The sequence below is a fragment of the Pseudomonas sp. 05N432 genome, assembly GCF_056396945.1.
In genome coordinates this window covers 172319-286309 of record NZ_JBFTMM010000014.1, presented here as the reverse complement: position 1 = coordinate 286309, position 113991 = coordinate 172319, and the positions used below count along the sequence as shown (strand labels likewise).

Genomic DNA, 113991 nt, shown 5'->3' with positions numbered 1-113991 from the left:
TCACTGAGATCAGCGACGTCAGTTTCACCACCGTGATGTATTCGTTGATCAAGGTCGGCAAGGAAATGCGAAAAGCCTGAGGAATCACGATCAAACGCTGCAAGCCCAGGAAGCCGATACCCAGCGCACGCCCGGCTTCTTTCTGACCCTTGGCGACCGAAATCAGGCCGCCGCGATGGATCTCTGCCATATACGCCGCTTCGGTGATCACCAGCGCGAACAACCCGGAGTAGAACGGGTTGGACAGGACCGAGCCGGTCATCGGGAATAACTGCGGCAGGTTATAGACGAAGACCACCAGCACCAGCAGCGGAATGCTGCGGAAGAACCAGATATAAGCGGTCGCCGGAAGTCTGAGCCAGACCGAAGTCGACAGTTTGGCCGAGGCCAGCACAAAGCCCAGCAGCATGCCGATGAACCAGGCCAGGGCACTGAGCTCGATCACAGTGACGCAGGCTTGCCAGAAGGCGGAATCTGCGAACAGGGAGAAGAAATACGTCCAATCGAATTGCATAAGTACCTCGAACCGCATTGAAATCTTCGCGGGTAAGCCGCTCCCGCAGGGGGAGCGGTATTTTTGTAGGCGTGTGCTGGCCCGCGAAGGGGCGTTGCCTTAGTTGGACGCTTCTTCCAGGTTGTACTTCTTCAGGATAGCTGCGTAGTCACCGCTTTTTTTCGCGGCATCAAACGCCTTGAGCAGCGCCTGATAGGTCTCGTCATTGCCTTTCTTGACGAAGATGCCGAGGGTTTGCGGATAGACCAGATGCTGGGAGGTGACCACTACACGACCGTTGGTGTGCTCGGCGATCATCTTCGCCGCACCGGCGATTTCCATTTGGGCCTGGATGTTTTTCGACAGCAGGGCCTGGGTCACTTCCGGTGCCGACGGGAACTCGCTGACAGTGATGGCGCCCTTGTTGTTCGGCACGCAATAGTCGGTCGAGAGTTTCTTCAATTGAGCGACCCAGGTGGTGCCTTGTTCCAGTCCGACTTTCAGGCCGCAGAGGTCTTCTGGGGTTTGTGCATTCAGCGTGCTGTCTTTCGGCGCCATGATTGCCGCGCCCGTTACGGCGTAGCCAATGGTCATGGCTTGAGTCTGACGCTCTGGCGTGATGTACATGCCGGAGATGATCGCGTCGTAGTGCCCGGAGTTCAGGCCGGAAATCAGATTGGGGAATTTGGTATCGACGAACTCCGCCTTGGCTTGCATCTGCTTGGCCAGGGCTTGAGCCAGTTCCGGATCGGAGCCGACGATATTTTTCTGGCTGTCATAGGACTCGAACGGCGGATAGGTGATTTCCATGCCGATTTTCAACTGACCCGGTGTGGCGGTGGAAGCCATGCTGGCGGTTGCACAGAACAGGCTGGCGGCGAGCAGGGACAAGCGGGCAGCACGGTTATTTTTGTTAAGCATTTTCGGTGACTCCGATTAGAAAGTAGTGGCCGACAGCAATGATCAGGACGGTTGTGTCTGATTTTTCAGGTGCCCGAAGCTCGAAGGCTTACGCGCCTTCTCCGGCAACATGATTTCTCCGTTTTCCACCCGCTTGCGCAGGTATTGGTAAGTTTGCAGCGCCTGGCTGTACATGTGTTCGCCAATGGCGATCTGCTCATACTCCTGCCCGGTCTTGGCAAAGCCTGGCAGGGGTTTGATCTGGGTATGGAAGTCGCAGGCATAGAACAGCGGGAAGGAGTAGCGCTCTTCGCTGACACTGCGGACACGGTGAGCCGTTGCAACGAATGCACCCGCGGTCATGACTTCGAGCATGTCGCCGATGTTCACCACGAACGCCCCTGGAACAGGCGGTGCATCAATCCACTGGCCTAGATTGTTCATCACCTCCAGCCCGGGTTTGTCAGCCAGCAAAATGGTGAAGCATTCGTAGTCGGTGTGTGCACCAATCCCGGGTGCATCCTGTGCCGTTCCATCGAACGGGTAGTGGATCAGACGCAGCTTCGAGGGCGGCCGGGTGACCATGCTGTCGAAATAGTCTTCCTCCAGGCCCAATGCCAGGGCGAAGCCCCCGAACAGCCGTCGACCGAGGGCGAAGATCGCGGCGTAGTAGGCCTGCACGGCTTCCTTGAAACCTGGCAGTGACGGCCATTCATTCGGCCCGAGCAGCGGCGTGTTAGCCAGTACCAGCGGATCGTTTTCCGGGACTTCGAAGCCGATGTCGAAGGCTTCCTTATGATCCGGTTTGCCCTTGGCATAAACCTCTTCACCTTCCGGGACAAAGCCCTTGTGAGTCTTCGAGGTGCCGATGTAGTGCTGCATCTTGGTTTCCAGGGGCTGATCGAAATAGTCCTTGGCTGCCTGGCGCAAGTTGGTGATCAACTGCGGATCGATGCCATGGCTGGTGATATAGAGAAAGCCGACGTCACTGGCAGCCACCCCGAGTTGCTCTGCGACGACCAGCCGATGTTCCCGTTCGATGCTGAACAGACCGGCGATATCCACCACCGGAATGCTCTTGAAGTTCGCTTGGGGCGTAGTGTTATTGATCTGCTCGGACATGTTGCAAGCACCTCACGTGAGGGTTGAGTGATTGAAGCGATCGAAGTGTTCGCGCTCTGTATTGGCCATCCATATATTCAGCGACCACAGGTCGGCGACCGGCACATTGGTGAAGGGTAAGTGGTGCAAATAGCCGTCGGCACCGAACTCAGGCGTCAGGGTGCTGACCTGATAGCCGCGAGCCTGTTGGGAGCGCCAGACGGCTTCCCAGTGCTGTTGATGGAAGGCCAGTTCCTGGGCGTATTCCGGGGCGGCGGGATGGGGAACCTGCGGGCCTTGGTCATAGCCGACGCGGGCCTGGATATGGTGTACGCGCTCGACGAAGGCACTCAGGTCATCCGCCGGATCATTCAACAACCGCTCGCACGTCACGACCCAATGGCTGATATCGCTGGTGAACCGCAAGTCGGGTAGCTGCCGGATCAGTTCAAGCGTCAGCCAAGGGTTGAACAGTGAACGTGAGCGGTGGGTTTCGAAGCTGCACAATTGCCCGTGCTTGCGTGCAAGCGCCATGGCCTGGCCGAAGAACTCCACCTGCTGCGCCAGCGGCCAACGGTCATTGCCGGCCAGCACATTGACGAAGCGTGGATTGAGCTCGGCAGCCCAAGCGAGCTTTTTGTCCAGATCAAGAAGGTGTTCGGTGGGCGACGCGGATTGTTCCGGCAGCACGTCATAGGCGGTAAACACGGTGCTGATGTAAGCCAGTGCATTGGCTTTTAGAAAGGCGCCGAACTCGGCTCGTTCGCGGACGTCCAACGGCAGGCGAGCTTCCATGCCATCGAAGCCGGCTTTCAGCAACTCATCGAGGGCCTGGGCCTTGCTCGCGCTATAGCCCCAGAGGGTACGAAATATTTCCAGTTTCATCGGTGAACCTCCACGACGCCTTGAACTACTCGAGGCTCGACGCCGGTGCATGACCGAATCGAGCTGTTATGGCAGTAGCAAAAGGTTTTCATGAGTCGGATCTCAGGGATCCGTTTTCACTTACGTCGCTGTCAGCTTTTATTGTTATTAGGACCGCAGTGCGGTTACAGGTCACGTTGGTGCTGATGGTAGACATGGGGTGAAACAGAGAAAAATAGGAAACCCCAAATTGTTACTTCAGGATTTTATAAACAAATAGGCGCCTATCAATACTCGCTGCTTTCGTGAGCATTTCACTGGATATGCTATCGTTGCGGCATCATCCATGACGATCAACGAGAATTCCCGCATGAAGCTGGCTGTCTGGACGACAGAACGCATTGCTGGCTGGAAGCAACTGCTGCTGGCCGGCCTTTTCTGTTTGTTGAGCCTTCCTGTATTCGCCGAGTTGCAGGCGCCAGCGAGCATGGCTGATCAGCGCGCCATGTCGGTCACGCAAGTGGTGTTGGGAATCCTCAGCTACGCTCGCTGGCCGGTGGAGCCGGCGCAATTGCGTTTATGCGTGGTCGGTCCCACCGAGTACACCGACGATTTGCTCAAAGGCACTACTCAAGCCACGGGTCGTCCGGTGGTCGTTCGGCGACTGTTGGCCAATTACCCGGCGATCGCCAGCGAGTGTGACGCAATCTATATCGGCAAACTGACCAATGAAGAGCGCAGCACGCTCTTCGCTTCTTTGACAGGCCATCCGGTGCTGAGTATCAGCGAGGGCGGCGATCAATGCACGGTAGGCAGCCTGTTCTGCCTGCGGGTCAGTGACAATCAAGTCTCGTTTGAGGTCAACCTCGACTCGGTAGCCCGTAGTGGTGTACGCGTTCACCCCAGCGTCTTGCAACTCTCTCGCCGTAAAGCGGCGGCCCCATGAGCCTGTTCAGGTCCGGTAACCGCCCAACGTTGAAATCGGTCATTGGCCGTGGGCACCTGATTGTCGCGTTGGTTGGGGTGGCCATGGCCAGTCTGTCCCTGACCTTGCTCGGGGTACTGGCCTTGCGGGTGTATGCCGATCACAACCTGCAGCTGATTGCCCGTTCGATCAATTACACCGTGGAAGCTGCAGTGGTGTTCAACGACAGCGCGGCGGCGACGGAAGCGCTGGCGCTGATCGCGTCCACAGAAGAAGTGGCCGATGCCCAGGTGTTCGATGAAAAGGGCCAACTGCTCGCGCGTTGGCAGCGACCGGAAACCGGTCTGGTTTCCGAACTGGAAATGCAGATCGCCCGAACGCTTCTGGAAAAACCGATCAATATGCCGATCCTTCATCGGGGTCAGGAAATCGGCAGCATCCTGCTGACCGGGCATGGCGGCAGTCTGATGCGCTTTTTGCTCAGCGGTCTGGCCGGGATTGTCTTGTGTACGGCGGTCAGCGCCTGGGTCGCGTTGTATCTGGCACGACGCCAACTACGAGGGATTACCGGCCCACTGCGCAGCCTGGCCGAGGTCGCTCACGCGGCGCGCCAGGAGCGGGCCCTCGATCGTCGTGTGCCGCCAGCACGCATTGCCGAACTCGACAGCCTGGGCAACGACTTCAATGCCTTGCTTGATGAACTGGAGTCCTGGCAAACCCACCTGCAAAGCGAAAACGAAACGCTGGCCCACCAGGCCAGCCATGACAGCCTCACCGGATTGCCGAACCGGGCGTTTTTCGAAGGTCGGCTGATCCGTGCATTGCGCAACGCCAGTAAACACGATGAGCGGGTTGCCGTGCTGTTTCTCGATAGCGACCAGTTCAAGGGTATCAATGACAACTTCGGTCACGCCGCTGGCGATGCCGTGCTGATTGCCGTGGCAACCCGAGTCCGGGCGCAATYGCGTGAAGAGGATCTGGTCGCGCGCCTGGGGGGTGATGAGTTTGCTGTGCTGTTGACTCCGTTGCACAACACCGAAGACGCCGAACGTATTGCCGAAAAGATCATCGCCAGCATGGAGCTGCCGATTCAGTTGCCGGGCGATACCCAGGTGTTGACCTCACTCAGCGTTGGCATTGCCATTTACCCTGATCATGGCGCCACGCCGGGTACCCTGCTCGACGCCGCCGATGCGGCAATGTATCAAGCCAAACGTCTCGCTCGAGGCGGGCAATATACGGCAGGGTCGGAGCACCTTGTCGCCAACGTTCAAACCAGGAGTTAACAGCCTTGTTTTCACTGACCCAGCGTTCCCTGCGATTCTTTACCTTTACCTTGCTCATGGCCGTGCTGGCATTGACCGGATGCCAAACCGCACCGCAAAAAGGCCTCAGCCCGGCGCAGATCGCGGTGCTCAAGCAACAGGGTTTCGAATTGACCGAGGACGGCTGGGCCTTCGGTTTGTCGGGCAAGGTGCTGTTTGGCAGCGACGTTGATCACCTGAACGCGCAAAGTACCGAAATCGTCGAGCGAATCGGCAAGGCATTGCACGGTGCCGGCATTGAGCGCGTGCGGGTCGATGGCCACACCGACACGTCGGGTAAAGAGGCCTATAACGAGCAACTTTCCCTTCGCCGCGCCAAGAGTGTCGGCGAGGTGCTGACCAGCGTTGGCATGCGGGAAGAGAACATCCGACTGCGCGGCCTGGGCAGCGCCGAGCCGGTGGCATCCAACACCACCGTCGCCGGACGCACCGAGAATCGCCGGGTATCGATCGTGGTGAGCGCTGACTAGTCGGCGAAGTGCATCGTTCGGGTTTTCCCCATCAATAGCGCCTGATTCTGCTCGGTCACGGCGCGGATGCGTTTGCATGCCATAAGCCGGGTGCGTCCCGGTTACTATCGACGTGCCTTAACTCTGATTCATTCGATAGACCATTGCGCTCCAGTAACGGTTGCCATTGCGTTTCTGGCGAGTCCATCCGGCAGCCTCCAACTGCTTGGCGATCATTCGATTCATGACTCCATGACCGAGCAACAGGACCGGGCCTGCGCTCGCAAGGGATCGAAGTTGTTGAGCGGCCTCGTTGGCCCGAATCCTGGCCTGACGGAAAGACTCGACCGTCCCTGAGAAGCCGCATAACCATGAGACTCGAAGGATAAATGCCCACGTAAACGGTGAAAGACGGGGCAGTGTCCAGCGGCCATGGGGCAACTGCGCCTCGCAGAAAATCGCGTCTACCAGTGTGGGCTGAAGGCCCAACGCCCGAACGGATGTCAGAGCCCGAGGCGCACTGCTCGATACAATCACTTGGGCGGTAGCGGCCAGTTGCACACTCGCCTCTGGAGCAGGCTGGTCGATGATTTCGGATAGGTTGTATTGCTCGATCCAGCGTTTCATATCAAGCGCTGAAACCTTGTTGACCACGGCCAGATTCGGCTGCCCATGGCGCATCAGGATGATCTCCCTGCTCATGTGTTTACGTCCTTGTTTTACTGTCCCAGGAGTGCTGAAAATGCACCCGGCGGGGATTTGAAGCATGCTGATCGTGCCGGTATAAACCGCACATTGAGGCGTGAGATTATCATCTGGACGTTAGGTGAAGGGAGCGACATTTGCAGCTTGCGTGAACGAGCTCCATACCCCCAAAGGCACCTGCCAATGCCCTTCGATGTCACAAGTTGCGTACCAATCCCTGTCATCAAACCTTGGCAAAGGCCTGCGGACCTCGTTACGACGCCGCTACCTGATTCCTTGAAGGGTTGTCAGTCGGCGAAGTACATCGTTCGGGTTTCCCCCATCAATAGCGCCTGATTCTGCTCGGTCACGGCGCGGATGTAGTCCCACAACAACGTGATTCGCTTGAGCTTGCGCAGGTCCTCGCGGCAGTACATCCAGAACTGCCGGGTGATGTTGATTTCCTCCGACAGCACTGGCAGCAGTCGTGGATCCTGGGCCGCCAGGAAACACGGCAGAATCGCTAGCGAGCGGCCTTGCTGCGCGGCGACGAATTGCGCAATCACGCTGGTGCTGCGCAGGTTGGCGCTGGCGCCGGGTAGTACATTCGCCAGGTACAGCAGCTCCGAGCTGAATGCCAGATCGTCGACATAACTGATGAACTGATGCTTGCCCAAATCTGCCGGGCGGCGGATGGGCGGGTGTTGGTCGAGGTAATCCTGGGTCGCGTACAGCTGCAAACGGTAGTCGCAGAGTTTGCAGCAGACGTAAGGGCCGTGTTCCGGGCGTTCCAGGGCGATGACAATGTCCGCCTCGCGCTTGGACAGGCTGATGAAGTGTGGCAGCGGCAGGATATCCACCGAAATCGCCGGATAGGCATCGACGAAGTGGCTGAGCTGTGGGGTGATGAAAAAACTCCCGAAACCCTCGGTGCAGCCCATCCGCACATGGCCGGATAACGCCACGCCCGAGCCGGACACCTGCTCGCACGCCATGTGCAGCGTGCTTTCTATGGATTCGGCATAACCCAGCAAACGCTGGCCTTCGGCGGTCAATACGAAGCCATTGGTCCGCGACTTCTCGAACAACAATGTCCCCAATGCACCTTCCAGCGAGGTGATCCGTCGTGACACGGTGGTGTAATCCACGGCCAGGCGTTTGGCAGCGCTGCTGGCCTTGCGGGTACGGGCGACCTCGAGGAAAAACTTCAGGTCGTCCCAGTTCAACGAGCCTAACGATGTGATGTTTTTTTGCATGTTGGACCGGCTTTTATGTGCGTTCTTATTAGAAGTTTGCACATCTATACTCCAAAAACAGTCCGACAACCAACTCGCGACACACGCCTCATTACAAGGCGACTTTTCTCGCCTTGGCTCCCTGCATAACAACAAGTCCAGGAGACCAGCATGAACGCATCGCTCACGCCAGAAACCACTGTGCAAAAGGTCAAGCTGTTGATCGACGGCCAATGGGTCGAGTCCCAGACCACCGAGTGGCACGACATCGTCAATCCGGCAACCCAGCAAGTGCTGGCTAAAGTGCCGTTCGCTACGCCTGCGGAAGTCGACGCTGCGATCAGCGCCGCTCATCGCGCTTTCCAGACCTGGAAGCTGACGCCGATTGGCGCGCGGATGCGCATCATGCTCAAGCTTCAGGCGTTGATTCGCGAGCACTCCAAGCGCATCGCCGTGGTTCTCAGCGCCGAGCAGGGCAAAACTATTGCCGACGCTGAAGGCGATATTTTCCGTGGCCTGGAAGTGGTTGAGCACGCGTGCTCCATTGGCAGCCTGCAAATGGGCGAATTCGCTGAAAACGTCGCGGGCGGTGTTGATACCTACACCCTGCGCCAACCGATCGGCGTCTGCGCCGGCATCACGCCGTTCAACTTCCCGGCGATGATCCCGCTGTGGATGTTCCCGATGGCCATCGCCTGCGGCAACACCTTTGTGCTCAAACCGTCCGAACAGGACCCGATGTCGACCATGCTGCTGGTGGAACTGGCCATCGAGGCTGGCATTCCAGCCGGCGTGCTCAACGTGGTTCACGGCGGCAAGGATGTGGTGGACGCGCTCTGCACCCACAAAGACATCAAGGCTGTTTCGTTCGTCGGTTCGACTGCAGTCGGTACTCACGTCTACGACCTGGCCGGCAAACACGGCAAACGCGTGCAATCGATGATGGGCGCCAAGAACCACGCGGTGGTGCTGCCCGATGCCAATCGTGAGCAAGCCCTCAATGCGCTGGTCGGTGCCGGTTTCGGCGCTGCCGGTCAACGCTGCATGGCCACCTCGGTGGTGGTGTTGGTGGGGGCGGCCAAGCAATGGCTGCCAGACCTCAAGGCCCTGGCGCAAAAACTCAAAGTGAATGCCGGCAGCGAGCCGGGCACTGACGTTGGTCCGGTGATTTCGAAACGGGCCAAGGCGCGGATTCTTGAGCTGATCGAAAGCGGCATCAAGGACGGCGCAAAACTGGAGCTCGATGGTCGTGACATCACCGTCCCAGGGTACGAAAAAGGCAACTTTGTCGGCCCGACCCTGTTCTCCGGCGTGACCACCGACATGCAGATCTACACCCAGGAAATTTTCGGTCCGGTGCTGGTGGTGCTGGAAGTCGACACCCTCGATCAGGCCATTGCCCTGGTCAACGCCAACCCGTTCGGTAACGGCACTGGCCTGTTCACCCAGAGCGGTGCGGCGGCGCGTAAATTCCAGAATGAAATCGACGTCGGCCAGGTTGGCATCAACATCCCGATCCCGGTGCCGGTTCCGTTCTTCAGCTTCACCGGCTCGCGCGGTTCCAAGCTCGGCGACCTCGGTCCGTATGGCAAGCAAGTGGTGCAGTTCTACACTCAAACCAAGACCGTCACCAGTCGCTGGTTCGACGATGACAGCGTCAATGACGGTGTGAACACAACCATCAATTTGCGTTAAGGAGCCGGACATGAAAATCGCTTTTATCGGTCTCGGCAACATGGGCGCGCCGATGGCGCGCAACCTGATCAAGGCTGGCCATTCGCTGAACCTGGTCGACCTGAACAAAGCCGTACTCGCAGAGCTGGCGCAACTGGGCGGCACCATCAGCGCTTCGGCGCGTGAAGCAGCCCAAGGCGCAGAGCTGGTGATTACCATGCTGCCGGCCGCTGTCCATGTGCGCAGTGTCTGGCTGGGTGAAGACGGCGTGCTGGCCGGGATCGCCAAGGGCGTTCCCGCCGTGGATTGCAGCACCATCGACCCGCAGACCGCCCGCGATGTCGCTGGGGCGGCGGCCAAGCAAGGCGTACCCATGGCGGATGCGCCGGTCTCCGGCGGCACCGGTGGCGCTGCGGCCGGGACGCTGACCTTCATGGTTGGTGCCACGCCGGAATTGTTCGCCACCCTGCAACCGGTACTGGCGCAGATGGGCCGCAACATCGTGCATTGCGGTGAAGTCGGCACCGGGCAAATCGCCAAGATCTGCAACAACCTGTTGTTGGCGATTTCCATGGTCGGCGTCAGCGAAGCCATGGCCCTGGGTGATGCCCTAGGCATCGACACCAAGGTGCTGGCGGGGATCATCAACAGTTCGACCGGTCGTTGCTGGAGTTCGGAGATGTACAACCCGTGGCCGGGCATTGTCGAAACAGCACCGGCATCGCGTGGTTATACCGGCGGTTTCGGTGCCGAATTGATGCTCAAGGACCTCGGGCTGGCCACTGAAGCTGCGCGTCAGGCGCATCAACCGGTAATGCTCGGCGCGGTGGCTCAGCAGCTGTATCAGGCGATGAGTCAGCGTGGCGAAGGCGGCAAGGATTTCTCGGCAATCATCAACAGCTATCGCAAACCCTGATAGGGGGGCGGGACTGTGGCGAGGGAGCTTGTCGGAACGCCGCAACGCCCCGCTCGGCTGCGAAGCAGTCGTCAATCCTGAACACGCGGCGTATCTGACAAGTCGCATTGGCCTCATGGGTCCGCTTCGCGAACCCGCGGGAGCAAGCTCCCTCGCCACAAATATGGCGTAATCCGTCGATACTTTCCGAGAGCCCACGTCGGGTGGGCTCTCGGTTTTTTATTGCTGAATCAGGCGAAAACGAAGTACTTGCGTACGGTCTCGACCACTTCCCATGTGCCTTTCATGCCCGGCTCAATGACGAAAATATCACCCGCGCGCAGATGGATCGGTTCCATCCCGTCCGGGGTGATCACGCAGTAGCCTTCCTGGAAGTGGCAGTATTCCCACTTCACATACTCCACGTACCACTTGCCCGGTGTGCAGATCCAGGTGCCCATGATCTTGCTGCCGTCTTCGCTGGTGTAGGCGTTGAGGTTGACGGTATGCGGGTCACCTTCGAGTTTCTCCCATTTGCAGGCGTCAAGCACTGGCAGTGGATGGGTATCGCGAAGAACGGTAATGGGTTTGGACATGCTGACTCCGAGCGTTAGGCAGGACTGAAGTCGCACCCTATAGCGCCCGGCAGGGTGTCAGTTGTCTGTGCTCGACATTCAGCTGTCCAGAAACGCGCTATCGAGCAAACCCGCTCAAGCGGACATCCAGGAGTCCGATTCACGCATTGAAATTTCCATCCGCTAAACTTCAAATTCTTGGCATTAAGTGCGAAACATTTGGGCGTTCCCGACGGTTTTCGCAAGAATCTTCACAGGCATCACTCGTATCATTCACGCGAGAGTTGTCGAGAGCTATGCAATGAAAAAAACAATGTCGTGGTGGGATATCAGCCCGCCCTTGAGCACCGTAACACCGACGTGGCCGGGTGATACGCCGTTTCAGGAAGAGCGCGTCTGGACCTTCGGCCCCGAGTGCCCGGTGAATGTCGGTCGCATCACCCTGTCTCCCCACACCGGTGCCCATGTCGATGCACCGTTGCATTACAGTGCCGACGGCGCGGCCATTGGCGATGTATCGCTGGATGTTTATATCGGTCCGTGTCGCGTCTTGCATTGTCTGGACAGCGGTCCGTTGGTTCAGCCCGGGCAACTGGAAGGACGCCTTGCCGATCTGCCCGAGCGCGTCTTGCTGCGCACTTATCAACAGGCGCCGCTGACGGCCTGGGATTCGGACTTCACGGCTGTCGCCAAAGAAACCGTCGACCTGCTGTCGGGCCTTGGCGTGCGGCTGATCGGTATCGATACTCCGTCGCTGGACCCTCAACAGTCCAAGACCATGGATTCGCACAACGCAGTGGCCCGCCATGGCATGGCGATTCTCGAAGGCATCGTGCTCGATGACGTGCCGGAAGGCGACTATGAACTGATTGCGTTGCCGCTGCGGTTTGCCAACCTGGACGCGAGCCCGGTCAGGGCCATTTTACGTCCCCTGAACAAACCGCCACTTGAGGAGCCTGCTCAATGAGCCAATGTCCCTATTCATCTTCAAATCAGTCACCTTCAAATCAGTCACCTTCAAAGCAGCCGGAAGAATGGCATAACGCCGAACTGAATTTTTCCGACTCCATGAGCTACGGCGATTACCTGGATCTGGGGAAGATTCTCAGCGCTCAGCACCCTCTGTCGCCGGACCATAACGAGATGCTGTTCATCATCCAGCATCAGACGTCCGAGCTGTGGATGAAGCTGATGCTGCACGAGCTCAAGGCCGCCCGCGAACACGTCAGGCTGGGCGAGTTGCCTCCGGCGTTCAAGATGCTGGCGCGGGTCTCGCGGATTTTCGATCAACTGGTGCATGCCTGGACGGTGCTGGCGACCATGACGCCGACCGAATACCACGCGATCCGGCCGTTTCTGGGCCAGTCATCGGGCTTCCAGTCGTTCCAGTACCGCGAGATCGAATTCATCCTCGGCAACAAAAGTGCAACGCTGTTGCGTCCACATGCGCACCGGCCGGAACTGTTGGCGGAGCTGGAAAAGGCGATTGCCACGCCGTCGCTGTATGACGAGGCGATTCGGTTGATGGTCAGCGCAGGGTTGGCGATTGATCCGCAGCGCTTCGAGCGCGACCCGGCCAGCCCGACTGCTTATGACGCCTCGGTCGAAGCCGCCTGGCGTGTGGTCTACACCGACCCTTCGCGGTATTGGGATCTTTACCAGTTGGCGGAAAAACTGATCGACCTTGAGGACTCGTTCCGTCAATGGCGCTTCCGCCATGTCACCACGGTTGAGCGGATCATCGGCTTCCAGCCGGGCACAGGTGGCACGGAAGGTGTCGGCTATCTGCGCAAGATGCTCGATACCGTGCTGTTTCCGGAGTTGTGGCGCGTGCGTTCGACCCTCTGAACCAGGCGCTAGAGGATTCCCGGCGCACGGACCCTGTAGCAGCTGCCGAAGGCTGCGTTCGGCTGCGTAGCAGTCGTAAAATCATCCGCTGAGGTGCATCAGGCACACCGAGTTGTTTGTATTTACGAGCGCTGCGCGCTCGAACGCAGGCTGCGCCAGCTGCTACAGAAAGCAAAAGCCCCGGCATTCATCGAATGCCGGGGCTTTTTGTCGACTGGCTGAAGGCTATTAAGCGACCGACAACGCGCGAGTTCTGGCGACCCGAATCCGGTAGAACACGAACAGGATCAGTACCCAGATCGGGATCGCGTAGACCGACGCACGCACCCCGGGAATCAACAACATCACGTAGATGATCATGGCCATGAACGCCAGGCACAGGTAATTGGTGTACGGCGACCAGAACGCCTTGAAGCCCGGGACGATGCCGCGTTGGCCCATGGCCTTGCGAAACTTCAGGTGCGTCAGGCTGATCATCGCCCAGTTGATCATCAACGAGGCGACCACCAGCGCGAACAGCAACTCAAGCGCTTCATGCGGGGCGACGTAGTTAACCAGCACGGACAACATCGTCATCAGCGCCGATACGCCCAGCGCCCGTAACGGCACGCCCCGTTTGTTCAGCTTCATCAGTGGCTTGGGGGCATCGCCCTGTTCCGCCAGGCCGTAGAGCATGCGGCTGTTGCAATAGACGCAGCTGTTGTAGACCGAGAGTGCTGCGGTGAGCACCACAACGTTGAGGATCTGCGCCGCGGTGTCGCTGCCGATCAAGGCGAAAATCTGCACAAACGGACTGCCGCTGTAGGCATCGCCGGAAGCGCCCATTGTTTGTAGCAGTTGGTCCCACGGGTACAACGACAGCAGCACGGTGAGTGCGCCGACGTAGAAGATCAATACGCGGTAAACCACCTGGTTGATCGCCTTGGGAATGACTTTCCTCGGTTCGCTGGCTTCGGCGGCGGTGATGCCGACCAGTTCCAGGCCGCCAAAGGAGAACATGATGAACGCCATCGCCATCAGCAAACCGTTGGTGCCGTTGGGGAAGAAACCGCCGTGACTCCACAGGTTGCTCACCGAGGCCTGCGGGCCGCCGGTGCCGCTGACCAGCATGTAGCAGCCGAGGGCGATCATGCCGATGATCGCCACGACCTTGATGATGGCGAACCAGAACTCCATTTCACCGAATATTTTGACGTTCATCGTGTTGATCAGGTTGACCAGTACGAAGAACACCGCCGCGCTGGCCCAGGTGGGTACCTCGGGCCACCAGAACTGCACGTATTTGCCAACGGCGGTCAGCTCGGCCATGCCCACCAGCACATACAGCACCCAGTAGTTCCAGCCGGACAGGAAGCCGGCAAAACTACCCCAGTAGTTGTGCGCAAAATGGCTGAAGGACCCGGCGACCGGCTCCTCGACAATCATCTCTCCCAGTTGGCGCATGATCAGAAAGGCGATGAAACCGGCAATGGCATAGCCGAGGATCATCGACGGGCCTGCCGATTTGAGCACGCCGGCGGAGCCGAGAAACAGCCCTGTGCCAATCGCGCCGCCCAGCGCGATCAGCTGAATATGCCTGTTTTTCAGCCCCCGCTTCAGCACGCCCTGTTGCAATTGTTCATCCGCCATCTGGATACCTTCTCGTTGTTATGGTCAGGCTTTGTTGCAGGTCGACAGCTTATTCAATTGGCGCGTGTTTGTGAGCCTCAAACATTACTTTCAGTGAACTTTTCGTAATACAGCTGCACGTTGTCGAGGGTTTGATCCTGCAACCAGCTCTTGATCGACTCGACCATCGGCGGCGGTCCGCAGACGTACATGTCGACGGCGGCATCCCGCAGTTCGCTGGCATCGAAATGCTCGGCGATGTAGCCGCGTTTTCCCTCCCAGTCCGGTGATGGATCGCTGACCACCGGCGTATAGCGAAACCCGGGAATGCGTTGAGCATAGGCATTGATCCGTTCGGTTTCGCACAGATCGGCTGCGTCCCGTACACCGTAGTACAAGTGCACAGGTTGTTCGCACCCGCGGACGACGATTTCGTCGAGCATCCCCAACAATGCGGACAGTCCGGTGCCGCCGGCCACCAGGATCAGCGGCCGAGCRATGTGACGTAGGTAGAACGCACCCAACGGTGCTTCCAGAACGATTTCATCGCCGACCTGGCAGCGTTCGCGAATGTAGTTACTCATCACCCCGTCGGGTAACAGGCGAATCAGAAATTGCAGCTGATTGCTGCTGCTCGGGCGGTTGGCGAAGGAGTAGGAGCGCTTGCTCGTGGTCCCCGGAATCAGCAGGCGTGCGTATTGCCCCGGCAGGAAATCCAGTGGCTGGGTGGCCGCGCCCAAATCCAGATGGAGGATCGCGGTGCTGGCCGAGACCTGACGTACATGCGTGACCGTACCGCTGAGCTGTTCAGGCCCTGCGGCATTGCACAGGCTGGAAGCGAAATCGAAATAGAACGCGGCGTCGGACTTCACTCGGGTCTGACAAGTGAGCATCTTGCGTTGTTGCAGGTCGAGGCTGGAGAGGGCTTCCTCATCCACATAATCCTGGCTGTAGTCGCCGGATTCGCAGCGGCCCTGACAGGTTCCGCAGACACCCTCGCGGCAATCCAGTGGAATATTGATGCCGTTGCGCAGGGCGGCATCGAGCAGTATTTCGTTGGCCTGCACGGGAAAAAACAGTGTTTTGCCGTCGGCAAAACTGAACGCTACCTTGTGGTTCATGCCCCGGTCTCCATGAATTCAGAGGTGGTAGAAATCGAGCACCGAGTTGATGGTGTCGTTGAGCAGCAACACGTGTTTGCGGGTAATCACCCAGCTGTCTGCGTGAGGCTTGAGGCGATAGGTCGCGTTCCCGTAGAACTGCTCTGAGGTGGCCAGGCGATAAAACAACGTGTGCCAGTTCAGCCGTACCTCCAGCTCACCGCTCTCGAGTTCGCTGATCCGCACGTTGTTGATCAGGTGCAGGGTGCGCGGCATCGGTGTGGCCGAGGCAGCCTTGCCGGTGCGCAGGCGGAATACACGGTCTTCCAGGCCCGAGCGATTGGCGTAGTAGATCAACGACATTTCGCGCTTGGGGTCACGGGTGTAGACGTGTTCGGAGTCCCATTGCGGCAGGTGAAACTCACTCTGTTCGTCGAAGAGCTGGATGTAGGCGTCCCAGTCCTTGGCGTCGCAGAGTTCGGATTTGCGGTAGAAAAACTGCTCGATCTGGTACTGCAATTGCGGATTCATGTTCACACCTCACGTAGCTTCAGGGATTTCGCGTCCAGGCCGTCGAGCAAGAACTTCTGCCAGTTGCTGTGCTGGTTGACGTAAAGCCCTTCGTGGGTGAATTCGGTGCCGGTCATGGCCGGTGCAATGCCGATCGCCTCGCTGTTGGGCGTGGCGCCGGTTGCCCACTGGTGGCTGCCGCGCGAGATATCGCTCCAGCGTTCGAGCCGCGCCTGGAAACCGCGCTGGGCTTCGCGAAACTCCACCAGGTCATCCGGGGTGCCGAGTCCGGACACGTTGAAGAAATCTTCGAACTGCCGAATCCGGTTTTCCCGATCCGCGTCCGATTCGTTTTTCACGCCCAGGCACTGGCTGATGATCTCGGTCTTGTTCCAGGCCACCGGGCGGATGATCCGTAGCTGGGAGCTGATTTGATCGAGGAAAAACAGGCTGGGGTAGATGTTCAGGTTGCGCAGCCGATGCATCATCCATTCGGCTTTTTCCTGACCATGGTCCTTGATCAGGCGCGGCATGATCGTCGCGTAGCCGGAGCGCACCGTCGGGTTGGGCATGTCACTGAACAGCACGCTGTGACCGTTATTGAAGGCGAACCAGCCGTCATCGGTATTGGCGTCGCCAGCCCCCAGCTTGCTGTAGTCGAGCGTGCCGCTGGCGCGGGTGCCGTTCTCGTTGTCGACCTGCTGGCGGTGTTGCACCGTGGCCACATAGTTATAGTGGACCGTGCTGACGTGATAGCCGTCCAGGCCGTTCTCGTTCTGCAGTTTCCAGTTACCGTCGTAGGTGTAGGCCGACTTGCCGGGCAGTACTTCCAGTTCGCCGGTGGGCGATTGGGCGACCATCATGTCGAAGAACACTTTGGCATCGCCGAGGAAGTCTTCGAGGCTGTTATCGCCATGAACGTCCAGGCTGATGAAGACGAAGCCCTTGTAGCTCTGGATGCGGGCCTTTTTCAGGCCGCGTGTGGCTTTGTCGAAACCTTCCGGGTATTCGCCAGGGGCCTTGACCTTGACCAGGCGTCCGTCGCTTTTGTAGCACCAGGCGTGGAACGGGCAGGTAAACGTCGATTGGTTGCCTTTGCCGACGCGGGTCAATGTGGTACCGCGATGCTGGCAAGCGTTGATCAGCGCGTTGAGTTGGCCGTCACCGTCACGGGTGATGATCATCGGCTGGCGACCGGCGCGCAGGGTGATGAAGTCGTGGTTGTTGGCCAGCTCGCTTTCGTGACAGGCGTAGATCCAGTTCTTCTCGAAGATCAGCTCCATCTCCAGATCGAACAGTTGCGGCTCGGTAAAGATATCCCGAGCGATGCGGAATACGCCTTCTGCCGGACGGAAGTCCAGGCAGCCTTCAATGAACGCTTTCCACTGCTCGACATTTTTTTCGCCACTCATGGGTGTGCACCTTTTTTATTCAGGTCAATCGGTGCACTCATTAGAGAGAGTGGGGCGGGGCGGGGTCTATCCGGTTTGTCGACGAAGGCAGTCCACAAAGTTCGGCGCTAATGCATGAGCAAATGGATATTCGGTCGTGCGCCGATTTTGTAGCAGCTGCCGAGCCTGCGAGGCTGCGTTCGGCTGCGCAGCAGTCGTGAAGTCAGTCACCACGGTGCTACAGGAAGATCGTGCATGCAGGGTTTACGACTGCTGCGCCCGAGCGCGGACCGAGCCGAACGCAGCCTCGCAGGCTCGGCAGCTGCTACGGGAATTTGTACTGACGCGGATAGGGGTAACACCCGTGCGCTGTTCTGGGCAGGTAATACTCAAGGCTTTGCACCATTCGATGAACGGCCGCCCCTGTTTGCAACATTGAGGTACTGTCTTGGGCAGCCTGGAGCGTTGTTCGAAGGTGAGTCCCGGTCCCGAAACAGCCGCGTTATCCACTTAGTCGATGATTGCTATCCACTGGGTTGGCGTAGGCGTTCAGTGGTCTGGAAGTTGCTCGACTCAAGTCAGAGGCGCGCCGTCAGAGCGCGCGAGAAAAATATTGCCGTGGGTGCGCCGTGATGAGTAGCAAAGCCGATCCGCAGTTTCGCGATATTCGTATCGATCACTATGACCTTGAGGGGGCGCGGACCTGGATGTCAGGGATCTGCGGGCCGCACCGTCTCGAAACCGCGACGCCCGAACGGATCCGTTTTCATCACACCGCCAACGTCTTCAAGTCGATGGCCACGACCCTGGGCACTATCGAGTACGGCACCGACGTGACCGTCGATATCGAAGATGCCGAGCACTTCAGCAGCTACAGCCTCAGCCTGCCTTTGGTCGGTGAGCAGGAGCTGAGCAAGAACGGCACGCTGCTCAAATCCAATCGCGATCAAGGCGTGATCATCTCCCCGAATGAAAACCAGATGCTGGCGATCTCCGGTGACTGCCGCAAGGTCCAGGTGGTGATCACTCGGGCGGCCATGAGTGAATCCCTTGAGGGGATGTTGCAGCGCCCACTGGATGCGCCGCTGCGCTTTGAATCAGTGATGGACGCGGTGGACGGTGCGTCGGCCTCGTGGTGGCGCATGGCGCGGTATTTCATCGGCGAACTTGAGCGCAGCAGCGCGCTGTTTGAGCAGGTCGTCTTCACGCGGGACATCGAAAGCTCGTTGATCAAAGGCCTGATCCTCGCCCAGCCGAACAATTACTCCGATGAGCTGCGGGAGGTATTGGGGGTGAAATTGCCGCACTATCTGATCAGGGCCAAACAGTACATTCACGACAACGCTCGCGAAGCCGTGCACCTGGAAGACATCGAAGCGGCGGCCGGGGTTTCGCGGTTCAAGTTGTTCGAAGCATTCAGAAAATACTTCGCCCTGTCGCCGATGGCCTATCTGAAAAAATACCGCTTGAATGCGGTGCGCCAGGACATTCTTGAACAGGGGCTGGCGCGCAACATCTCGGAGATTGCCATGGGCTGGGGGTTCACCCACATGGGGCGTTTTTCCGCCGAGTACCGCAAGTTGTTCGACGAAGCCCCGAGCGCCACCTTGCAGCGCAACGAGGCCCGGCGCATGCGCGGGCTTTGACGCAGAGGCAGTCAATAAGGCTTATTTGCGGGCGACCAGATCCAGCAGGTCGTCTCGCTCCTTGATTTTCTGCAGGACGATTTCCGAGCGAATATCGGTCACCCCCGCGGTGCGATTGAGCTTGTTGACGATGAAATCCGAGAAGTGTTTCAGGTTGCGCGCCTGAACCCGCAGCACATAGTTGCTGGCGCCGGTAATCACGTACGCGGTGGCGACTTCCGGCCACTCTTGCACCTTCTTGATAAAGGTCTCGTGCCAGTCTTCGACGTCCTGTCGCAACGACACATGGACGATGGCTTCCAGCTCGATGCCCAGCCGTTCGGCGTTCAGCACCGCGCGATAGCCGGTGATGATTCCCTCACTTTCCAGCAGCCGCAAACGCCGCAGGCAAGCCGACGGCGACAGCGCAACTTTCTCCGCCAATTCCTGATTGCTGATACGCCCGTCCTGCTGCAAGTAATGCAGGATTCGCAGGTCTGTCGAGTCGAGGGTCATGGTTTGAATAAATCCGCGATTTTTGGAGTTGGATTCGAATTATCTTCGAGATAACTACTATATGACCATCCACTTTGCACGAAAATTCTCCAAGGCTTCGTTCATTATTTGCTCATTGTGCCGGCGCAAAAAAGCTGAAAACACGGCGGCATGTCATCTAGAGAACAGGACCGACAATGATCACAAGAAACGATTGCCTGGCGCTTGATGCGCAAGACCCTTTGGCTCATCTGCGTCACCAGTTCGCGCTTCCCGAAGACGTGATTTACCTCGACGGCAACTCCCTTGGCGCGCGTCCGGTTGCGGCGCTTGAGCGTGCTCAGGCGGTCATCGCCGAGGAGTGGGGCAATGGCTTGATCCGCAGCTGGAACAGCGCGGGTTGGCGCGACCTGCCGGAACGTCTGGGCAATCGGTTGGCCGGGCTGATTGGCGCCGGTGAGGGCGAAGTGGTGGTCACCGACACCACCTCGATCAACCTGTTCAAGGTCCTCGGCGCGGCCTTGCGTGTGCAGGCGATGCGGGCACCGACGCGGCGGGTCATCGTCAGTGAGTCGAGCAACTTCCCGACGGATTTGTACATCGCCGAAGGGCTGATGGATTTGCTCCAGCAGGGCTATAGCTTGCGTCTGGTCGACAGCCCGGAAGAACTGGCACAGGCGATTGACCAGGACACTGCTGTGGTCATGCTCACCCACGTCAACTACAAGACCGGCTACATGCACGACATGCAGGCCGTGACGGCGTTGATCCACAAATGTGGCGCGCTGGCGATCTGGGACCTGGCGCATTCTGCCGGTGCGGTTCCGGTCGATTTGCGTCAGGCCGGCGCGGACTACGCCATCGGTTGCACCTACAAGTACCTCAATGGCGGTCCCGGTTCGCAAGCGTTTGTCTGGGTTGCGCCGCAGCTGTGCAATCTGGTCACGCAGCCGTTGTCCGGCTGGTTCGGTCATTCCCGACAGTTCGACATGGCCTCAAGCTACGAGCCGAGCAGCGGTATCGCTCGCTACTTGTGTGGCACTCAACCGATCACCTCGTTGGCCATGGTCGAGTGCGGCCTGGAGATTTTCGCCCAGACCGACATGCCGAGCCTGCGTCGCAAATCCCTGGCGCTGACTGACCTGTTTATCCAGATGGTGGAGCAGCGCTGCGCCGCTCACGATTTGAAACTGATCACCCCGCGCGAACACGCCAGGCGTGGCAGCCATGTCAGCTTCGAACACCCGCAAGGCTACGCGGTGATACAGGCCTTGATCGCCCAAGGTGTGATCGGTGATTACCGCGAGCCGCGGATCATGCGCTTCGGTTTCACCCCGCTGTACACCAGCTTCACCGAAGTCTTTGATGCGGTGCAGATTCTTGGCGAGATTCTCGATCAGCAAACCTGGTCGCAAGCGCAGTTCCAGGTACGCCACAGCGTCACCTGATCCCAGCACTGTCCGTGGCGAGGGAGCTTGCTCCCGCTTGAGTGCGCAGCACTCACAAAATCGATACTCACTGCGAAGATTTTTGGGCCGCTACGCAGCAGAGCGGGAGCAAGCTCCCTCGCCACAGGGTTTAGTTCGACCGTGTGACCCGGTTTATCCAAACGATGTGCTCTCTAAAAAAACACAATATTCAGAGGACAGAGAAATGACCGACACCCTCGGTTTTGAAACCATCTCCAACCGTGAGAATGGCCTCAGGCGCCAGCTCACCTCGGGGCAGATGAGCATGATCGCCATCGGCGGTGCGATAGGCACCGGCCTGTTCATGGGCAGCGCCTATGCCATCGGCTATGCCGGGCCGAGCGTGCTGCTCAGCTATGCGATTGGCGCGGTCATCACGCTGCTGTTGATGGACTGTCTGGCGGAAATGACCGTGGCCCATTCGACCTCGGGTTCGTTCGGCGCGTATGCCGAGTTCTATATCAGCCCGCTGGCCGGGTTTCTGGTGCGCTACGCCTACTGGGCGGCGATTGTGTTGGCGGTCGGCACCGAGGTGACGGCGGTGGCGATGTACATGAAGTACTGGTTCGCCAACGTGCCTGAGTGGATCTGGATCGTCTCGTTCTCAAGCATTCTGATCGTGCTCAACGCCATCAGCGTGAAGACCTTCGGCACCTTTGAGTATTGGTTCTCGACTATCAAGATCGGCGCGATTGTCGGCTTTATCATCCTCGCGGTGTATGTGGTGTTTGGTTCGGGTAATCCGGAGTACGGCGTGCATCACTACTCCAGCCACGGCGGTTTTTTCCCCAATGGCCTGCAAGGCATGTGGGTGGCGGTCATCGTGTCGATCTTCAGCTACCTGAGCGTGGAAATGATCGCAGTGGCGGCCGGTGAAGCCGAGGATCCGGAGCGGGCAGTGAAGAAAGCCTTTCGCGCGACCATCGTGCGGCTGGTGGTGTTTTACCTGCTGACCCTGGCCCTGATGTTGGCGATTGTGCCGTGGGTTCAGGCAGGTCATGCGCAGAGCCCGTTTGTCACGGTCATGCAAACCATCGGCATTCCCGGCGCCACCGGGGTGATGAATTTCGTGATTCTGATTGCCGCGTTGTCGGCGATGAACAGTCAGCTCTACATCACCACGCGGATGATGTTCAGCCTGTCCCGTGGCGGTTACGCGCCGAAGGCGATGGGCGCGTTGAGCAAGAGCGGCATCCCGCTCAACGCCTTGTTGCTGTCGAGCTCGGGCATTGCGCTGGCGACGCTGTTGAACGTGATGTACCCGGAAAGCTCTTTCACCTTGATGATGGCGATTTCGATGTTCGGCGCGATCTTCACCTGGTTCATGATCTTCCTCACGCACTACTGTTTCCGTCGCTACCACGAGCGTCACGGCGAGCGGAAACTGTCGTTCCGCATGCGCCTGTTCCCTTACACCACGCTGTTGGGGCTGCTGCTGATGGGCGCGGTGATGATCACGACGTACTTTACCGAGGCGTTCAAAATGACCTTGGTGTTCGGTGTGCCGTTCCTGTTGATCCTGTCGTTGGTTTACGGGGTGTTCTTCAGGAAAACCAAGGCATTGGCCGACACTCTCGACAACGTTCCGGCCCCGTAAGAGCCGGCGGCCACCTGCTGATCAGCGGCTAGCTGATGACGGGCTGAGCATGTCGATGCGGCGGATATCGAAATCGCGTTCCAGGTAATCCATGCGGTTCGCGAAAAACTGCTGCATGTGCGGCAGGTTCGAGTGCACGTCCAGATGGGCCCGGGATTGCCAGATCTCGTAGAAGATAAACAGCGTCGGGTCTTGCTGGTCGCGCAGCATGTGGTACTCGATGCAGCCAGGTTCGGCGCGACTGGGTTCGACGTAAGCGCGGAACAGGGCTTCGAAGGCGTCGGCTTTTTCCGGGCGGGTTTTGGCGTGCAGGATGAAACCGTGTTGCTCGCTCATGCAGAACTCCTCAAGTCAGGGTTGAGAAAATTCTATGGCAACAATCAGCTGGTTATTCGTGCGTTTCGCTCAAATGTATTTTGCCGGCTTCGGGCTTATTCATGGGCAGGGTCATCGATACCCTGCCGCCATCACATTTGAAACTTCTCGATCCCGCGACTTATCCACAGCGTGGCGGGTCGGACCATGATGAGGCTTTCCATGAAAAAAGTTCTGTTGCTCAACGGTGGCAAGAAATTCGCCCACTCTGACGGTCGCTACAACGCCACCCTGCACGAAGCTGCCTTGAGCGTGCTGGATCGCGGCGGTATCGACGTGAAAGTGACCCACATCGACGAGGGCTACGACGTCGCTGAAGAAGTCGCCAAGTTCCTCTGGGCCGACGTGATCATTTACCAGATGCCGGGCTGGTGGATGGGCGCGCCATGGATCGTGAAAAAGTACATCGACGAAGTCTTCACCGAAGGCCACGGCAGCCTCTACGCCAGCGATGGCCGGACCCGCTCCGATGCTTCGCAGAAATACGGCAGTGGCGGCCTGGTGCAGGGCAAGCAGTACATGCTGTCGCTGACCTGGAACGCACCACAGCAAGCCTTCGACGACCCGAGCGACTTCTTCGAAGCCAAGGGCGTGGATGCGGTGTACTTCCCGTTTCACAAGGCCAATACCTTTCTCGGCATGAGTGGCCTGCCGACCTTCCTGTGTGTCGACGTGATGAAGCGGCCGAACATTGAAGCCGACGTCGCGCGCTATGAGCAGCACCTCAAGCAGGTGTTCAACTTGCCGGCGTAACCTGCGTTATGCCCCGTATCCGGCTACTATCAAAGCTGTTTTGATTTAAGGGGCACACGTGAAAGCCAGATCCGATGAGTTGCAGATTTTCGTCTGCGTGATCGAGTGCGGTTCGATTTCAGCGGCAGCCGAACAGGTCGGGCAAACGCCCTCGGCGGTCAGCCGCACGCTGTCGCGTCTGGAGGCCAAGCTCGACACCACGTTGATCAACCGCACCACGCGGCGCATGGACCTGACCGAGGAGGGCAAGTACTTCTTCGAACAGGCCAAGCTGATTCTCGACCAGATGGACGAGCTCGAAGAGCGTCTGTCCTCGCGCCAAAAGACACCTTCCGGACGACTGCGGATCAACGCGGCGTCGCCGTTCATGCTGCATGCCATCGTGCCCTACATCGATGAGTTCCGCCGTCTGTACCCGGACATCCAGCTGGAACTCAACAGCAACGACCTGATCATCGACCTGCTGGAGCAAAGCACCGACATTGCGATCCGCATCGGAGCGTTGGCGGATTCGACCCTGCATGCGCGTTCGCTGGGGGGCAGTCCGCTGCACATCCTCGCCAGCCCTGCGTACCTGGAAAAACACGGCACACCGACCACGGTTGCCGAACTGGCCGGCCACTCGTTGCTGGGCTTCACCCAGACCGAAAGCCTCAATCACTGGCCGCTGCGTCATGTGCACGGCGACCGCTGGCAGATTCAGCCGAGTCTCAGCGCCTCCAGCGGTGAAACCCTGCGTCAGCTGGCGCTGGAGGGGCAGGGCATTGTGTGCCTGTCGCATTTCATGACCATCAATGACATCAAGGCCGGGCGGCTGAAGTTGCTGCTGGCGCAGGCCAACAGCGGCTATCGTCAGCCGATCAATGCGGTGTACTACCGCAACTCACAACTGGCCTTGCGGATTCAATGCTTCCTGGACTTCATCCAGGGCAAGCTGGCGAGTTACGCGAACGAGGTGTTCGAAGGCTGATCCGCGACTAATGCGCGAAACTGGCTCCCGTATCCCCGTATCCCCGTATCCCCGTATCCCCGTAGCAGCTGTCGAGCCTGCGAGGCTGCGTTCGGCTGCAAAGCAGTCGTGAAATCAGACAGCGCGTTCTTTCTGGTAAACCGCGTACGCAGGATATGCGAGGACTTCGTCCTCGAACGCAGCCTCGCAGGCTCGACAGCTGCTACGGGACGGCGAGGAGGCGGGGCGGTGGGTTGTATTTTCAGGGGGATCAGTCCTGATGGATGACTGGGGTAATGACTCCGTCGCACAGTTGGTAGCACTCCTGATAATCATCGAAGCAGCTATCGCCGTAGTGAATTGTGTGATGGGAAGGTTCGCGTCGAAGGGATGAAAAAACGCCCGGCAGATTTTCATTAATCACGACAAGGCATGCCTGAAAACGACATCTCATTCCTCTGCACGAAAATTACTTTCATCAGGTTTGAAAACCGCTACTCGAAATGATTTATGGGTTTCACAACACATCGACGTGACCCTTTTCGAGGAGTACCGCATGGCACCGTCCTTCGGCTATTGGCTGCTGGTTTATGCCGCTATCGCCATCATTGCGCTGATCGTTCTGATCGCCCGTTACCGACTCAATCCGTTCATTGTCATTACCATGGTTTCCATCGGCCTGGCGCTGCTCGCCGGAATGCCGCCGTCAGGGGTGGTGGGCGCGTATGAAGCGGGTGTCGGCAAGACCCTGGGGCACATTGCGCTGGTGGTGGCGCTGGGCACGATGCTTGGCAAAATGATGGCCGAGTCCGGTGGAGCCGAGCAGATGGCGCGCACGCTGATCGAGCGCTTCGGCGAGAAAAACGCGCACTGGGCGATGGTCTGCATTGCCTTTCTGGTGGGTCTGCCGTTGTTCTTCGAAGTTGGCTTTGTGTTGCTGGTGCCGATTGCCTTTACCGTGGCGCGGCGGGTAGGCGTGTCGATTCTGATGGTCGGTTTGCCGATGGTTGCCGGGCTCTCGGTGGTGCATGCGCTGGTGCCGCCGCATCCGGCAGCGATGCTCGCGGTGCAGGCCTATCAGGCCTCGGTGGGGCAGACGTTGCTCTACGCGATTCTGATCGGCATCCCGACCGCGATCATTGCCGGTCCTCTGTACGCCAAATTCATCGTGCCGCGTATCCAGTTGCCCGCGGAAAACCCGTTGGAGCGACAGTTCATCGAGCGCGAACCACGGGACCGCTTGCCGGGTTTCGGCATCACCATGGCGACGATTCTGCTGCCAGTGGTGCTGATGCTGATCGGCGGCTGGGCCAATCTGATCTCCACACCGGGCAGCGGTTTCAACCAATTCCTGTTATTCATCGGCAACTCGGTGATCGCCCTGTTGCTGGCGACGTTGCTGAGTTTCTGGACCCTCGGTCTGGCTCAGGGTTTCAACCGCGAATCGATCCTCAAATTCACCAATGAGTGCCTGGCACCAACCGCCAGCATCACCTTGCTGGTGGGCGCCGGCGGTGGCTTGAACCGGATTCTGGTGGATGCCGGGGTGACTGACCAGATCGTCGGCCTGGCCCATGAGTTTCATTTGTCGCCGTTGTTGATGGGCTGGCTGTTCGCGGCATTGATGCGCATTGCCACCGGTTCCGCGACCGTGGCCATGACTACCGCATCAGGCGTTGTCGCGCCGGTGGCCATTGGTCTGGGCTATCCCCATCCGGAGCTGCTGGTGCTGGCGACAGGTGCGGGCTCGGTTATCTTTTCTCATGTCAACGACGGTGGCTTCTGGTTGATCAAGGAGTACTTCAATATGACCGTGACCCAGACCTTCAAGACCTGGACGGTGCTTGAAACTTTGATCTCACTGGTCGCGTTCGGCCTGACCCTTGGCCTTTCCTATGTGCTTTGAACAGCAGGTGCGGTAAATGGACATCCTCTATCAGATTCGTGCGCGTCAGGATTCCTTCAGCGCCGGTGAAGGACGGATTGCCCGGTTGATGCTCGACGATGTGGGGTTTGCCGCATCGGCGAGCCTCGACGAGCTGGCGCTGCGAGCCGAGGTCAGCAGTGCGACACTCTCGCGGTTTGCCCGTAGCGTCGGCTGCCGTGACCTGCGCGATTTGCGCCTGCAACTGGCCCAGGCCAGTGGTGTCGGGAGTCGTTTTCTCGACCCGGCGGGGACGCCGGAGCAGTCGGGGTTTTATCGGCAGATTGTCGGCGATATCGAGTCGACGCTGCATCAACATTTGTCGGCGTTCGATGAGTCGCGTTTCGCCGACGCAGTGAAGTTGCTGGGCAAGGCGCGGATGATTCACGCGTTCGGCATGGGCGGTTGTTCGACGCTGTGCAGCGATGAGCTGCAGGTGCGGCTGGTGCGCCTCGGCTACCCGATTGCCACCTGCCATGACCCGGTGATGATGCGTGTGACCGCCGCATCCTTGGGCGCGGAGCATGCGTTGATTGCCTGCTCACTGACCGGCATCACCCCGGAACTGCTGGAGGCTGTCGAGTTGGCGAGCAGCTACGGCACACGCATTCTGGCGATTACCCTGGCCGACTCGCCGCTGGCGCAAATGGCCGATGTGCTGTTGCCGCTGCAAAGCGCCGAAACCTCATTCATCTACAAACCGACAGCGGCGCGCTACGGCATGCTGCTGGCCATCGATGTGCTTGCCACCGAGCTGGCGCTGGCCAATCCTGAAGGCAATCAAGAACGTCTGCGGCGGATCAAGCTCGCCCTCGACGACTACCGTGGCGGCGATGATCATCTGCCGTTGGGAGACTGACATGCAGTACCACACGCTGATCCGCAACGCCCTGATCATCGACGGCAGCAACACGCCGGGTTATCCCGCCGACGTGGCGATTGTGAACGGACGGATCGCGCGCATCGGTGATTTGCAGGATGTCAGCGCCGATGAGGAAATCGACGCGGCGGGACGAGTGCTTGCGCCAGGTTTTATCGATGTACATACCCACGACGACACGGTGGTAATCCGCCAACCGCAGATGCTGCCCAAGCTCAGCCAGGGCGTGACCACGGTGATCGTTGGCAATTGCGGGATCAGCGCCTCACCAGTGAGTTTGCGCGGCGATCCACCGGACCCGATGAATCTGCTCGGTACGTCCGCAGCCTTTGTTTATCCGCGTTTCAGTGATTATCGGGCCGCAGTCGAAGCGGCCAACCCGACGTTGAACGTGGCCGCACTGGTCGGCCACACGGCGCTGCGCAGTAATCACCTGGACGACTTGTTTCGCACTGCCACGTCGAGTGAAATTGCGGCAATGCGTGAGCAACTGCGCGAGAGCCTGGAGGCCGGTGCACTGGGTTTGTCCACAGGGCTGGCCTACGCCAGCGCCTTCTCGGCATCTACCGACGAAGTCATGCAACTGACTGAAGAGCTGACGGCTTTCGGCGCGGTCTACACCACCCATTTGCGCAGCGAATTCGAACCGGTGCTGGAGGCCATGGACGAGGCATTCCAGATTGCTCGCCACGCGAAAAGTCCGGTGATCATTTCCCATCTCAAATGCGCTGGCGCCGGCAACTGGGGGCGCAGTCCACAGCTGTTGGCGTCCCTTGAGCACGCAGCGAAAACCCACCCGGTGGGTTGCGATTGTTATCCGTATGCGGCGAGCTCCTCGACCCTGGATCTCAAACAGGTGACGGACGCGTTTCGCATCACCATCACCTGGTCGACGCCACACCCTGAAGCGGGCGGCCGCGACCTGATGGACATCGCCGCCGAGTGGGGCATGCCGTTGCTGGACGCGGCCCGTCGCTTGCAACCGGCCGGGGCGGTCTATTACGGGATGGACGAGGCGGATGTGCGGCGCATTCTGGCCCACCCGTTATCGATGATCGGTTCCGACGGTTTGCCGGAAGACCCGTTTCCGCATCCGCGGTTGTGGGGCGCATTTCCACGGGTATTGGGGCACTTCAGCCGGGATCTCGGATTGTTCCCGCTGCACACGGCGGTGCACAAGATGACCGGGCTGTCGGCGGAGCGTTTCGGCCTGAAAGAGCGCGGTGAAATACGCGAAGGGCATTGGGCGGATCTGGTGCTGTTCGACCCGTTGCATGTGCGTGATATAGCGGATTTCAATGACCCGCAACGGGCGGCCGAAGGCATCGACGGCGTGTGGGTCAATGGCGTCTTGAGCTACCGTGAGGGCAGGGCAAACGACAGCAGGGCTGGGCGTTTTCTGGCGCGGGAAGGGGATTTGCGTATGGGCTTTCATTGAGTGTTGACGATCAAAAGATCGCCGCCTGCGCCGAACCCGTTCTCCTGTAGGTGCTACCGAAGGCTGCGATCTTTTGATCCAGGTCTCATAGTGGCACTGTGAGATTAAAGAAAGCCATTGCCAAGCCGAAGCGCTGTCATGCAACCCACTTAGAGTGGGGCCTTTCAGTTTGGGAGTAGCGCAATGAGCTTCGGTAAAACCACCCCGATCCTGCGGATCTTCGATGAAGCCAAGGCGCTGGAGTTCTACGTCGACTTCCTCGGTTTCACGCTTGACTGGCAGCACACGTTCGGCGAGAACTTTCCGCTTTATCTGCAAGTGTCGCGGGGTGAATGCGTTCTGCACCTGTCCGAGCACCACGGCGACGCTACGCCGGGTTCGGCGCTACGCATCGAGACTGATGAGCTGGAAGCGTTTCAGCAGCAATTGCTGGCCAAGGAGTACCGCTTCGCTCTTCCACAGATTCAGGCCATGCCCTGGGGGAGCCAGGACATGACCGTTAGTGATCCGTTCGGGAATCGATTGGTGTTTACCAATGCTATTAGTGTTTGAGCTATCTCACCTGCAGGAGGACTGGGCGACGCTCCTGCAAATGTGTGGGAACCGATTTGTGCAATGTGATGGTCAGACCCTGAAGTGACTCACCATCATCTGCAACTGATTACCCAACCGTGCCAATTCAACGCTGGACGCGGCGGTTTCATCACTGGCGGCGGCAGTTTGCTCGGAGACGTCGCGCACGTTGATGATGCTGCGACTGATTTCTTCGGCCACCGCGCTTTGCTGCTCGGCAGCGGCGGCGATCTGCTGGTTCATCGACTGGATGTTCGACACCGTGCGGGTGATGTTTTCCAGTGACACGCCGGCCTTGCGGGTCAGCTCGACGCTGCTGTCGGTCAGGCTGCGGCTGTTGTTCATCACGGCGGCGACTTGCTGGGTGCCGTTCTGCAGGCCGGCGACCAGGCCTTCGATTTCTTCGGTGGATTTCTGCGTGCGTTGGGCCAGGCCACGCACTTCATCAGCGACCACCGCGAAACCGCGACCGGCTTCACCGGCGCGTGCCGCTTCAATGGCAGCATTGAGCGCCAGCAGGTTGGTCTGTTCGGCCACTGCCTTGATCACGTCCATGACGCTGCCGATCTTGTCGCTTTCCTGTTGCAGCACGGTCATGGCTTCGGTGGAGCGCACCACTTCACTGGCCAGGCGTTCGATCTGAGCGATCGCTTCGTTGACCACTTTATCGCCTTCGCGGGCTTCACCGTCAGCCGCTGCTGCCGCTTGCGACGCTTCTTCGGCGTTGCGCGCGACTTCCTGCACGGTGGCGGTCATTTCGTGCATGGCGGTGGCGACCTGATCGGTTTCGATCTTCTGGCTGTTGACCCCGGCACTGGTTTCTTCAGTCACGGCTGACAGCTCTTCGGCAGCGCTGGCGATCTGGGTGACGCCATCACGGATGCCGCTGATCAGGTCGCGCAGGGTGACGCCCATCCGTGCGATGCCTTGCTGCAACACGCCAAGTTCGTCACGACGGGTGACGTGAACATCATGGGTCAGGTCGCCGCCGGCGATGCGCTCGACCACCGCCAGGGTTTCGCGCAGTGGGCGAGTGATCTGTCGGGTGATGATCACGGCCGCGAGCACGCCGACCAGCAACGCCAGCAGTGTACTGATCAGTTGCAGGGTGCGTGCCTGGGTGCTTTCGATGTCGCGGCGATCCAGCTGGATCTGATACAGCGCATCACTGCGCGCAACGATGTCATTACCCTGGACGGTCATTTCCTGACGAGCCAGAACCGCTTCGCTGTTAGCTGCCTTGAAGGCCTGTAACGCACTGCGGTAATTCAGCAGGGCGTTTTGCAGCTGACGCAACGCGTCTTGCTGGGTGTCGGCGAAATGCGTGTTGAGTGCTTTCAGGCTGGCGATTGCCGCGTCGAGTTGGGCAACGGCTTTTTGCTCGGTGGTCGGATTACTGTCGGCGGTGTAGCCGCGGACTTCGTAGCGGGCGAGCTGAAACTGTTCCTTGGCCTCGCTAATGGCCAGGAACTGCTCGAAGCGTTGATCGCTCAAGGGCATTTGGCGCACGCGGGTGTCGATATCACCGATCAGCGTGTTGGCGCTCTCGGCATTCTCGCCCATGGCCTGACGCGCGCTGTTCCCGGTTCGATAAGCGTTACGCATTTTGTTCAACGACTGCTGGTAGGCGTCGATGACCGCGCCCTGTTCTTTGAGCAGTTTGAGGTTTTCCGGGCTCTTGAAGCTCGCTACCAGCGATTGCTGCTGGGCCTTGAAGCCGTCGAGGGCGGTTTGCACGGTCTGCGCCACGGTTTCGTCGCCGTCGGCCAGCATGTACTGCAAACGGGTAACCCGCAGTTTGGTAAGGCCCGCGTTGAGCTGAGTGATGTCGCTCATCCAGTTGCTGCGGTCGATCAGCCCACCCAGACTGGTCCAGCCGGTCAGGGCGAGAATGCACGTAAGGGCCAGCACCAGGCCGAAGCCCAGGCTCAGCTTCAGGTTGACGCTGATGTTGGCGAACCAGCTATTCATCAAAAATTCCTCCAGGAACGTTGTGCTTCTTATCGTCAGTTGGCTGGAAGATTATTTTTTTTGGAGGCCAGCAGAATGTATTCGTAGAGGGCGTATCGGCGGCAGGCGCGATAGCTGAAACGTTTTTCGTAACAAGAAAATACGGGGCATGCTTGTCGGTTGAGCATTTTTTCACATTCATTTCACTGGGTACTTACGCATCGACTTTTAATGTTGCCCGTACAATTGGGTATTCGTGTGTCCGAGGCAGTGTGAAGGTGGAGTCGAGATTGGGTCTTGCGGGTATCAAGCGTTCACTGAACAGGGGTGGGCTCACTCGCGCTAAATACATTGCCCTGGCACTACTGGCATCGCTCTTTGTTATCGCGTTGGCATTCTGGCTGTTGCGTCCCGTCGGTCCGGCGGACCTGGCCCACGGCAACATTGCCGGAGACAAGGCCCTGGCGGCCAGTTGGGCCAAGGGCAATACGATTGTGCTGATCCGTCATGTTGAGCGATGCGACCACTCCACCGCCCCTTGCCTGGACGGTGCCGATGGCATTACCGAACGCGCGCGTGCGGTGGCTGTCGGGATTGGTTCGCAATTCACTCACCTGGGCCTGACTAACGCCGACATCTACAACAGTCCGTTGACGCGGACCGTGCAAACGTCGCGCTACATGTTCAATACGCTCGGCAGTGCCCAGGATTGGCTCTTCAACTGCAAAGGCACGATGCTGCGTGACGTGTTGGCGCACAAGGTCGCCGGCCGTAACCTGGTACTGATCACCCACAGCGAGTGCATGGCGGATCTGGAAAAAGAACTGAAGTTGCCGGCATCGACCCCAGGGTATGGCGCCTCACTGTTTTTTACGCTGGATACCGCGCAAACCCAGCCGAAACTGCTGGGGCTGATCGAAGCCTCTGACTGGCAATCAGTCGATATCAAATAGCCCGGCGGGTTGATCCTCCCAGACTACTTTTGCCAGGCAATAAAAAACGGCACCTGCATCAGGTGCCGTTTTTTTTGCTGGCCGTTTTACTGTGCGACGAAATAGTAATCCTGACGCCCCACCAGCATTTTCTTCAGTACCTTCAACGGGGCCTTGGGCTCAGTCTCGGCGGCAATCAGCGCCACATGCGTGGGAGAGGCGGCGAGAAATGCCGTCAGCTCGGCTTCGGTCTGCAAGTCCTTGAGCAGGGTATGGGTGTAGAACACCGTTGCTCCGGCGGTCCGTTCGTTCGCCTGATACAGCGCAACTTCTTGTCCGTTGGCCTGCATGGTCTGGATTTGCTCGGTCAATGGCAGGAACGACAGTTTGCGGTCCGCACGCGGGACGATCCATTGGGCCGCGGCCAGATAACTGACGAACAGCACGCTGATGATGCCGATTGCGATACCGCGACGATTGCGGGCGATTTTGCCGAGCAAAGTTGATGCTTCGGTGTGCTTGCGCAAGCGCTCGTACAGCACTGCCGCATATTCTGCGGCCAGTACGGCGGCGGCCGGCGTCAGGGACATCAGGTACACCGTGCGCTTGCTCGATGCGAGGGTCAGCATGAAGAACTGGGCGAGCAGCCACAGGGTAAAGAACAGCAGGTAGCGATTGTTCGCCAGGCTCTTACGGAAATGCCACAACCCCAGGTACACCAGGATGTTCCACGGCAGGAAGGCTTCAGGCAGTTTGGCCAGGTAGTAATAGAACGGTTCGTAGTGGCCGGCCTCGACGAACGAGCCGTTGAAGCGCCCGACGCTGTTGGTCAGGAGCACTTCGGCCAGTGCCTGCGAGCCACCGCGCTGATAGAGCATGAACAGCCAGATCACCAAAGGGATCAGCCCGAGCAGGGTCGCCAGTGCCGGCCCCATCCAGCGCGGCAGGCTGAAGCGTTTGTCGATCAGGCTTTCGGCCAGCAGGTAGGCGAAGATCACCACCCCCGGCATTGCCAGGCCCAGCACACCTTTGCTCAACGTGGCGATGGCGATGCCGACAGCGAAGAGCAGCCAGCTACCCAAGGCTGCGCGCTGTTCGGCATGTTGGCGATGAGCCTGATAGAACGACAGCAGCGCCAGGGTTACGCCCAGGCTCAGCAGTGCATCTTCGCCAACACCACGAACGTTGCCCCAGTAACTGGCCATGGTCGCCAGCATGATCCCGGCAACCCAGGCGATGGTCGTTGGACGGCCAAATCGGCGCAGCATGGTGTACAGCAGCATCACGCTGAACAACCCGGCGAAGGCTGAGGCCAGGCGCACGGCCAATGGCGTGCCACCAAACGCACGGATCGCTCCGGCATCGAGCCAAAGGCTCAGCGGTGGTTTCTCCAGAAAGGGTTGACCGAACAGGCGCGGGGTCACCCAGTCGTTATCCAGGTGCATTTCCATCGCAATCCCGGCAACGCGGGGTTCGGTGGAACCTTGTAACTGGTGATTGCCAAGGGCGAAGAAGAACAGCAGGCAGGTAAGTAGCAACAGGAGTGGGGCAGGGCGTGACATAGGCATCAGGCTACCGAAGGATGAGGGCCGAGAGTAAAACAGGACTCGTAAGTATACGAGGCTACTTCTTAACAAAATGTGAATTGGAAACATCATGGGCAAGGCCGGCCGGTTTATAGCTCAGTAGAACCGGGTCGGTCACCCTTTGTATTTATTGAGGTGCGCACCTAAGGCAGATGATCAGCGGCAAAATCAGTTTCCGAACGGGCCTGTAGCTTGCCTTTGCGGCAGGCTCGTTGAAAGCGTTCGAAGTCGCGCTCGTTCTGGTCGGAATAGGTCTTGGCGTACTTGAACAGTGCATTGGCCATGACTTCGCTCTTGCCAATGTAACCGCTGATTTGTGCAGCTTGTCCGGAGGCTTTGGCGTGGGCTCGAGCCAGGGCTTTGCCACAGATGTGGCCATACGCGGAAAACGTTTCGGCATCGAAGGTTTCCAGCTCTGCCGATATTTTCATGTCCCGTAGCTGGCGTACGTAGAAGTGCTGGCCATTGGGGCTGGTGGTCCAACCGAGAAACAGATCGCTGGCCGACTGCATCAGGCGCTGGCCTTCAACCACGCGCTGGCCGTCATGGCGTATCCGCGATTTGGCTTTGACGTAATCGGCAATCACCGAACGGCGTGCTTCCTTGAGCTGCAAAAACAGTGGTCGCTCCAGATCGTCGGTCAGCAGAGCAACCAGGCAGCGCGTCCCGACGCTGCCCACCCCAACGACTTTGAACGCCAGGTCCTGGACCTGGAAGCGCGCCAGCAAATCGCGACGATCGCCCATCAGCGTGGCTCGGTAATCGTGCATGAGGCTGTCGTACGGTGGTCGCCAATCGTCCACGCGCATCCAGTCATCATTGGCGTCCAGCAGCGTGGAGTCTTTGTGCAGATGGAAGATATGTGGCAGATCATCACGGATCAGCAAGCGGCCGTGTTTATCGCGCTCGCATATCTTGGGCAGCATTTCGGCATGGGTGCGATGCTCGGCTTTGTTAATGGCGTTTTTCACATGCTCCAGCGTGCTGGTGGAGGGTTCCTGTTTGAGCAAGTCGTTGTAACCGAGGGCGTCGTACCAGATTTCCAGGGCACTCTGTTCGGCGCATTCGGCCATGCTCTCTTGATAGGCTGAGACCACGCGGCGACAGATGTCTTCCTCCACTGACGCAACGTGGCGCAGGTCGCGAATGGCGACCAGGAAGCTAGTCACCAGCCGTTTCAGGTCCCACTCCCATGGACCCGGGTGAGCTTCATCGAAGTCGTTGACGCTGAACAGCAGGTTGCGTTCCGGCGTGCCAAAACCACCGAAGTTCATCAGGTGACAATCGCCGCAAATGGTTGAATGCAGGCCCATGTCCGGCGTCCCGGACAGGTCGTGGGCGTGCAACAGGGCGTTGCCACGATAGAAGGCGAACGGCGAAACCAGCATGCGCCCGAAGCGCAATTCGTTCAGCGAACGGATTCGCCCTGCACTGGAGGCCTTGATCAAGGGGAGTGGGTCGCGATCAGTCTTGCCGAGCAGCGCCTGAGCATTGCGCGAGCACTGCTTGCGCGCATCCTTGCCCTGCTTCAGACGGTCTTTGAGGGTGGTCATGAGGTCCCTTTCGAGGTGGACTGAATGGTTGGCGCAGACCGGAAAGGCGCCGCTGGGCGAAGTGTAGGACTCGCTTGAAAGCTAGCAGGAATCCCGCTGTTAGCCAGTCTTTGCGTTGGCTGACAATATCGAGCGGGTCGATACGATGGCCTAGTTGTCGCCTTGGCGAGCCCACTGAAAAGCCGACTAGTCTTTAACCCATCGATGGGCTTGCCGAGGTGTTAGGAGGCGTGTGCTTTCGTTGCTGATCGCGTGGTTGCTGGCATTCTTGATTGGCTGGGTTTCGCAGCGGATGGGCATGTGCCTGGTCAAAGCCAGCGCTTTAATGCTCAAACGTCGACCCACCTTGTTCGTGGCACTGGTGTCCTGCGGGTTGTTTGGCCTGCTGCTGGCGCCGCTTTATCGCTATTTCGGCATCAACCAGCCGTTGTTCACGCCAGAAGTCGGGTATCCGTTGCTGATCGGTGGGGGACTGTTATTTGGCGTCGCCTCGGTGCTCAACGACGGTTGCAGCGTCGGCACCCTGACCAAACTTACCTGCGGCAATCTCAATAAAGCCTTTACGATTGTCGGCTGGGTGCTGGGGATTGTGCTCTGGTATCGGCTCAACATGTTGCCCGAGCATAGAACCCTGCTGATGCCCGAAATCTCCAGCAGCCACTACCTGCTCACCCTGGGTGTGGTGCTGATGGCGTTGCTGTTTCTGGCCTATGTTCACGGTGACAAATATCTGGTGTTCTCCAGCATGCTGCTGGGGGCGCTGACCAGCGCGCTGTACACCTTCGAACCGCAATGGACACCCAGCGTGTTCTTCTACCACCTGTCACAGCTGTTCTGGATGCCCGAAYAAACGACCCTCACCGGCCAGCGCGTCGTGGTGTTCGTGATGTTGCTGGTGGGCATGCTCAGCTTCACCCTGCGCCGCAAGACCTTCAGCTACCAGCCGTTCAACTTGTCGAAGGCGTGCGTGCATTTATTGGCCGGTGTGCTGATGGGCATTGGCGCCTCGATGATGCTTGGCGGCAACGACTCTCAGATTCTGCTGGTATTCCCGACGCTGAGTTTGACCTCGACGTTGCCATTGGCCTCGATTGTCGTGGGGATTGTGGGGACGTTGTGGGTGAAGCGGTGGTGGGGGGCAGAAGGGCTCTGAAATGAAAAAGTCCGGTGTAGGGTCGGGCTTTAGATTTTTATCTGATCAAGTTTTCCATGAGTCGCGAACTTCCAAGGCACACGGAACGCTGCGCCTCTGCTTATCAGATCTGCCTGGATCAAGATTGCCGGCCACCACCGCACCAGATTGTGAGCTTTGCTCCAGTAAGGTTCATTCCCCCAATGTCTGGTTAAGCAGAAAATGGGAAGGCCGCATTCACGAAAGGCTCTTTTCTCAATATCGCCTTTGGTAAATTTGTCCTGCGAGATAACGGCCCATCCACCTTCTTCACTCAACGCTGAAATCCACGCTATATCAGTCGCACTCTGCGGGAATTTGTCCCGCAGTGGCGTCACGGTGTGGCCTTCGGATTTGGAGAGTTCGTTAAGGGCACGGGCCAGAGCGGGAGGGAGGTTGTTGTCCAGCAGGAAGTTCAAGCCGCATTCCTAAGCTCGAAATTAACTGCCGCGTCTACTGCGTTGGCAGGTATCTCGTAAATTTGAGCAACGCGCTTGGCATCGTTCCCTTCGGCTTGATAAGCACTGAAAACAGTTGCTGTGTCGATCCCTGTAACGGAAAGCACAGGTTTTCCAAAGTTTCTGGAGGGGTCGAGAACAATGGCCTTGCTGCGTTTGATCGGGTACCAGCGTTGAGCGGCACCAGAGCCCGTGTAATCAATGCCTTCATAGAGCGATGGCGTGATGACCTGTTTGAAGGCGTATTGCCTTTTGACCAGGTCAAGCAAGGCGTCATCGCCGAGTTCATCCAGAACCGTGGCGAAAATGCTCCGTCCGTCTGTTTGGAATCGTTTGCAGGTAAAGGGATAGGCCTGATCAAACATCGCTTTTGCTTGCACCGAAGCGCTGCGAATAGCTTGCAAGCTAACGCCGTGCTTACGGAAAGCGTGAACAAAGCGAATTTCGAGAAGGTCGTGAAAACCCAGGATGGGTTCACCCAGATCAGCCAGTTCGGAGGGCCACAGACCAGGATGCAGAGCACCGTGGGCGGTATACCCGAACAACCAGCGGCGGATGTCAGCGGCCGGAATGCCGGTGTAGAGCGCGGCTTCTGCCGGGGTGTACAAGCCAATGCCAACAAGATGGCTGGGTAGCGCAGTGCGTTGCATGTGGCCTCCTTGTCAGCGGGTAGTGCGGAAGGTGGAGTCTGGTGGCAGTGGCGATCTCGATCAATCGGTTTGAGACGAACCGTCTGTATCGTTTGCCTAGATTAGGTTTGCGGCTCATTCCGCACAAGTTCACACACGACGCTTTGGCTTGCGGGAAATATCTGACCCTGACCACGGAAGGAACGATGCTGAGGTAGTTTCACGAAGCGATACCCACGCATTGGGTCGACAGAAAGTTACGTTAAGTGAAGCCTTCCGTTGAGTCAGAGGCTTATCGTGAGCCGCGCACGGGTTAACTCAATTGCTAGAAAGTGGCCCGCGAGGGCCACCATTTTCCTCACGACAAGAAAACCTGCGCCTGCAATCGTCGCCCAACAACGTCCAGCAAATCACAACCATCGCGCAGTGAAACCACCAGCGCTCGTGCCAGTTCACTGTGAATCCCCTCGCCGGTGGCGACGATCTCCAACAACTGTGTCGCGGTACGGATGCGGTAGGCGGCTGTTTCATGCAGCACGTCCAGCGGCGCTTCGGTGTCGATTAACAGGGATGCGATGGTGCAGTCGATGCCGGTGATGGGCATGTATCGAGTCATGGCAGAACCTCCATTCAATAGCAGAGCGTGACCACTCAGTGGTGAGCGGCGGGTTGAGGTTCGTGTGATGCGTCCGGCGTGTCGAAATGCTCCAGTGCCCGGTTCACCAGCAATTCGCCCAGCACGATCAACTGCTGAATCGCCAACGCCACGTTGCGACGCGAGTCTTCGAGCTGGAAGGCCAGATCGGTGGTCATGACGTTGAGCGAGGCGAGGGTTTCGGAGGTGTGGATCAGCAGGGTTTCGGTGTCGATGTTGGGGAGGAGGGTGAAGAGATTGCTTACAGGAGTGGTGGTTTTTTCGGGGGGATTGGGGGTGATCTTTTTCATGGTGGAGCTCCTTACACTGGTGATAAAAGCTGCCAGCCCCCCGCTGTCAAACAGGATTGGGTGGCAGCCGTACGCGGGTTGACAGACCAGAAGTGTAAGAACCCGGCGCACCCGAAGATGCCCCGCGCACAGCCGCCATAAAGAAACTGCATGCGGGAAAGCATGCCGTCTTTTCAGGTGGAGTGAAAGATTACACTTTTCGGCCTGTCAAAGCCGGTCGCTGATGCGCAGCGACACCTGAAGGCTATCTCTCCTGATCCTTCCTCGCCAGTTCACCACATGCACTACGGTTTGCGGGAAATGTCCTAGGATCGTTGAGGGCGCGGAAATAAAAAATGAAGGGCTGTCGATTTGCGGCGCTACCGTTCGACAAGGTAGTGAGTAGTTCACATCCAACGGAGAGACGACGATGCGATTCATGATCATTATAAAAGCCAGCAAGGATTCCGAAGCCGGCGTGATGCCCAGCCAGGAATTGTTGACCGCGATGGGCAACTACAACGAAGAGCTGGTCAAGGCCGGCATCCTCCTCGGCGGCGAAGGCCTGCACCCCAGCAGCAAAGGTACCCGCGTGCGCTTCTCCGGCGAGAAACGTACGGTGATCGACGGCCCGTTTGCCGAAACCAAGGAACTGATCGCCGGCTACTGGCTGTGGCAGGTGAAGTCGAAGCAGGAAGCCATCGACTGGGTCAAACGCTGCCCAAACCCGATGCCGGGTACGGAGGCAGAGATCGAAATTCGCCAGGTGTTCGAGGCGGAAGATTTCGGTGCCGAGTTCACACCGGAGCTGCGCGAGCAGGAAGAGCGTGTGTGGGCGCAGGCGAAAGATCAGGCGAAGAAGTGCTGAAACGAAAAGGGGGGCTGATTAATTTTGACTTGGGTCGGACTCACGACAATCAATCGGTCCCCTTGTTCGTTGGTGCTGAACAGGATCAACCGGCGAGCATTCCCCAAAACATCGCGATGACCGCCAATGCCATCGCCATCGAACAACTCCAGCCCAGTATCCGCAAGCCTGGCCGAATGACGAAGTCACCCATGATGTCCTTGCGCGATGCCATGAACATCATGGTGAACATGATCGGCACGGCCATGACGCAGTTGATCACGGCGCTCCACAGCAAAGCCTTGATCGGATCAATGGGCGCAAAGCACAGCAGAACGCCCAACAACGTTGCCGCTGCAATGACTCCGTAGAAGCCTTTGGCGGTTTTTGGCTCGTCGGCCAGGCTGTTTTTCCATTGAAAGGCCCCCGCCATGGCGTAGGCGGCGGAACCTGCCAGTACGGGAATGGCCAGCAAACCGGTACCGATGATGCCGGCACTGAACAGCCAGAAGGCAAACTCTCCGGCGATGGGCCGCAGGGCACTCGCCGCTTGTTCGGAGGTCTGGATATCAGTCATGCCGTGCATGTGAAGGGTGACGGCGGTGGTCAGCATGATGAAAAACGCGATGACGTTGGAAAATGCCATTCCAATGACCGTGTCGATTCGGATCCGCCGGAAATTGACCTTTGCCTGCTCTGGAGCCTTGATCAGCGAGTCTGCGTCGGGACGAGCCTCCATTTCTTCCACTTCCTGGGAGGCCTGCCAGAAGAATAAGTAGGGGCTGAGGGTTGTGCCGAAAATGGCCACGACTATGGTGATGTATTCCGGCTTCCAGGACAGATGCGGCCATACCGTCTGCAGAGCGACCTTGCCCCACGGGATCTGCACCGCAAAAATTATGCCCACGTAAGCCAGCAATACCAGGGTCAGCCACTTGAGTACGCGCACATAGCGGCTGTAGGGAATGAACATCTGCAGCAGTAACGAAACCACCCCGAAGCCTACGGCGTAGAAGTGAGTCGGCCCACCGATCAGCAACTTCGTCGCATTACCCATTGCGGCGACGTCGGCGGCAATGTTCACGGTGTTGGCGATCAGCAATAGCCCGACAATGGAAAATAGAAAGGGCTTGGGGTAATGATGGCGAATGTTGGTTGCCAGTCCGTGACCGCTGACCCGACCGATTTTGGCGCTGATGACCTGAATGCCGACCATCAGGGGGAACGTCAGTAACAACGTCCAGAGCGTGTTCAGACCAAACTGCGCGCCGGCTTGCGAGTAGGTTGCGATACCACTGGGGTCATCGTCGGCAGCACCGGTAATCAGCCCCGGTCCCAGTTTTTTCAACCACGAACCATGAGCCCTGACCACTGGCTTGGAGACAAGCTCTTCGTTGTTCATTGTTGTCGGCTTCGCGGGGCGGCGGGATGCCATATATAGCTGTGACTGGAGGCTTTTGCGGGGAGTTCCCTGAGCGTACTTCCTCCACTCTCGACCTCAGCGCGAATACTGAAAGGACTTCTCTTTATGGCTTGGCGGGGGGCTCGTCCGTCAACTCACAAAAATAATCTTCGACACCAGCTCAGCACTGTTCTTGGCCTGCAGTTTTTTCATCAGGCGGGCGCGATGGACTTCCACGGTCCGGTGGGAAATCGCCAGTTTTTTGGCCACTTCCTTGCAGGTCAGGCCATTGACGATGTGCATCGAGATTTCGCGTTCACGGGGTGTGAGGTTCACCGTGGCGTGGTGCGGACGGTCCATGCGTTCGAAGTGCCAGACCATCAGTTTGAATGGATCGTCCGGGGTCAGGCTGTAGCCGTGCGACCTGGCCCAGAACACTTCGCCGTTTTTGTGTTGCATGAAGCGTTCGTCGGAGTAGGAGCCGCTTTGGCTGTTGCGCAACCAGGTCTCGCTGCGATTGCCGATGGTCTTGTAGTCCGCTTGGGAGGGATAGATCAGCAGGGTCAGATAACCCAGAAGCTCTTCGCGCTGGTAGCCGAACAGTTCCAGGAATGCCTCGTTGCAGTCGAGCATCACGCGGTTGCCGGTGATGAGCTGAGGGGCGGGCGAGACCCTGAATGCCAGGCGCTCAAGGTCTTTCAGTTGATGTGCGAAGACGGTCATTGGGCATCCTGCCTCGATTAAATCCGGTACTGACGACGCTTTGTATCAGAGCGCTTACTTATTCATGTACGTAGTTGCACGAACTAGCGAGCGATCCGGGCGGTAGGTCATTGTAGGGAATGCCTGATCCAAGCACAGAAGAAAATCACCATGCCCCATGATTCCGTATCCATCGTCGCTGCCGCGCACTCTCGATTTGGCCGTCTGGACGGTTCCACATTGGAAGACCTGATCGTTCAGGTCACCCGCGAAGCCCTGGAAGACGCCGCCATTGACGCCTCAGCCATCGACGCGATGTTCCTCGGGCATTTCAACTCGGGGATGGTTGCGGATGGTTTTCCCGCCTCGTTGATGCTGCAAGCCGACCCAGGCTTGCGCTTCAAGCCCGCGACCCGTTGCGAAAACGCCTGCGCCTCGGGTTCGGCGGCGATTCATGCAGGGATCAACGCGATCCGCTCAGGCTCAGCCGAACTGGTATTGATCGTGGGCGCCGAGAAGATGACCTCCAACTCCACGGCCGATGTCACCAAGGCCCTGGCCGGTGCCGGTTATCAAAACGATGTCGAAGAGGCCGGGCTCAGTTTTCCGCAGTTGTTCGGCCTGGCCGCGCAACAGTACCGTGCCCGCTATCAGTGCCCGATGGCGTCAATGGCCGCGATCGCCACCAAGAACCACTCCAATGCCATGGCCAACCCCTTGGCGCAGATGCACCGGGTCATGGATTTCGAACACTGCAACAACGTGTCGAAAAGCAATCCGTATGTGGCGGAGTCGTTGCGCCTGACCGATTGCTCGCTGATCAGCGATGGGGCTGCCGCCATTGTGCTGGCCTCGTCCAAGCGCGCCAGGCGGTTTCGTCGTGACGTACTGATTCGCTCGGCGACGCAGGTCAACGATTTCCTGCCGATTGCCCAGCGCGACATGCTCGCGTTTGAAGGCCCGCAGCGCGCGATCCATTCGGCCCTGCGTGGGGCCAATATCACCTTGGCCGACCTGAGCTTTGCCGAGGTTCATGACTGTTTCACCATCGCCGAACTGCTGATCTACGAAGCCATGGGCCTGGCGCCCAAAGGCGAGGGGCATCGGGCGCTGGATGACGGTATCGTGCGGGCGGGTGGGCGTCTGCCGGTGAACCTGTCGGGCGGGCTCAAGGCCAAGGGGCATCCGGTGGGCGCCACGGGGGTGTCGATGCACGCTATGGCCTTTCGGCAGTTGACCGGCGAGCCCATCGGCCTGGCTGTGCCGAATCCCGAGTTCGGTCTGTTGTTCAACATGGGCGGCATGGCGGTCGCCAACTATGCTTCGGTGCTTCAGGCACGCAGGGCTTGAGCATGAACATCGCCAACTGGTTGAACGATGCCGGCCGACGTTGGCCAGAACGTCCAGCGTTGTTTGAGGGGCAGCGGCAAGTCGCTGACTACGCCACGTTTGCCGCCCGTGTCCGTAGCCGTGCCGCGCAGCTTGTAAACGAGCACGGCATTGCGCCCGGCGACCGTGTGGCGCTGTTCATGAAGAACAGTTGCGAATACCTCGAACTGCTTTATGCCGTCTGGTGGGTGGGGGCGGTGGTGGTGCCGATCAACTGCAAGCTGCACCCTGTTGAAGCCAGCTGGATCGTCGACAATGCGCAAGCCCGGCTGATTTTCACCGATGATGACAAGGTGTTCTCGCCCGAGGCGTTGCCGCAGGGCTGTCGAGAACTGAATCAAACGGACCGTCTGGCGTGCGCTTCGGTCGATGCGACTATGTTGGAAAATCCCCGTTCTCGTGATGCCGATGACCTTGCCTGGCTGTTCTACACCTCCGGCACCACCGGACGATCCAAAGGGGTGATGCTCTCTCACGGCAACCTGACGGCCATGTCGCTGTGTTATCCGCTCGATGTTGATCCGGTCAGCCCGGATGATGCGGTGCTCTACGCGGCCCCGATGTCCCATGGCGCCGGCCTCTACAACTTTATCCATGTGCGTTGCGGTGCTCGCCATGTGGTCCCCGAATCCCGTGGCTTCAAGGCCGAGGAGCTGTTCGAGCTGGCGAGCAGGCTGCGCAATGTCACGTTGTTCGCCGCACCGACCATGGTCAAGCGCATGGTTGAGCAGGCCCGTCGCCAAGGCTATGGCGGCGACGGGATCAAAACCATCGTCTACGGTGGCGCGCCGATGTACCTGGCGGATCTGCAAGACGCGGTTGAAACCTTTGGTGCGCGGATGGTGCAGATCTACGGTCAGGGGGAGAGCCCGATGACGATCAGCGCCTTGTCGCGAGAGCTGATCGTGGATCGCAACCGTCCCGACTGGGCTTCGCTGGCTGCTTCCGTCGGGCGGGCACATTCGTGCGTGGACATCAGGATTCTGGACCCTGAGCACCGGCCGTTGCCACCCGGCCAGCCGGGGGAAATCGCCGTGCGCGGACCCACCGTCATGCAGGGCTACTGGCGCAACGAGCCCGCGACTCGCCAGACCTTGGTGGATGGCTGGCTGTTGACCGGCGACATTGGTTTCCTTGATTGTGCGGGATATCTGACGCTGACCGATCGCTCCAAGGATGTGATCATTTCCGGGGGCTGCAACGTGTACCCGCGGGAAGTCGAGGAAGTGCTGGCGCAACACCCTGAAGTATTTGAAGTCTGCGTGGTCGGCGAGCCGGATGTGCAGTGGGGGGAATCAGTGGTAGCGTTTATCGTCCCCCGCAATGCCGGGGTGCTCGACGAGTCTTTGCTCAATGCCTGGTTCATCGAACGCATGGCGTCGTTCAAAAAACCGAAGAAGTATGTGTTTCGCACAGAGCTGCCCAGGAACAGTTACGGCAAGATCCTCAAGACCGACTTGCGCCTCTGGTTGAAGGAGGTCGCGAGCGGTACTGCAGTTCCCTGAGTTGTGTTTTCCATGGATAGAAGTCAGACAGGAGTCCCTCACGTGGGCATTCAACAGAAGAACCCGGCCCGGCAACGGCGCCGGGCGTTTATCGGTGCAACGTCCGGCCACTTGATCGAGTGGTACGACTACGGCGTTTATGGTTTTCTCGCCGTCTATATCGGCAAGGCGTTCTTCGTCTCCGATGACCCGACCACCAGCCTGCTTGCCAGTTTTGCAGCTTTTGCCTTGAGCTTTTTCATCCGTCCGCTGGGGGGGCTGTTCTTCGGTCCGCTGGCGGACAAGATCGGCCGGCGCAAGACCCTGATCACGGTGCTGGTGATGATGGCCGGCTCTACCGTTTTGCTGGGGCTGTTGCCGACCTATGCCACGCTGGGTATCGCCGCGCCGATTCTTCTGGTGCTGATCCGCTGTGTACAGGGCTTCTCCGCTGGTGGCGAGATCGGCACCATCACCAGTTTCATCTCCGAGTACGCCGGGCCCGGGCGACGCGGATTTGCGACGTGTTGGTTGATGGTGACGGCGGTACTCGGCCTGTTGCTGGGTGGTGCGGTGGCCAACGGCATGACCTGGGTGATGGGGGCTGACCTGATGCAAGCCTGGGGCTGGCGTATCCCGTTTCTGATCGCGGCGCCGCTGGGCCTGATCTCGATGTACATCCGCCTGAAGCTCGAAGACAGTCCCGAGTTCCTCGCGCTGCAGCGCGCGGGGGAAACCTCCAAAGCCCCTCTGCGAGAAGTCTGGCAGTGGAAAAGGGCAATTGCCCTGGTGTTCTTCATCATTACCCTGCACAGCTCGATCTTCTATCTGGTGCTGACCTTCGCCTCGACCTACATGTCGAGCATTCTCAAGTTCGACAGCGGTACGACCTTGCTCTACGTCTTCGTTGCCAGCCTCTCGTCCGCAGTGGTCATGCCGTTCGGCGGCGCGTTCACCGATAAATACGGGCGCAAACCGTTTTTGTTGGTGATCGGCACCCTGGCCACTCTGGCGATGTACTGGCTGTTCAAATCGGCACCCACGGCGACGCCAGCTTCGTTTATCTATCCGTTGATGGCGGTGGCAATCCTGTTCGGCCTGTATGCCTCGTCGACTTACGCATTGATGAGTGAGTTGTTGCCAACGCGAATCCGCTCCACGGGCATCGCGGTGGCGTACAACATTCCGGTGGCGGTATTTGGCGGTAGCGCACCGTTGATTTCCACCTGGCTGATCAAGGTAACCGGCGACATTACCTCGCCCTGGTACTTTTACATCGGCACGGGCGTGGTGTCGCTGATCGCGTTGGTGCTACTGCGCAAGGAGGATTTTGTCGCCTGCGCAAGTCCCGCCGAGAAACCGAATGTTGGGCGAGCCGATCTGGCATTGGCGCCCACGCCTTGAACAGGTAAGTGAAAGACAAAGCCCCAGATGCAACAAAGCCCGCACAAGACGCAATGCTGTTCACTTAAGGAAGTCTGGAGGCCTGAGAAGTATCTGTGGCGAGGGAGCTTGCTCCCGCTGGACAGCTTGCTCCCGCTGGACTGCGTAGCAGGCCCAATTCAGGGCCGCTTCGCGCCCCAGCGGGAGCAAGCTCCCTCGCCACAACTGCGGTTGAGCCTGAAACATCGGCTTAAGTGAACAGCATTGCGTCTTGTACGGGCTTTGTTGATGTTTGAGGGTGTAGAGGGTACGCACAAGATGGGCGAACCAGAATTCATTGACTCTCTGGCACAGATTGCCGCGCTCGTAACACCACGATCCCCGGGGTCTTCGCGATGTAGTCCTTGAAGGGAGAGTCTACGACTTCCCGGTTCTTTTTCTTCGAAGAGGCATTACGCAGCACGGGTCCTTCGTCCTTGTTGATAAAGAACCCGGTATGGGTAACGTCCAGGCCGGCGAGTTGGGTGTAGATGCCAACGTAATCGCCAGTCTGCAAACGGCTGATCACATGGTCGTTAACAAACGCGCTGGGGATATAGGTAATCGTGCGCTCGGTCATGGGTACGCCCGGCAAGTAGGCGCTGCCATCGGCTTTTCGATTGAGGCGCTTAACCACGGTTACCGCATGAGGGCTGATTTGCGCGGTGACGTCGTCGGCCAGCTTTTGCTCGGCCTGCGACCAGTCGGTGAAGAAGTGCCGGCGATGCAGGTAATCGAGATTGCCGTTCACATAACGCGTCTGGATGAGGTTCTTGAAGAAGTCCGCTTCATTGTTGGACTTCCTCAGCGCTTCGACGTAATCCAGATAGGTGAAACAGTCCAGGCCCCTGAAGTCGACGACCAATGCTTCCGGCGTGGTAGCAGAGCCCTGCAACCTGTTCGCGGAGTAGGGCCGTCCCAAAAACTCCCGTGAAATCAGATTGTTCATCTGCCCTATATCATCGGGGGGGATCGCTGAGCGTTCTTTGAGCAGGGCATCCAGTTTGCTGGCGGTATAACCATCCATGTTCAGCGGGGTGTGTCCATTTGCGGACGTTACGTTCTCCACTGCTTTTGTATTGCCGACGGGCAGCCCGGTCCCGCACGCTGTCAGCATGGATGCCAAAAGAAATACAGCTGACCTGCGCATTCGAGTTTCCATCGTTTTCGGCTGTTACGTCGTAAATGGTAATGTTTATTGATAGGTCTGTGGGGATTTTGAGACTGCCGGGGAAAGTTCAAAGCATTTTTTTCGGGAAATACCGACTGGGTACTTCGCCCAGTACTCGACGGAAAACACTGGTGAAGGCACTCGGGCTGCTATAGCCCAGATCAGTTGCCACCCGCGTAATTGCCTCTCCGTTACCCAAACGCACCACGGCCGCCAACAGACATGCCTGCTGACGCCATTCGACAAAACTGATACCGGTTTGTTGGCGAAACAGCCGGGTAAATGTGCGGCGGCTCATCCCGACCTGCCGGGTCATATCATCAATTCCGGTTTCCAGCGACGGTTGTTCCAGCAGCTTTCGACAGATATGCGCCAGCCTTGGTTCGCTCGGCAGCGGTGCATTGAGCGATAAGGGCGACATGCCGGCTATTTCGTGAAGCAGCAAGGTCATCAAATGGCCATCCAGATGCTCCTTGGCATACAGTGCCGGAACGTCCATGGCCCGGATCAGCAGTTGTTTGAGCAATGCCGAGACGCCGAATACCTGGCAGTGAGCAGGCAGACTGAGCCGAGCGACGGCGCGGTTACGGATGTAGGTATTAAGCATGGTCACCGGTCCGCTCATGTTCATCTCATGGGGGACGCCCGCCGGTACCCAGATAGCTCTTTGTGGGGGAACGACCCAGTTGCCCTGGCGAGTGAATACCGTGATGACGCCACAGGCGGCGTAGGCAAACTGGCCACGTCGGTGCGTATGCAGCGCAAAGTGTTGGCCATCCAGATAGTTATTGGCCGTGACTACTGCATCGCGGGGAGTGTTTTCGTAGGGATCTATTTCAGTTTCGCGCATGGCCCGAATTTAATGATTTATGACCTGATAGTGCAAGCGAGCCATTGCCCCTGTTGCGCATAGTGGCGTCGCGGTTGGGGCATACAGCCACTGGCCCGGCATACTGGAAATAGAACTTCATGCAGAAAAAACACCTGATCCTGGCCGTGTTGGTGACGGCTGTCTGGGGTCTGAACTTTCCCATCACCAAACTGGGTCTGGCGGCTATTGATCCACTGCTGCTGACGGCTCTTCGCTTTACGCTGGCGGCGTTGCCGTGGGTGTTTTTTGTCCGGCGGCCGTCGATCTCCATGGGGTGGTTGGCCGCCTACGGATTGATTTTCGGGGTCGCGATGTGGGCGTTGATCAACCTGGGCATCGAACTGGGTGTGCCACCAGGGACCGCAGCTCTGTTGATTCAGTTCAGTGCATTTTTTACCTTGGGTTGGGGGGTGTTGCTGTTTCGCGAGCAATTGAGCCTTGGACAGACTCTTGGGGTGGGGCTCGCAGCGCTGGGTTTGATCAGCATTATTTTCAGCAGCCCGGGCCATGCAACGACAGTGGGTTATGGCTTGCTGCTGGTGAGTGCATTTAGCTGGAGTGTCGGCAACATCATCATCAAACAGTCAAAGGTCCGGGAAATGTTTGCCTTTGTGGTATGGGCCAGCCTGTTCCCGCCGATCCCCTTACTGGCGCTCACCTGGCTGGCGCACGGTTCCGCTCCGTTTACGTCCCTGGTCGCACACCTTGAATGGGTGTCAGTGTTCTCGCTGTTGTTTCAAGTCTACGCGGCGACACATTTCTGTTATTGGGGCTGGAATCTACTGCTGCGAGAGTACCCGGTTTCGAGGGTGGCACCGCTGTCTTTACTGATACCGGTATTTGGCGTCGCAGGCTCGATGCTGATGCTTGGGCATCGGGTTGATTTCAACGAAGGGATTTCGATTGCGTTGATTCTATCGGCGCTTGCAGTGGGGTTGATGAAGGGGCGCGAGCGGGTGCGGATTGCGCAGGCTGGGCAATAGACGCGAGGGAACTGGCGATGTTGAAATCTGATTGCGGGAGATGAAAAGCCTTTTGCTCGAGCCTTGGACACAACACTGCCCCCATTGCGAGCAAGCCTCGTTTCTAGGGGAGGGGAAGTAGTTTTCCAAATCCCAGACGCAACAAAGCCCGAACTTGGCGGGCTCTGTTGATGTTTCGTTTGGCGCCTGGGGCATTTGAACTTGTCTCTGAAGCCCAAAATTTCATTGATGCTCAGGGGGTGTCGTTCGTTGAGATAAATGCCCCGACGCCAAGGCGGAGGTCGTAGGCCGGTACCTGGCGAACAAGTCCGTGTGCGGACTGGAGTGAACCGTGATAAACAAACGGCACGACTTACATCTCTGAGGGCTACCCAGAGATAACGCTTCGACTTAGAACACACAGCACGACACGGAAGATTTATCTACAAGGAGCAGGATGCATGTTGAAACCCATTATTCCCTTGGTCTTGGCAGCGGCCGTTTGTAGCGCGCAGGCGGATGTTCAGGTTCAGCTATCGCCGATGCCCGAGCAGTTGAAGAGTCTGAAGCCTGTCGCGGTTGCGGAGAGCAACTTAGAGGAGCGGAAGCGGCTCGACCGAATCGACTCAATAGTCCAGCGCTTCAATCTGAAGAAGGACGAGAAGTTTATTTACTCGGGTAACAAAACACCCAACCCATCCTTGGGGCTTTTGGATGTCGTCTATAAAGTTTATCCAGAAGACGCGCAGTTGAAGGTGGTTAAACTCGACGTGCAAAAAGGATATGCGCGTATATATCCTGTTGACCCCGAGGATATCCAACCGTATACGAGTTTCGCAGCGAGCCCCCTAGATGCCAGGATTGCCAGCGATATCCTGAATCCCGGCGCATCAGCGACCCGATCCAAAGCATATTTCAAGGAGTGGTACGACACTTACCAGTCGTCTCGGGTCAAACTCGCACGAAAAATAGTGGCGAGTGATGCCTGTGAGACCGTGACGAGTGTCGAACTCTACAGTTTCAACGGGGATGTGTTCACTGCGTTCTGTGGAAACGGTATGGCGATCAGTCAAACCCCGGCAGAGATTGAAGCCGAACAGCCAATAGACCCAGCTATAAAAAAATGGGTAGTCAAGCGGCCCCGGTGAGTTCAGGTCTCGAGATTCTTGAGAGCTTGGGGGCCATTCAGATTACGTATTTTCGCCATGGCTCCCCTTCAAACGAACTCTGGACGGTTCCCATATACCGATTCAAAGCCATACCTGAGGACGGTAGCTCCGCGTGATTGATAGTCAGTACTCTCATCGACATCCCTGGCGCGTTAAAGAATGAAGTAATACGGGTTAAAAGTTCCTGTCGACGCCTTTGCACCGAACAGCGCGTTTTTACACGTCTATGCAACAAGCCCATTAAGCATGTGCCAGAGAGACAAATATGAAGAATTCAAAACGAAGCCGAAACTGGCCCATCTTTGCCGCAGTCCTGTTGTCAACCAGCATCGCCGCCTGGACGGCGTCAGCGGTTCAGGCGGAGTCCCGGGTACCAAGCCCTGCTGGGCTTATGCGCGAGGCACAACGCCTGAGCAGCGAGGAGTCATTGGCGGAGGCCACGGTCGCAGCCCGGGCGGCTATGGAGGCTGGTCGCAAGAGCAGCGCCCTGGATTTCACCGAGCTAGATGCGGGCGTCCTGCTCGTCAACCTGTTGCACAAGCAGGGGAGATACGACGAGGCCCGGAAAGCCGCCGAAGAGCAGATTGCGTATTGGGAGCAGAAAGCAGCATCTGCCGGGTCGACGGGCAGGCGCGACAGCCGCAGCACGAACATGCTTGGCCTGGCAATCGAAGCAAGCATGATGGCGGGTGAAAGAGCAGAGGTCGCACGCCTGCAGGAAAAGCTATTCGCGGTCGCGAGCCCCGATCCCGGTCTATGGCGCTTGTCGCTGGACGAACCGCGCTTGCATTACGAGCTGGCTGACTTCTCGATGCCACTAATGCTGGGACAGTGGAAGCTGACGGAGTTTGAGCCAGCAAAGAAACGGGATTTCATCACCCGCGTCCTCTATACACAGGTGTTGGCGGACAGCCACCTAAGCGCCGAGATTTCGCTGTCCTATGACGAAACACAACGCAAGCAGAGCGCCGCACAACGGCAGGAATGGGGCAAGTCCTATCAGGGACAGCATGAGGCACAGGCGCTTGCATCGGCAATGCCCGATCTCCCCTTCAACGGCCTGACATCCGTCAAACTAGGGAGGCAAGAGGAGTGTGACGGCGAGCAATGCGTCAATGTTCATTGGATAGCGTTAAACGGCGACTGGCGCATGGACATCAATGTGATTTTCAGATCGCGAGACGAAGCCCAAGCAACTGAACAAGTGCGCAGTTTGTTCGCGGCGCTGAAATGGCAAAGCGCACCACCACTGTTCCGTGAGCGCACGATAGTCGAGCAGATCCAAGACATGGATTCGTACTGGAATGTTCCTGGCGGCTGGTCCAAGGCTGCTGAACTGGCAGAGCAGGCGCTGCCCGATGCCTTTTTCTCAGAGGAAATTGCGCGCGTGCAGACCTATATCGGCGTGTCGCAGTATCGGCGCGGCGCTCTGGATGCCGCCCGTCGCTCGCTGGGTTTGGCCGTGCCTGCCTGGGAGATTGGCTTTACCGATGAAAGCCTCTATCGCACTGCGCTAGATTATGCAGCGGATATCGCTTACCGCCAGGGCAGAGGTCACGACGCCGTCGCACTGAACCGAAGGCTCATCGAATGGCAGGAAAGCGATGCTACGCTGGGCTGGACAATACCGAAGGATGAAAATGCCTTGGTCAACCGCCGGAAAGACATGCGTCTGCCCTTGCGTGTGGGCGACTACCGCCTGAGATTGGACACAGAAAGTCGTTTCTACTACGAAAATTTGCAAACAGGGGCGCAACTTGGCCTCACAGTGGGCATGGCTCAGTCATCTGACGAGGAGCTTGAGCCGTTGCTGCGCTCCTTCATGGCGGAAAAGTTGGGGCTGCAAGCCGGAGAAATGCGCAGGACGAAGTTTTCGCCCAAATCGGCCGAACATGGAGAGCAGCAGGCAACCGGCCGCAGATGGGAGTTCGATGTGACGAAGCTGCCTGACGACAAAGGCGCCTCTGACAATGACCCTGTCACCGGTGTCCTGCGGGAAACACCCGTGAAGATGGCGTTCTGGATCGTGGACCGCAAGGACCTGCGGTCGTTGCTAAGGGCACCCATCATGGCCGGTGGCCAAACCAGGACCGAGGCGAATCAGATTGCGCAAGCGTTGTCATGGTAGGGCAGAACACAAAATTTCTGACACCCCCCATGAACCCATAACAATCTTCAGCAACATATGAAACCCCAGACGCAACAAAGCCCGCACTAGGCGTAAAGCTGTTCACTTAAGCGGAGCAGCCTTACGGTTCACTGGAAGCCGGATCTTTGAAATCTTCACCGTCCTTGGCCTGACGGCCTTGGGCGGTGATCCAGAAACATCCCTCCAACACCCGCCCTTAATTCTGACAAGCGCCTCCCTGTTGCTGAAATCGGGTTGGCCGCCGCCATCACGATAAGCAGCACCGCAATGTACTGGCAGGCAGGCTCGTCGCGGAACAACGCCATGCCGAGCACCAACCAGAGCACTTGGTCGGCGGGCAAGCGACGACGCCGGAGGGTTGCCTGCGTAGAAAGGTCCAACACCGATGCCACCCATTCGACAGGAATATTTTGAGTAAAGGTACTCAGATCAGAAAAGTTGAAGAGGTCGCCGAGGTCGAGCAGATGCTGCTGAACAAACATAAAAAATCCGATGCCAGCGATCTGGCATCGGATTTTCGGGGAAGCCCTGCTGAGACTCAAATACTTAAGTGAACAGCATTACGCCAAGTGCGGGCTTTTTTTGTACTAGTCAGTGCTTACCAAAGCGGTACGACATAACTCAAGTAGAGCCGGTTTTCATCCTGCTTGGTCTGGCCCGTCAGGCTAGGGTTGGCCTGGGCGTTTTTCCAGGTCACGCCCAGTCCCTTCAACTTGCCATCAGGCACCTGGTAGCTCAGCGCCAAGTCGCGCTCCCATTCGCTGTCGCCGCCTTTGGTCACTTTGATCTTATCGCCGTGCGCGTAGGCGGCCAGAAAGCCAAGGCCTTTGATGCCCAACTGACCGAAGTCGTATTTGTACTGAGCCAGCCAGGTTTCTTCGCCAGCATGCTGGAATTTGTTCAGCTGCAGGTTGGTCAGTGCCGGTGTATCAGCGCCGGCGCCAGGACCTTGTCGGGCAGCGCCACTGTTCAGCCCGGAGTCCAGGTAAGGGAAGTCACTGTCACCGGTGTTTTTCTGGGCCCCCAAGCCAATGGTGTGGCCCGCCAGACTGTAGCTTTCCATCAGGCTGATCGTGGACTGGTTAATACGCCCCTTGGTCAAGCCGTCACCGTAAGAACCAGCGGTGGCAAAGTCGCTGTCTCCATTCGCGTTGCCGCCTACGCCCAGGCTGCGGTAGGCGCGGAAATCACTGAGGAGGCTACCGACCGGCAGCGCGGTGGTGTGCTTGGCGCCGATGAAGGCTTGTTGGTAGTAATCCTGGAGATTGGAGTACCACAGGCTCAAGGTGGTGTCGGCCAGGCCTGTATAGTCAGCACCGCCATAGAGGAAGCGGTCGCTGAGTTTCGCACCGCCGCCAGTGGTCATGTCACTGTCGTTGCTCTCATTGCGAATTTTCGTCCGGACGATGTCGCCAGCCGTGAAGGTGAAGTCGGACAGGTCTTTCGACACCAGTTGCACGCCGGTGTTGGTCTGGTGGTACAGACGCCCATCGGTGTTGGCCAGCATCGGGTTATTTTGGCTGAGCATACCAACGCGCAGCTCATCCTTGAGGAAGCGCATCTTGAAGGTCGGGCTCAAGACACTAAAGTCATTGGCGGATTTCCCATCATCCAGCGGGAACATGCTGCCGGGATAACGACTCTGGTGATCCTTGTTATTCAGGTCACCACCAGAGTCGAGCTTGAGGCCGTAAAAGGCCTCAAGATCCAGGCCGAAACCCACAGCACCGTCGGTATAACCGGAGCGGAAATTGAACTGAAAACCCTGTCCCCAGTCGCGGTAACTCTTGGCCTTGGCGGTRCTGCCCACCACGTCACGGCCTTGTTGATTGAGGTAGCGGTTGAGCAGGGTCAAGTCGGCATGGCTGTCGTCGATGAAGTCGGCATGTGCAGGCAACATCGCGCCCCCCAGCAAAGCGCCAACGAGGGATACGGCTAGTTTCTTGATCATCATGGATCTCGTTCACAGGGTAATTAACCCTGCCGACGGGCTTGTTCATCCAAGGTAATCCGTTACCCATGCATCGGCAGTTTTGCAGCGCTGATGCCAAGCATTTGAATCGCTGCAATATTTTGAAACGCATTAGGGGCTTCAAATATGACAATTCGGTTACGCGACCTTTAGATGTTCGTTGCATTGACCTGCATAAAAAAAAGGCGTTAAAGAAGAAAACGAAGTGACAGGATTTTCATTTGATAGCGCGTTAGACCGCATGTATTTTGGGGAAGGGAACAGGTTTGTTTTTGGCGTGTGTCCCCGATGGAATTCAGCTAGGACGTAGCCAAGGAAGCACCGCGAATGACACCGGTGAAGTTGCGGGAGTCGATCAATTCTTTTGCTGACCAGGTCTGGCATCGCGAAGAACACGGCGTAACCAGTTTCAAATGCAGTGGTTTAAGAATCGAGGCGTAGCCTTACTTGCTCGCATTCGGGTCGCGGAGGATATCGAGAGGTGAGGTGGGAGCTGGCTGGCGAGCTGAAAATCGTTTTCAAGCTGGGCCTGATCCGGGTTGAGTATCTTGAGGTTAAATCGCTGGCACGGAATGGAAAACAACGTAATGCCGCGTTCCGGGCCGACTTTCAGCAAAGAGTGCTTGCGCAACAAGCTAGAAACCCCAAACCCCAGATGCAACAAAGCCCGCACTAGGCGGGCTTTGTTGATGCTTTGTTTGGTGGGCCGGGGTCCTGTCGGGGCGCGTGCGGATTCAGTTCGAGACCGGCGAATCCCTCGGCATCGGTTGCCGCGAAACAGCCTATTTCAATAGCTCAATTGGTCATATCTATCTGGCGGAAGGCGAGGAGGGGGCAGTTGCTGAAGTGATGGTAGTGATGTCGGAGTCATGAGGTTGTCGGAGCCAGTTAAAACCAACTTTTTAAACACCCTGAGCCTTCACGTTGTTAGAGTTTATCTGTAAAAAAACAAGGCCTGTACTGGAGTGTGTACACCTTTTTTAAGTGCTATTCAGCTCGCGTTCAGAAAGCGCACGCATCTGGATAGTTTGAATAAATAGGCTGTACTGCTTTTAACAACTCTTTACTTTTGCAATCTGGATGGCCCAAAAACAACATGGTAGCCTGCGCGTTTTCAGGGGCGGTAGGGTCACATGAAGCGGTTAAAGGAAGTGGCTGTAAATAAGCCATGCTCATTTATTTTCATAATGGCATTTGTTATATTGGCTATTCTGCAATATAAGCCTGCCGTGCTCAATTACACCACGCGCTTTGTCGACTTTGCCCAGTATATGTTGCAGCATGGGATTACGCTGTTTCCAATCGCTGATGATCTGCAGCCATACCCTGATTATACGGTGCTCAACACGCTCCTCGTGTATCTGGTTTCCTTGCCGTTTGGCCGTGTATCCATCCTTTCGATGGGTTTCCCTTTTTGTGTTGCCGCCGCCTTGATGCTGGTGTTTATTTACAAGCTGGGTGCGCTGCATGAAAAAAAATGGGGTGCCTATGGTGTTGTGTTTGCTCTGTTCACTTGGTCATTCTTGGACGGCGTAAACTCCTTGGCGCTGGATGTATACCCTGCACTTTTTACCGTGATGTGCTTCTACCTGGCCTATTCGGGAGAGGTGCATAAACAACGTTTTCGGTTGCTACTGGTACTCGCGGGACTTGCGCTGGGCTTTGCATTTCGTGGCCCTATTGGCCTGATCGGCCCTGCCAGTGTAGTTGCCTCCTATTATCTGTTAAGCCGGCAGTGGCGCATGCTGGTGGTGTTCTCCTTGTTCGCGGGCCTCGTCCTGGCCATAGGTATTGCGGTGCTGGCATGGGCTGCCTACGTACAAGGTGGTGACGCCTTTCTACAAGAGGTCTTGATCATGCAGGGGTTGGGGCGGTTTGGCAGTGATCACGCGCCCCGTTATTACTTCTATTTCTCTGCAGGCTTGCTGACCTATGGCGTAACCGCTTTTATTGCTTTGAGCGTCATCATCAAGAAGGGTAAGTACTTTTTTGAGTGTTCAGCTCATCCGACCACGAACATGCTCTTGTATCTCACGGGCTGGCTCCTTGTGGTAGTCGTGCTGTTCACGATTCCAAGCTCTAAAAAGGCGCGTTATGTACTTTCAATTACCCCCGCCATTTCCTTGTTGGCTGCCTACATTTTTGTAGATCGCAGCCAACTATTTGCAAGCGCCAGAGATAAGCTGTTGGGCTTTTGCTTGAACTTGCCAGTTATTGGGCTGGGACTGCTGCTGCTTGTATTTACATATGGTTTTTATGCTGTGACTCCTCTTCGGCCAAACTATTTCGGTGCGTTAGTGGGGTTGATTTCCCTTGTTGCAGTTCGGCCCTGGATGGAGTCGAATTTCTGCGCGCATCCACATCGTGAGTTTGTGATTTTTTCTTTTGGTGCTATCGCTTTCCTTATATTGGATATGTTTTTCTTTAACTCTATTACTTACAACTTGGAGTTGGCCCATGAGCCGACACCAAAGTTTCTGCCTTATTGGTTTTGGTGAGGTGTGCGGTCAGATGGGTTGAGTTACAACAACTTCAACTTTCGTTTGGCAACCAACAAGGCACTGATGCTAAGGGCGGCCGCGAGTATTAGATAAAAGCTGTGGAAAAGGGGGCGAATTTATTTTTGACGGGTGTCCCCGATGGAGTTCGGCTAGGACGTAGCCAAGGAAATAGGCTTGGACAGCGCCGCGAGTGATGCCAGTGAAGTTGCAGGCAACGATCATTTTTTTGCTGACTGGGTCTAGCATCGCGAAGAGCACGGCGTTGCTGGTTTCAAATGCGGTGGCTTGCGAGTCGAGGCGTAGCCGTACCTGCTCACATTCGGGTCGCGGAGGATTTCAAGGTGGAGGCTGGCAAGCTGAAAGTCGTTTTCAAGCATGGCCTGATCCGGGTTGAGTATCGCGAGGTTGAGTTGCTGGCACGGATTGGAAAACAACGTAATGCCGCGTTCCGGGCCGGCTTTCAACAAAGAGTGCTTGCGCAACAAGCTAGAAGCCCCAAACCCCAAACCCCAAACCCCAAACCCCAGATGCAACAAAGCCCGCACTAGGCGGGCTTTGTTGATGCTTCGTTTGGGCCGGGGTAATTTGAACCCGTTTAGTAAATTATTGATTTATAACATTAATATCTAATTTGATTTTTAGTTGGAATACCAATTGGAATACTGCACTCCAGTTGACCACCCGTTTGCATTCGATCTGACCAGCACGTTTCGTAACCATGATTGGCAGTGAACTACCCATTGCTGTCGGTGGCGACAGCCAATAGCTGCCGGTCATGAAGGGCGGTTATCGACCCTGGCAGAGTTCGGTCGAGTATTATGCGTCGACTTGATTTTTAGCGCTTAACACCTAGGGTTGCCTCAGTCGTTTTAAGGGTGAGCCATGTCCTACTCAAATCCGCGTTACGAAGGTCGCTTAGTTCTCATCCCTCACATGCCGAGCGCCTTCGCCAGCTTGCATGTCGGCCCGGTGGGTTGATTGAATCGGTACTTGAATGCATGAACATTCGACCATGCTCAGCTTCGACGCTCTGCAACGCGACGTCGTTGCAGTGACTGATCCCGAACCTGCTGCGGCGTTTTCCCTATCCACTCCTTGAACGCACGGGTGAAGGCGCTGTGCTCGGAGTACCCAAGGAGCAGAGCGATATCCACGACCTGCAGCCGGGGATCCTGCAGATACGACGCGGCAAGCTCATGGCGGACGAGGCTCAGTTCGTCGCGGAAACCGGTGCCGGCGCTCTTCAGGCGACGCTGGAGGGTTCGCGTTGAGCAACGGAGCTTCACACTGACCGTCTCGATATCTGGCTCGCCCTCGAGCAGCAGCTGGGAAATCGCCCTGCGAACCTGCTCGACGACATCTTCCTGTTGCGGAAGCTGTGACAACAGGTGCTCTGCGTGCTGTTCGAGAATCAGCACCAAGGCCGCGTCGGGACTCTTCAGCGGCGACGATAGGAGGTCGAGGCCGATGCGAATGACGGGTTCAGGTCGTTCGAACTGGACCGGGCACCCAAAGAACTCCTCGTAAGCCCGGACATCGGCGGGCGTCGCGTGCGTGAACTCCACTGCCAACAGATTGGCGGGGCCGCGCACGAGGCTGCGGCAGAACTGCATAAAGACCGCGAACCCGGTCTCGTCGACCAACCGCCCAGTGTGGTACTGGCTGATGTCCCAGACGAGTTCAATCCAACCGGGGCCTACTCGCCGGGACATCGGCACCACATCGAAGATCAGCCGCTGGTAGCGTTCCAGCCGCTGAAGCGCAGTGGCGAGATTGTCGCAGGCCAGCACTACGAGGCCTAGGATGCCGAGATGCCGGGCTGTGATCGTCCGGCCCAAGTGCAGGCTCAGCAGCGGGTCGGCCAGATATTGCTCGGTGCATTCCAGCATCCGCTCCCAGCGATCCACGTCCACACCGCCCAGGCCGTACGGATTGGGCTCTGGCCAAGGTTTCCCGAGGACTGCCTCGGGAGAATGTCCGCGAGCCTCCAGATACTCGTAAAGGAGCTGGGCATAGGTCTCGGGCACCACCCGTCGGTGCAGCGGTTGTCCCATTTTGAAGCCCTCGCAATCGTGGCGGAAAGTGTCAAGCTAGTCGACGGAAACTGTCAAGAACACAACGTCCGAGTCATCGAAAATAGCACTAAGACGCTATGGAGACACCGATGACACAGCAATCCAAGCAGCCCCTGGAACCGACCGACGTTTACTTCGCCTCAGGTGGCCTGAGGTGTAACGCCTGGTTGTATCGACCTCTGGGCTCTGGGCCGTTTCCCGTCATAGTGATGGGGCACGGCCTCGGCGGGACGAAGCGGATGCGACTGCCGGCGTTCGCCGAGCGTTTCGTGGCTGCCGGGTACGCCTGCCTCATCTTCGATTATCGCCACTTCGGCGACAGCGAGGGCGAGCCGCGCCAGCTCCTCGACATCGGCCGTCAGCTCGAAGACTGGAAAGCCGCGGTCGCCTATGCGCGCAGCCTCAGCGAGGTGGACCCCACGAGGGTCATTCTGTGGGGCACCTCGTTCGGTGGTGGTCATGTCCTGTCCACGGCCGCCGATGATCCCAAGCTCGCGGCCGTCATCTCGCAGGGCCCCTTCACCGACGGACTCGCGTCGAGCCTCGCCATGAATCCCATGACTTCGGTGAAGCTCACGGCCTTGGCGCTGCGCGATCGCATTGGATCGTGGCTGGGCGCCGAGCCGGTGATGGTCGCTACGGCGGGCCGGCCGGGCACGACGGCCCTGATGAACGCGTCGGACGCCTACGACGGATACCTCGGGATCATGCCGCCCGGTTCCGGTATCCCCAACCACGTTGCGGCGCGCTTCGCGCTCGACATCATCCGCTATTTCCCGGGCCGCCGGACGCCCGAGATCCGCAGCCCGATCCTGTTCTGTGTATGTGAAACCGATTCGGTCGCACCGGCGAAAGCCACGTTGCGTCACGCTAGCCGTGCGCCGCGCAAGGAGATCATTAGGTGCTCCGATGGCCATTTCGACATCTATGTCGGGCAGGCCTTCGAGCGCGTGGTCCGCGACCAGCTCGATTTTTTGCGTCGTACCGTTCCCACAAACCCACAAAGTAGTCCCCTTGCCAACGAAGCAGGAACCAGTACATGACTTATGACCTCAACAGTAAAGTGGTACTCATCACCGGCGCAGCCGGAGGCATCGGGGCGGCCACCGCACGCGAGCTGTATGCACGGGGGGCGTCTCTCGTACTGACCGATTTGCAACAGTCGGCGGTCGATCACTTGGCCCAGGAGTTCGACGCCGAACGTGTGTTGCCACTGGCGCTGGACGTCACGGATGCCGACGCGACGAAGGCGGTGGTGCGCAAGACCATCGAGAGATTCGAGCGTCTTGATGTCGCCTTCGCCAATGCGGGAATCTCCTGGCGGGGCACGCCAGGCACTATCATGGGCTGCGACGAACAGGAGTTCGAGCACATCGTCGAGGTGGATCTGTTCGGCGTGTGGCGCACCATCCGCGCCGCTCTGCCGGAGGTTGTCCGCAACGAGGGCCAGATATTGGTCACCTCATCCGTCTATTCCTTCCTCAACGGCGTTGCGAATGCCCCTTATGCTGCCTCGAAAGCGGCAGTGGAGATGCTCACGCGATCGCTGCAGGTCGAGCTCGGCGGATCCAGGGCCACGGCCAGCGTGGTCTATCCGGGCTGGACGGCGACGGCGATCGCCAAGGTCGCTTTCGGTGGAAACGAGCTCGCCACACGGATGAACGAGACGGCGTTGCCCAACTTTTTGCGTCGCCCCATCCAGCCGGAACAGATGGCCAAGGCGATCGTAATGGGGATCGAGTCACGCAGTACTCGTATCATCGCGCCGGGCCACTGGGCGCCCATCTCTCTGCTACGTGGCATGTTCAACGCCGTGACGGACTGGACCTTGCGGCGGGACGAGCGCTTCCAGGGGCTGTTGCGCAAGCTGGAGACGCAACAGCCAGGCCAGTCGTAAATGCTCGGCTGATCAGCTCCCGCGACTATACGACTTTATGGGGTTCCCATGACTTACTGCCTTAACCAGCGCACCATTCTAATCACAGGCTCGACCGGCGGACTGGGCCGGGTATTGGCCTCGGCTCTGCGCGCAAAGGGCGCGAGGCTCGCCTTGCTCGACATCAACCTTGAGGTCGCTGCCGTCCAGGCTCGCGAGCTCGGTGGCCCCGAATTCGTGCGGGCCTGGCAGGCCGACGTGCGCTCCCTGCACAGTCTCGAAGTGGCGGTCGCTGGGGCGAGCCAGCACTTCGGCGGCATCGACGTCGTGATCGCCAATGCAGGAATCGATGTCGTCGCCCCGATGGAGTCCATTGACCCGGTTATCTTCGACCGCGTCATCGACATCAATCTCAACGGCGTCTGGCGGACCTTCCGCGCTGCACTGCCGCAGGTGCGTGAACGCAAGGGCTACCTGCTAGCGATCTCCTCGATGGCAGCATTCATCCACTCGCCCTTGCAGGCGCACTACGTCGCGAGCAAGGCCGGCGTCTGGGCGATGTGTGACAGCATCCGCCTCGAACTGCACCACCAGGGTGTCGGGGTAGGGAGCGTGCATCCCACGTTCTTCCAGACCCCGATGATGGCGAAAGTCCATGCCGACAAAGCCGGCGCCAAGCTGTGGGGGGGCAACCAAAGTGGCCTGTGGAAGATGATTGCCATTGAGGAGGTCGTGGACGGCATCGTCCGCGGAATCGAAAACCGCAGTGACATGGTGGTCTTGCCGAGACGAAACACGATGGTTGCCAAGGCCGCCGGACTCTTTCGCCCCGTTGTCGAGCGCCTCGGCTTCAAGCGAGCGGAGATCAAAGAGGCCATCGCACTAGCCGGTAAGAGCTGAGGGAATTTCATCCGCGTTTCCCCACCATTGACCACCCGCATGAGGCTGGAGTTCGCATGCCACGCACTCGCGATCATCACCCTTATCACGGTCGGGCTCACCTATCTCTTGAGAGCCCCAACGGTTGAACAGTACGGTCCTATCGATCAATCGCTCGATGGACCGGACGGTTCGTCTCGTCCCTAAAAAGAGCAAGCGCTTACGCAATTAATACAAAAACAATACGAGGTAACGAACGCATGACTTTCAAACAACCTCAGTGACAGCACGCCCGTCTTGCATGTGCAGTAAAGCATTAAAATTTCCGAGAGGAGCTCTCCATGTCCACCAGCCAACAGACACCAATACCGCATTGTTCAGAAGCCTCTTCCGCGTGCTTCGCGGAGGCCCTTTTCGAAGCCATCCACATCTTGGAAGAGCATCGGCAGGCCGGCCTGTTGCGTAAGGAAACAGGCGACTGGCTCGAACAGTTCCAGGCGCGCGTTCAGCAGCTAATGCAGCGTCAATCGGTTGCATCGGTGCCGTACAGCACCATGCACTTTAGTGATGAAGTCAGGAGTACCAATAGCCAGGACTGGTACGACCGTGCGCTGCAAGAGATGCTGAAAGCCGAGCCGCCCCTCCAGAGCGGTGACGTGGTATATCTCAGCTGAGCAGCTACTGATTCTCTCTGTGCAACTCGGGCCACCTTCCCAAGGCCGACGTATGCCGGCCTTTTCTTTCCAAATAGGTCCTTTCGAGGCGATATTTCAAGTAGATAAAGTTCTGCACGGGTTGGTTACGGCGTGGTCGCTGGATCGGCATTGCTAATCTATCGGGGGTTCCAATATCTCATCTTCAGATTGGTTGCAGCGCTCGCAGCGGGCGGTGTCGTAGCCGTGATGCCTGGCTTCATTGAATTGAAGTTCGGACAATGGCTGAGGGCCGGTGGCACATTAGCTGTATTCGCCATTGTTTACTTCATGAACCCCGCTGTGCAATTTGCGAACAGTGGGCTTGCCTCGTCGGTTCCCAAGCGGATCGATATCCTCGAAGCACTGCCGTTGACGGCGGTTGGCAAAATTTTCAAGCCCGCCTTGCAGCAGCGCGAGGTGACCCGAGTAGTTCGGCAGGAAGTGGAACGCATGTGTCTGAAGGACATCGAGGTCGAGGTCATTCAGCATGAACAACGTGGATTAGTCGCGTGCATCCGGGCCGGGAGAAATCAAGAGTCACTGGCCCTCCTTCTTGGTCGCTATAGCTTGCAGGTGGAGTGGCTCAAATGATCCTGACTGCGTAAGTTCGGCACCTCAGCCCTGGTAGTAGTCAGCCAGGGTCTTTAACAACTTCGATCAACTCCAACCGGCACTGCCAAGTGCACCGGAAGGCGAAGCTTTGCCTGCGCACCAATCAATAACAACAATACGAGGTGGGAAATGAAACTGAGCAACCGTGCAATCCCGTGTCACTCAGCTGTGCGAGAAGTGTCTTCCTGGATCAAATTCGCAGGTGCCGCGGCAATACTCAGCGCTTCCACAAGCGCGGGGGCCAATGGCATTGCCTTGAACGAACAAAGTGCAAGCAGCGCGGGAACTGCTTATGCGGGAAGATCGTCTTCCGCGCTGGACGCCAGCACCATCTTTGGCAACCCCGCGGGCTTAACCAAATTGAAGCGTAGTGAGATTTCCGGCGGAGCCGCGGTCGTCTCGGTGAGCGATGACGTCAGTGATGCGCAGAGCAGTGTCCCAGGAACGAATGAAGGGGACTCGGTCCCTTTGGGGGTTGTGCCCTTCGCCTATATGTCGACGCCGCTTGACGAACGTTTTTCGATTGGCCTGGGCCTGTATGCTCCGAGTGGTCTGATCAATGATTACGAGAGCACTTTTCAGGGCCGTTACCATGGTTCCTATAGCGCGACCAAGGAAATAACCCTGCAGCCCACCATTGCCTATCGGATCAATGATTACGTGTCCATTGGAGGCGGACCGACCATAAACCGTTTCAATGCAAAGCTTCAGAATTACCTGGCCACCGGCGCCCTGAACAACGGCGAGGACACACTGGTCACCATCAAAGGCGATGACACCGCGCTTGGCTACAACGTCGGCCTCTTGGTTGACTTGAGTGATGCAACGAGTTGGGGGATTAACTATCACTCGAAGGTGAGCTATCAACTCAAAGGGCATACTACGGTTTCCGGCTCCCCGGCTGTTCTTCCGGTGGACGGAAGTTATCCCGCCAAGATAGCTATTGTTATGCCCGAATCAGTGGATACGTCCATCACCCATCATTTCGATAGTCGCTGGACCGGATACCTCGGGGCCACCTGGAAACGTTGGAGCCGGCTCGACAAGTTCGAGGCAATCAACAGCGATGTTTCCGCCGCTGGCCAGAGTGTCGGCCTGGGGAGTGTGGGCGAACCATTGAACTGGCACGACACTTGGTCCACTGCGGTTGGCGCATCCTATCAATTGACCCCGCAATGGCTGCTGCGCGCAGGCTACGCCTATGATCCGTCGCCAATCAGGAATGCCGATCGCAGCGTGCGCGTTCCGGTTGGCAATCGCCAGGCCGTGACCTTGGGCGGTGCTTATTCGCCGGATGCCGATCTGACGATAGACTTTGCTTACGGTTATCTCTGGGATTCCAAAGTTTCCGTAAAACAGTCGAACAACTCCGGTCTTCAACCGGAATACAGTGCCAAATATGACAATAGTGCGAATGGAGTTTCAGTGCAGGCAACCTATCGGTACTAATCGACAGAGCTCCATTTTTAATGGCGTCCATTTGCACAAGCCTTCCGCCTTTAATCGATAGGCAATTATCCCTTTGGACGTGATGCAGTTCCGCCTGYCAATCAGCACCAACTGCCGCGAATACTTTCGCAGTAGTTGGTGGGTTGTCGGCAATAACCCATTCGAGAATGTGCCGGTCGATTTGCACGTACCGCCACCTTCGATGAATCGCTTCATGATCGCCCCCTGCGAAAGATACTCAAGGATAAGAGACGGTTGTTGGCCCCGCTTTGCAATCGCCCCCGACTGCTTTTGGCCGCTTTTTGCCGTTGCCGCGTGTGCTTCGAGCAGGTTCATCAGCAAGAGGATATCCGCGCTGAGATAGATGACGGCGGACAAGTGTGCGTGGAAGGCTGCCTACTCACGATTCGAGCGATCCATCAGCAATTGCCGGCCGTTCCCTAATCGCTTCCAGATCAGCAGAGCGGTGAGTCGATAGTAATACCGGGTGGCGCCGGAATGGTCTTTCAGGTGCTGAGTGAGAAACCAGCGCACATGCTTGAGCTGCCAGGTCCAGGGATTGTCTCGCTGCCATCGCTGTTGAATGGCCGCTTGCATGATTCGGGCTTGCCGTAGGTGTCGTTGCTGCGTGACCTGCGAGCCGGTCAGTACGCCGCTCAGGAACAGCGCTATATCGAATGGTTTGGTCACTCTCGACCTCCAATGTAGGCCGAAACCACATCGATCCGGTTATGCCCGAGCTCTAGGCTGATTTGTTGGCGCGCCTGTTGATCAAGGTCGCGGTCAATGCGATAGCAGTGGCCACCATTGACTGGTGCGGCGTGCCCCGTGAGCTGTTCGTAGCGCTCGCAGGCGTAGGCTGCTCGCAGTTCATGGAAACCCTTCAGCCCTTGTTCATGCAGCGTTTCTCGGGCGGGGAGCACGGTCTGTTGCAGGAACACGGCGTAGCTTTCGTCTCGGGCCAACAAGTTGCGGCTGCCGGTTGGCGATGCCTTACGAGCCAACTGCAGCGCTGCTTTTACCTCTTCATTGACCGCGATCCATCGCGGCGCTGATGCCCCCGAACGGCCGCCCTTGGTGCCGTCCTGGATGTTGATGCGGGCTAAGTGTTCGGCTTCGCGGTGCAAGCGTGGCAGGTCAGCCAGGATCGCTTCGCGCAGGCGCATACCGGTTGCTCGGGCCAGCAGGACAATCGCGGCCACCCGCTCGCGTTGCTGTTCGCCAAGCGCCTCGAGTACTCGCCGCACTTGTTGGTGGTCTTGGCCATCCGGCGCGCGGGTGCGTACGGTCGAGCGCTGCTGTCCTAACGCCTGACTCGGGCTGGCGATCCTCACGTCTTGATCACCGCGCAGCGCAGCGAGGGTGCGGTTGACGCTGCTCAGGCGGTTCTGCGCGGTCGCGATGCAGAGTTCACCTTGCTGGATCTGCTGGCGCAGATACGCGGCGTAGTCTTGCAGCATCTGTCTATCGATCTGGCGCGCATCGTTGTAACCGGGGCCGTCCTCGGACCGACACCAGCGCACGAACGCTCGCCAGCGATCGCTATGCGCTTTGACCGTGGCGAAGTGGCCGCCGGCAAACAAATCCTTTAGCGCTTGTGAGCCGGCATAGCTCAGCTGGCGGCCATAGCCAAAGTTGCGACCATCACGCCGACCGACCAGAGCCATCATCTTCACCGTTTTCGTTTGTTTGCAGAAAGAGCAGCAGGGCTTTCCAGTGGGGGCTGAGCCTGTCCACCTGCTGCCAGTGTGTCGGGCGGACCAGTAGGGCGTTCTCCTGATGTTGCAGCAGTGCCCCTTCCTCACGCAGTTGCTTGATCAGCCGGGCTATGTGGGCAGGGGTTAGTGGTGGTGTGGCGACAGCGGCGACAGTGGCGACAACCCGTGTCGTTGCTGGCCTGGCGCGTGGCGACAGGGTGGCGACAGCGGTGGCGACACGCCGCAATTCTGGCTGTGGTTGATGTTGCGCTTGGTAGCGGCGCACCGCGTCATTGAGGCGAAACATGGCGGACCTCGAAAGTTTTTCCATCGCGGCTGCTCAGCCAGCGATGGGTGATCAGCACGACCAATAAAGAGGCCGTATGGTCAGCGCTCTTGCGGGCAAAACGAGGGCCGTTGCGATTGACGTCGCGAATGGTGAAGTGAGTCCAGCCTTTCTGCACCAGCCAGCGCAGCAGTCGATCCGCCTCTTCGCATCGGCTATTGACCGGCGCCTGTTCGGTCAGGCGCTGGATCTCGGCCAGGTAGTAATCCATCAACGTGGAGGCGCGCTGGATGTGTGCTTCGTCCAACACACTGGCCTCTTCAACCATGGCCAGCACGCCCGCGATGCGCAGTACATTCGCCGCGGCCTTGCCCGCGACAAGCTGGACGCCGGCCAGCTCGCCGAACTCGCCAGACTGGCACTCGATGGTGTCGTGAATATCTATCCAGGCACGACGGGCACGGGGAGTCAGCTCCAGCGTGGCGGGATTGAGTGATCCATCCTGGTGAAGCGACCAGGGCTGTTGCAGCAGGGCGGTGATCCGCTGTTGGTAGCGTTGGACTCTGGCATCCCGGGTCAGGTCGATTGCCTTGTAGAGTCGCTGGCCGGCCAGGCGCTCGGGCCAACTGATCAGGCAACGGCCCAGGATGCCTTGACCATTGATCACCGGGTCTTTAAACAGCTGGTTGGCCAGGTAGGGCTGCAGCATCAGATGCAGGCTGAGGCGACGGTCATAGGCACGCAGGCTTTCTCCAGCCATGGAGCGCGCCCGGTCGATCGGGCTGCCGTCCCACAATGTCGACAAGGTGGTGATCGCCTTGAGCAGATTCTCTTTGCTCATGGTGCTGCTGCCCAAGAACTGGCCACCTTCATCATTGAACAAACCCATGCTGGGCAAGCCATGGCATAAGCTTTTGACCAGGGCCTCAATGGTCGGTTCGGCAATGATCAGTCTCGGCGGTACCGGCTCGGATAGCTCACCGCCTTCCGCCTCCGCGTGTTTCTTTGAGGTTTTGGGTTTGGTCATGATGTTGATGGCGGCGCGATAGGCTTTGAGCTTTTCCGCATACCGGGTCCACTGCTGGCGTTCCCACTCGCGCGCGGCCTTCAGGGCCAGGTGATCCACCGCGCTTTTGCGATCACCCGAGGACGCCACTGTCAGTAGGTAGAGAGACAACGGATAGGTTCGGCCGTCGAGTTGGACATTGGCATGACCCTGGCTCACCAGGGCAGTAGTAGCCAGCACCGATTGTGCAGCCATGGCGCAGGGCACGCCGATCACCTCGGCCAGTCGTTCGACCGCAGGGCCCAACAGTTCCCCGAGTGCTTCGACCGGGTAGGGCAGTGGCGCCTGCTGGTATTCCAGCAAGGGTTGTGGTGGCTCGAACGCTTCGCACAGTTGCATCGCTATTCTCCTGAGATTGTCGACTTCGTCCTCACTCATCCCGCCACGGTTGTTGAGTGTTACCAGGGATCAAGGCCCCTGCGACCTGTGAGGTTTGTCCACTTACGCGGGACTGACGGCTCCTTACGACCGGGAGCTTGGGCATCTCATGATCTGGCCTCCTGAACACCTCCGAAGAAGTGGGCGGGTGGAGGCTGCACTGGCTGACGAGACCAATGCCGCGAGATCCTGAGTCAGGTGAAGGCAGTGATGTGATGACCGGGGCATGCCTGACTGTCAGTCAGGTGCAGTCCATTTCATGGGCTGCGGCACCATCATCGGCATCGCTGTGGTGAGTGAGCATTCGGTGTTTGTCACGCCGATTGTCACGAGGGGGAAAGCCGCAAAGGCCCGTGCGAGCAGGGCTGCAGCAGTGTGATATGCGCCCGTCTCTTTAGGGGGCAAAGAGACGGGCAACAGGTTGGCGCAAGAAATGGCCAAGCGGATAAGTTGCTGCAGAGCAGCCAGGAGAAGGCCTGAGTTGCCGCAGTGGGCATTCTGGAAGAGTGGGCATCCATCACATCGCTGTGACCGTGCGAGCCGCCGGACGCTAATCGCACTTGGGGAGACCACCACGATGTGGCGTAGCCTCAAAGGTTCTGGCTACCTGGGTGCTGTCGAGGACAGCGCTGGTACGGTTCAGGTTTAGCGCTCGTTCTGCTCGCGGTCAACAGTATTTCTGGGGCGGCTGTTGCGCCAATCGGTAGCGCTGGAAGACCTTGGAGTTCGGTGGTTTTCCATGGCCGGGTGGTCGTTCGTCGGTTTTTAATGTGAGCCCATGGGGGCGGGAATGCGGAGCCTTCCCGCCCCCATGGGCTTGGCCGAAAAGGTCCCAAGAGCGAGGCTTGCAACGGCGACAGTCGCCACCTCTGTCGCCATGCTGCAGGCCACGGATTACTTGGGTTGTCGCGGGTGTCGCCGCTGTCGCCGCTGTCGCCAGGGGGGAGTTGCGCCCTTAGCGAATGGCAACTCGGTTTAGTGGCATGACATTGCATTCGCCTCGTCTCCACGCATCCAGCATGTCTGCCCACTGCTGCATCATGTTTGTGCGATCCGCCATGTACTCGGCTTGGTTGTATGTGCGCCGTACCGCATTGGGTTCAGCATGGGCGAGTTGCCGCTCGATCCAATCACCGGGATAACCCATCTCGTTGAGGCGGGTGCTCCCGGTGGTTCTGGTGGCATGGGGGCTGTACTTGCCGCTCCAGCCCAAGGACTTGAGCATCTGTCGAAATGACGCTGCGACCATAGGCTTCGTACGCTCATCTCGATGGGGGAACAGGTGCTCATACTTGCCGGTAACGGTGTGCAGACCGCGCAGCATGTCCACTGCTTGGGCTGGGAGGGGGACATTGTGCTCCTTGCGCTTCTTCATGCGCTCAGCAGGAATCCTCCAGCGGGCAGCATCCAGGTCGAACTCATCCCAACGTGCCTCGACTGCTTCATTCGGACGACAGAGCGTGAACCACATCAGGCGGAACGCGATGGCGGTTTCGTGACGTCCGCAATGACCTTCTACGTCACGCAAGAGTTGGCCGATTTCATCCACCGTAAGCGGGCGCTTGTGTTGGGTTTTGTTGGCCGGAAGGGCTCTGCGGACTGGATAGACCGGGTCGGTATCAGCTCGTAGCGTCGAAACCGCGAGTTCAAAGATGCCAGACATACTACGCTTGGCCGCTGCCGCAACCGTCAGGCCATTCTTCTTCGCTGAGGTGGTAAGTACATCAAGGATGTGTGCGGGGGTGATGCTTTTGATCGGCCACAGACCGATCTTGGGGAAAACTACACGCTCGAGCATTTCCAGTCGTCTGACCTTGGTGATCTCTTCCCAGTCTTTCAGTGCAAGCCATTCCTTTGCAACAGTCTCAAAGGTGGTGGCGTTGTCCTGCTGCTGTTTGATGCGAGTGAGTTGCCGATGTCGGGCGGGATTGATGCCTTGCTTCACCAGGTCTCGGGCTTTGACGCGTTCGTCGCGTGCTTCTGCCAGGGTAAAGCGTCGACCTTTGCGCCGGGCCAAGGCGTCTTCATCACTTTCGCCACGGGGCGGAATTGCATAGTCGCCAACAGCAAAGGTGTTTTCTTTGGCGGTGTCCCCAGTGCGTATCGCAAAGCGGTAGCGCCACGCTTTGGTACCGTTGGGTTTGACCTCAAGATACAAGCCCTTTCCATCGGTGAGCTTGTAGGGCTTGTCCTTGGGCTTTGCGGTGCGGCATTGGGTATCGGTGAGCATGGTCTGATCTCCGGGTTCCCGCCATACCCGGTTTTCAAAACCGGCTTAGGGGCGTCGTACCCGGAATATTAGCCAACCAACGCTCGGATCTCAATGGATGAGGGTGGTGGTGCTTAAACGCAAAACCCCCGTATCATCTAATGATTACGGGGGTTTTGAGGTCCATCAAGCTCCGTGGAGTTCCACGGGGGCCGTCAGGCAGAGAATCAGATATGAAAGGCGTCAAAACGTGGTTTTTTTTCGGTTCACTATCGGTAGCAACAGCCACGTTTCCGGTGCATGGTAATGGCTTCGACTGGTCCACTGGACAAGGCCTTATCGATACATGCACCGCGATCAGCATTCCCCACGACAAGGCTAGCGACGAGGACGCCGCGAAGGTGATGCTTTGCGTCACGCAGTTCAAGATCTGGCGTGATTCCTGGAACTTTGCTGACGCGTATAACGAGAGCACTTTCATCTGAAATATCATGAAGCGATCGAGCACTTGCGATCACTCATGACTGAATACCATGCCCGTCCCTCCGCAACAGAATCTGCTAGCAACATAGGGTCCACCGATTTCGGCTGAGCCTTAACGAAGAAAATTCAAGTCCCCGGCCACCAGCCCGCCAAAAGCTTTTGCACACTTGTGTGCCGGTGTTCATCTACGCTCTGATAATTTATCGGAGTGGAGAGCGACAATGGCTCTACTTGAGGCTCATAAAAGGTCCGCCCTGCTTACCGGCCCCCCTTGGATCGAGGCGTGCTTGAATAGCAGCCGCTTGAGTCGAAAAGGCGAGCATACATTTCCCGGTGCGCTGCAAGCACAAGGTGTTCTATAACTGCCCCGTCAGTGTGGACGGCTGCCTCTTTAATCGACTCGCGGATGCCCTAGGCCAGCCGCGGTTTGGCGGTGATATTGGTGCCGATCAGTACCAGCTTGCAGACCTCGAATCTGTCCTTGCTTTTGTAGAAGTAGAATGGCGGCTTTTGGCTGATTTTTGCCGTTGCGGCGGTGTACTTCGAACAGGTTCATTCAGCAAGAGGATGTCAGCGCTGAGATAGATGAAGGCGGACAAGTGAGACTGGTGGGCTACCTACCTACGATTCGAGCGTTAGATCAGCATTTCTCGGTCATTCCCTAATCGCTTCCAGACCAGCAGAGCTGAATTGGATATTCTGGAGGTCAAACGCAGAAGTATATTCTGAATCCAGCTAAGGATTACATTACGCCATGAATTTGAGCACTGATAAATTTAATGTCGTGTATCAAGAGTTGCGATCCTTGGAATCAGCTCTTCTTACTGAGTCCGAAAAGAGAAGGCGGGGTGAGCCATCTTTAGGAAGAGGTGAGCAGCTCGATGTAATGCTTAAACAAATTCGGATTATGAAGGAGCAAGTGGAAAATAAAACGCTGCCACCTCCTGGCTCACGTGTTCGTGGGATGGCGTCAATTGTTGTGGATTCATGGCCATTGAATAGCAAGATTGGTGAGCGTGTTGTTTCAGTTGAGCAGGCTTTTTTAAAACTGCCGTAACACACCGCCCAGCAAGCTGGGCGGTGTGTTTTGTGACTTTGTTTTAGCTGTCCGCCATCAATTAATGCAATGCCTCGGCGGGATTGAGGATCTGAATTGCGAAAGGGATGCAGTGTCAGCAAATCCTTGGCGCTGGTAGGTACGTCACCGAAAATTGATTTCCGCGACGTAACCTCGCCATGGCGGCGGAGAGCGACCTAACCTAGCGATTCGCAATCCGCTGCTGACTTCATTGCAGTGGCAACACTCTCAGCCATTTCCACCAACACATCAACAATGCGCGCATGCTCCCAAAACCATCAAGCTGATCCGCGAATTCGATAAGCAAACCCCGATTGCCATCCTGCTCAACGACATCACCAGTCGCACCCAGGACACCACGGATCTCGCGCTGCGCGAAGCGTTTGCCGAAGTGTTCGATTTGGCTGAGCAGACCGGCACCGAGCTCCTTGTCATGCCTCGAATCGAACGCTATGGCCGGAGTCGGCGCATCGGTCTGACTCAGTGGGAGATCTCCGAAGAGCGCGAAGCGATCGCTGATCGCCTGCGCAGCATCATCATCGAGGCCGAGCAGGCTGGTGACCTCGACCGCGCCAAGCTCAATACCCGCCTGATGCGTGCCGTGACCGGCTCGAAAACCGTGCGTGAAATGATCAATGTGGTGTTCAAGCGCCTCGATCAGATCCTCGGTCAACGCGATCGCCTGCGCATGATGGTCGTTTCGACCAAGGGCGGGGTCGGCAAATCGTTTACCTCACAGCAGCTGATCGCGCCGTACCTGCTCTATTCGCTGGGTGCGCGCGTAGCGGCTGCGGAGAAAGCCAGGCAGAACACCTGGCCGAGGAAAAGCGTATCGCTACGGCTAAAGTTGCCGGACTACAGAAGCGCATGATTGCCATGCAGACTCAGGTCAGTACTGAGCGTGATGCGCTGCAGGAACGTTTCCAGCGGCTGCTGGCGGACAAAGACAAGGATCCCGCCGTTGCCGAAATGCTGCGCCGGTATCCAGCACCGTACAAGCCGCTCCAAGGAATTGATCCCGTCGCGTTCGAGGCATTCATTGATCTCGATCGCGAAAGCTGGATCGCTACCGGGACAAGCCCGAAGCTCGATGAGCACTACCAGGCTGAATGGGCGAAAGTCCAGATGTGCTGAATACCTGCGCTACGTCAATGAGGCACTGGAGCTGAAAGCTCCCGTGTCCCCGGCGCAACCGGCTGCTTCTCGCTCTGTGCCGGCTGTGCCTGTGGCGCCGGATCCGGTCATTCGGCTGGAAACGCCAGCGCCAGCGCCTTCGCCGGCGACGAAACCGCGCACGGCGCCGACTGGCGTGCCTGGCAAGATCCAGGGCATGGACTGGTAGTCTGGCCGGCTCGCGCCTAAAGGATCCCGGCGTCGGCCGGGTTCTTTGTGCCCGCTGCGCGGGCCGAGCCCAGAAGGGAAAACGGTGGGCGCCGGGGCGGGACATGTCCCTGCACACCAGCGAACATTGTCACGGGGAATGGAGGCTTTGAAGGATTGCTGTAAATTCGGCGACAGAAACGAAAAAACCCAAGGTCCGGTTTTTTATCGAAAAAGCTTTGCTTCTGCCTCAGGAAGTAGGGTTGTCCCCACTGGCGACCTTTAGCCTTCGAGGTAATTTGGCTACTATTTCGCCTTCTCGATTGCAATCTTATTTTGAGGACCGAAAGAATATTTCAGGGCCCGTTCTTTCATGGTGCGAGGGTCCGGCAAACCTACAGTCTCCGGGTTCGCGAAGCCGGTGCTGCTCTGCCCGAGCATGGGATTGATCGCATCAAACAGGAAACTGAAACCTTGTTTGAGCGAGCTCTGGGCGATGCCGTGACATCCCATACAGCCGCCCATGGTCAGGCTGCTGTGGTCATAATCCGGCACCATGATGTTGGTTTGGTTGCGCGCATTGGTCAGGGTGTTGTTATTCGGAATGGGGAATACGTTGCTCCCGCGAAACAGCTGAATCCCCGGCTGGCTGCTTTCGACCACGATATTGGCCAGGTAATAATCCGGGTCGGTTTGAGTACTCGACGGGATAGCCTGCACCCCTTTAAGCCGATAGTGCTTCCAGACCGAATTGTTGAATTCGCTACTGCCGTCCATCAGCTGCTTGACCTGATTGTTCACCGCTGCGACTTCGGAATAAATGGTCAGCGGTTGCACCACACGGATCGGGCCGGCCTGCCCCTCAGGAATCCCGTTACTGCCGGAGTAGACGGGCGGACTAAGGTTCGAATTGGCGACTGGACCCGCCTTTGGCAAGGAAGCCACATAGGTTTTGTTGCCGTCAGAGAAGGTGGCCGTTGGGGGATTGTTTTTATCGAAACCGGGATAGTCAATCGTGTCGTAGTTGGCAACGTAGTAAAGACCCGTCGGCGACTTGCCATCGGGCAGCATCAGGGCATCCTCTTGCTCGAACGTGGCGAATATGAAGGTCGGGTAATTGGGCGTCTTATGGATGATATGCAGGGCTACCAACGCGTAGTCTTCATTGTGCGCCACCGGCGCATTGTCTTTGCCCTGATAGGTCACCACCGTCGCCGTATGGTAGCGCCCGCGATTCTGAACCGGAATGTCTGCCAGCTTGCGCCACGCAGCCTTGACCTCCACTGCGCCGTCGGGCAGCACTATATGATCTGGGAAGCTGCTCAAGCCTTTCGCATACTCGTAGACGACGGGGTTCGCCTTGGCTTCGAACAGGATCTGACTGTCGTTAGAAGGCGCATAGTTACTCCCTGCTTTTGCCGCTTGCGGAGGGTTGACCGGAAAAAATATCGCGTTCTGGCCTATCTGGGTCGCCTCGTCCAGATTGTTGTAATAGGCATAACTGGCCCCTGGCGCCAAAGGCACACCGCTGAGAAACTTGAAATAGGTGTATTGCGGTTCAGAAGTGAATGGACGCGTAGGACCGCCAGCGGGGTTTGGCGCTACCGCCGGAAACAACTCGCTGCGATGGGCGAAGGTTTGCCACAACAAGGGATTGGGCGATTGCGGCACCTTGCCCGAATCGGCAAAGCTGCTGCCGGGATTGCCGACGCCACGGTTAGCCGGCAACGGGGTCTTGGCCGTATTGTTCAGTGCGAAAAAACTTCGCCAGGCGAACGTTGCATAGTCGGTATGGCTAAGACCCGTTGCCAGGTCCGCAGGCAGTTGTGGGTTGTTTGCTGTCAGATCGCTCGTGGTAATGGCATAGGAAACGCCCAGTCCCGGCGCGCCCGTCAAATCCCCGGGGAACGTCTTGGAAAAATAGGGGCTCCAGTTGACTCCGTCGGTTGAAGCAAACGTATTAGTGCCACTGCTGATAAAAATGCGGTTGCCGATCATTGTTGCACGGCTCAGGAGAAGCTCATTGGCGATTCCCGACAGCGTTTGCTCATCGCCCCATTGAGCACTGCGGTCGTAAGCACGCACGGCCAAATGGCCAACATCATAAGAGTAGTAAAGCAACAGCTCACCGTTATAAACCACCGGCACTATGCTCAGGACCCTGTAAGCGTTTGCCTTGAACCCGAGATTTGGCTGGCTCCACTGAAGACCATCGTCCGAGGTCACGTAGTAAACAGTGTCGTCGTCCTCCTCGCAGTAGAAGACAAACAATTGTCCGTTGTACACCACAGGACTGTTATAGGCGGCATCACTGGAGGCCGTGACAGGGCTAGCGTTGGACCAAGTAATGCCATCTTCGGAACTGATGCTATTTATTTGAGCCTGGTCGGTAAAGGTCAGTATCAGCTTTTGCTTGAACACCGTTACTGAAACATTACCCAAGATATTGGCGACGGGGATGGACTGTGGAGGAGACCAATTATTTCCCTCCGCCGAAGTGGAAAAATAGATATGAGCGGTATCACTATCGCTGACCCAGAACATATACATCTTGCCTTTGAACGATTGCACTGCGGGTGTAAACAACCCAACCGAAGTGGATGGCACACTGCTGGTTGCAGACGGTTTTCCATTGATGGCATCAGGACTGTCGAATACGTCCACTTCGATCCCCATACCTCTTTGGGGAGTGGCAATGATCACATTTTCCGCATAAGCCGATGAGACCGCGAATAAACCACACAGACACAACATCAGTCGACTGAGTACCGTTCTAAGGCTCATAGGTTTCACTCCTTTGAATTAATAGTTACCACAGGCCGTGGATACGTCCTGACAGGCATAGTTGTTTTATTGCTCAAGTGCGAGCCGCACTGGATGATGTGGAAGTCATTGACTGCATTGCGATAGACATATTGTTAGCCTCCCAGCTAATGAAGCACTTACATCCTGTGTGAAGAGCGACCCAGTGTTGCAGGCACAGGGCTACCAGTCGCATTTTCCATGGTAGACGACGGTTTAATATCAGCTAGGAAAATTCTGAAAAAGATATCAACCCATGGTTGGGCCTGCACAGCGAGGGAATGCCTGCCAAGCGGCAGGCAGGAGGACGGCCAATGAACTTTCCACCCAGCACTCGCCTCAACCCATTACCAGCCCAACAAGGAATATGAGGCTTTGCCATGAAAACCCTGCTGAAACTCACCCTCGCCGCCGCCCTCACTTGCGCCCTGCCCGCCTGGGCCTGCACCCCCGAGGAAGCCACTGCCAAGCGGGAGTCGGAGTGAGTCTTTCGAACGACGGCTTATGACCGGATTGCTGTCTGTCATGAATGGTGGCTGTCGACCGATTCTGTTGAAAAAGTCGGCCTTAGTTTCCATGGCCGAAAAGTACGCGTCTGAGATTGAAATCTTGAATCGTCGCAGAGGCATTCGGACTCAGATTTTACGTATCAGCGTGCTGAAAAGGCGCTTTCACCAATCAGTCTTCTGGTAGTTTGAGAATACCGACTTTTTCAACAGAATCGGCCGGTTGCAGTCCTTCAGTGCTTGGCTGACGCACTCGCGCTGAGTGGCACCCGCTGACACCCATCAACTGCAAACGGCTGGTCAGCGCGAATGCAAATGACTGGTCAGTGGCAATACAATTAGGTGGTCAAGTGAGATGCAATTACGCAGAGCCCATGCGAGTGGGAATGCGGAGCCTTCCCGCTCGCGTGGGCTTGGCCGAGAAAGCCCCAAGAGCGAGGCCTGCAGCATGGCGACAGTCGCCACTTCTGTCGCCATGCTGCAGGCCAGGTATTACACGGGTTGTCGCCGGTGTCGCCGCTGTCGCCAAATCAACCATCACTCCATCTGGGGAGTCATCCTCGGTTACCTGCGGCGTCCGGTGAGCGCTCACCGTATAGGCACGACGTTGTGGTCTCTGGTTTGATTGATCGCAGATGCCGACAGGTTGCCAGTGGCCGCTTTTTGGATGTGCTCACTCCACCAAGCCATCATCGGACGCCGGCGTTCGATGTAGTCCGCTCGGTTGTAGGCACTTCGGACTTCGTCTTTGTCGACATGCGCCAGCGCGACTTCGATCAGCTCCGGATCCCAGCCATGCTCGTTCAGGATGGTGCTGGCCATGGAGCGCATGCCGTGGCTGACCAAGCGGTCCTGGAAGCCCATGCGTTTCAATGCCATGTTGGCGGTCTGGCTGTTGGCGTGGGTGCGCGGATTTCTATCTGCCGGGAACACGTATTCCCTGTGGCCGCTGAGGGGCTTGAGCGCCTCCAGTAACGCGAGTGCCTGTTCGGTCAGCGGGATGGGGTGGGGACGACGCTTTTTCATACGCTCCGGCGGGATGGTCCAGATACGTTTGTCAAAGTCGATGTCTACCCATCGGGTGGTAGCCGCCTCGGCAGGACGGGTCATCGTGTGCAGTTGCCATTCGATCAGACAGCGAGTGATCCGCTTGATGCTGGCGTTCGCGATTTCGATCATGAGCTCGGAAAGCTCATCGGGTCGTAGCGCGGCCATGTTCTCTTTCTTGGGCTTCTTGAATACCGCTCGAATACCACTGAGGGGGTTAGCGAAAATCAGCCCGGAGTTTACCCCGTAGGTCATGATCTCGTTGAGCCGTTGGCTCAGTCGCTTCACTGTCTCGAGACTGCCTTTGGCTTCGATGGGACGAAGGAGCTTGATGACCATCGGGGCGCTGATCTGCGAGAGAGGCGTTGTTTTCATGTCTGGAAAAACATGCAGCGTGAGCGAGCGCCAAATGTCTTCGGCATATGCTGGCGTCACGGAGTCCTTCTTTAGCTCGAACCAGGCGGTGGCCACCTTCTCGAAGGTGTGCTCGGTCTCAGCGAGTTTGGCTTGCCTTACCTCATCGCGTTGAGCTTTGGGATCAATGCCCAGAGCGAGCAACTCACGCGCTTCTGCGGCTTTCTTCCGGGCGTTGGCTAACGAGAGGTCGGGGTATGGACCGAGTGCCATATTGATACGGCTTCTGGTCAACGGTTCGCGGTAATTGAAATTCCACATCATCGAGCCGCTGGCGCGTACTCGAAGCTGTAGGCCGTCGCCGTCGCTAAGGACGAAGTCTTTACCAGTTGCCTTGACCGCCTTGAGCTGGCGATCGGAGAGACGGGTTGCTTGAGTAGGCATGGGAGCTACCTCGGGCACCGTTTTGGTATCCTAAAAATAGCACCGGGTAGCCCGGGATACCACCTGGGATACCAAACTGTCTGGAACTCCAAAAACCTCGTTGGCCCCCAGTAGCCCTTAAACCCTTGATTTAACTGGATTTCAGGCACAAAAAAAGACGTCCATGGACGTCTTTAGATGATGAAGTGGTGGAGCCGGGGGGATTTGAACCCCCGTCCGCCAGTACTCCGCTGTCGGTACTACATGCGTAGCCGTGTCTATTAAGTTAACCCTCAGCGACCCGACGGGCAGGGTGCTTTGGGCGAGTTGTGTAAGTTTTAGCCGCTTCGTCCACAACGTACTGCACGGCGATTCTGTTCTATATGACAATCACTTTGGGTTTACAGACATCCCCTGATGATTGCTGGACCCGAAGGTACCAGGAGGGAAGGGCTAAGGCTGCTTACGCAGCGAGAGCGTATTCCCCGTAGGTTTCGTCATTGGCAACTATAGGAAGTTGCAACAGTGGATTTACGAGTTCTGTTACCAACTCGGCATGCACCTAAAGTTTCGCAACCGGCGTCGAATCCTAAACGGCCCCGAACCTGCTGTGTGTAACCAGCAGGTGAGCACAGTGTACGCCAATGCGTGGTGCGAGTCGACTTTCTGTCCACGCTTGCGCATCAGAGGCGGATTACTGGCTGTTCTTGTGGCTTTGAACGGATTGCAGCGCCTGCTGCGTCAGGGCTACGCATTCCCGGTCGTTTTTCGCGTCATAGGCGGATTTGGCTTGCTGGAGTTTGCTCGTGGCGTCGCTTTGTGTGGCGGCATCCAGCTTGGTCGCATTGGCCAGTTCGCTGGTGAGTGTTTGAAGATTCCTTGCGCACATATCGCTCTCGTTTGAGGCAAAGGCGTGGGCGGTTGTCAGTGTCGCGCAGATAAGCAGTCCGGCCAGAGCGGATCGCTTCATGGGGTTTCTCCTTGAACAGCGTCGGGAAGCAAGGGGTTTGGGCTTAACAGATAGACTGTGGCGGCGCACAAGGGTTCTTGTGATGCGAGAAAAATAGCGTTGTATCTCGTCGGCAGGAGAGTACAGCAAAGGGGCGGAGCGCCCCTTGCTGGATAGCGTCGATTTCAAGCCGTTTTGGCTTGGGTCACCCGGTCCACCAGGTAAACCAGCCCGTGGTAGTCGATCCCGCCATGCTGGCTCAGGCCGATTTCACAGGTGCGACTGGTGGAGATGCCTTCGCTGCAATGCTGCACGGCGTCTTTCAATGTGCGCAGTGAGTGAGCGTTCAGTTCAGGCGTGGTAAACCCCTTGTCGCCGGCAAACCCGCAGCAGTGAATGCCTTCCGGAATCACCACGTTTTTGCTGCAACGTCGCGCCAGATCGATCAACGCCTGGCTCTCGCCGAGGTGCTGAGTGCTGCAGGTCACGTGCACTGCAATCGGTGCTTCTTGGGGCGTGAAGTCCAGTCGGTCGATCAAATGCGTGCGAATGAAGCGCACCGGGTCGTACAGGTCCAGGCGCACATCGCCAAGGTCTTGCACCAGGCGCAAGGTGCAGGGGCTGGTGTCGCAATAGATCGGGTCGAGCCCGCCGCGGCTGGCGTGCAGCAGCGCACCGATCAGCTCCTGGCGTTTGTGCTCGGCTTGTTCGGCATAGCCTTTGGAGGCGAACGGTTGACCGCAGCAGAGGTTGTCTTGATTGTCCGGCAAAACTACCTGGTAGCCGGCTTTTTCCAGCAGGCCACGGGTTTTGTCGTAGAGCGACATTTGCTCCTTGTCTCCCGCCGCCGGGCCCATGACCCTCGACACGCACGCCGCCAGATAGACCACGCGCGGGCGCTCGTCGGTCACCGTCGGGCTGAAGCGAATCGCTCGTTCCGGTTGCGGCATGGCGTTGGTCCACTGCGGGATTTGCCCTTTGGACAGCTTGGTCAGCGCGGTAGAAATCTTCGTCAATCGTGGCGCGCCCAGCAGCATCCGCGCACCGTTGGCCACGTGCAGCGTGAAGCGTGCACCTTGCAGCGCAGTGGCGAAATTTCCTTCCAGCCAGTTGGCGGTTTTGGTCCGGGTTGCCGTGCGGCTACGGAGTTTTTTCACCAGTTCGCCGGTGTTGATTCCGACCGGGCAGCGTTGCGCGCACAGTCCGGTGGCGGCGCAGGTGTCGAGGCCTTGATATTGATAAGCCTCTTCCAGTTCCGAGGTGTCGATGCCTGCGCGTTTTTTTGCCTGAATGTCGCGCCAGATCACGATGCGCTGGCGCGGACTCAAGGTCAGGCCTTTTGACGGGCAGACCGGTTCGCAGAAACCGCACTCGATGYACTTATCCACAATCTCGTCAGCGGCCGGCAGCGGTTTCAGGTGCTTGAGGTGGATCTGCGGATCTTCGCTGAGCACCACGTCCGGGTTAAGAATGCCGTTCGGGTCGAGCAGGCGCTTGAGCTGCCACATCAACTGATAGGCATCGCTGCCCCATTCCAGTTCGACGAAGGGCGCCATGTTGCGCCCGGTGCCATGTTCAGCTTTCAGCGAGCCGCCAAACTCGACGGCGACCAGTTGCGCCACGTCGTCCATGAACGCCTGATAGCGTGCGACTTCTTCCGCGCTGTTGAAGCCTTGGGTGAAGACGAAGTGCAGATTGCCTTCCAATGCATGACCGAAAAGGATCGCTTCGTCGTAGTGATGTTTGTCGAACAGCTCGATCAAACGGTTCACACCTGCCGCCAGTTGCTCCACCGGGAAGGTCACGTCTTCGATGATCACCGTGGTGCCGGTTTTGCGCACCGCACCGACGGCAGGGAAGGTGTCTTTGCGGATCGCCCACAGCTTGGCGTTTTCTGCCGGGTCTTGCGTGAAGTCGACCTGTTTCTCCACCGGGAACGCGACCAGTGAATTCATGATCTGCGCCAGTTGTTCGTGCAACAACGCAGTTGATGCAGCGCGTGATTCAATCAGCAAGGCGCAGGCGTTGGCCGATAGTTGTTGGACGAAGGCCGGCATTCCGGGTTTGTCCTGCACCGAGCGCAGGCTGCGGCGGTCGAGCAGTTCCACGGCCGACACCGGTTGGCTTTTCAGCACGGTCACGGCATTGCAGCAGGTTTCGACATCCGGGAAGACGATCAGCGCCGAGGCTTTGTTCGGATGGTCGATCACCGTGTCGTAGGTCACCGCGCTGATAAACCCCAGCGTGCCTTCGGAGCCCACCAGCAAGTGGCTCAAGATATCCACAGGCTCGTCGAAATCCACCAGGGCATTGAGCGACAGGCCGGTGGTATTTTTCAGACGGTATTTGTGGCGAATCCTTGTGGCCAATTCGCTATTGGCGCGGGTCTCGCGGCCGAGTGTCGCCAGACGTTCCAGCAACTCAGCATGACTGTTGCGAAAAGCCGCGACACTGGCGGCGTCCTCGGTGTCGAGGCGGCTGCCATCGGCCAGTACCAGGCGAATGCCGGCCAGTGTGTGGTAGGTATTTTGCGCAGTGCCGCAGCACATGCCGCTGGCGTTGTTGGCGACGATGCCGCCGATTTTGCAGGCATTGATTGACGCCGGATCGGGGCCGATCTTGCGGCCAAACGGTGCCAGCCAGGCGTTCGCCTGTGCGCCGATCACACCCGGTTGCAGGCGGATCTGTGTGCCCTGACGGCGGATCTCGCGACCGTTCCAGTTGTCGCCAAGGACGATCAGCACCGAGTCGCTGATAGCCTGACCGGAGAGACTGGTACCAGCGGCGCGGAAGGTCACCGGGACCCGGTCACGCTGGGCCAGTTTCAGCAGGGCAACCACTTCGTCTTCAGACTCGACGCGGATCACCAGTTTCGGGATCAGCCGATAGAAGCTCGCGTCGGTGCCGAAGGCCAGGGTCGACAGCGGATCGTCGAAACGCCGGTCCTGTGGAATCAGTTGCTGCGCATCACGCAGGAAAGCCGCCGGTAGACTCATTGGTCCTCCAGGATCAGCACCACCAGGTCTTTCGGGCCGTGGGCGCCGTAAGCCAGGACTTGCTCGATGTCGGCGGTTTTCGACGGGCCGGAGACCAGCAAGGCGTTGGTCGGCATGCCTTGGGCCCACTTGAACTCTTGCTGGACCTGATAGAAGTTGTCGCGAATTTCACTGGCCTTGAGCAGGGCGAAATGCACTGGCGGTACCAGGCTCATCAGCCGTGGTTCTTCGCGGGTCGGCCAGATGATCAGGCTGCCGGTGGCGGCGATCGCGCCGAGGGTGGTGGTCAGGCTGGCCGGGGTGTCGTTGAACAGCTCGGCTTTCCATTCTTCTACCGGACGGTCGTAGGCTTTCAGTGTGGGCAGGTCAGGGGTATTCGCCCAATGCTGCGTGACACGTTGACCGTGCGGCGTAGTTGGCGCGATCAGCAGGCTCGGCAATTGACGATCGCGCAGCAATTGCGCGAGCAACTCCGGCCAGCCTTGCTCGCTGGTCAGATGGATTTCGGTGTGCACCGCTTCCATCAGTTTGCGCAGTTGTGGGATGCGTTGCTCTGGCGTGTAAGTGTAAGGCTCGGTCACCAGTGCTTCGTCGAAGTTGTCAGGCACAGGCGTGGTGCCGGTCAGACTATTGCGCAGTTTGGCGAGGATATTTTGCTTGGCGCTCATCAACGGTCTCCCTGTTTGGCCAGATGCTCGCGGGCCATGTCATGCAGTGAGCGAGCGGCGGGTTTCGGTGCGCTGTGGTTTTGTGTCCACGGGCCAATGTTGTTTGGCGTGAGGGCGCGCAGGCGAGTGGCGAAGAAACCAAACAGCCGATACAGCGTCGGTGAGCTATTGAGCTTGGCCCAGGCGTTCCAGATGAAGCGTTCTTTGCGCGAGTACTTGCTGCCTTGGCCGCGCATCACTTGATGAGGGCTGTCTGGAGCTTTGACGTTTTCTTCGCGTAGGCGGCGCAGCAATGCCGGGATCGGAATTTTTACCGGGCAGACTTCACCGCAGGCACCGCACAGCGACGAGGCGCTCGGGTGGTCCGGGACTTTCGCCAGGCCAACCATGTGCGGCGTGATGATCTTGCCGATCGGGCCTGGGTAAACCTCGCCATAGGCATGGCCACCGATGCGCGTGTAGACCGGGCAATGGTTCATGCAGGCGCCGCAGCGGATGCAGTTCAGGGTCTGGCGTAGTTCGCTGTCGGCAAAGGCCTGGCTGCGCCCGTTGTCGAGCAAAACCAGGTGCACTTCTTGCGGGCCGTCGAGTTCATGCTCCTTGCGCGGGCCGGAGATCATGTTGACGTAAGTGGTGATTGGCTGACCGAGGGCCGAGCGAGTCAGCAATGAGAGTAGCGGCACAACGTCGCGCAGGTTTTCGACGACTTTCTCGATTCCGGTGACCGCGATGTGTACCGGCGGCACGGTAGTCGACATGCGGCCGTTGCCTTCGTTTTCCACCAGCAGCAGGGTGCCGGTTTCGGCCACGGCGAAGTTGACACCGGAGACGCCGATGTCCGCTTCGAAGAATTTCTGCCGCAAGACCTTGCGACCGATCTGAATAAGTTGGTCAACGTCCTTGGTGTATTCCACGCCAAGTTTGTCGTGGAACAAGGACGCGACCTGACCGGCATTCTTGTGGATCGCCGGCATAATAATGTGTGAAGGCTTCTCGTGGTCGAGCTGGACGATGAACTCGCCCATGTCCGACTCAAGGCATTCAACGCCTTGTTCAGCGAGGACATGGTTCATCTCCATCTCTTCGCTGACCATCGATTTGCCCTTGATCACTTGCCGCGCCTCGTGAGCACGGATGATCGACAAGACGATGCCATTGGCCTCGTCCACCGTTTCCGCCCAGTGCACTGTCACACCGTTGCGGGTCAGGTTCTGTTCCAGTTGCTCGAGCAGGTCGGGCAACTTGGATAACGCGCGGGCACGAATAGCATTGCCCAGGGCGCGTAAGTGTTCTCGCTCGAAGGCATCGCTGAAGGACGCTGCCCGTTTTGCCATCAGTGAATCCATTGCACTGCGAAAGTTGTTTCGCAGTTGCTTGTCACCCAACGCCTCGTGAGCCCGGGTGCGAAAATCTTCCTCAACCGCCACCGTTGGAATCAGCGTGGAAGTGCTCATTTTGCACCTCCGGTACGCTGCCAGAGGAAGCTCGCCAGATGCTGGCCGCGTAACGCTTCGTTCTGCTTTTCCAGCGAGCCGTTGATGTTCATCAAGCAGCCGCAGTCGGCACTCAGCACCGTGTGTGCGCCGGACTCCTTCAGGGCTTTGGTCTTGTCAGCGACCATCGCTCCGGAAATGTCTGGCATTCGGACGCTGAATGTCCCACCAAAGCCACAGCATTCACTTTCGTGATCGTGGTCGACCCGCTTCACGTTGCTCAGATGCGACAACAACTCGCGACCATGCAAGTGGGTGTTCATCTCCCGCCGTGCCGAGCACGAGGTGTGCAGTGCCACTTTGACCGGTTCGCCGCTGTCCTTGAGCTGCACCTTGCAGACAAACAGCAGAAACTCGGCCAGCTCATAGGTCCGTGCCGCCAGGGCCTGAACCTGTTTCAAGGTGTCCGGCTCGTCCTTGAACAAGTCGGCGTAATGTTCGCGCAGCATGCCTGCGCAGGAGCCCGAAGGCACCACCACTGGATAATCCCCGGCAAACAGCGCCAGTTGTGAGCGCGCTACGGTCCGGGCCTGTTCGGTGTAACCCGAGGTGTAGGCCGGTTGTCCGCAGCAGCTTTGCCCTTGCGGGTACTCCACGCGAATACCTTCGCGTTCCAGCAGGTGAATCGCGTCCATCCCGGCTTCGGGATAAAACAGGTCGACCACACACGTGCCGAACAGGTAGACCTGCGGCGGTTTCTTGCTGGGGTACTGGCGCGGTTCAGGCAGTGGCGGGGCGACACGGGTCGCGTTCGGCACAGCGTTGTAAAAAAGCTCGCTCATCAGGCGTGTCTCCGGGTGGGCCCGGTTATCCGTCCGCTGAGGCTGCTGACTATAAAGCGGGAAGCTTTCAGCAGCCTTGCAGACCGGGTGGTGAGTCGCTGACGCCAGGGGCAAAGCCCGGCGTCGGTTTTTTCTGTGTTGCTTGTAGTCTTAGTGCACCAGCATGCCGGTAAACCAGTAGGCCTGGGCCAGTGTGATCAGGCCGACGATAGTGGCAAAGAATAGGCTGTGCTTGAGGGTGAAGCGGAACAGGTCGGATTCCTTGCCCACCAGGCCAGTCGCGGCGCAGGCCACGGCGATCGATTGTGGCGAGATCATCTTGCCGGTCACGCCACCACTGGTGTTCGCTGCCACCAACAGCACGTCGTTGACGCCGATCTGGTGTGCGGTGGTCGCTTGCAGCGAGCTGAACAGCGCGTTGGACGAGGTGTCCGAGCCGGTCAGAAACACGCCCAGCCAACCGAGGAATGGCGAGAAGAACGGGAAGGCCGCGCCGGTGGCTGCCAGTACCAGCGCCATGGTCGATGACATGCCCGAATAGTTGGTGACGAAGGCGAAGGCCAGCACCATGCCGATCGACAGAATAGGCCAGCGCAGTTCAAAGAAGGTCTCTTTCAATGTGGTCAGACCAATTTTGAAGTTGATCTTCAGGATCAGCATCGAGATCAGTGCGGAGAAGAAAATCGCCGTGCCGGTCGCCGAAATCGGATCAAGTTTGAACACCGCAGGAATGGCAGTCGGGGCGGCTACGATCGGGGCGGTCTTGATCACCAGTTGGTCCAGGTGCGGGATAGCGAAGTTGAACACCCAGCTGTACATCGAACCGCCGGCGGCGAACATTGCCTTGAAGGGCTTGAGGGTCCAAATGGTCACCAGCGCGGTGAGGATCAGGAACGGCGACCAGGCCTTGAAGATCTCGCCGAAGCTGTACGGCGAAGGCTGGGTCGTACGCGGTTGACCGAAGCCTCCGGCGCTTCTTACCGTTGCGGCACCGACGCTGGCGGTCGCTTCGGCGAACGAGCGCTTGGGCTGCCAGACCTTGAGGAACAGGGTCAGGGAAACCAGGCTGACCAGTGCCGAGGTAATGTCCGGCAGCTCCGGGCCGATGAAGTTCGAGGTGAAGAACTGGGTCACGGCAAAGCTCAAGCCCGCCACCAACGCTGCCGGCCAGGTCTCCTTGACGCCACGTAGGCCGTCCATCATGAACACCAGCCAGAACGGCACGAACACTGACAGCAGTGGCAGTTGGCGACCCGCCATGGCGCCGATCTTGAACGCATCGATGCCGGTTACTTGCCCGGCGACGATGATCGGAATCCCCAGTGCGCCGAAGGCTACCGGCGCAGTGTTGGCAATCAGGCACAGGCCGGCGGCGTACAGCGGGTTGAAACCCAGTCCTACCAGCAGCGCGGCGGTAATCGCTACCGGTGCGCCGAATCCGGCGGCACCTTCCAGGAATGCGCCGAAGCAGAAACCGATCAGCAGCACTTGCAGGCGTTGGTCGTCGGTAATCGACAGCACCGAGCTGCGGATCACTTCGAACTGGCCGCTCTTGACCGTCAGTTTGTAGAGGAACACCGCGGCCACGATGATCCAGGCAATTGGCCACAGTCCGTAGGCAAATCCATAGCCAGCAGCAGCGAAAGCCATGTCGACAGGCATCTGGAAGGCAAAGATCGCCACCAGAATCGACAGCGCCAGGGTGATGCTCCCGGCGACGTGTCCTTTGAGGCGAAACACGGCCAAAGCGAGGAAGAAAAATACGATGGGGATAACGGCCGCGAGTGCGGACAAGCCGAGGCTGCCGAGCGGGCTGTAGAGCTGTTGCCAGGTTTGCATATGGGGTGGCCCCTAATTGTTGTTGGTCAGGCACTGGTCAGCGTTCTTGGATAATTGGTAATACCAATTTACAATCGCTGTTGGCTAGGGTAAAAGCCTTGGGTGTGGTGTGTCAATTTGCCGCCCTGAAACTTTCGTCGAATGAGCGGTGCAGAGATCATCTGATCTGTTCGATCAAACGCTGCCTGGTAGGTGCTGGCGCGACGCCAATAGGCCAGAATAGAGACCCCGGCGAGCCGTCGGGATCGTGGAGAATGAGTTATGGGGTTTGATCAGATTCGTCAGCGCCGTTTGTCTGACGATATTGTCGAGCGGCTCGAGGGGATGATCCTTGAGGGCACGCTGAAGTCCGGTGAGCGATTGCCGGCGGAGCGCGCCCTGGCGGAGCAGTTCGGTGTGTCGCGTCCTTCATTGCGTGAGGCGATCCAGAAACTGGCGGCCAAGGGGCTGCTGGTCAGCCGCCAGGGCGGCGGCAACTACGTGGTTGAATCGCTCGGCTCAACCTTCAGCGATCCGTTGCTGCACTTGCTGGAAAGCAACCCCGAAGCCCAGCGTGATCTGCTGGAATTTCGCCATACGCTGGAAGCGTCATGCGCCTATTACGCCGCATTGCGCGCGACGGATGTTGACCGTGAGCGACTGACTGCGGCATTCGAAGAGTTGCAGGATTGCTACGCGCGCCATGATCAGGTGAGTCGTGCGGAAGAGGGCGCGGCGGATGCGAATTTTCACCTGGCCATTGCCGAAGCCAGTCACAACGCGGTGCTGTTGCATACTATTCGCGGGCTGTTCGATCTGCTCAAGCGCAACGTAGTGACCAACATCGGTGGCATGTACAAGCAGCGCGCCGAAACCCGCGACATGCTGATCAGCCAGCACCGGGAGTTGTATCAGGCGATTATCGAAGGGCATGCAGAGCAGGCGCGAGAAGTTTCCAGTCGACACATTTTGTATGTGCAGGAAGTGCTCGAAGAGGTGCGTCAGGAAATGCAGCGCATGGCTCGGGCGGAGCGGCGCAAGGGGATGTAGGTTGGGGTTTGTCAGTTAAATCTTTATCGCTTGTGCGATTGTCTTCGCGAGCAAGCTCGCTCCCACAGGTTCCAGGTCTGCCACATAAATGTCGGCATCTATAGATCGTGTGGGAGCGAGCTTGCTCGCGAAGGCGGTTTCAAGCAGCGGGAAAATTAATCTTCCTTGCCCTTGTTCCGCACCGCTCGTTGCAACTCGCGACCGGCATCGCGTTCGCGCTCGGTATCACGCTTGTCGTATTCCTTCTTGCCCTTGCCCAGAGCGATCTCGCACTTGATCAAGTGCTTGCTCCAGTACAACGACAGGCAGACGCAGGCGTAACCCTTCTGTTGCACGGCGGCAAACAGCTTCTCCAGCTCGCGCTGGTTGAGCAGCAGCTTGCGCGTGCGCGTCGGGTCGGCGATGACGTGGGTGCTGGCGGTGGTCAGCGGAGTGATATGACTGCCGAGCAGCCACGCTTCGCCATCCTTGAGCAGCACATAACTGTCGACCAGTTGTGCCTTGCCTGCACGCAGACTCTTTACTTCCCAGCCGGCCAGGACCATGCCAGCCTCGAACCGGTGTTCGATGAAGTAATCGTGTCGCGCCTTTTTATTCTGCGCGATGGTCCCTTCGGGGTGTTTCTTCTGTTTAGCCATAGGGGCGGCATTATAGGGAGTTGCGCGCGAGTCGGCTACGGTGAACCTGCGTGCTTGAGCGCATTGAGTGAATCCCGGACAATGCGCCCTCTTTTTTGATCGGTTGGGCGTGTTCAGGATGTCGTCAGACAAGGTTTCAGTCCACGGTAGTTGGGCTAGCCGTTGGGTTTTCATACTCGCTGCGACCGGTTCAGCCGTGGGGTTGGGTAGTATCTGGAAGTTCCCCTACATGGTCGGCGTCTATGGCGGCGGCGCGTTTGTGTTGGTGTTTCTGGCGTGTATTGCGCTGATCGGCGTGCCGGTGATGCTGGCCGAAACCCTGATCGGTCGTCGTGCCCGGCAAAGTCCGGCAAATGCCTTGAAGGTGCTGGCGCTTGAAGCCGGGCATTCGGCGAAATGGTCCTGGGGGGCGTTTGCCGGGATGATCACGGCACTGTTGATCCTGTCTTTCTATAGTGTGGTGGGCGGCTGGTCGCTGGATTACATCATCGACATGGGCCGCGGTGACTTCCAGGGCGTGACGGCCGATCAGGTTGGCGCCTATTTTGGTGGGGTGATCGCCGACCCTTGGCGTCTGACGTTGTGGCACACCCTCTTCATGTTGCTGTCGGCGTTCGTTATCGCCAAAGGCGTCGTCGCGGGGCTTGAGCGCAGCCTGCGGATCATGATGCCGTTGCTGTTCGTGATGCTGGTGATTCTGTTGGGCTATAGCCTGACCACCGGGCACTTCATGGAAGGCGTGCATTTCATGTTCGACTTCAACCCGGACAAGTTGCTGGACGGCTTGCTGCCGGCCATGGGGCATGCGTTTTTTTCCCTGAGCGTCGGTGTGGGTTCGATCATGATCTACGGTGCTTATATGCCTAAGCATTCGTCGATTTCCGGGACCATCGTCGGCGTTGCGTTACTGGACACCTTTGTTTCGCTGCTGGCCGGCCTGGCGCTGTTTCCGATTGTGTTTGCTGCCGGTTTGAACCCAAGCGAAGGGCCGGGATTGATGTTTGTCAGTCTGCCATTTGCCTTTGGTAACGTCGCATTCGGCCAGTTGATGGGTGTGGTGTTTTTCGTGCTGGTGGCGATTGCGGCCTGGAGTTCGGCGATTTCCTTGTTGGAGCCGATGGTGGCCTACCTGGTTGAGCGGACCAACATCCGTCGTGGCTGGGTGACGTTCTGGCTGGCATTCAGTTGCTGGTTTGTTGGTTTGGGAACGGTGTTTTCCTTCAATATATGGAAGCAGGCCAAGTTTTTCGTGAATGATGGCGGTGCGTTTCACCTCTACCAGTGGGGAGCGCAAAATGGTCTGGATTTCTTTGGCGTGATCGATTTCTTCACCTCGCGGATCATGTTGCCGCTCGGTGGTTTGTGCTTTGTGGTGTTTGCAGGTTGGGTGATGGGCCGTGAAGCGGTGCGCGACGAACTGTCGATGCGCAGCCCGGTGTTGTTTGCCCTGACATTGTTCTTGATGCGCTATGTGGCGCCAATCGGCATTCTTGTAGTGTTTGCCGCCCAGCTGTGGAAGTGACGCTGACATGACGACACATATTCAACGTTCGGCTCTATTGCCGTATCCGGCGCAAGCGCTCTATGACCTGGTCAATGACGTGGCGCGCTATCCGGAATTTTTGCCTTGGTGTTCCGAGGCGCAAGTGCTGGAAAGCTCTGCCGTGCACATGCGTGCAAGCGTAGGTGTGGCCAAGGGCGGGTTAAGCCAGCACTTTGTGACGCGCAATACACTGGTAGCCGGGTCTTCGATCGAGATGCACCTCGAAGAGGGGCCGTTCAATCAGTTGCATGGTGTTTGGGTGTTCAAGGCATTGGGCGAGAAAGCCTGCAAGATCAGCCTGGACCTGTCGTTCGATTATGCCGGGCCGATTGTTCGGGCGACCCTGGGGCCGTTGTTCAATCAGGCGGCGAACACGCTGGTGGACGCGTTCTGTCAGCGCGCCAAGCAGTTGCATGGTTAAGCCGGTGATTGACGTCGAGGTGGTGTATGCCGCCGTCGACCGCCAGGTGTTGCTCAAGGTAGTGGTGCCCGTGGGCACTACTATACGAGCGGCACTGGCTGAATCAGGCATCGCCGAGCAATTCCCCGAACTGGACCTGGCGACGTGCCCCGTGGGGATTTTCGGCAAGGTGATTGTCGACCCTGAGAATCGTCAGGTTCAGGCGGGTGACCGCATCGAGATTTATCGAGCGTTGCTGGCGGATCCAAAAGAGGTTCGTCGGTTACGTGCGGCCAAGGCTGCGGCGCAGGCCAAGGCTCGGGATCAGTAGATTTCCCAAATGACAGGCAACAAAAAGCCCGGCGTGCCGGGCTTTTTGTTGTGTCGCAATTTATTGCGGTGAAGTGTCCAGCGGTGTTGGCGTCGGGACCGGAACGGTTTCGACGTTGTCGACGTCCTTCTGGATCTGGTCCAGCAGCGACCCCGGTTTTACCGGTTTCTCTGGTTTCGGCTTCTCGGCGTTTTCAGCTGGGGCGGCGACGGTGGTGCCGCTGTTCTTGCCGAGAATCGCTTCGTCACGGCTCACACCAGGCATGAAATCGCCCGACAGGCTGACAAGCTGGTCGTTAGGGTTGAAGATAACGCTGATGCGTTCCTGTTGGCGTTCACCGCCGCCTGGCTGCAGGCTATACAAGTAATCCCAGCGATCGGCATGGAACGTGTCGGTCAGCAGAGGGTTGCCCATGATAAACCGTACTTGCCGACGGGTCATTCCCGGGCGTAACTGGTCTATCATGTCCTGCGTGACGACATTGCCCTGCTGGATGTCGATTTTGTAAACCCCGGGGAATGAACAACCGGCGAGTGCGAGCAGTCCCACAAAGGTGAAACTGGTTAGCAAGAGCTTGGTGTTTTGCATCGGTGGGCGACTTCCACTATCTTGGCTGGGACAACGTAAACGCCGATCATACCCGCATTAAGAGTAGCTGCGAAGCAGCATCGCGAGAAAGCTGACCATGGTTGAAAATAGCGAACTACGCAAAGCCGGCCTCAAAGTGACCCTGCCACGGGTCAAAATTCTGCAAATGCTCGATTCCGCCGAGCAACGTCACATGAGTGCTGAAGATGTTTACAAGGCGCTGATGGAAGCTGGCGAGGATGTCGGTCTGGCCACGGTTTACCGTGTACTGACCCAATTCGAAGCGGCTGGTCTGGTGGTCCGTCACAATTTCGATGGCGGCCACGCGGTTTTCGAGCTGGCTGACGGCGGTCACCACGACCATATGGTTAACGTGGAGAACGGTGAGGTGATCGAGTTCTTCGAGGAAGAAATCGAAAAGCTTCAGAAGGCGATCGTCGAGAAGCACGGCTTCGAGTTGGTGGATCACAACCTGGTGCTGTACGTACGCAAGAAAAAGTAAGCATGTCGCGCGGATTTCTGGTCCGCGATACGAGCGAAGGCGACCCAAGGGTCGCCTTCGTGCTGTCTGGTGACTTTAAATTTTTGCCGTCACGACCATTTTCTTTGCATGGGCCAGGGACTCCTTGGTCAGGTCGATCCCTCCCAGCATTCGCGCCACTTCTTCAATTCGTTCATTTTTGCTCAGCTTGGACACGGCAGTGTGCGTGGCATCGTCACCGCGCACCTTGTGGACAAATAAATGCTGATGGCCCTGGGAGGCTACTTGCGGCAAGTGAGTGACGGTCAGCACCTGTCCGCGCTCCCCGAGTCGGCGCAAGAGCTGGCCGACAATTTCTGCCGTTGGCCCGCCAATGCCGACGTCCACTTCGTCAAACACCAGTGTTGGCACTCGCGAGGTTTGTGCGGTGATCACCTGGATGGCCAGGCTGATTCGTGACAGCTCACCACCCGATGCGACTTTGGCCAAGGCCTTGAGCGGTTGCCCCGGGTTGGCGCTGACCAGTAGTTCCACCTGTTCAAGGCCGTTAGGCAGCAGTTCGGTGCTGGTGTTGGGGCGTAGTTCAATAGTGAAGCGGCCGCCAGGCATGCCCAGGCGTTGAATTTCCTGTTCGACGGCATTGGCCAGGCTGGTCGAGGCCTGATGACGCAGATCGCTCAGCTCCCGGGCTTTTTCCTGGTAGTGCCGGGCGAATGCACCCAGCTCTTCGCTCAGTCGTTCGATGGATTCGTCGTTGGCATTCAGTGTTTCGATTTCGTCCAGCAGCCTTTGCTGAAGTTCTGCGACTTCGGTGGGCTGAATCCGGTGTTTGCGCGCCAGGGTGTAGATCGAATCCAGGCGTTCTTCGAGTTGCTGGAGGCGTGCCGGATCGGCATCGAAATGGTCGAGGAAGCGGTTCAGTTCGCCAACGGCTTCTTCTACCTGAATCTGTGCGCTGGTCAGCAGGTTGGTTGCTTCACCCAGGGCACCGACCGAATTGTTCACGCTCGACAGGCGATTGAGGCTGGCTGTCAGGGCGTTCAGTACATTGCCGGAATCGCTTTCGCTACACTGCTCAACCACTTGTCGGCAAATCCCCAGCAGGGTTTCGGCGTTGGTCAGGTTTTTGTGTTCCTGCTCCAGCTGCTCCAGCTCACTCTCGCCGAGACCGAGGTTTTCCAGTTCTTCGAGTTGATAGCTGAGCAATTGGTGGCGAGCACGCTGCTCGTCGCCGGAGTTGGAGAGGCGCTCCAGCTCCTGGCGAGTCTGGCGCCAGCGCTGGGCGGCCAGTTGTACCTGGCGGGCGAGATCCGTGGCGCCGGCGTATTCGTCGAGCAGCCGGCGGTGCGTGTCGGTTTTCAGTAACGATTGGTGTTCATGCTGGCTGTGGATATCGATCAGCAGTTCGCCGAGGGCTTTAAGGTCGCCAAGCGGGCAGGGGCTGCCATTGATGTAGCCGCGCGAGCGGCCTTCGGCGGTAATCACCCTGCGCAGGATGCACGGGCCGTCGGTATCGAGATCGCGTTCGGCCAGCCAGGCACTGGCTTCCGGGATATCAGCGAGATCGAACGTGGCCAGGATGTCGGCCTTCTCGGCGCCTGGGCGAACCACGCCGCTGTCGGCGCGATCACCAAGGGTCAGGCCCAGGGCGTCGAGCATGATCGACTTGCCGGCGCCGGTTTCTCCTGTGATCACGCTCATCCCGCGATCGAGTTCCAGATCGAGATGTTCAACGATGGCGTAGTTATGTACGGACAGGTGCACCAGCATAGAGGCCGCTCCCAGGCTTTAGGTCTGGTTATTTATACAGTGTTTTGTTTCTGGCTGACAATGCCCGTGTTTAGCTCGATTTGCTTGGCAAATGGATTTTTTTAAAACCGCTGGAATATTAAATCGGTCGTTTTGTAAGGGTAATGACGTTCAGCGCTCCGACAGCCCTTGAACCTGGAATTTGCGACCCCATATACCGGGGCAGAAGCGCGAGTCGAGTTCGCGCACGATTTTGAAAGGAGAAATCTATGGCTGACGAACAGACGCTGGATACGCAAAATCCAGGCGCCAATCAGGCTCCCGAAGCATCGGGTGAAGACCTGGTGGCTCGTGTACAAGTGCTCGAAGAGCAACTGGCTGGCGCGCAGGATCAGTCTTTGCGTGTTGCTGCCGATCTGCAGAACGTCCGCCGTCGCGCCGAGCAGGATGTAGAAAAAGCTCACAAATTCGCGTTGGAGAAGTTCGCCAACGACCTGCTGCCGATCGTCGACAGCCTGGAGCGTGGTCTTGAGCTGTCCAACCCGGACGACGAAAGCATTCGTCCTATGCGTGAAGGCATCCAGCTGACCCTGAAAATGTTCCAGGACACCCTGAAGCGTTATCAGCTGGAAGCGATCGACCCTGAGGGTGAGCCGTTCAACGCTGCGCACCATCAGGCGATGGCCATGCAGGAAAGTGCCGACGTCGAGCCTAACAGCGTGCTCAAGGTGTTCCAGAAGGGTTACATGCTCAACGGTCGCCTGCTGCGCCCGGCCATGGTCGTGGTCAGCAAGGCTCCGGCGCCGGTTTCGCCTTCGATTGACGAGCAGGCTTGAAATTCGCCGTAAGGCCCCCATTTAGAAGTCAAGCGTTTAAGTGCTACCGCGGTTAGCCACCACTGCTGCGGCAACCAAATCCAAAGTTTCGGGAGAGTGAACATGGGCAAAATTATCGGTATCGACCTGGGGACTACCAACTCCTGCGTCTCCGTGCTGGAAAACGGCGTAGCCAAAGTTATCGAAAACGCTGAAGGCGCGCGTACTACGCCGTCGATCATCGCTTATGCCAACGATGGCGAGATCCTGGTGGGGCAGTCGGCCAAGCGTCAGGCTGTGACCAATCCGCATAACACCCTGTATGCGGTGAAGCGTCTGATCGGTCGTAAGTTCGACGAAGAAGTCGTACAGAAAGACATCAAGATGGTCCCTTACAAAATCGCCAAGGCTGACAATGGCGACGCTTGGGTTGAAGTGAACGGCCAGAAAATGTCGCCGCCACAGATCTCGGCTGAAATTCTGAAAAAAATGAAGAAAACCGCCGAAGACTACCTCGGCGAGGCAGTGACTGAAGCGGTCATCACTGTTCCGGCCTACTTCAACGACAGCCAGCGTCAGGCGACCAAAGACGCCGGCCGTATTGCTGGCCTGGACGTAAAACGCATCATCAACGAACCAACCGCAGCCGCTCTGGCCTACGGTATGGACAAGGCCAAGGGCGATCACACCGTGATCGTTTATGACCTGGGTGGCGGTACTTTCGACGTGTCTGTGATCGAAATCGCCGAAGTCGATGGTGAGCACCAGTTCGAAGTGTTGGCCACCAACGGTGACACCTTCCTCGGCGGTGAAGACTTCGACATTCGTCTGATCGACTACCTCGTTGACGAATTCAAGAAAGAAAGCGGCATGAACCTCAAGGGTGACCCGCTGGCCATGCAGCGTCTGAAAGAAGCCGCTGAGAAAGCCAAGATCGAGTTGTCTTCGAGCCTGCAGACCGACGTTAACCTGCCGTACATCACTGCAGATGCGACCGGTCCTAAGCACTTGAACGTGAAAATCTCCCGCGCCAAGCTGGAAGCGCTGGTTGAAGACCTGGTTCAACGCACCATCGAGCCTTGCCGCATTGCCCTGAAAGATTCGGGTATCGACGTTGGCGCGATCAACGACGTGATCCTGGTCGGCGGTCAGACCCGTATGCCTCTGGTTCAGAAGGCTGTTACCGATTTCTTCGGTAAAGAAGCCCGTAAAGACGTGAACCCGGACGAAGCGGTTGCCATGGGTGCTGCTATCCAGGGCGCGGTATTGGCCGGTGACGTGAAAGACGTTCTGCTGCTCGACGTCAGCCCGCTGACTCTGGGTATCGAAACCATGGGTGGCGTGATGACTGCGCTGATCGAGAAAAACACCACGATTCCTACCAAGAAATCGCAAGTGTTCTCGACTGCCGATGACAACCAGGGCGCAGTGACTATTCACGTGCTGCAAGGCGAGCGTAAGCAAGCTGCACAGAACAAGTCCCTGGGCAAGTTCGACCTGGCCGATATCCCGCCAGCACCGCGTGGCGTGCCACAAATTGAAGTGACCTTCGACATCGATGCCAACGGCATCCTGCACGTAGGCGCCAAAGACAAGGCCACCGGCAAGACTCAGTCGATCGTGATCAAGGCCAACTCCGGTCTGTCCGAGGAAGAAATTCAGCAGATGATTCGTGATGCTGAAACCAACGCCGACGAAGATCGCAAGTTCGAAGAGCTGGCTACTGCCCGCAACCAGGGCGACGCGCTGGTTCACTCGACGCGCAAAATGGTCACGGACGCTGGTGAAAAAGTGACTGCTGAAGAGAAGACTGCAATCGAAGCTGCTGTGGTTGCCCTGGAAGCCGCTATCAAGGGCGACGACAAGGCTGCCATTGAAGCCAAGGTTGAAGAGCTGTCGAAAGTCTCCGCTCCAGTGGCGCAGAAGATGTACGCCGAACAGGCCCAGCCAGCTGAAGGTGCGGCACCGCACGCTGAAAAAGCTGAAAAGGCTGACGACGTTGTCGACGCTGAGTTCGAAGAAGTCAAAGAACACAAGTAAGTTGTTGGTCGGCCGGTTGACTGCCTTTGTGCGGTGACTGGTAGGATGTCGCCGCGCGGGAGCTTGCTCCCGCGTTGGCGTGTCTGGAGTAGACGAATTTTTACAGCATGCGACAGCGTTCGAATGCTGGCGGTGCGGACGGGGATGCTCCTGCTTTCCGATCCACAGGTACCGCATCGAATCAAAGACCAGGATCGTTGAATTGACGTGAGTTGGGTCCGGGCCTGTATTGGGGCTCAACGAGTTTGGCGAAGCTCAGGAGGGGTTTGCCGAACGTCCTTAAGAGTGCAAAGACTTATGGCAAAGCGTGACTATTACGAAGTATTGGGTGTTGAGCGTGGCACGAGCGAAACGGACCTGAAAAAGGCCTACCGTCGCTTGGCGATGAAGCATCACCCGGACCGTAATCCTGACGACAAGGCGTCGGAAGAGAAATTCAAGGAGGCCAACGAGGCCTACGAAGTGCTGTCCGATTCCAGCAAGCGCGCAGCGTATGACCAGTATGGTCATGCGGGTGTCGACTCAAGCATGGGCGGTGGCGGTGCTGGTTTTGGTGGTCAGAACTTCTCCGATATCTTCGGCGATGTGTTCAGTGACTTCTTCGGTGGTGGTCGCGGCGGCTCCCGTGGCGGCGCTCAGCGCGGCAGCGATCTGCGTTACACCCTGGAGCTGAGCCTGGAAGAGGCGGTGCGCGGCACGACCGTGAATATCCGTGTTCCGACACTGGTCAACTGCAAGCCATGCGACGGTTCGGGCGCCAAGAAAGGTTCTGCGCCGGTCACGTGCCCGACCTGCGGTGGTATCGGTCAGGTGCGCATGCAGCAAGGCTTCTTCTCGGTGCAGCAAACCTGCCCGCGTTGCCATGGTCAGGGCAAGATCATTTCCGATCCGTGCAACTCCTGCAATGGCGAAGGTCGCGTCGAAGAGTACAAGACCCTGTCGGTGAAAGTACCGGCTGGCGTCGATACCGGCGACCGTATTCGTCTGTCTGGCGAGGGCGAGGCGGGTACTCAGGGCGGGCCGACTGGCGACCTGTACGTGGTGATCAACGTGCGCGAGCACGCGATCTTCCAGCGTGACGGCAAGCATCTGTTTTGCGAAGTACCTATCAGCTTCGTTGATGCGGCGTTGGGCGGTGAGCTGGAGATTCCGACCCTTGATGGTCGGGTCAAGCTGAAAATTCCCGAGGGCACACAAACCGGCAAGCAGTTCCGGGTGCGTGGCAAGGGCGTTGCACCGGTTCGTGGCGGTGGCGCGGGCGACCTGATGTGCAGCGTGGTGGTCGAGACTCCGGTCAATCTGGGGCGTCGTCAGCGTGAGTTGCTGGAAGAGTTCCGCAGTTCCCTGGCGGACGACAACAGCCACTCGCCGAAAACTACCGGTTGGTTCGAAGGCGTGAAGCGCTTCTTCGGCGATCTGTAAGGAGTCGGGCATGCGACGTATAGCTGTGATGGGCGCTGCCGGGCGCATGGGCAAGAACCTTATCGAAGCGGTGCAGCAACGTGCACCGCTCGCGGGGCTGACGGCGGCAATCGTACGCCCCGGCAGCACACTGATAGGGGTGGATGCCGGTGAGCTGGCCGCGCTGGGGCGTATCGGTGTGCCGTTGTCCGGTAACCTGGAAGCGGTGGTGGCTGAGTTCGACGTATTGATCGACTTCACGCTCCCGGAGGTCATGCTGAAAAACCTGGCGTTCTGCCGCAAGGTGGGCAGGGCCATGGTCATCGGCACTACGGGGCTGGACGCCGCGCAAAAGCAGTTGCTGGCCGAGGCGGGCAAGGACATTCCAATTGTCTTCGCAGCCAATTTCAGTGTTGGCGTGAACCTGTCGTTGAAGTTGCTCGATATGGCGGCTCGCGTGCTGGGCGATGATGCTGATATCGAAATCATCGAAGCCCATCATCGGCACAAGATCGATGCGCCTTCAGGTACGGCTTTGCGCATGGGCGAAGTGATCGCCAGTGCACTGGATCGTGATCTGCAGAAAGTTGCGGTCTATGGGCGTGAAGGCCACACCGGTGTGCGCGAGCGTGAAACCATTGGCTTCGCCACGGTTCGCGGTGGTGATGTGGTCGGCGATCATACGGTGCTGTTCGCCTGTGAGGGCGAGCGACTGGAGATTACCCACAAAGCGTCCAGTCGCATGACCTTCGCCAAGGGTGCGGTGCGTGCCGCATTGTGGCTGGATGGTCGTGAGCCGGGTCTTTACGACATGCAAGACGTGCTCGACCTGCGTTAAGATGGCCCCGAAATCGGGTTCAAACACAGCGTTTGAGCCCGATTTATCCTGCCAAGCGACGTCCTGTCGCATTCCTCGGCCTTTTAGGCTCATTGGCGGTAGACCCAAAAAGCCTTTTTCTGTAAGCTACAGCTTTAGTGTGTCCACTAAAAGCGCGCAGAATAATTCAGTGAAGAAGCGGGGTGACGTGTCCATACGTCACTCCGCTTTTTTACAACCTGCGATCGCCCTTTCAGGCTTTATTTACGGGAGGTCTTCTTGACTAAGCCAGCCATACTCGCCCTTGTTGATGGCAGCATTTTTCGCGGCGAAGCCATTGGAGCCGACGGTCAAACCGTTGGTGAGGTGGTGTTTAACACCGCCATGACCGGCTATCAGGAAATCCTTACCGATCCTTCCTACGCCCAACAGATCGTTACCCTGACTTACCCGCACATCGGCAACACCGGCACCACGCCGGAAGACGCCGAGTCCGACCGCGTCTGGTCTGCAGGTCTGGTGATTCGTGACCTGCCACTGGTTGCGAGCAACTGGCGTAACACGATGTCCCTGTCCGACTACCTGAAAGCCAACAATGTTGTGGCAATCGCCGGTATCGACACCCGCCGCCTGACACGCATCCTGCGTGAAAAAGGCGCGCAGAACGGCTGCATCATGGCTGGCGACAACATCTCCGACGAGGCTGCGATCGCAGCGGCGCGCGGCTTCCCGGGCCTGAAGGGCATGGATCTGGCGAAAGTCGTCAGCACCAAAAAGCAGTACGAATGGCGCTCGACTGTCTGGGATCTGAAAACCGACAGCCACGCGACCCTCGACGCTTCCGATCTGCCGTACCACGTGGTTGCCTACGACTACGGCGTCAAGGTCAACATTCTGCGCATGCTGGTCGAGCGCGGTTGCCGCGTGACCGTGGTGCCAGCTCAAACGCCGGCTGCTGACGTTCTGGCTCTGAAGCCGGACGGTGTGTTCCTGTCCAACGGCCCGGGTGACCCTGAGCCATGCGACTACGCGATCCAGGCCATTAAAGACGTGCTGGAAACCGATATCCCGGTGTTCGGCATCTGCCTCGGGCACCAACTGCTGGCTCTGGCCTCTGGCGCCAAGACCCTGAAAATGGGCCACGGTCACCACGGTGCCAACCACCCGGTTCAGGATCTGGATTCCGGTGTCGTCATGATCACCAGCCAGAACCACGGTTTTGCGGTAGACGAAGCGACCCTGCCAGGCAACGTTCGGGCGATCCACAAATCGCTGTTCGACGGCACCCTGCAAGGCATCGAGCGTACCGACAAGAGCGCGTTCAGCTTCCAGGGTCACCCTGAAGCCAGCCCTGGTCCGAACGATGTGGCGCCGCTGTTCGATCGCTTCATCAACGAGATGGCCAAGCGACGTTAATCGCCGGGCTTGAGCATGTAGCGAGAAGTCCCTGAGGGTGGCCCCGGTAACCCGGCGGCCCCTGAAGGGCTTCAGAGATTGATCAAGACGGCTTCTCCTTGGGAATTGCCGTCGGACCTGCGGATTTGAGTGACTACCCATGCCAAAACGTACAGACATTAAAAGCATCCTGATTCTTGGTGCTGGCCCGATCGTGATCGGCCAGGCTTGCGAATTCGACTACTCCGGCGCCCAGGCTTGCAAAGCCCTGCGCGAAGAGGGTTACCGCGTCATCCTGGTGAACTCCAACCCGGCCACCATCATGACCGACCCGGCCATGGCCGACGCCACCTACATCGAACCGATCAAGTGGCAGACTGTTGCCAAGATCATCGAGAAAGAGCGTCCGGACGCGCTGCTGCCGACCATGGGTGGCCAGACCGCTCTGAACTGCGCCCTGGACCTGGAGCGCGAAGGCATTCTGGAGAAGTTCGGCGTAGAGATGATCGGCGCCAACGCTGACACCATCGACAAGGCTGAAGACCGCTCGCGCTTCGACAAGGCGATGAAATCCATCGGCCTGGCTTGCCCGCGTTCCGGCATCGCCCACAGCATGGAAGAGGCCAACGCGGTCCTCGAGAAGCTCGGCTTCCCGTGCATCATCCGTCCGTCCTTCACCATGGGCGGCACCGGTGGCGGTATCGCTTACAACCGTGAAGAATTCGAAGAAATCTGCGCCCGCGGTCTGGACTTGTCGCCGACCAAAGAGCTGCTGATCGACGAATCGCTGATTGGCTGGAAAGAGTACGAAATGGAGGTTGTCCGCGATAAGAAGGACAACTGCATCATCGTCTGCTCGATCGAAAACTTCGACCCGATGGGCGTGCACACTGGTGACTCGATCACGGTGGCTCCGGCACAGACCCTGACCGACAAGGAATACCAGATCCTGCGTAACGCCTCCCTGGCGGTACTGCGCGAGATCGGCGTGGAAACCGGCGGCTCCAACGTCCAGTTCGGCATCTGCCCGAACACCGGTCGCATGGTGGTCATCGAGATGAACCCGCGGGTATCCCGTTCCTCGGCGCTGGCTTCGAAAGCAACCGGTTTCCCGATTGCCAAGGTCGCGGCCAAGCTGGCTGTGGGTTACACCCTGGATGAGCTGTCGAACGACATCACTGGCGGTAAAACCCCGGCGTCTTTCGAACCGTCCATCGACTACGTCGTGACCAAGCTGCCACGCTTCGCCTTCGAAAAATTCCCGAAAGCCGACGCCCGCCTGACCACTCAAATGAAGTCGGTTGGCGAAGTCATGGCCATCGGTCGGACCTTCCAGGAATCCCTGCAGAAAGCTCTGCGCGGTCTGGAAGTCGGTGTTTGCGGTCTGGACGAGAAGCTCGACCTGAGCAATCCGGAAAGCATGAGCGTACTCAAGCGCGAGCTGACCGTGCCGGGCGCCGAGCGTATCTGGTACGTGGCTGACGCAATGCGCGCCGGCATGAGCGTTGAAGACATCTTCGGCATGACCATGATCGATCCTTGGTTCCTGGTGCAGATGGAAGATCTGATCAAGGACGAAGAGAAGGTCAAGACCCTGGGTCTGACCAGCATCGACCGCGACATGATGTTCCGCCTCAAGCGCAAGGGTTTCTCCGATCAACGCCTGGCCAAGTTGCTGGGTGTGACCGAGAAGAGCCTGCGTGCCCATCGCCATAAGCTTGAAGTGTTCCCGGTCTACAAGCGCGTCGACACTTGCGCCGCCGAGTTCGCCACCGACACCGCTTACCTCTACTCGACCTACGAGGAAGAGTGCGAAGCCGCACCATCGGGTCGCGACAAGATCATGATTCTGGGCGGCGGTCCTAACCGTATCGGTCAAGGCATCGAGTTCGACTACTGCTGCGTACACGCGGCACTGGCCCTGCGCGATGACGGGTACGAGACCATCATGGTCAACTGCAACCCGGAAACCGTATCCACCGACTACGACACCTCCGATCGCCTGTACTTCGAGCCGGTGACCCTGGAAGACGTGCTGGAAATTGTCCGCGTCGAGAAGCCAAAAGGCGTGATCGTCCAGTACGGCGGCCAGACTCCGCTAAAACTGGCTCGGGCCCTGGAAGCTGCTGGTGTGCCGATCATCGGTACCAGCCCTGACGCAATCGACCGCGCTGAAGACCGTGAGCGCTTCCAGCAGATGGTCCAGCGCCTGAACCTGCGTCAGCCGCCAAACGCCACCGTGCGCAGCGAAGACGAAGCCATTCGTGCTGCCGCGAAAATCGGTTACCCGCTGGTGGTGCGTCCGTCCTACGTACTGGGCGGCCGGGCGATGGAAATCGTCTACGAAGAAGAAGAACTCAAGCGCTACCTGCGTGAAGCGGTTCAAGTGTCCAACGACAGTCCTGTGCTGCTGGACCACTTCCTTAACTGCGCCATCGAAATGGACGTGGATGCGGTTTGCGACGGCACCGACGTGGTGATCGGCGCGATCATGCAGCACATCGAACAGGCAGGTGTTCACTCCGGTGACTCCGCGTGCTCGCTGCCGCCGTACTCGCTGCCTTTGCATATCCAGGACGAGATGCGTGAGCAGGTCAAGAAGATGGCCCTGGAGCTGGGCGTGGTTGGCCTGATGAACGTTCAGTTGGCGCTGCAAGGCGAAGACATCTACGTCATCGAAGTCAACCCGCGTGCTTCCCGTACCGTACCGTTCGTGTCCAAGTGCATCGGTGTTTCCCTGGCAATGATCGCGGCTCGCGTGATGGCTGGTAAAACCCTGAAGGAAATCGGTTTCACCAAGGAAATCATTCCTAACTTCTACAGCGTGAAAGAGGCGGTGTTCCCATTCGCCAAGTTCCCTGGCGTTGACCCGATCCTTGGCCCGGAGATGAAGTCCACCGGTGAAGTGATGGGTGTCGGCGACACCTTCGGCGAAGCCTTTGCCAAAGCCCAGATGGGTGCCAGCGAAGTGCTGCCGACCGGCGGTACTGCCTTCATCAGCGTGCGTGACGATGACAAACCGCTGGTTGCAGGCGTAGCCCGTGATCTGATCAACTTGGGCTTCGAAGTGGTCGCCACTGCCGGTACTGCCAAGCTGATCGAAGCTGCAGGTCTGAAAGTGCGCCGTGTGAACAAGGTGACCGAAGGTCGTCCGCACGTGGTCGACATGATCAAGAATGACGAAGTCACGCTGATCATCAACACCACCGAAGGTCGTCAGTCGATCGCTGATTCGTACTCCATTCGTCGTAATGCCTTGCAGCACAAGATCTACTGCACCACCACCATTGCTGCTGGCGAAGCTATCTGTGAAGCGCTGAAGTTCGGTCCCGAGAAGACTGTGCGCCGCTTGCAGGATCTACACGCAGGATTGAAGGCATGATCAAATACCCAATGACCGTTAAGGGCGCGAAGGCCCTGGAAGAAGAACACGCTCACCTGACCAAGGTCGTCCGTCCGAAGCTCAGCCAGGACATCGGTACGGCTCGCGAGTTGGGTGACTTGAAGGAAAACGCCGAATACCACGCTGCTCGCGAGCAGCAGGGTATGGTTGAAGCGCGGATCCGTGACATCGAAGGCCGCATGCAGAATGCGGTGATCATCGATGTCACGACGATTCCTCACACCGGCAAAGTGATTTTCGGTACCACCGTTGAAATCGCCAACGTCGAAACGGATGAAAGTGTCACTTACCACATCGTGGGCGAGGATGAGGCTGACTTCAAACTCGGCAAGATCTCCGTCAGTTCGCCACTTGCTCGCGCCTTGATTGCCAAGGAAGAGGGTGATGTGGTGGCGGTCAAAACGCCTAGCGGCGTTATCGAGTACGAGATTGTCGAAGTCCGCCATATCTGAAGGCAAGCGCCTGCTCCGTGCGGGCGCGATGCTTTGGCAGCTGACTCAGATGTTATGGGTTGGCGGCCTGTGGTTGTTGCACATCGGTCTGCTCCCGGTGCTGAGCCGTATTGGCTTGGCGCCGCTGTTGATCGAAGAAATTTCAAGCATGCTGAGTGCGCTGCTGGTCGGTTTTTCAGCGGCGTGCGTGGTTTTTCAGGTTTTGGTGCTGGTTCAGGCCAAGGGCCTTGTCAGTCTATGGCGCGATATTCGCGGGCAACTGCTGTTGATGGCGCTATACGCGAGTGCGATGTACTTCGTCGTGCGAATTGACTGGCCGCAGGCACAGCGCTGGTTGTCGTTCAGCTATCTTGTGCTGGGTTTTGCCGGATTACTGCTGGTTTTGCAGCCGGTGCCGGGATGGGGTGGCAGGGTGCGCGAAGCACACCCTTGACCCGTATCATCACTTGAAGCGATGGACGTTCGACAGCTGCTTGTTGACGCTGAAGTTCTTGCGGTAAATCAGCGCCATCTTGCCGATGACTTGCACCAGATCCGCTTTGCCGGCCTTGCACAGTTCTGCAATGGCTGCCAGGCGCGATTCGCGATCGAGGATGCTGAGCTTGATCTTGATCAGCTCGTGATCGCCCAATGCGCGTTCCAGTTCGGCTAAAACACCTTCAGTCAAACCGTTGTCAGCCACAGTCAAAACTGGTTTCAGATGGTGGCCAATGGACTTGTACTGTTTCTTCTGCTCTTGAGTGAGCGGCATAATCTGACCCTTTCGTCTGGATTCTGTAAAATGGCGGCCATTTTACCCGAGGGCTCGTGGATCCGCCCAATTAATCACGACCCTTATCATCGAGGTGCCCAATGGCGCGTTCCAAGACAAGCCTTGGTTGGCTGAAAAGACATGTCAACGATCCCTATGTGAAGCAGGCGCAGAAGGATGGCTACCGCTCGCGTGCGAGTTACAAGCTTCTGGAGGTCCAGGAGAAATACAAGCTGATCCGTCCGGGCATGAGCGTCGTCGATCTGGGGGCGGCGCCCGGTGGCTGGTCGCAGGTCACTAGCCGGCTGATCGGTGGTCAGGGGCGTCTGATCGCCTCGGACATCCTGGAAATGGACAGTATTCCGGACGTGACTTTCATACAGGGGGACTTCACCCAGGACGAAGTGCTCGCTCGCATCCTTGAAGCCGTGGGTAATTCGCAGGTGGACCTTGTGATTTCCGATATGGCCCCCAATATGAGTGGTACGCCTGAAGTGGACATGCCAAAAGCCATGTTTCTTTGCGAGCTGGCGCTTGATTTGGCGGAACGGATACTCAAGCCGGGTGGTAATTTTGTGATCAAGATTTTTCAGGGCGAAGGGTTTGATGTTTACCTGAAGGATGCTCGTCGGAAATTCGACAAGATCCAGATGATCAAGCCAGACTCTTCCCGTGACAGTTCCCGCGAGCAATACATGCTGGCTTGGGGTTACCGCGGGCGTAGTGAGTAAAACGAGGTTTTTTGGCGGGGTGATAGGTTTTTCATATTTCGCCCCGCGTGCATTAGCGAATATCGTGTAGAAAGTGTTTCACAAAGGGTTACAGACGGCGCCTGCCAGAGCTGTAGGTAATGTAGTAAGTTAGGCCGGTGAATATCATGCGAAGCGCGCGCCAGTAGCGGAGCTTGCTTCAGAGGGTAGTTAATTGAACGATATGGCAAAGAATCTGATCCTGTGGTTGATCATCGCGGCTGTCCTCGTGACGGTGATGAACAACTTCTCCAGCCCTAACGAGCCACAGACCCTCAACTATTCCGACTTCATCCAGCAGGTCAAGGATGGCAAGGTCGAGCGCGTAGCCGTGGACGGCTATGTCATTACTGGCAAGCGCAATGATGGTGACAGCTTCAAGACCATTCGTCCGGCCATTCAGGACAACGGTCTGATCGGCGACCTGGTGGATAACCACGTAGTCGTAGAGGGCAAGCAGCCTGAGCAGCAAAGCATCTGGACTCAACTCCTGGTCGCCAGCTTCCCGATCCTGGTGATCATCGCCGTCTTCATGTTCTTCATGCGGCAGATGCAGGGCGGTGCCGGCGGCAAGGGCGGACCGATGAGCTTCGGCAAGAGCAAGGCGCGCCTGCTTTCCGAAGATCAGGTGAAAACCACTCTGGCTGACGTTGCGGGTTGCGACGAAGCCAAGGAAGAAGTGGGTGAGCTGGTCGAGTTCCTGCGTGATCCGGGCAAGTTCCAGCGCCTGGGTGGTCGTATTCCTCGCGGCGTACTGATGGTGGGTCCACCGGGTACCGGTAAAACCTTGTTGGCCAAGGCGATTGCCGGTGAAGCCAAGGTACCGTTTTTCACCATCTCCGGTTCCGACTTCGTCGAAATGTTCGTCGGTGTGGGTGCCAGCCGTGTTCGCGACATGTTCGAGCAGGCTAAAAAACACGCTCCATGCATCATCTTCATCGATGAAATCGACGCTGTCGGTCGCCATCGCGGTGCTGGCATGGGCGGTGGTCACGACGAGCGCGAACAGACTCTCAACCAGTTGCTGGTAGAGATGGATGGTTTCGAAATGAATGACGGCATCATCGTCATCGCTGCAACCAACCGTCCTGACGTACTTGACCCTGCGCTGCTGCGTCCGGGTCGTTTCGACCGTCAGGTTGTCGTGGGGCTGCCGGATATTCGTGGTCGTGAGCAAATCCTGAAAGTCCACATGCGCAAAGTGCCGATGGGTGATGACGTTGCTCCGGCGGTTATCGCGCGTGGTACGCCTGGTTTCTCCGGTGCCGACCTGGCCAACCTGGTGAACGAGGCTTCGCTGTTCGCTGCCCGTACCGGCAAGCGCATTGTCGAGATGAAAGAGTTCGAACTGGCGAAAGACAAGATCATGATGGGCGCTGAGCGCAAGTCCATGGTCATGTCCGAAAAAGAAAAGCAGAACACCGCTTATCACGAAGCGGGTCACGCGATCGTCGGTCGTGTGGTTCCCGAGCACGATCCGGTCTACAAAGTCTCGATCATCCCGCGCGGACGTGCGTTGGGCGTGACGATGTTCCTGCCGGAAGAGGATCGCTACAGTCTGTCCAAGCGTGCGTTGATCAGCCAGATCTGCTCGCTGTACGGTGGGCGTATTGCTGAAGAGATGACCTTGGGCTTCGATGGCGTGACCACGGGTGCGTCGAATGACATCATGCGTGCCAGCCAGATTGCACGAAACATGGTTACCAAGTGGGGGTTGTCGGAGAAGCTCGGTCCTTTGATGTATGCCGAAGAAGAGGGCGAAGTGTTCCTCGGTCGCGGCGGCAGTGGCCAGCACGCCAGCTTCTCGGGCGAAACTGCCAAGCTGATCGACTCTGAAGTGCGCAGCATCATTGACCAGTGCTACGGCACGGCCAAGCAGATCCTGACGGATAACCGCGACAAGCTCGACGCCATGGCCGACGCGCTGATGAAGTACGAAACCATTGATGCCGATCAGATCGACGACATCATGGCTGGTCGCACCCCGCGTGAGCCTCGTGACTGGTCGGGTGGTGCGGGTACTCCGCCTGTCGTACAGGAAGAGCGTCCGGAAACTCCCATCGGTGGCCCGGCTGCCGACGTCTAAGGTTTGAAATGACTCTAGTACAGTCCTCAACCCGGTTGCCTTGCGGCAACCGGGTTCTTGATTTGGCTCATGTGCATGTCATGGGCATTCTCAACGTCACTCCTGATTCTTTCTCTGACGGTGGCCGCTTCAGTCAGCTCGATGCTGCTCTGCGACACGCTGAGGCGATGGTGGCTGCCGGCGCGACCCTCATTGATGTAGGGGGAGAGTCGACCCGGCCAGGCGCACGGGCGGTCTCGCCGCTTGAGGAGCTGGAGCGCGTGGCGCCGATCGTCGAGCGTATTCATCGCGAACTGGACGTAATTATCTCGGTCGATACCTCGACACCTGCGGTCATGCGTGAAACTGCCCGTCTGGGAGCAGGTCTGATCAATGACGTGCGTTCGCTGCGTCGAGATGGCGCGCTGGATGCGGCAGCAGCCACCGGATTGCCGGTGTGCCTGATGCATATGCTCGGTGAGCCGGGAGATATGCAGGACAACCCGCATTATGATGACGTGACGAGAGAGGTTGGTGAGTTTCTTGCTGAGCGTATGGCGTCGTGTGCAGCAGTCGGTATCCCGGTCGAACGGATCATTCTCGATCCTGGTTTTGGGTTTGCGAAAAATTTGCAGCACAATTTGAGTCTGTTCAAGCATATGGAGGCCCTGCATGCCTTGGGGCGGCCCCTGTTGGTCGGGGTTTCGCGAAAGAGCATGATCGGGCAAGCATTGAATCGTCCGGTAGGAGAGCGGTTGCATGGCGGCCTGGCTCTCGCGGCGTTGGCTGTCGTAAAGGGCGCGCGCATCTTGCGCGTACATGACGTGGCCGAAACAGTCGATGTGGTACGGATGATCACAGCAGTTGAATCAGCCGAATAAGAATGATGGAGCACTTATGACTAAGAAATATTTTGGCACCGACGGCATTCGTGGTCGGGTCGGCGAATATCCGATTACCCCTGAATTCATGCTCAAGCTTGGTTGGGCTGCGGRCATGGCCTTTCGCAGTAAGGGTGCTTGCAAGGTTTTGGTCGGCAAGGACACTCGAATCTCTGGTTATATGTTCGAATCGGCGCTTGAGGCCGGGCTTACCTCGGCCGGGGCTGATGTCATGCTGCTGGGGCCAATGCCTACTCCGGCTATCGCCTATTTGACGCGTACCTTCAATGCTGAGGCCGGTATTGTAATCAGTGCATCGCACAACCCTCATGATGATAACGGCATCAAGTTCTTCTCCGGCCAAGGCACGAAATTGCCGGATGATGTTGAGCTGATGATCGAAGAATTGCTCGATATGCCGATGACCGTGGTTGAATCAAGCAAGATCGGCAAGGTCTCGCGAATCAACGATGCGTCGGGTCGTTATATCGAGTTCTGCAAAAGCAGTGTGCCAACCGGCACCAATTTTGCGGGTTTGAAAGTTGTGATCGATTGCGCACACGGTGCTACTTATAAGGTAGCTCCGAGTGTTTTCCGCGAACTGGGTGCGCAGGTGACGGTGCTTTCTGCGCAACCTGACGGTCTGAACATCAATCACAATTGCGGTTCGACCCATATGGGGCAATTGCAGGCAGCCGTAGTGGCTGAGCAAGCAGATCTGGGCATTGCCTTCGATGGTGATGGCGATCGGGTGTTGATGGTTGATCACACGGGCGCGATCGTCGATGGCGACGAATTGTTGTTCATCATCGCGCGCGACCTGCATGAGCGTGGCAAATTGCAGGGCGGTGTCGTTGGAACCTTGATGAGTAACCTGGGGCTGGAGCTGGCCCTGGCGGATCTGGGGATTCCTTTTGTACGGGCCAACGTCGGTGACCGCTATGTAATCGCCGAACTGCTTGAGCGCAACTGGCTGGTGGGTGGTGAGAACTCCGGCCACGTCGTGTGCTTCAGTCATACCACCACGGGTGACGCGATTATCGCTGCGTTGCAGGTGTTGTTGGCGCTGAAGCGTCGTTCCGAAGGGCTTGCTCAATCGCGGCAGGCGCTACGCAAGTGTCCTCAGGTACTGATCAACGTGCGTTTCGGCGGCGGCGAAAATCCGGTCGAGCATGCGACTGTCAAAGAAGTCAGCGAACGTGTCACCAAGGCTATGGCCGGGCGTGGTCGCGTGTTGTTGCGCAAGTCCGGCACAGAGCCGCTGGTGCGGGTCATGGTCGAAGGCGAGGACGAAACACTGGTTCGCGGTTACGCCGAGGAGCTCGCAAAACTGGTTGCTGAAGTTTCTGCCTGATTTCGGCTTGCCAGTAATGATGTGGTTGGGTAACATCTGCGCCCACTTTGACCGACGAGGTACAGCATGCGTCGCCCTATGGTAGCTGGTAACTGGAAGATGCACGGTACCCGCGCCAGCGTCGCTGAGCTGATAAACGGCCTTCGTCATCTGGTCTTGCCGAGCGGTGTTGAGGTCGCGGTATTCCCGCCTTGCTTGTATATCAATCAAGTGATTGGTGACTTGGAAGGTACGTCGATTGCGGTCGGCGCGCAGAATTCTGCGGTGGAAGCCATGCAAGGTGCATTGACCGGTGAGATTGCGCCGAGTCAGTTGGTGGATGCAGGTTGTTCCCTGGTGCTCATTGGGCACTCCGAACGTCGCCAGATCATCGGCGAGCGTGACGAGACGCTGATTCGAAAGTTTGCAGCGGCACAGGCATGTGGCTTGATTCCGGTGTTGTGCATAGGGGAGACCCTTGAGCAGCGTGAAGCCGGAAAAACGCTTGAGGTTGTCGGGCATCAGCTGGGCAGCATCATCGATGAGCTGGGTGTTGGTGTATTTGCAAAGGCAGTAATCGCTTACGAGCCGGTCTGGGCCATTGGCACCGGGCTGACTGCTTCGCCGCAACAAGCGCAGGATGTGCATGCAGCCATTCGTGCTCAGTTGGCGGCAGAGAATTCTGAGGTCGCACAAGGTGTGCGGCTTCTATACGGCGGCAGCGTGAAGGCGGCCAATGCGGTCGAACTGTTCGGCATGCCGGATATCGATGGGGGGCTCATTGGTGGAGCTTCCCTGAATGCAGATGAGTTCGGTGCGATTTGTCGCGCCGCGGGAAACTGAAAAAATGCTGGAAACAGTCGTAGTCGTTTTTCATCTGCTGGGTGCACTGGGCGTAGTTGCTCTCGTATTGCTGCAGCAGGGTAAAGGTGCGGATGCTGGCGCGTCTTTCGGAGCAGGTGCTTCAAATACTGTGTTCGGAAGCCAAGGTTCCTCTACCTTTCTTAGTAAGTTTACTGCTATACTTGCCGCAGGTTTCTTCATAACCAGCTTAGGGTTAGGTTACTTTGCTAAAGAGAAAGCTCACCAGCTGACTCAAGTAGGTTTGCCAAACCCAGCAGTGTTGGAAGTTCCAAAGCAAAAACCGGCTTCTGATGATGTCCCGGTGCTTCAAGAGCAAAAGTCGGCAACCAATGCGACTGACGTACCTCCAGCTCAAGAGCAAAAGTAAGAAGGGTTTCAAACGTAGTATTGCCGAGGTGGTGGAATTGGTAGACACGCAACCTTGAGGTGGTTGTGCCCATAGGGTGTAGGGGTTCGAGTCCCCTTCTCGGTACCAATTATCAGGAGAGCCCGCTGTTGCGGGCTTTCTTGTAGGTGGAAGGTTACATTGACCCTGTTAGGGATCGGTCGTATACTTCCGCCCCAGCTTTGTCGCGGGGTGGAGCAGTCTGGTAGCTCGTCGGGCTCATAACCCGAAGGTCGTCGGTTCAAATCCGGCCCCCGCAACCAGTTTCAGGAGCCCCTTTTCAGGGGCTTTTTGTTAGCTGGACACTTTATAACGCCGCTGTTCAACGGCGTTTCAGGGATGGGCGTTTCGCCCATTTTTTTATTTTGCATAGCATGCACATACATGCACGAGGGGGTTCAGGTGTCGAGCAAGCTAGAACAGTTGCAGGCCTTGTTGGCCCCGGTGGTCGTGGCCCTTGGCTATGAATGCTGGGGTATTGAGTTTTCGGCTCAAGGTCGCCACTCACTGTTGCGCGTTTATATCGATAAAGAAGGCGGTGTGCTGGTGGACGATTGTGCCATCGTCAGCCGTCAGATCAGCGGTGTGCTGGATGTTGAAGATCCGATCTCCGTTGAATACACCCTTGAAGTTTCCTCGCCTGGCATGGAACGCCCGCTGTTCACGCTTGAACAGTTTGCAAAGTTTGCCGGTGACCAAGTGAAGATCAAGCTGCGCTCGCCTTTTGAAGGCCGACGCAACTTTCAGGGCCTTCTGCGCGGTGTAGAAGAGCAGGACGTCGTGGTGCAGGTGGATGACCATGAATTCCTGTTGCCGATCGATATGATCGACAAGGCCAACATTATTCCCAGTTTTGACTGAGACGCGGATCCCGCGGATCCAATGGCTTGCGAAAGGCGAGGCGTACGATGAGCAAAGAAGTACTGCTGGTTGTTGAGTCGGTATCCAATGAAAAGGGCGTACCGGCAAACGTGATTTTTGAAGCGCTGGAGCTGGCTCTGGCCACTGCTACCAAAAAGCGTTTTGAAGACGAAGTTGATCTGCGTGTGGAAATCAATCGCCACACCGGTGCTTATGAAACTTTCCGTCGCTGGACGGTAGTCGAAGAAGCAGACCTGGATGATCCGGCTGTTGAAACCTGGCCGAGCAAGGTTCAGGAAACGCATCCTGGCGCGAAGGTCGGTGATGTTGTCGAAGAAAAAATCGAGTCCATCGAATTCGGCCGCATTGCTGCGCAGACTGCCAAGCAAGTTATCGTGCAGAAAGTTCGCGAAGCCGAGCGCGCTCAAGTCGTTGATGCCTACCGCGAGCGTCTGGGAGAAATCATCTCCGGCACCGTGAAGAAAGTAACCCGCGACAACGTGATCGTTGATCTGGGTAACAATGCTGAAGCGCTGCTGGCTCGTGAAGATATTATTTCTCGCGAAACTTTCCGGGTGGGTGTGCGCCTGCGTGCACTGCTCAAGGAAATCCGCACCGAGAACCGCGGCCCGCAGCTGATTCTGTCGCGTACCGCGCCAGAAATGCTGATCGAGTTGTTCCGCATCGAAGTGCCGGAAATTGCTGAAGGCCTGATCGAAGTAATGGCTGCGTCCCGTGACCCGGGTTCGCGCGCCAAGATCGCGGTCCGCTCCAAAGACAAACGCATTGATCCGCAAGGTGCTTGCATTGGTATGCGCGGTTCGCGCGTCCAGGCAGTGTCGGGCGAATTGGGCGGTGAGCGTGTGGATATCGTCCTGTGGGACGACAACCCGGCGCAGTTCGTGATCAATGCCATGTCCCCGGCTGAGGTTGCGGCAATTATCGTTGACGAAGATGCCCATGCAATGGACATCGCCGTTGGCGCAGACAATCTGGCTCAGGCCATCGGTCGCGGTGGTCAGAACGTGCGTCTGGCTAGCCAGTTGACTGGCTGGACCCTGAACGTGATGACCGAATCGGACATCCAGGCTAAACAGCAAGCAGAAACCGGCGACATCCTGCGCAACTTCATCGACGAGCTGGAAGTCGACGAAGATCTGGCACAGGTGCTGGTTGATGAAGGCTTTACCAGCCTGGAAGAGATTGCCTACGTACCGTTGGAAGAAATGCTCAACATCGATGGCTTTGACGAAGACACCGTCAACGAGCTTCGCGCTCGGGCCAAGGATCGTTTGTTGACTAAAGCCATCGCTACTGAGGAAAAGCTGGCAGACGCCCATCCGGCCGAAGACCTGCTCTCGCTTGAGGGTATGGACAAGGATTTGGCGATGGAACTGGCGGTGCGCGGCGTAATTACCCGCGAAGACCTGGCCGAGCAGTCTATTGACGACCTGCTCGACATCGACGGCATTGACGATGATCGTGCCGGCAAGTTGATCATGGCCGCCCGAGCCCATTGGTTCGAGTAATAGGCGCGGCCTGAGGAGAGAAGTGCATGACGCAAGTCACGGTGAAACAACTGGCCGATGAGGTCAAAACACCGGTAGAGCGCCTGCTGCAGCAGATGCGTGAGGCAGGTCTGCCGCACACCGCCGCCGAGGAACATGTGACCGACAGTGAGAAGCAATCTTTGCTGACTCACTTGAAAAGCAGCCACAAGGCGAAAGTGGAAGAACCGCGCAAAATCACGTTGCAGCGTAAAACCACCAGCACCCTGCGTGTTGCTGGCAGCAAAAGCATCAGCGTTGAAGTACGCAAGAAGAAAGTCTTCGTACAGCGCAGCCCGGAAGAAATCGAAGCCGAGCGCAAACGCGAACTGGAAGAACGTCGCGCAGTAGAAAATGCTGCACGTCAGAAGGCTGAAGAAGAAGCCAAGCGTCGCGCCGAAGAAGAAGCGCGTCGCCAGCCTGCTGCTGTGCAATCTGCTTCTACTGAAGCTGTTGCAGCACCTGTTGCAGTTGCCGAGCCAGTGCGTGAAGCACCGGTTGTAGCGGCTGCACCAGCGGCGGACACTCGTAAACGCGACGAACAGCGTCGTCCGGACAAACCACGCGCCGACGATAACAATCGTCGTGGCGCGGGTGATGGTGAGCGCAAAA

General features: G+C 57.8%; 100 protein-coding genes, 2 tRNA genes, 1 other RNA gene and 5 pseudogenes (2 of these 108 only partly in view). 61 read left to right on the top strand and 47 right to left on the bottom strand.

Features of this window, described 5'->3' with window-relative positions; all coding sequences use genetic code 11:
* The 4 genes from AC1DHT_RS17200 to AC1DHT_RS17185 form a co-directional block, all read right to left on the bottom strand.
* Window positions 1-514, bottom strand: the 5' portion of a protein-coding gene (locus AC1DHT_RS17200; RefSeq protein ID WP_427542019.1) for an amino acid ABC transporter permease/ATP-binding protein. The gene continues 1025 nt to the left of window position 1, outside the view; the window shows 514 of its 1539 coding nt (coding positions 1-514); the start codon lies at window positions 512-514; the stop codon falls past the left edge of the window.
* 99 nt (window positions 515-613) lie between these two features.
* Entirely contained in the window at window positions 614-1414 is an 801-nt protein-coding gene (locus AC1DHT_RS17195) for an ABC transporter substrate-binding protein (RefSeq protein WP_427542016.1), read from the bottom strand.
* A gap of 42 nt (window positions 1415-1456) precedes the next feature.
* Window positions 1457-2515 carry an isopenicillin N synthase family dioxygenase gene (locus AC1DHT_RS17190; protein WP_427542013.1) on the bottom strand — a complete coding sequence of 353 codons (1059 nt, stop codon included), beginning with the start codon at window positions 2513-2515 and terminating at the stop codon, window positions 1457-1459.
* A 12-nt stretch (window positions 2516-2527) separates the two neighbouring features.
* Window positions 2528-3379, bottom strand: a complete 852-nt coding sequence (locus AC1DHT_RS17185) for a sugar phosphate isomerase/epimerase family protein (protein WP_427542010.1) — start codon at window positions 3377-3379, stop codon at window positions 2528-2530.
* A gap of 349 nt (window positions 3380-3728) precedes the next feature.
* Here AC1DHT_RS17185 and yfiR point away from each other — a divergent pair, with 349 nt between their 5' ends.
* The 3 genes from yfiR to yfiB are packed head-to-tail and all read left to right on the top strand — an operon-like array spanning window position 3729 to window position 6078.
* Window positions 3729-4304, top strand: a complete 576-nt coding sequence (gene yfiR, locus AC1DHT_RS17180) for a regulatory sequestration protein YfiR (protein ID WP_427542007.1) — start codon at window positions 3729-3731, stop codon at window positions 4302-4304.
* A complete protein-coding gene (gene dgcN / locus AC1DHT_RS17175; RefSeq protein ID WP_477761409.1) occupies window positions 4301-5569 on the top strand; it encodes a diguanylate cyclase DgcN/YfiN in 1269 nt (422 codons plus the stop codon). Before yfiR ends, dgcN begins: the two co-directional genes overlap by 4 nt.
* A gap of 5 nt (window positions 5570-5574) precedes the next feature.
* Window positions 5575-6078, top strand: a complete 504-nt coding sequence (gene yfiB / locus AC1DHT_RS17170; protein ID WP_427542001.1) for an outer membrane lipoprotein YfiB — start codon at window positions 5575-5577, stop codon at window positions 6076-6078.
* Between the two features lie 117 nt (window positions 6079-6195).
* Here the strand turns inward: yfiB and AC1DHT_RS17165 are convergent, their stop codons facing one another.
* Entirely contained in the window at window positions 6196-6759 is a 564-nt protein-coding gene (locus tag AC1DHT_RS17165; RefSeq protein ID WP_427541998.1) for a histidine phosphatase family protein, read from the bottom strand.
* 290 nt (window positions 6760-7049) lie between these two features.
* The gene (locus tag AC1DHT_RS17160) at window positions 7050-7997 is read right to left on the bottom strand and encodes a LysR family transcriptional regulator (protein ID WP_427541995.1); all 948 of its coding nucleotides are present in this window, start codon (window positions 7995-7997) and stop codon (window positions 7050-7052) included.
* 150 nt (window positions 7998-8147) lie between these two features.
* Here AC1DHT_RS17160 and AC1DHT_RS17155 point away from each other — a divergent pair, with 150 nt between their 5' ends.
* Together AC1DHT_RS17155 and mmsB are read left to right on the top strand one after the other, a co-directional pair.
* Entirely contained in the window at window positions 8148-9671 is a 1524-nt protein-coding gene (locus AC1DHT_RS17155) for a CoA-acylating methylmalonate-semialdehyde dehydrogenase (RefSeq protein ID WP_427541992.1), read from the top strand.
* Window positions 9672-9681: 10 nt separating this feature from the next.
* On the top strand, window positions 9682-10566 hold the full coding sequence (gene mmsB / locus AC1DHT_RS17150; protein WP_427541989.1) for a 3-hydroxyisobutyrate dehydrogenase: 885 nt from the start codon (window positions 9682-9684) through the stop codon (window positions 10564-10566).
* Between the two features lie 230 nt (window positions 10567-10796).
* On the opposite strand, the gene AC1DHT_RS17145 is transcribed toward mmsB, so the two are convergent.
* The gene (locus AC1DHT_RS17145; RefSeq protein ID WP_019691702.1) at window positions 10797-11141 is read right to left on the bottom strand and encodes a cupin domain-containing protein; all 345 of its coding nucleotides are present in this window, start codon (window positions 11139-11141) and stop codon (window positions 10797-10799) included.
* A 280-nt stretch (window positions 11142-11421) separates the two neighbouring features.
* Here AC1DHT_RS17145 and kynB point away from each other — a divergent pair, with 280 nt between their 5' ends.
* Window positions 11422-12087: an arylformamidase gene (gene kynB, locus AC1DHT_RS17140; protein ID WP_427541986.1), complete on the top strand. Its 666-nt coding sequence runs from the start codon at window positions 11422-11424 to the stop codon at window positions 12085-12087.
* The gene (kynA, locus tag AC1DHT_RS17135) at window positions 12084-12968 is read left to right on the top strand and encodes a tryptophan 2,3-dioxygenase (protein ID WP_427541983.1); all 885 of its coding nucleotides are present in this window, start codon (window positions 12084-12086) and stop codon (window positions 12966-12968) included. The genes kynB and kynA overlap by 4 nt, the downstream gene beginning before the upstream one ends.
* A 228-nt stretch (window positions 12969-13196) precedes the next feature.
* On the opposite strand, the gene AC1DHT_RS17130 is transcribed toward kynA, so the two are convergent.
* The 4 genes from AC1DHT_RS17130 to antA form a co-directional block, all read right to left on the bottom strand.
* A complete protein-coding gene (locus AC1DHT_RS17130; protein WP_427541980.1) occupies window positions 13197-14597 on the bottom strand; it encodes an amino acid permease in 1401 nt (466 codons plus the stop codon).
* Between the two features lie 77 nt (window positions 14598-14674).
* The gene (gene antC / locus AC1DHT_RS17125; protein WP_427541977.1) at window positions 14675-15697 is read right to left on the bottom strand and encodes an anthranilate 1,2-dioxygenase electron transfer component AntC; all 1023 of its coding nucleotides are present in this window, start codon (window positions 15695-15697) and stop codon (window positions 14675-14677) included.
* An 18-nt stretch (window positions 15698-15715) separates the two neighbouring features.
* Window positions 15716-16207, bottom strand: coding sequence for an anthranilate 1,2-dioxygenase small subunit (antB, locus tag AC1DHT_RS17120; RefSeq protein ID WP_427541974.1), 492 nt, complete (start codon window positions 16205-16207; stop codon window positions 15716-15718).
* A 2-nt stretch (window positions 16208-16209) separates the two neighbouring features.
* Window positions 16210-17598: an anthranilate 1,2-dioxygenase large subunit gene (gene antA / locus AC1DHT_RS17115; protein ID WP_427541971.1), complete on the bottom strand. Its 1389-nt coding sequence runs from the start codon at window positions 17596-17598 to the stop codon at window positions 16210-16212.
* A gap of 611 nt (window positions 17599-18209) precedes the next feature.
* Between antA and AC1DHT_RS17110 the strand changes: the two genes are divergently transcribed.
* Window positions 18210-19223, top strand: a complete 1014-nt coding sequence (locus AC1DHT_RS17110) for an AraC family transcriptional regulator (RefSeq protein WP_427533125.1) — start codon at window positions 18210-18212, stop codon at window positions 19221-19223.
* A gap of 21 nt (window positions 19224-19244) precedes the next feature.
* Here AC1DHT_RS17110 and AC1DHT_RS17105 read toward each other — a convergent pair whose 3' ends face one another.
* The gene (locus tag AC1DHT_RS17105) at window positions 19245-19718 is read right to left on the bottom strand and encodes an Lrp/AsnC family transcriptional regulator (RefSeq protein ID WP_054594119.1); all 474 of its coding nucleotides are present in this window, start codon (window positions 19716-19718) and stop codon (window positions 19245-19247) included.
* Between the two features lie 176 nt (window positions 19719-19894).
* On the opposite strand from AC1DHT_RS17105, the gene kynU reads away from it, so the two are divergent.
* Both kynU and AC1DHT_RS17095 read left to right on the top strand, forming a co-directional pair.
* Window positions 19895-21145 (top strand): kynureninase, encoded by a 1251-nt coding sequence (kynU, locus tag AC1DHT_RS17100; protein ID WP_427541966.1) that lies wholly within the window; start codon window positions 19895-19897, stop codon window positions 21143-21145.
* Between the two features lie 205 nt (window positions 21146-21350).
* Window positions 21351-22763, top strand: a complete 1413-nt coding sequence (locus AC1DHT_RS17095) for an amino acid permease (RefSeq protein ID WP_427541963.1) — start codon at window positions 21351-21353, stop codon at window positions 22761-22763.
* Between the two features lie 21 nt (window positions 22764-22784).
* Here AC1DHT_RS17095 and AC1DHT_RS17090 read toward each other — a convergent pair whose 3' ends face one another.
* Window positions 22785-23099 (bottom strand): putative quinol monooxygenase, encoded by a 315-nt coding sequence (locus AC1DHT_RS17090; protein WP_427541960.1) that lies wholly within the window; start codon window positions 23097-23099, stop codon window positions 22785-22787.
* A gap of 201 nt (window positions 23100-23300) precedes the next feature.
* Between AC1DHT_RS17090 and mdaB the strand changes: the two genes are divergently transcribed.
* The 6 genes from mdaB (at window position 23301) to AC1DHT_RS17060 (ending at window position 29634) form a co-directional block, all read left to right on the top strand.
* Window positions 23301-23891 (top strand): NADPH:quinone oxidoreductase MdaB, encoded by a 591-nt coding sequence (mdaB, locus tag AC1DHT_RS17085; protein WP_427533128.1) that lies wholly within the window; start codon window positions 23301-23303, stop codon window positions 23889-23891.
* Between the two features lie 58 nt (window positions 23892-23949).
* Window positions 23950-24861, top strand: a complete 912-nt coding sequence (locus AC1DHT_RS17080; protein WP_427533129.1) for a LysR substrate-binding domain-containing protein — start codon at window positions 23950-23952, stop codon at window positions 24859-24861.
* Between the two features lie 535 nt (window positions 24862-25396).
* On the top strand, window positions 25397-26746 hold the full coding sequence (locus tag AC1DHT_RS17075; RefSeq protein WP_427541957.1) for a GntT/GntP/DsdX family permease: 1350 nt from the start codon (window positions 25397-25399) through the stop codon (window positions 26744-26746).
* A gap of 16 nt (window positions 26747-26762) precedes the next feature.
* Window positions 26763-27623, top strand: coding sequence for a MurR/RpiR family transcriptional regulator (locus AC1DHT_RS17070; RefSeq protein ID WP_427533131.1), 861 nt, complete (start codon window positions 26763-26765; stop codon window positions 27621-27623).
* Window position 27624: 1 nt separating this feature from the next.
* Complete coding sequence (locus AC1DHT_RS17065) at window positions 27625-29082, top strand: D-aminoacylase (protein WP_427541954.1); 1458 nt, start codon at window positions 27625-27627, stop codon at window positions 29080-29082.
* A 183-nt stretch (window positions 29083-29265) separates the two neighbouring features.
* Window positions 29266-29634 (top strand): glyoxalase superfamily protein, encoded by a 369-nt coding sequence (locus tag AC1DHT_RS17060; protein WP_427533133.1) that lies wholly within the window; start codon window positions 29266-29268, stop codon window positions 29632-29634.
* A gap of 72 nt (window positions 29635-29706) precedes the next feature.
* Here the strand turns inward: AC1DHT_RS17060 and AC1DHT_RS17055 are convergent.
* Both AC1DHT_RS17055 and AC1DHT_RS17050 read right to left on the bottom strand, forming a co-directional pair.
* Window positions 29707-30303, bottom strand: a pseudogene (locus AC1DHT_RS17055) (methyl-accepting chemotaxis protein); the annotation flags it as partial.
* A gap of 261 nt (window positions 30304-30564) precedes the next feature.
* Window positions 30565-31626: pseudogene (locus tag AC1DHT_RS17050) on the bottom strand (methyl-accepting chemotaxis protein); the annotation flags it as partial.
* Window positions 31627-31883: 257 nt separating this feature from the next.
* Here AC1DHT_RS17050 and pmrG point away from each other — a divergent pair.
* Window positions 31884-32558: a lipopolysaccharide core heptose(II)-phosphate phosphatase PmrG gene (gene pmrG, locus AC1DHT_RS17045; RefSeq protein WP_427541951.1), complete on the top strand. Its 675-nt coding sequence runs from the start codon at window positions 31884-31886 to the stop codon at window positions 32556-32558.
* An 86-nt stretch (window positions 32559-32644) separates the two neighbouring features.
* Here the strand turns inward: pmrG and AC1DHT_RS17040 are convergent, their stop codons facing one another.
* Both AC1DHT_RS17040 and AC1DHT_RS17035 read right to left on the bottom strand, forming a co-directional pair.
* Window positions 32645-34099, bottom strand: coding sequence for an ArnT family glycosyltransferase (locus AC1DHT_RS17040; protein WP_427542034.1), 1455 nt, complete (start codon window positions 34097-34099; stop codon window positions 32645-32647).
* A gap of 167 nt (window positions 34100-34266) precedes the next feature.
* A complete protein-coding gene (locus AC1DHT_RS17035; protein WP_427541948.1) occupies window positions 34267-35676 on the bottom strand; it encodes a DUF2252 domain-containing protein in 1410 nt (469 codons plus the stop codon).
* A gap of 232 nt (window positions 35677-35908) precedes the next feature.
* On the opposite strand from AC1DHT_RS17035, the gene AC1DHT_RS17030 reads away from it, so the two are divergent.
* Window positions 35909-36829 carry a YeeE/YedE thiosulfate transporter family protein gene (locus AC1DHT_RS17030; protein ID WP_477761408.1) on the top strand — a complete coding sequence of 307 codons (921 nt, stop codon included), beginning with the start codon at window positions 35909-35911 and terminating at the stop codon, window positions 36827-36829.
* 29 nt (window positions 36830-36858) lie between these two features.
* Here AC1DHT_RS17030 and AC1DHT_RS17025 read toward each other — a convergent pair whose 3' ends face one another.
* The 4 genes from AC1DHT_RS17025 to AC1DHT_RS17010 form a co-directional block, all read right to left on the bottom strand.
* Window positions 36859-37266: a PIN-like domain-containing protein gene (locus AC1DHT_RS17025; protein WP_427541942.1), complete on the bottom strand. Its 408-nt coding sequence runs from the start codon at window positions 37264-37266 to the stop codon at window positions 36859-36861.
* Window positions 37263-37955: a DUF433 domain-containing protein gene (locus AC1DHT_RS17020; RefSeq protein ID WP_477749093.1), complete on the bottom strand. Its 693-nt coding sequence runs from the start codon at window positions 37953-37955 to the stop codon at window positions 37263-37265. The genes AC1DHT_RS17025 and AC1DHT_RS17020 overlap by 4 nt, the downstream gene beginning before the upstream one ends.
* Window positions 37956-38292: 337 nt before the next feature.
* A complete protein-coding gene (locus AC1DHT_RS17015; RefSeq protein WP_427541940.1) occupies window positions 38293-38550 on the bottom strand; it encodes a hypothetical protein in 258 nt (85 codons plus the stop codon).
* A 35-nt stretch (window positions 38551-38585) separates the two neighbouring features.
* The gene (locus tag AC1DHT_RS17010) at window positions 38586-38879 is read right to left on the bottom strand and encodes a DUF6124 family protein (protein ID WP_427541937.1); all 294 of its coding nucleotides are present in this window, start codon (window positions 38877-38879) and stop codon (window positions 38586-38588) included.
* Between the two features lie 409 nt (window positions 38880-39288).
* On the opposite strand from AC1DHT_RS17010, the gene AC1DHT_RS17005 reads away from it, so the two are divergent.
* Window positions 39289-39726 carry a YciI family protein gene (locus AC1DHT_RS17005; RefSeq protein ID WP_427541934.1) on the top strand — a complete coding sequence of 146 codons (438 nt, stop codon included), beginning with the start codon at window positions 39289-39291 and terminating at the stop codon, window positions 39724-39726.
* Window positions 39727-39811: 85 nt separating this feature from the next.
* On the opposite strand, the gene AC1DHT_RS17000 is transcribed toward AC1DHT_RS17005, so the two are convergent.
* Both AC1DHT_RS17000 and AC1DHT_RS16995 read right to left on the bottom strand, forming a co-directional pair.
* Entirely contained in the window at window positions 39812-41107 is a 1296-nt protein-coding gene (locus tag AC1DHT_RS17000) for an NRAMP family divalent metal transporter (protein ID WP_427541931.1), read from the bottom strand.
* 150 nt (window positions 41108-41257) lie between these two features.
* Complete coding sequence (locus AC1DHT_RS16995) at window positions 41258-41830, bottom strand: LuxR C-terminal-related transcriptional regulator (RefSeq protein WP_427541928.1); 573 nt, start codon at window positions 41828-41830, stop codon at window positions 41258-41260.
* Window positions 41831-41980: 150 nt separating this feature from the next.
* Here AC1DHT_RS16995 and AC1DHT_RS16990 point away from each other — a divergent pair, with 150 nt between their 5' ends.
* The 3 genes from AC1DHT_RS16990 to AC1DHT_RS16980 are packed head-to-tail and all read left to right on the top strand — an operon-like array spanning window position 41981 to window position 46086.
* Window positions 41981-43159, top strand: coding sequence for an acetyl-CoA acetyltransferase (locus tag AC1DHT_RS16990; protein ID WP_427541925.1), 1179 nt, complete (start codon window positions 41981-41983; stop codon window positions 43157-43159).
* Window positions 43160-43161: 2 nt separating this feature from the next.
* Window positions 43162-44703, top strand: coding sequence for a class I adenylate-forming enzyme family protein (locus AC1DHT_RS16985; RefSeq protein ID WP_427541922.1), 1542 nt, complete (start codon window positions 43162-43164; stop codon window positions 44701-44703).
* Window positions 44704-44745: 42 nt separating this feature from the next.
* A complete protein-coding gene (locus tag AC1DHT_RS16980) occupies window positions 44746-46086 on the top strand; it encodes an MFS transporter (protein WP_427541920.1) in 1341 nt (446 codons plus the stop codon).
* A 313-nt stretch (window positions 46087-46399) separates the two neighbouring features.
* On the opposite strand, the gene AC1DHT_RS16975 is transcribed toward AC1DHT_RS16980, so the two are convergent.
* On the bottom strand, window positions 46400-47254 hold the full coding sequence (locus tag AC1DHT_RS16975; protein ID WP_427541917.1) for a DUF1460 domain-containing protein: 855 nt from the start codon (window positions 47252-47254) through the stop codon (window positions 46400-46402).
* Window positions 47255-47342: 88 nt separating this feature from the next.
* Window positions 47343-48125 carry an AraC family transcriptional regulator gene (locus tag AC1DHT_RS16970; protein WP_427541914.1) on the bottom strand — a complete coding sequence of 261 codons (783 nt, stop codon included), beginning with the start codon at window positions 48123-48125 and terminating at the stop codon, window positions 47343-47345.
* Between the two features lie 119 nt (window positions 48126-48244).
* On the opposite strand from AC1DHT_RS16970, the gene AC1DHT_RS16965 reads away from it, so the two are divergent.
* From AC1DHT_RS16965 to AC1DHT_RS16955, 3 genes are all read left to right on the top strand, one after another.
* Window positions 48245-49129, top strand: a complete 885-nt coding sequence (locus AC1DHT_RS16965) for an EamA family transporter (protein ID WP_427541911.1) — start codon at window positions 48245-48247, stop codon at window positions 49127-49129.
* Between the two features lie 440 nt (window positions 49130-49569).
* A complete protein-coding gene (locus tag AC1DHT_RS16960; RefSeq protein WP_427541908.1) occupies window positions 49570-50256 on the top strand; it encodes a hypothetical protein in 687 nt (228 codons plus the stop codon).
* A 286-nt stretch (window positions 50257-50542) separates the two neighbouring features.
* On the top strand, window positions 50543-52405 hold the full coding sequence (locus AC1DHT_RS16955; RefSeq protein ID WP_427541905.1) for a hypothetical protein: 1863 nt from the start codon (window positions 50543-50545) through the stop codon (window positions 52403-52405).
* A 102-nt stretch (window positions 52406-52507) separates the two neighbouring features.
* Here the strand turns inward: AC1DHT_RS16955 and AC1DHT_RS16950 are convergent.
* Window positions 52508-52797, bottom strand: a pseudogene (locus AC1DHT_RS16950) (transposase domain-containing protein); the annotation flags it as partial.
* A 227-nt stretch (window positions 52798-53024) separates the two neighbouring features.
* Entirely contained in the window at window positions 53025-54377 is a 1353-nt protein-coding gene (locus tag AC1DHT_RS16945; RefSeq protein ID WP_442114543.1) for an OprD family outer membrane porin, read from the bottom strand.
* Window positions 54378-55100: 723 nt separating this feature from the next.
* On the opposite strand from AC1DHT_RS16945, the pseudogene AC1DHT_RS16940 reads away from it, so the two are divergent.
* Window positions 55101-55271, top strand: a pseudogene (locus tag AC1DHT_RS16940) (cupin domain-containing protein); the annotation flags it as partial.
* 260 nt (window positions 55272-55531) lie between these two features.
* Window positions 55532-56896 carry an ArnT family glycosyltransferase gene (locus AC1DHT_RS16935; protein WP_427541899.1) on the top strand — a complete coding sequence of 455 codons (1365 nt, stop codon included), beginning with the start codon at window positions 55532-55534 and terminating at the stop codon, window positions 56894-56896.
* A gap of 1019 nt (window positions 56897-57915) precedes the next feature.
* Here the strand turns inward: AC1DHT_RS16935 and AC1DHT_RS16930 are convergent.
* Window positions 57916-58953, bottom strand: a complete 1038-nt coding sequence (locus tag AC1DHT_RS16930) for an AraC family transcriptional regulator (protein WP_442114544.1) — start codon at window positions 58951-58953, stop codon at window positions 57916-57918.
* 110 nt (window positions 58954-59063) lie between these two features.
* Here AC1DHT_RS16930 and AC1DHT_RS16925 point away from each other — a divergent pair, with 110 nt between their 5' ends.
* The 6 genes and pseudogenes from AC1DHT_RS16925 (at window position 59064) to AC1DHT_RS16900 (ending at window position 64485) form a co-directional block, all read left to right on the top strand.
* Entirely contained in the window at window positions 59064-60017 is a 954-nt protein-coding gene (locus AC1DHT_RS16925) for an alpha/beta hydrolase (RefSeq protein ID WP_442114545.1), read from the top strand.
* Window positions 60014-60871, top strand: a complete 858-nt coding sequence (locus AC1DHT_RS16920; RefSeq protein ID WP_442114546.1) for an SDR family NAD(P)-dependent oxidoreductase — start codon at window positions 60014-60016, stop codon at window positions 60869-60871. The genes AC1DHT_RS16925 and AC1DHT_RS16920 overlap by 4 nt, the downstream gene beginning before the upstream one ends.
* Before the next feature lie 48 nt (window positions 60872-60919).
* The gene (locus AC1DHT_RS16915; protein WP_442114547.1) at window positions 60920-61750 is read left to right on the top strand and encodes an SDR family NAD(P)-dependent oxidoreductase; all 831 of its coding nucleotides are present in this window, start codon (window positions 60920-60922) and stop codon (window positions 61748-61750) included.
* Between the two features lie 320 nt (window positions 61751-62070).
* Window positions 62071-62403: a hypothetical protein gene (locus AC1DHT_RS16910; RefSeq protein ID WP_442114548.1), complete on the top strand. Its 333-nt coding sequence runs from the start codon at window positions 62071-62073 to the stop codon at window positions 62401-62403.
* A gap of 354 nt (window positions 62404-62757) precedes the next feature.
* Window positions 62758-63015: pseudogene (locus tag AC1DHT_RS16905) on the top strand (acyl-CoA synthetase); the annotation flags it as partial.
* A 150-nt stretch (window positions 63016-63165) separates the two neighbouring features.
* Window positions 63166-64485, top strand: a complete 1320-nt coding sequence (locus AC1DHT_RS16900; protein ID WP_442114549.1) for an outer membrane protein transport protein — start codon at window positions 63166-63168, stop codon at window positions 64483-64485.
* On the opposite strand, the gene AC1DHT_RS16895 is transcribed toward AC1DHT_RS16900, so the two are convergent.
* The 6 genes from AC1DHT_RS16895 to AC1DHT_RS16870 form a co-directional block, all read right to left on the bottom strand.
* Window positions 64459-64827 carry a hypothetical protein gene (locus AC1DHT_RS16895; RefSeq protein ID WP_477761407.1) on the bottom strand — a complete coding sequence of 123 codons (369 nt, stop codon included), beginning with the start codon at window positions 64825-64827 and terminating at the stop codon, window positions 64459-64461. The genes AC1DHT_RS16900 and AC1DHT_RS16895 overlap by 27 nt on opposite strands.
* 54 nt (window positions 64828-64881) lie before the next feature.
* The gene (locus AC1DHT_RS16890) at window positions 64882-65175 is read right to left on the bottom strand and encodes a hypothetical protein (protein ID WP_122552632.1); all 294 of its coding nucleotides are present in this window, start codon (window positions 65173-65175) and stop codon (window positions 64882-64884) included.
* Window positions 65172-66152, bottom strand: a complete 981-nt coding sequence (locus AC1DHT_RS16885; protein WP_442114568.1) for an integrase domain-containing protein — start codon at window positions 66150-66152, stop codon at window positions 65172-65174. The genes AC1DHT_RS16890 and AC1DHT_RS16885 overlap by 4 nt, the downstream gene beginning before the upstream one ends.
* Window positions 66130-66489, bottom strand: a complete 360-nt coding sequence (locus AC1DHT_RS16880) for a hypothetical protein (protein WP_442114551.1) — start codon at window positions 66487-66489, stop codon at window positions 66130-66132. Before AC1DHT_RS16880 ends, AC1DHT_RS16885 begins: the two co-directional genes overlap by 23 nt.
* Window positions 66473-67873, bottom strand: coding sequence for a YfjI family protein (locus tag AC1DHT_RS16875; RefSeq protein WP_442114552.1), 1401 nt, complete (start codon window positions 67871-67873; stop codon window positions 66473-66475). Before AC1DHT_RS16875 ends, AC1DHT_RS16880 begins: the two co-directional genes overlap by 17 nt.
* Window positions 67874-68867: 994 nt before the next feature.
* Entirely contained in the window at window positions 68868-70142 is a 1275-nt protein-coding gene (locus AC1DHT_RS16870) for a tyrosine-type recombinase/integrase (RefSeq protein WP_442114553.1), read from the bottom strand.
* Window positions 70143-70354: 212 nt separating this feature from the next.
* Here AC1DHT_RS16870 and AC1DHT_RS16865 point away from each other — a divergent pair, with 212 nt between their 5' ends.
* The 4 genes from AC1DHT_RS16865 (at window position 70355) to AC1DHT_RS16850 (ending at window position 72816) form a co-directional block, all read left to right on the top strand.
* On the top strand, window positions 70355-70606 hold the full coding sequence (locus AC1DHT_RS16865; protein WP_442114554.1) for a hypothetical protein: 252 nt from the start codon (window positions 70355-70357) through the stop codon (window positions 70604-70606).
* Between the two features lie 752 nt (window positions 70607-71358).
* On the top strand, window positions 71359-71661 hold the full coding sequence (locus AC1DHT_RS16860) for a hypothetical protein (protein WP_442114555.1): 303 nt from the start codon (window positions 71359-71361) through the stop codon (window positions 71659-71661).
* 232 nt (window positions 71662-71893) lie between these two features.
* A complete protein-coding gene (locus AC1DHT_RS16855) occupies window positions 71894-72553 on the top strand; it encodes a hypothetical protein (protein ID WP_442114556.1) in 660 nt (219 codons plus the stop codon).
* A complete protein-coding gene (locus tag AC1DHT_RS16850; protein WP_442114557.1) occupies window positions 72550-72816 on the top strand; it encodes a hypothetical protein in 267 nt (88 codons plus the stop codon). The genes AC1DHT_RS16855 and AC1DHT_RS16850 overlap by 4 nt, the downstream gene beginning before the upstream one ends.
* A 492-nt stretch (window positions 72817-73308) precedes the next feature.
* On the opposite strand, the gene AC1DHT_RS16845 is transcribed toward AC1DHT_RS16850, so the two are convergent.
* From AC1DHT_RS16845 to AC1DHT_RS16805, 9 genes are all read right to left on the bottom strand, one after another.
* Window positions 73309-75786 (bottom strand): exo-alpha-sialidase, encoded by a 2478-nt coding sequence (locus AC1DHT_RS16845; protein WP_442114558.1) that lies wholly within the window; start codon window positions 75784-75786, stop codon window positions 73309-73311.
* Between the two features lie 1112 nt (window positions 75787-76898).
* Window positions 76899-78155 carry an integrase domain-containing protein gene (locus AC1DHT_RS16840; RefSeq protein WP_442114559.1) on the bottom strand — a complete coding sequence of 419 codons (1257 nt, stop codon included), beginning with the start codon at window positions 78153-78155 and terminating at the stop codon, window positions 76899-76901.
* 186 nt (window positions 78156-78341) lie between these two features.
* Window positions 78342-78735, bottom strand: a transfer-messenger RNA (tmRNA) gene (gene ssrA / locus AC1DHT_RS16835).
* A gap of 93 nt (window positions 78736-78828) precedes the next feature.
* Window positions 78829-79104, bottom strand: a complete 276-nt coding sequence (locus AC1DHT_RS16830) for a hypothetical protein (protein ID WP_054594084.1) — start codon at window positions 79102-79104, stop codon at window positions 78829-78831.
* Between the two features lie 164 nt (window positions 79105-79268).
* Window positions 79269-82079 carry an FAD-binding and (Fe-S)-binding domain-containing protein gene (locus AC1DHT_RS16825; RefSeq protein WP_477761406.1) on the bottom strand — a complete coding sequence of 937 codons (2811 nt, stop codon included), beginning with the start codon at window positions 82077-82079 and terminating at the stop codon, window positions 79269-79271.
* A complete protein-coding gene (locus AC1DHT_RS16820) occupies window positions 82076-82747 on the bottom strand; it encodes a LutC/YkgG family protein (protein WP_427541841.1) in 672 nt (223 codons plus the stop codon). Before AC1DHT_RS16820 ends, AC1DHT_RS16825 begins: the two co-directional genes overlap by 4 nt.
* Window positions 82747-84201: a LutB/LldF family L-lactate oxidation iron-sulfur protein gene (locus tag AC1DHT_RS16815; protein WP_427533266.1), complete on the bottom strand. Its 1455-nt coding sequence runs from the start codon at window positions 84199-84201 to the stop codon at window positions 82747-82749. The genes AC1DHT_RS16820 and AC1DHT_RS16815 overlap by 1 nt, the downstream gene beginning before the upstream one ends.
* Window positions 84198-85022, bottom strand: coding sequence for a (Fe-S)-binding protein (locus AC1DHT_RS16810; RefSeq protein WP_477761405.1), 825 nt, complete (start codon window positions 85020-85022; stop codon window positions 84198-84200). Before AC1DHT_RS16810 ends, AC1DHT_RS16815 begins: the two co-directional genes overlap by 4 nt.
* A 150-nt stretch (window positions 85023-85172) precedes the next feature.
* Complete coding sequence (locus AC1DHT_RS16805; protein WP_054594079.1) at window positions 85173-86861, bottom strand: lactate permease LctP family transporter; 1689 nt, start codon at window positions 86859-86861, stop codon at window positions 85173-85175.
* A 261-nt stretch (window positions 86862-87122) separates the two neighbouring features.
* Here AC1DHT_RS16805 and AC1DHT_RS16800 point away from each other — a divergent pair, with 261 nt between their 5' ends.
* Window positions 87123-87890, top strand: a complete 768-nt coding sequence (locus AC1DHT_RS16800; protein ID WP_427547226.1) for an FCD domain-containing protein — start codon at window positions 87123-87125, stop codon at window positions 87888-87890.
* Window positions 87891-88045: 155 nt separating this feature from the next.
* Here AC1DHT_RS16800 and smpB read toward each other — a convergent pair whose 3' ends face one another.
* Window positions 88046-88528 carry an SsrA-binding protein SmpB gene (smpB, locus tag AC1DHT_RS16795; protein WP_019691770.1) on the bottom strand — a complete coding sequence of 161 codons (483 nt, stop codon included), beginning with the start codon at window positions 88526-88528 and terminating at the stop codon, window positions 88046-88048.
* A gap of 118 nt (window positions 88529-88646) precedes the next feature.
* Between smpB and AC1DHT_RS16790 the strand changes: the two genes are divergently transcribed.
* From AC1DHT_RS16790 to AC1DHT_RS16780, 3 genes are read left to right on the top strand one after another with little or no spacing between them, the layout of a single operon-like run.
* Window positions 88647-90050, top strand: a complete 1404-nt coding sequence (locus AC1DHT_RS16790) for a sodium-dependent transporter (RefSeq protein ID WP_427547229.1) — start codon at window positions 88647-88649, stop codon at window positions 90048-90050.
* Between the two features lie 7 nt (window positions 90051-90057).
* Window positions 90058-90492: a type II toxin-antitoxin system RatA family toxin gene (locus AC1DHT_RS16785; RefSeq protein WP_103318587.1), complete on the top strand. Its 435-nt coding sequence runs from the start codon at window positions 90058-90060 to the stop codon at window positions 90490-90492.
* Window positions 90485-90802, top strand: a complete 318-nt coding sequence (locus AC1DHT_RS16780) for an RnfH family protein (protein ID WP_427547232.1) — start codon at window positions 90485-90487, stop codon at window positions 90800-90802. Before AC1DHT_RS16785 ends, AC1DHT_RS16780 begins: the two co-directional genes overlap by 8 nt.
* A gap of 60 nt (window positions 90803-90862) precedes the next feature.
* On the opposite strand, the gene AC1DHT_RS16775 is transcribed toward AC1DHT_RS16780, so the two are convergent.
* Window positions 90863-91390, bottom strand: coding sequence for an outer membrane protein assembly factor BamE (locus AC1DHT_RS16775; protein ID WP_427533271.1), 528 nt, complete (start codon window positions 91388-91390; stop codon window positions 90863-90865).
* A 97-nt stretch (window positions 91391-91487) separates the two neighbouring features.
* Here AC1DHT_RS16775 and fur point away from each other — a divergent pair, with 97 nt between their 5' ends.
* A complete protein-coding gene (fur, locus tag AC1DHT_RS16770) occupies window positions 91488-91892 on the top strand; it encodes a ferric iron uptake transcriptional regulator (protein WP_019691775.1) in 405 nt (134 codons plus the stop codon).
* Between the two features lie 75 nt (window positions 91893-91967).
* Here the strand turns inward: fur and recN are convergent, their stop codons facing one another.
* On the bottom strand, window positions 91968-93641 hold the full coding sequence (gene recN, locus AC1DHT_RS16765; RefSeq protein WP_401124749.1) for a DNA repair protein RecN: 1674 nt from the start codon (window positions 93639-93641) through the stop codon (window positions 91968-91970).
* A gap of 248 nt (window positions 93642-93889) precedes the next feature.
* On the opposite strand from recN, the gene grpE reads away from it, so the two are divergent.
* The 8 genes from grpE to AC1DHT_RS16725 all read left to right on the top strand — a co-directional run bounded on the left by grpE (window position 93890) and on the right by AC1DHT_RS16725 (window position 104376).
* Window positions 93890-94456, top strand: coding sequence for a nucleotide exchange factor GrpE (gene grpE / locus AC1DHT_RS16760; protein WP_427547235.1), 567 nt, complete (start codon window positions 93890-93892; stop codon window positions 94454-94456).
* Window positions 94457-94558: 102 nt separating this feature from the next.
* Window positions 94559-96475 (top strand): molecular chaperone DnaK, encoded by a 1917-nt coding sequence (dnaK, locus tag AC1DHT_RS16755; RefSeq protein WP_427534342.1) that lies wholly within the window; start codon window positions 94559-94561, stop codon window positions 96473-96475.
* 297 nt (window positions 96476-96772) lie between these two features.
* On the top strand, window positions 96773-97897 hold the full coding sequence (dnaJ, locus tag AC1DHT_RS16750) for a molecular chaperone DnaJ (protein WP_427534344.1): 1125 nt from the start codon (window positions 96773-96775) through the stop codon (window positions 97895-97897).
* 10 nt (window positions 97898-97907) lie between these two features.
* Complete coding sequence (gene dapB, locus AC1DHT_RS16745; protein WP_427534345.1) at window positions 97908-98714, top strand: 4-hydroxy-tetrahydrodipicolinate reductase; 807 nt, start codon at window positions 97908-97910, stop codon at window positions 98712-98714.
* Window positions 98715-98972: 258 nt separating this feature from the next.
* Window positions 98973-100109 (top strand): glutamine-hydrolyzing carbamoyl-phosphate synthase small subunit, encoded by a 1137-nt coding sequence (gene carA, locus AC1DHT_RS16740; RefSeq protein ID WP_477761404.1) that lies wholly within the window; start codon window positions 98973-98975, stop codon window positions 100107-100109.
* 139 nt (window positions 100110-100248) lie between these two features.
* Window positions 100249-103470 carry a carbamoyl-phosphate synthase large subunit gene (carB, locus tag AC1DHT_RS16735; protein ID WP_054594067.1) on the top strand — a complete coding sequence of 1074 codons (3222 nt, stop codon included), beginning with the start codon at window positions 100249-100251 and terminating at the stop codon, window positions 103468-103470.
* Window positions 103467-103943, top strand: a complete 477-nt coding sequence (greA, locus tag AC1DHT_RS16730) for a transcription elongation factor GreA (RefSeq protein WP_427534348.1) — start codon at window positions 103467-103469, stop codon at window positions 103941-103943. The genes carB and greA overlap by 4 nt, the downstream gene beginning before the upstream one ends.
* 28 nt (window positions 103944-103971) lie before the next feature.
* Window positions 103972-104376, top strand: coding sequence for an MFS transporter (locus AC1DHT_RS16725; RefSeq protein ID WP_427547271.1), 405 nt, complete (start codon window positions 103972-103974; stop codon window positions 104374-104376).
* A gap of 9 nt (window positions 104377-104385) precedes the next feature.
* On the opposite strand, the gene AC1DHT_RS16720 is transcribed toward AC1DHT_RS16725, so the two are convergent.
* Entirely contained in the window at window positions 104386-104694 is a 309-nt protein-coding gene (locus tag AC1DHT_RS16720; protein ID WP_019691785.1) for a YhbY family RNA-binding protein, read from the bottom strand.
* A 101-nt stretch (window positions 104695-104795) separates the two neighbouring features.
* Here AC1DHT_RS16720 and rlmE point away from each other — a divergent pair, with 101 nt between their 5' ends.
* From rlmE to infB, 11 genes are all read left to right on the top strand, one after another.
* The gene (gene rlmE / locus AC1DHT_RS16715) at window positions 104796-105425 is read left to right on the top strand and encodes a 23S rRNA (uridine(2552)-2'-O)-methyltransferase RlmE (RefSeq protein ID WP_103318606.1); all 630 of its coding nucleotides are present in this window, start codon (window positions 104796-104798) and stop codon (window positions 105423-105425) included.
* A gap of 202 nt (window positions 105426-105627) precedes the next feature.
* Window positions 105628-107529: an ATP-dependent zinc metalloprotease FtsH gene (gene ftsH / locus AC1DHT_RS16710; protein WP_429539924.1), complete on the top strand. Its 1902-nt coding sequence runs from the start codon at window positions 105628-105630 to the stop codon at window positions 107527-107529.
* Between the two features lie 8 nt (window positions 107530-107537).
* The gene (gene folP, locus AC1DHT_RS16705; RefSeq protein WP_427534353.1) at window positions 107538-108389 is read left to right on the top strand and encodes a dihydropteroate synthase; all 852 of its coding nucleotides are present in this window, start codon (window positions 107538-107540) and stop codon (window positions 108387-108389) included.
* Between the two features lie 16 nt (window positions 108390-108405).
* Complete coding sequence (glmM, locus tag AC1DHT_RS16700; RefSeq protein WP_477761410.1) at window positions 108406-109743, top strand: phosphoglucosamine mutase; 1338 nt, start codon at window positions 108406-108408, stop codon at window positions 109741-109743.
* Window positions 109744-109809: 66 nt separating this feature from the next.
* Window positions 109810-110565, top strand: a complete 756-nt coding sequence (tpiA, locus tag AC1DHT_RS16695; protein WP_442114562.1) for a triose-phosphate isomerase — start codon at window positions 109810-109812, stop codon at window positions 110563-110565.
* Between the two features lie 4 nt (window positions 110566-110569).
* Complete coding sequence (gene secG, locus AC1DHT_RS16690; RefSeq protein ID WP_054594060.1) at window positions 110570-110953, top strand: preprotein translocase subunit SecG; 384 nt, start codon at window positions 110570-110572, stop codon at window positions 110951-110953.
* A gap of 22 nt (window positions 110954-110975) precedes the next feature.
* Window positions 110976-111061: transfer RNA gene (locus AC1DHT_RS16685), tRNA-Leu, on the top strand.
* A gap of 96 nt (window positions 111062-111157) precedes the next feature.
* Window positions 111158-111234 (top strand) — tRNA-Met (locus tag AC1DHT_RS16680).
* Between the two features lie 139 nt (window positions 111235-111373).
* On the top strand, window positions 111374-111832 hold the full coding sequence (gene rimP, locus AC1DHT_RS16675; RefSeq protein WP_429539943.1) for a ribosome maturation factor RimP: 459 nt from the start codon (window positions 111374-111376) through the stop codon (window positions 111830-111832).
* A gap of 47 nt (window positions 111833-111879) precedes the next feature.
* The gene (gene nusA / locus AC1DHT_RS16670) at window positions 111880-113361 is read left to right on the top strand and encodes a transcription termination factor NusA (protein WP_019691793.1); all 1482 of its coding nucleotides are present in this window, start codon (window positions 111880-111882) and stop codon (window positions 113359-113361) included.
* A gap of 26 nt (window positions 113362-113387) precedes the next feature.
* Window positions 113388-113991, top strand: the 5' end (the start) of a protein-coding gene (gene infB, locus AC1DHT_RS16665) for a translation initiation factor IF-2 (RefSeq protein WP_427542740.1). The gene runs 1913 nt beyond the window's last position; the window shows 604 of its 2517 coding nt (coding positions 1-604); its start codon is at window positions 113388-113390; its stop codon lies off the right edge, out of view.

Excerpts from the sequence above, each read along its gene's own strand:
- AC1DHT_RS17190 (WP_427542013.1), bottom strand. The coding sequence starts at position 2,515 with ATGTCCGAGCAGATCAATAACACTACGCCCCAAGCGAACTTCAAGAGC.
- AC1DHT_RS16965 (WP_427541911.1), top strand. The coding sequence starts at position 48,245 with ATGCAGAAAAAACACCTGATCCTGGCCGTGTTGGTGACGGCTGTCTGG.
- AC1DHT_RS16850 (WP_442114557.1), top strand. The coding sequence starts at position 72,550 with ATGATTGCCATGCAGACTCAGGTCAGTACTGAGCGTGATGCGCTGCAG.
- secG (WP_054594060.1), top strand. The coding sequence starts at position 110,570 with ATGCTGGAAACAGTCGTAGTCGTTTTTCATCTGCTGGGTGCACTGGGC.
- AC1DHT_RS17165 (WP_427541998.1), bottom strand. The coding sequence starts at position 6,759 with ATGAGCAGGGAGATCATCCTGATGCGCCATGGGCAGCCGAATCTGGCC.
- AC1DHT_RS16955 (WP_427541905.1), top strand. The coding sequence starts at position 50,543 with ATGAAGAATTCAAAACGAAGCCGAAACTGGCCCATCTTTGCCGCAGTC.
- AC1DHT_RS16820 (WP_427541841.1), bottom strand. The coding sequence starts at position 82,747 with ATGAGCGCCAAGCAAAATATCCTCGCCAAACTGCGCAATAGTCTGACC.
- AC1DHT_RS16970 (WP_427541914.1), bottom strand. The coding sequence starts at position 48,125 with ATGCGCGAAACTGAAATAGATCCCTACGAAAACACTCCCCGCGATGCA.
- AC1DHT_RS16910 (WP_442114548.1), top strand. The coding sequence starts at position 62,071 with ATGTCCACCAGCCAACAGACACCAATACCGCATTGTTCAGAAGCCTCT.
- AC1DHT_RS16865 (WP_442114554.1), top strand. The coding sequence starts at position 70,355 with ATGAAAGGCGTCAAAACGTGGTTTTTTTTCGGTTCACTATCGGTAGCA.
- AC1DHT_RS16985 (WP_427541922.1), top strand. The coding sequence starts at position 43,162 with ATGAACATCGCCAACTGGTTGAACGATGCCGGCCGACGTTGGCCAGAA.
- recN (WP_401124749.1), bottom strand. The coding sequence starts at position 93,641 with ATGCTGGTGCACCTGTCCGTACATAACTACGCCATCGTTGAACATCTC.
- AC1DHT_RS17130 (WP_427541980.1), bottom strand. The coding sequence starts at position 14,597 with ATGGCGGATGAACAATTGCAACAGGGCGTGCTGAAGCGGGGGCTGAAA.
- AC1DHT_RS17000 (WP_427541931.1), bottom strand. The coding sequence starts at position 41,107 with ATGAACAACGAAGAGCTTGTCTCCAAGCCAGTGGTCAGGGCTCATGGT.
- AC1DHT_RS16790 (WP_427547229.1), top strand. The coding sequence starts at position 88,647 with ATGTCGTCAGACAAGGTTTCAGTCCACGGTAGTTGGGCTAGCCGTTGG.
- AC1DHT_RS16935 (WP_427541899.1), top strand. The coding sequence starts at position 55,532 with ATGAAGCGGTTAAAGGAAGTGGCTGTAAATAAGCCATGCTCATTTATT.
- AC1DHT_RS17105 (WP_054594119.1), bottom strand. The coding sequence starts at position 19,718 with ATGACCCTCGACTCGACAGACCTGCGAATCCTGCATTACTTGCAGCAG.
- AC1DHT_RS16800 (WP_427547226.1), top strand. The coding sequence starts at position 87,123 with ATGGGGTTTGATCAGATTCGTCAGCGCCGTTTGTCTGACGATATTGTC.
- AC1DHT_RS16805 (WP_054594079.1), bottom strand. The coding sequence starts at position 86,861 with ATGCAAACCTGGCAACAGCTCTACAGCCCGCTCGGCAGCCTCGGCTTG.
- kynB (WP_427541986.1), top strand. The coding sequence starts at position 11,422 with ATGAAAAAAACAATGTCGTGGTGGGATATCAGCCCGCCCTTGAGCACC.
- AC1DHT_RS17060 (WP_427533133.1), top strand. The coding sequence starts at position 29,266 with ATGAGCTTCGGTAAAACCACCCCGATCCTGCGGATCTTCGATGAAGCC.
- AC1DHT_RS16840 (WP_442114559.1), bottom strand. The coding sequence starts at position 78,155 with ATGCCTACTCAAGCAACCCGTCTCTCCGATCGCCAGCTCAAGGCGGTC.
- rlmE (WP_103318606.1), top strand. The coding sequence starts at position 104,796 with ATGGCGCGTTCCAAGACAAGCCTTGGTTGGCTGAAAAGACATGTCAAC.
- dnaJ (WP_427534344.1), top strand. The coding sequence starts at position 96,773 with ATGGCAAAGCGTGACTATTACGAAGTATTGGGTGTTGAGCGTGGCACG.
- AC1DHT_RS16930 (WP_442114544.1), bottom strand. The coding sequence starts at position 58,953 with ATGGGACAACCGCTGCACCGACGGGTGGTGCCCGAGACCTATGCCCAG.
- AC1DHT_RS16995 (WP_427541928.1), bottom strand. The coding sequence starts at position 41,830 with ATGACCGTCTTCGCACATCAACTGAAAGACCTTGAGCGCCTGGCATTC.
- AC1DHT_RS16860 (WP_442114555.1), top strand. The coding sequence starts at position 71,359 with ATGAATTTGAGCACTGATAAATTTAATGTCGTGTATCAAGAGTTGCGA.
- AC1DHT_RS17110 (WP_427533125.1), top strand. The coding sequence starts at position 18,210 with ATGAGTAGCAAAGCCGATCCGCAGTTTCGCGATATTCGTATCGATCAC.
- AC1DHT_RS16990 (WP_427541925.1), top strand. The coding sequence starts at position 41,981 with ATGCCCCATGATTCCGTATCCATCGTCGCTGCCGCGCACTCTCGATTT.
- AC1DHT_RS17185 (WP_427542010.1), bottom strand. The coding sequence starts at position 3,379 with ATGAAACTGGAAATATTTCGTACCCTCTGGGGCTATAGCGCGAGCAAG.
- AC1DHT_RS17090 (WP_427541960.1), bottom strand. The coding sequence starts at position 23,099 with ATGAGCGAGCAACACGGTTTCATCCTGCACGCCAAAACCCGCCCGGAA.
- dapB (WP_427534345.1), top strand. The coding sequence starts at position 97,908 with ATGCGACGTATAGCTGTGATGGGCGCTGCCGGGCGCATGGGCAAGAAC.
- AC1DHT_RS16775 (WP_427533271.1), bottom strand. The coding sequence starts at position 91,390 with ATGCAAAACACCAAGCTCTTGCTAACCAGTTTCACCTTTGTGGGACTG.
- AC1DHT_RS17145 (WP_019691702.1), bottom strand. The coding sequence starts at position 11,141 with ATGTCCAAACCCATTACCGTTCTTCGCGATACCCATCCACTGCCAGTG.
- yfiR (WP_427542007.1), top strand. The coding sequence starts at position 3,729 with ATGAAGCTGGCTGTCTGGACGACAGAACGCATTGCTGGCTGGAAGCAA.
- AC1DHT_RS16960 (WP_427541908.1), top strand. The coding sequence starts at position 49,570 with ATGTTGAAACCCATTATTCCCTTGGTCTTGGCAGCGGCCGTTTGTAGC.
- AC1DHT_RS16780 (WP_427547232.1), top strand. The coding sequence starts at position 90,485 with ATGGTTAAGCCGGTGATTGACGTCGAGGTGGTGTATGCCGCCGTCGAC.
- greA (WP_427534348.1), top strand. The coding sequence starts at position 103,467 with ATGATCAAATACCCAATGACCGTTAAGGGCGCGAAGGCCCTGGAAGAA.
- AC1DHT_RS17035 (WP_427541948.1), bottom strand. The coding sequence starts at position 35,676 with ATGACCACCCTCAAAGACCGTCTGAAGCAGGGCAAGGATGCGCGCAAG.
- antA (WP_427541971.1), bottom strand. The coding sequence starts at position 17,598 with ATGAGTGGCGAAAAAAATGTCGAGCAGTGGAAAGCGTTCATTGAAGGC.
- AC1DHT_RS16920 (WP_442114546.1), top strand. The coding sequence starts at position 60,014 with ATGACTTATGACCTCAACAGTAAAGTGGTACTCATCACCGGCGCAGCC.
- AC1DHT_RS16880 (WP_442114551.1), bottom strand. The coding sequence starts at position 66,489 with ATGTTTCGCCTCAATGACGCGGTGCGCCGCTACCAAGCGCAACATCAA.
- AC1DHT_RS16915 (WP_442114547.1), top strand. The coding sequence starts at position 60,920 with ATGACTTACTGCCTTAACCAGCGCACCATTCTAATCACAGGCTCGACC.
- AC1DHT_RS17095 (WP_427541963.1), top strand. The coding sequence starts at position 21,351 with ATGACCGACACCCTCGGTTTTGAAACCATCTCCAACCGTGAGAATGGC.
- AC1DHT_RS16885 (WP_442114568.1), bottom strand. The coding sequence starts at position 66,152 with ATGGCTCTGGTCGGTCGGCGTGATGGTCGCAACTTTGGCTATGGCCGC.
- fur (WP_019691775.1), top strand. The coding sequence starts at position 91,488 with ATGGTTGAAAATAGCGAACTACGCAAAGCCGGCCTCAAAGTGACCCTG.
- dnaK (WP_427534342.1), top strand. The coding sequence starts at position 94,559 with ATGGGCAAAATTATCGGTATCGACCTGGGGACTACCAACTCCTGCGTC.
- kynU (WP_427541966.1), top strand. The coding sequence starts at position 19,895 with ATGATCACAAGAAACGATTGCCTGGCGCTTGATGCGCAAGACCCTTTG.
- kynA (WP_427541983.1), top strand. The coding sequence starts at position 12,084 with ATGAGCCAATGTCCCTATTCATCTTCAAATCAGTCACCTTCAAATCAG.
- ftsH (WP_429539924.1), top strand. The coding sequence starts at position 105,628 with ATGGCAAAGAATCTGATCCTGTGGTTGATCATCGCGGCTGTCCTCGTG.
- AC1DHT_RS17010 (WP_427541937.1), bottom strand. The coding sequence starts at position 38,879 with ATGAAAAAGATCACCCCCAATCCCCCCGAAAAAACCACCACTCCTGTA.
- AC1DHT_RS16725 (WP_427547271.1), top strand. The coding sequence starts at position 103,972 with ATGCTTTGGCAGCTGACTCAGATGTTATGGGTTGGCGGCCTGTGGTTG.
- AC1DHT_RS17015 (WP_427541940.1), bottom strand. The coding sequence starts at position 38,550 with ATGACTCGATACATGCCCATCACCGGCATCGACTGCACCATCGCATCC.
- nusA (WP_019691793.1), top strand. The coding sequence starts at position 111,880 with ATGAGCAAAGAAGTACTGCTGGTTGTTGAGTCGGTATCCAATGAAAAG.
- folP (WP_427534353.1), top strand. The coding sequence starts at position 107,538 with ATGACTCTAGTACAGTCCTCAACCCGGTTGCCTTGCGGCAACCGGGTT.
- AC1DHT_RS16785 (WP_103318587.1), top strand. The coding sequence starts at position 90,058 with ATGACGACACATATTCAACGTTCGGCTCTATTGCCGTATCCGGCGCAA.
- AC1DHT_RS16925 (WP_442114545.1), top strand. The coding sequence starts at position 59,064 with ATGACACAGCAATCCAAGCAGCCCCTGGAACCGACCGACGTTTACTTC.
- AC1DHT_RS16875 (WP_442114552.1), bottom strand. The coding sequence starts at position 67,873 with ATGCAACTGTGCGAAGCGTTCGAGCCACCACAACCCTTGCTGGAATAC.
- mmsB (WP_427541989.1), top strand. The coding sequence starts at position 9,682 with ATGAAAATCGCTTTTATCGGTCTCGGCAACATGGGCGCGCCGATGGCG.
- AC1DHT_RS16900 (WP_442114549.1), top strand. The coding sequence starts at position 63,166 with ATGAAACTGAGCAACCGTGCAATCCCGTGTCACTCAGCTGTGCGAGAA.
- AC1DHT_RS16845 (WP_442114558.1), bottom strand. The coding sequence starts at position 75,786 with ATGAGCCTTAGAACGGTACTCAGTCGACTGATGTTGTGTCTGTGTGGT.
- AC1DHT_RS16720 (WP_019691785.1), bottom strand. The coding sequence starts at position 104,694 with ATGCCGCTCACTCAAGAGCAGAAGAAACAGTACAAGTCCATTGGCCAC.
- AC1DHT_RS17065 (WP_427541954.1), top strand. The coding sequence starts at position 27,625 with ATGCAGTACCACACGCTGATCCGCAACGCCCTGATCATCGACGGCAGC.
- tpiA (WP_442114562.1), top strand. The coding sequence starts at position 109,810 with ATGCGTCGCCCTATGGTAGCTGGTAACTGGAAGATGCACGGTACCCGC.
- carB (WP_054594067.1), top strand. The coding sequence starts at position 100,249 with ATGCCAAAACGTACAGACATTAAAAGCATCCTGATTCTTGGTGCTGGC.
- AC1DHT_RS17070 (WP_427533131.1), top strand. The coding sequence starts at position 26,763 with ATGGACATCCTCTATCAGATTCGTGCGCGTCAGGATTCCTTCAGCGCC.
- AC1DHT_RS17195 (WP_427542016.1), bottom strand. The coding sequence starts at position 1,414 with ATGCTTAACAAAAATAACCGTGCTGCCCGCTTGTCCCTGCTCGCCGCC.
- AC1DHT_RS16830 (WP_054594084.1), bottom strand. The coding sequence starts at position 79,104 with ATGAAGCGATCCGCTCTGGCCGGACTGCTTATCTGCGCGACACTGACA.
- AC1DHT_RS16810 (WP_477761405.1), bottom strand. The coding sequence starts at position 85,022 with ATGAGCGAGCTTTTTTACAACGCTGTGCCGAACGCGACCCGTGTCGCC.
- AC1DHT_RS17005 (WP_427541934.1), top strand. The coding sequence starts at position 39,289 with ATGCGATTCATGATCATTATAAAAGCCAGCAAGGATTCCGAAGCCGGC.
- AC1DHT_RS17075 (WP_427541957.1), top strand. The coding sequence starts at position 25,397 with ATGGCACCGTCCTTCGGCTATTGGCTGCTGGTTTATGCCGCTATCGCC.
- grpE (WP_427547235.1), top strand. The coding sequence starts at position 93,890 with ATGGCTGACGAACAGACGCTGGATACGCAAAATCCAGGCGCCAATCAG.
- smpB (WP_019691770.1), bottom strand. The coding sequence starts at position 88,528 with ATGGCTAAACAGAAGAAACACCCCGAAGGGACCATCGCGCAGAATAAA.
- AC1DHT_RS17040 (WP_427542034.1), bottom strand. The coding sequence starts at position 34,099 with ATGTCACGCCCTGCCCCACTCCTGTTGCTACTTACCTGCCTGCTGTTC.
- AC1DHT_RS16975 (WP_427541917.1), bottom strand. The coding sequence starts at position 47,254 with ATGCGCAGGTCAGCTGTATTTCTTTTGGCATCCATGCTGACAGCGTGC.
- AC1DHT_RS17020 (WP_477749093.1), bottom strand. The coding sequence starts at position 37,955 with ATGCAACGCACTGCGCTACCCAGCCATCTTGTTGGCATTGGCTTGTAC.
- mdaB (WP_427533128.1), top strand. The coding sequence starts at position 23,301 with ATGAAAAAAGTTCTGTTGCTCAACGGTGGCAAGAAATTCGCCCACTCT.
- AC1DHT_RS17160 (WP_427541995.1), bottom strand. The coding sequence starts at position 7,997 with ATGCAAAAAAACATCACATCGTTAGGCTCGTTGAACTGGGACGACCTG.
- antB (WP_427541974.1), bottom strand. The coding sequence starts at position 16,207 with ATGAATCCGCAATTGCAGTACCAGATCGAGCAGTTTTTCTACCGCAAA.
- AC1DHT_RS17155 (WP_427541992.1), top strand. The coding sequence starts at position 8,148 with ATGAACGCATCGCTCACGCCAGAAACCACTGTGCAAAAGGTCAAGCTG.
- AC1DHT_RS16870 (WP_442114553.1), bottom strand. The coding sequence starts at position 70,142 with ATGCTCACCGATACCCAATGCCGCACCGCAAAGCCCAAGGACAAGCCC.
- AC1DHT_RS16815 (WP_427533266.1), bottom strand. The coding sequence starts at position 84,201 with ATGAGCACTTCCACGCTGATTCCAACGGTGGCGGTTGAGGAAGATTTT.